The organism is Oceanobacillus halophilus, assembly GCF_003628505.1.
Taxonomy (GTDB): domain Bacteria; phylum Bacillota; class Bacilli; order Bacillales; family Amphibacillaceae; genus Oceanobacillus; species Oceanobacillus halophilus.
In genome coordinates, this window is the sequence record NZ_RBZP01000002.1 from 288,358 (window position 1) to 403,700 (window position 115,343).

103 protein-coding genes and 1 pseudogene (2 of these 104 only partly in view) are annotated in these 115,343 nt (G+C 35.5%); 6 read left to right on the forward strand and 98 right to left on the reverse strand.

Features of this window, described 5'->3' with window-relative positions; translation table 11 throughout:
- Positions 1-38, reverse strand: the 5' portion of a protein-coding gene (locus D8M06_RS05350; protein ID WP_121203565.1) for a SpoVR family protein. It extends 1,369 nt beyond the left edge of the window; only the first 38 of its 1,407 coding nucleotides appear in the window; the start codon lies at positions 36-38; its stop codon lies off the left edge, out of view.
- A 135-nt stretch (positions 39-173) separates the two neighbouring features.
- Here D8M06_RS05350 and ymzB point away from each other — a divergent pair, with 135 nt between their 5' ends.
- The gene (gene ymzB, locus D8M06_RS05355; protein ID WP_121203333.1) at positions 174-524 is read left to right on the forward strand and encodes a protein YmzB; all 351 of its coding nucleotides are present in this window, start codon (positions 174-176) and stop codon (positions 522-524) included.
- Between the two features lie 199 nt (positions 525-723).
- Here the strand turns inward: ymzB and yhbH are convergent, their stop codons facing one another.
- Together yhbH and D8M06_RS05365 are read right to left on the reverse strand one after the other, a co-directional pair.
- Positions 724-1,890: a sporulation protein YhbH gene (yhbH, locus tag D8M06_RS05360; protein WP_121203334.1), complete on the reverse strand. Its 1,167-nt coding sequence runs from the start codon at positions 1,888-1,890 to the stop codon at positions 724-726.
- A gap of 263 nt (positions 1,891-2,153) precedes the next feature.
- A complete protein-coding gene (locus D8M06_RS05365) occupies positions 2,154-4,049 on the reverse strand; it encodes a PrkA family serine protein kinase (RefSeq protein ID WP_121203336.1) in 1,896 nt (631 codons plus the stop codon).
- A 348-nt stretch (positions 4,050-4,397) separates the two neighbouring features.
- Between D8M06_RS05365 and ppx the strand changes: the two genes are divergently transcribed.
- Together ppx and D8M06_RS05375 are read left to right on the forward strand one after the other, a co-directional pair.
- Positions 4,398-5,930, forward strand: a complete 1,533-nt coding sequence (gene ppx, locus D8M06_RS05370) for an exopolyphosphatase (protein ID WP_121203337.1) — start codon at positions 4,398-4,400, stop codon at positions 5,928-5,930.
- A gap of 115 nt (positions 5,931-6,045) precedes the next feature.
- On the forward strand, positions 6,046-8,142 hold the full coding sequence (locus D8M06_RS05375; RefSeq protein WP_121203339.1) for an RNA degradosome polyphosphate kinase: 2,097 nt from the start codon (positions 6,046-6,048) through the stop codon (positions 8,140-8,142).
- A 68-nt stretch (positions 8,143-8,210) separates the two neighbouring features.
- Here D8M06_RS05375 and D8M06_RS05380 read toward each other — a convergent pair whose 3' ends face one another.
- The 6 genes from D8M06_RS05380 to D8M06_RS05405 all read right to left on the reverse strand — a co-directional run bounded on the left by D8M06_RS05380 (position 8,211) and on the right by D8M06_RS05405 (position 13,718).
- A complete protein-coding gene (locus tag D8M06_RS05380) occupies positions 8,211-8,498 on the reverse strand; it encodes a hypothetical protein (RefSeq protein ID WP_121203341.1) in 288 nt (95 codons plus the stop codon).
- Positions 8,499-8,609: 111 nt separating this feature from the next.
- Positions 8,610-8,909, reverse strand: a complete 300-nt coding sequence (locus D8M06_RS05385) for an iron-sulfur cluster assembly accessory protein (RefSeq protein ID WP_121203342.1) — start codon at positions 8,907-8,909, stop codon at positions 8,610-8,612.
- A gap of 707 nt (positions 8,910-9,616) precedes the next feature.
- The gene (locus D8M06_RS05390) at positions 9,617-10,438 is read right to left on the reverse strand and encodes an aldo/keto reductase (protein WP_158591731.1); all 822 of its coding nucleotides are present in this window, start codon (positions 10,436-10,438) and stop codon (positions 9,617-9,619) included.
- Between the two features lie 132 nt (positions 10,439-10,570).
- Positions 10,571-11,569 carry an ABC transporter permease gene (locus D8M06_RS05395; RefSeq protein WP_170150259.1) on the reverse strand — a complete coding sequence of 333 codons (999 nt, stop codon included), beginning with the start codon at positions 11,567-11,569 and terminating at the stop codon, positions 10,571-10,573.
- A gap of 50 nt (positions 11,570-11,619) precedes the next feature.
- On the reverse strand, positions 11,620-12,564 hold the full coding sequence (locus D8M06_RS05400) for an ABC transporter ATP-binding protein (protein ID WP_121203345.1): 945 nt from the start codon (positions 12,562-12,564) through the stop codon (positions 11,620-11,622).
- A 2-nt stretch (positions 12,565-12,566) separates the two neighbouring features.
- Positions 12,567-13,718 (reverse strand): COG1470 family protein, encoded by a 1,152-nt coding sequence (locus D8M06_RS05405; protein ID WP_121203346.1) that lies wholly within the window; start codon positions 13,716-13,718, stop codon positions 12,567-12,569.
- 161 nt (positions 13,719-13,879) lie between these two features.
- Here D8M06_RS05405 and D8M06_RS05410 point away from each other — a divergent pair, with 161 nt between their 5' ends.
- The gene (locus tag D8M06_RS05410; protein ID WP_121203348.1) at positions 13,880-14,464 is read left to right on the forward strand and encodes an RNA polymerase sigma factor; all 585 of its coding nucleotides are present in this window, start codon (positions 13,880-13,882) and stop codon (positions 14,462-14,464) included.
- Entirely contained in the window at positions 14,454-15,170 is a 717-nt protein-coding gene (locus D8M06_RS05415) for an anti-sigma factor (RefSeq protein ID WP_121203350.1), read from the forward strand. The genes D8M06_RS05410 and D8M06_RS05415 overlap by 11 nt, the downstream gene beginning before the upstream one ends.
- Positions 15,171-15,452: 282 nt before the next feature.
- On the opposite strand, the gene D8M06_RS05420 is transcribed toward D8M06_RS05415, so the two are convergent.
- From D8M06_RS05420 to D8M06_RS05515, 20 genes are all read right to left on the reverse strand, one after another.
- Positions 15,453-15,980 (reverse strand): hypothetical protein, encoded by a 528-nt coding sequence (locus D8M06_RS05420; RefSeq protein WP_121203352.1) that lies wholly within the window; start codon positions 15,978-15,980, stop codon positions 15,453-15,455.
- Between the two features lie 155 nt (positions 15,981-16,135).
- On the reverse strand, positions 16,136-17,281 hold the full coding sequence (locus tag D8M06_RS05425) for an acyl-CoA dehydrogenase family protein (protein WP_121203353.1): 1,146 nt from the start codon (positions 17,279-17,281) through the stop codon (positions 16,136-16,138).
- A gap of 33 nt (positions 17,282-17,314) precedes the next feature.
- Entirely contained in the window at positions 17,315-18,295 is a 981-nt protein-coding gene (locus tag D8M06_RS05430) for an NAD(P)H-dependent flavin oxidoreductase (RefSeq protein ID WP_121203355.1), read from the reverse strand.
- A 39-nt stretch (positions 18,296-18,334) separates the two neighbouring features.
- Positions 18,335-19,486: a thiolase family protein gene (locus D8M06_RS05435; protein WP_121203357.1), complete on the reverse strand. Its 1,152-nt coding sequence runs from the start codon at positions 19,484-19,486 to the stop codon at positions 18,335-18,337.
- A gap of 638 nt (positions 19,487-20,124) precedes the next feature.
- Positions 20,125-20,895, reverse strand: coding sequence for a 3-hydroxyacyl-CoA dehydrogenase (locus tag D8M06_RS05440; protein ID WP_121203358.1), 771 nt, complete (start codon positions 20,893-20,895; stop codon positions 20,125-20,127).
- A 64-nt stretch (positions 20,896-20,959) separates the two neighbouring features.
- Positions 20,960-22,552, reverse strand: a complete 1,593-nt coding sequence (locus D8M06_RS05445; RefSeq protein WP_121203359.1) for a long-chain-fatty-acid--CoA ligase — start codon at positions 22,550-22,552, stop codon at positions 20,960-20,962.
- Between the two features lie 21 nt (positions 22,553-22,573).
- Positions 22,574-23,353 carry an enoyl-CoA hydratase/isomerase family protein gene (locus tag D8M06_RS05450; RefSeq protein WP_121203361.1) on the reverse strand — a complete coding sequence of 260 codons (780 nt, stop codon included), beginning with the start codon at positions 23,351-23,353 and terminating at the stop codon, positions 22,574-22,576.
- 15 nt (positions 23,354-23,368) lie between these two features.
- Complete coding sequence (locus D8M06_RS05455; RefSeq protein ID WP_121203363.1) at positions 23,369-24,493, reverse strand: CaiB/BaiF CoA transferase family protein; 1,125 nt, start codon at positions 24,491-24,493, stop codon at positions 23,369-23,371.
- A 503-nt stretch (positions 24,494-24,996) separates the two neighbouring features.
- Positions 24,997-26,181 (reverse strand): acyl-CoA dehydrogenase family protein, encoded by a 1,185-nt coding sequence (locus D8M06_RS05460; RefSeq protein ID WP_121203364.1) that lies wholly within the window; start codon positions 26,179-26,181, stop codon positions 24,997-24,999.
- Positions 26,182-26,273: 92 nt separating this feature from the next.
- Entirely contained in the window at positions 26,274-26,663 is a 390-nt protein-coding gene (locus tag D8M06_RS05465; protein WP_158591732.1) for an acyl-CoA thioesterase, read from the reverse strand.
- 180 nt (positions 26,664-26,843) lie between these two features.
- Entirely contained in the window at positions 26,844-27,611 is a 768-nt protein-coding gene (locus tag D8M06_RS05470; RefSeq protein WP_121203368.1) for an enoyl-CoA hydratase/isomerase family protein, read from the reverse strand.
- A gap of 143 nt (positions 27,612-27,754) precedes the next feature.
- The gene (locus D8M06_RS05475) at positions 27,755-28,543 is read right to left on the reverse strand and encodes an enoyl-CoA hydratase/isomerase family protein (RefSeq protein WP_121203370.1); all 789 of its coding nucleotides are present in this window, start codon (positions 28,541-28,543) and stop codon (positions 27,755-27,757) included.
- 66 nt (positions 28,544-28,609) lie between these two features.
- The gene (gene fadH / locus D8M06_RS05480) at positions 28,610-29,371 is read right to left on the reverse strand and encodes a 2,4-dienoyl-CoA reductase (protein WP_121203567.1); all 762 of its coding nucleotides are present in this window, start codon (positions 29,369-29,371) and stop codon (positions 28,610-28,612) included.
- 572 nt (positions 29,372-29,943) lie between these two features.
- Positions 29,944-30,948, reverse strand: coding sequence for an ABC transporter ATP-binding protein (locus D8M06_RS05485; RefSeq protein ID WP_241558842.1), 1,005 nt, complete (start codon positions 30,946-30,948; stop codon positions 29,944-29,946).
- A complete protein-coding gene (locus D8M06_RS05490; RefSeq protein WP_121203373.1) occupies positions 30,933-31,895 on the reverse strand; it encodes an ABC transporter ATP-binding protein in 963 nt (320 codons plus the stop codon). The genes D8M06_RS05485 and D8M06_RS05490 overlap by 16 nt, the downstream gene beginning before the upstream one ends.
- 12 nt (positions 31,896-31,907) lie before the next feature.
- Complete coding sequence (locus D8M06_RS05495; protein ID WP_121203374.1) at positions 31,908-32,822, reverse strand: ABC transporter permease; 915 nt, start codon at positions 32,820-32,822, stop codon at positions 31,908-31,910.
- Between the two features lie 30 nt (positions 32,823-32,852).
- The gene (locus tag D8M06_RS05500) at positions 32,853-33,785 is read right to left on the reverse strand and encodes an ABC transporter permease (protein ID WP_121203376.1); all 933 of its coding nucleotides are present in this window, start codon (positions 33,783-33,785) and stop codon (positions 32,853-32,855) included.
- A gap of 80 nt (positions 33,786-33,865) precedes the next feature.
- Positions 33,866-35,476 (reverse strand): ABC transporter substrate-binding protein, encoded by a 1,611-nt coding sequence (locus D8M06_RS05505; protein WP_147404947.1) that lies wholly within the window; start codon positions 35,474-35,476, stop codon positions 33,866-33,868.
- Between the two features lie 13 nt (positions 35,477-35,489).
- Positions 35,490-36,644 (reverse strand): acyl-CoA dehydrogenase family protein, encoded by a 1,155-nt coding sequence (locus D8M06_RS05510; RefSeq protein ID WP_121203379.1) that lies wholly within the window; start codon positions 36,642-36,644, stop codon positions 35,490-35,492.
- A gap of 23 nt (positions 36,645-36,667) precedes the next feature.
- Entirely contained in the window at positions 36,668-38,815 is a 2,148-nt protein-coding gene (locus D8M06_RS05515; protein WP_121203380.1) for an acetate--CoA ligase family protein, read from the reverse strand.
- A 132-nt stretch (positions 38,816-38,947) separates the two neighbouring features.
- On the opposite strand from D8M06_RS05515, the gene D8M06_RS05520 reads away from it, so the two are divergent.
- Positions 38,948-39,835, forward strand: a complete 888-nt coding sequence (locus D8M06_RS05520) for a LysR family transcriptional regulator (RefSeq protein ID WP_121203382.1) — start codon at positions 38,948-38,950, stop codon at positions 39,833-39,835.
- Positions 39,836-41,497: 1,662 nt separating this feature from the next.
- Here the strand turns inward: D8M06_RS05520 and D8M06_RS05525 are convergent.
- The 69 genes and pseudogenes from D8M06_RS05525 to D8M06_RS05865 all read right to left on the reverse strand — a co-directional run.
- The gene (locus tag D8M06_RS05525) at positions 41,498-42,556 is read right to left on the reverse strand and encodes an Ldh family oxidoreductase (protein WP_241558888.1); all 1,059 of its coding nucleotides are present in this window, start codon (positions 42,554-42,556) and stop codon (positions 41,498-41,500) included.
- A gap of 41 nt (positions 42,557-42,597) precedes the next feature.
- Positions 42,598-44,013: a DHA2 family efflux MFS transporter permease subunit gene (locus D8M06_RS05530; RefSeq protein WP_121203386.1), complete on the reverse strand. Its 1,416-nt coding sequence runs from the start codon at positions 44,011-44,013 to the stop codon at positions 42,598-42,600.
- 548 nt (positions 44,014-44,561) lie between these two features.
- Positions 44,562-44,835: pseudogene (locus tag D8M06_RS20115) on the reverse strand (IS4 family transposase); the annotation flags it as partial.
- Between the two features lie 1,145 nt (positions 44,836-45,980).
- Positions 45,981-46,991 carry an NADP-dependent oxidoreductase gene (locus D8M06_RS05540; protein WP_121203387.1) on the reverse strand — a complete coding sequence of 337 codons (1,011 nt, stop codon included), beginning with the start codon at positions 46,989-46,991 and terminating at the stop codon, positions 45,981-45,983.
- 73 nt (positions 46,992-47,064) lie between these two features.
- Positions 47,065-47,838, reverse strand: coding sequence for an SDR family oxidoreductase (locus D8M06_RS05545; protein ID WP_121203389.1), 774 nt, complete (start codon positions 47,836-47,838; stop codon positions 47,065-47,067).
- 55 nt (positions 47,839-47,893) lie between these two features.
- The gene (locus D8M06_RS05550; protein ID WP_194074616.1) at positions 47,894-48,574 is read right to left on the reverse strand and encodes a 3-oxoacid CoA-transferase subunit B; all 681 of its coding nucleotides are present in this window, start codon (positions 48,572-48,574) and stop codon (positions 47,894-47,896) included.
- A complete protein-coding gene (locus tag D8M06_RS05555) occupies positions 48,567-49,265 on the reverse strand; it encodes a CoA transferase subunit A (RefSeq protein WP_277749468.1) in 699 nt (232 codons plus the stop codon). The genes D8M06_RS05550 and D8M06_RS05555 overlap by 8 nt, the downstream gene beginning before the upstream one ends.
- A 703-nt stretch (positions 49,266-49,968) precedes the next feature.
- A complete protein-coding gene (locus D8M06_RS05560; protein ID WP_121203390.1) occupies positions 49,969-50,715 on the reverse strand; it encodes an SDR family NAD(P)-dependent oxidoreductase in 747 nt (248 codons plus the stop codon).
- 116 nt (positions 50,716-50,831) lie between these two features.
- Positions 50,832-51,080: a hypothetical protein gene (locus D8M06_RS05565; protein WP_121203392.1), complete on the reverse strand. Its 249-nt coding sequence runs from the start codon at positions 51,078-51,080 to the stop codon at positions 50,832-50,834.
- A 377-nt stretch (positions 51,081-51,457) separates the two neighbouring features.
- Positions 51,458-52,438 carry an NADPH:quinone oxidoreductase family protein gene (locus tag D8M06_RS05570; RefSeq protein ID WP_121203393.1) on the reverse strand — a complete coding sequence of 327 codons (981 nt, stop codon included), beginning with the start codon at positions 52,436-52,438 and terminating at the stop codon, positions 51,458-51,460.
- A gap of 94 nt (positions 52,439-52,532) precedes the next feature.
- Positions 52,533-54,200, reverse strand: coding sequence for a long-chain-fatty-acid--CoA ligase (locus tag D8M06_RS05575; RefSeq protein ID WP_121203395.1), 1,668 nt, complete (start codon positions 54,198-54,200; stop codon positions 52,533-52,535).
- Positions 54,201-54,217: 17 nt separating this feature from the next.
- Complete coding sequence (locus tag D8M06_RS05580) at positions 54,218-54,964, reverse strand: 2-phosphosulfolactate phosphatase (RefSeq protein ID WP_121203397.1); 747 nt, start codon at positions 54,962-54,964, stop codon at positions 54,218-54,220.
- A 118-nt stretch (positions 54,965-55,082) separates the two neighbouring features.
- A complete protein-coding gene (locus D8M06_RS05585) occupies positions 55,083-56,054 on the reverse strand; it encodes a tripartite tricarboxylate transporter substrate binding protein (protein WP_121203399.1) in 972 nt (323 codons plus the stop codon).
- A 77-nt stretch (positions 56,055-56,131) separates the two neighbouring features.
- Positions 56,132-57,076, reverse strand: a complete 945-nt coding sequence (locus D8M06_RS05590) for a tripartite tricarboxylate transporter substrate binding protein (RefSeq protein WP_121203401.1) — start codon at positions 57,074-57,076, stop codon at positions 56,132-56,134.
- A 64-nt stretch (positions 57,077-57,140) separates the two neighbouring features.
- Positions 57,141-57,935, reverse strand: coding sequence for an enoyl-CoA hydratase/isomerase family protein (locus D8M06_RS05595; RefSeq protein ID WP_241558843.1), 795 nt, complete (start codon positions 57,933-57,935; stop codon positions 57,141-57,143).
- 71 nt (positions 57,936-58,006) lie between these two features.
- Positions 58,007-59,074, reverse strand: a complete 1,068-nt coding sequence (locus D8M06_RS05600; protein WP_121203402.1) for a phosphotransferase family protein — start codon at positions 59,072-59,074, stop codon at positions 58,007-58,009.
- A 43-nt stretch (positions 59,075-59,117) separates the two neighbouring features.
- Positions 59,118-59,507, reverse strand: coding sequence for an acyl-CoA thioesterase (locus tag D8M06_RS05605; RefSeq protein WP_121203404.1), 390 nt, complete (start codon positions 59,505-59,507; stop codon positions 59,118-59,120).
- A 57-nt stretch (positions 59,508-59,564) separates the two neighbouring features.
- Positions 59,565-61,103: a tripartite tricarboxylate transporter permease gene (locus D8M06_RS05610; RefSeq protein WP_121203405.1), complete on the reverse strand. Its 1,539-nt coding sequence runs from the start codon at positions 61,101-61,103 to the stop codon at positions 59,565-59,567.
- A 33-nt stretch (positions 61,104-61,136) separates the two neighbouring features.
- Positions 61,137-61,583 (reverse strand): tripartite tricarboxylate transporter TctB family protein, encoded by a 447-nt coding sequence (locus D8M06_RS05615; RefSeq protein WP_121203407.1) that lies wholly within the window; start codon positions 61,581-61,583, stop codon positions 61,137-61,139.
- Between the two features lie 61 nt (positions 61,584-61,644).
- Positions 61,645-62,052, reverse strand: a complete 408-nt coding sequence (locus D8M06_RS05620; RefSeq protein WP_121203409.1) for an acyl-CoA thioesterase — start codon at positions 62,050-62,052, stop codon at positions 61,645-61,647.
- 38 nt (positions 62,053-62,090) lie between these two features.
- Complete coding sequence (locus D8M06_RS05625) at positions 62,091-62,654, reverse strand: TetR/AcrR family transcriptional regulator (protein ID WP_121203410.1); 564 nt, start codon at positions 62,652-62,654, stop codon at positions 62,091-62,093.
- A 75-nt stretch (positions 62,655-62,729) separates the two neighbouring features.
- Positions 62,730-63,899: a thiolase family protein gene (locus D8M06_RS05630; protein WP_121203412.1), complete on the reverse strand. Its 1,170-nt coding sequence runs from the start codon at positions 63,897-63,899 to the stop codon at positions 62,730-62,732.
- Positions 63,900-63,937: 38 nt separating this feature from the next.
- Positions 63,938-64,711, reverse strand: a complete 774-nt coding sequence (locus tag D8M06_RS05635) for an SDR family oxidoreductase (protein ID WP_121203413.1) — start codon at positions 64,709-64,711, stop codon at positions 63,938-63,940.
- Between the two features lie 24 nt (positions 64,712-64,735).
- Complete coding sequence (locus D8M06_RS05640) at positions 64,736-65,941, reverse strand: acyl-CoA dehydrogenase (RefSeq protein WP_121203414.1); 1,206 nt, start codon at positions 65,939-65,941, stop codon at positions 64,736-64,738.
- A gap of 47 nt (positions 65,942-65,988) precedes the next feature.
- Complete coding sequence (locus tag D8M06_RS05645) at positions 65,989-66,387, reverse strand: MaoC/PaaZ C-terminal domain-containing protein (protein ID WP_121203415.1); 399 nt, start codon at positions 66,385-66,387, stop codon at positions 65,989-65,991.
- The gene (locus tag D8M06_RS05650; RefSeq protein WP_121203417.1) at positions 66,384-66,833 is read right to left on the reverse strand and encodes a MaoC family dehydratase N-terminal domain-containing protein; all 450 of its coding nucleotides are present in this window, start codon (positions 66,831-66,833) and stop codon (positions 66,384-66,386) included. The genes D8M06_RS05645 and D8M06_RS05650 overlap by 4 nt, the downstream gene beginning before the upstream one ends.
- A gap of 28 nt (positions 66,834-66,861) precedes the next feature.
- Positions 66,862-67,626 (reverse strand): 3-oxoacyl-ACP reductase FabG, encoded by a 765-nt coding sequence (gene fabG / locus D8M06_RS05655; RefSeq protein ID WP_121203418.1) that lies wholly within the window; start codon positions 67,624-67,626, stop codon positions 66,862-66,864.
- Positions 67,627-67,661: 35 nt separating this feature from the next.
- Entirely contained in the window at positions 67,662-68,840 is a 1,179-nt protein-coding gene (locus D8M06_RS05660) for an acyl-CoA dehydrogenase family protein (RefSeq protein WP_121203419.1), read from the reverse strand.
- Between the two features lie 331 nt (positions 68,841-69,171).
- Positions 69,172-69,576 carry a PaaI family thioesterase gene (locus D8M06_RS05665; protein ID WP_338322955.1) on the reverse strand — a complete coding sequence of 135 codons (405 nt, stop codon included), beginning with the start codon at positions 69,574-69,576 and terminating at the stop codon, positions 69,172-69,174.
- 19 nt (positions 69,577-69,595) lie between these two features.
- The gene (locus D8M06_RS05670; RefSeq protein WP_121203421.1) at positions 69,596-70,375 is read right to left on the reverse strand and encodes an enoyl-CoA hydratase/isomerase family protein; all 780 of its coding nucleotides are present in this window, start codon (positions 70,373-70,375) and stop codon (positions 69,596-69,598) included.
- Positions 70,376-70,407: 32 nt separating this feature from the next.
- Positions 70,408-71,592: a thiolase family protein gene (locus tag D8M06_RS05675; protein ID WP_121203422.1), complete on the reverse strand. Its 1,185-nt coding sequence runs from the start codon at positions 71,590-71,592 to the stop codon at positions 70,408-70,410.
- 29 nt (positions 71,593-71,621) lie between these two features.
- The gene (locus tag D8M06_RS05680) at positions 71,622-72,770 is read right to left on the reverse strand and encodes an acyl-CoA dehydrogenase family protein (RefSeq protein ID WP_121203423.1); all 1,149 of its coding nucleotides are present in this window, start codon (positions 72,768-72,770) and stop codon (positions 71,622-71,624) included.
- A 15-nt stretch (positions 72,771-72,785) separates the two neighbouring features.
- Positions 72,786-73,634 carry a 3-hydroxyacyl-CoA dehydrogenase family protein gene (locus tag D8M06_RS05685; RefSeq protein WP_121203571.1) on the reverse strand — a complete coding sequence of 283 codons (849 nt, stop codon included), beginning with the start codon at positions 73,632-73,634 and terminating at the stop codon, positions 72,786-72,788.
- A gap of 71 nt (positions 73,635-73,705) precedes the next feature.
- Positions 73,706-74,569 (reverse strand): 3-hydroxyacyl-CoA dehydrogenase family protein, encoded by an 864-nt coding sequence (locus D8M06_RS05690; protein ID WP_121203424.1) that lies wholly within the window; start codon positions 74,567-74,569, stop codon positions 73,706-73,708.
- A 20-nt stretch (positions 74,570-74,589) separates the two neighbouring features.
- On the reverse strand, positions 74,590-76,188 hold the full coding sequence (locus D8M06_RS05695) for a long-chain-fatty-acid--CoA ligase (protein WP_121203425.1): 1,599 nt from the start codon (positions 76,186-76,188) through the stop codon (positions 74,590-74,592).
- 28 nt (positions 76,189-76,216) lie between these two features.
- Positions 76,217-77,221 carry a TAXI family TRAP transporter solute-binding subunit gene (locus D8M06_RS05700; protein ID WP_121203426.1) on the reverse strand — a complete coding sequence of 335 codons (1,005 nt, stop codon included), beginning with the start codon at positions 77,219-77,221 and terminating at the stop codon, positions 76,217-76,219.
- A gap of 16 nt (positions 77,222-77,237) precedes the next feature.
- On the reverse strand, positions 77,238-79,199 hold the full coding sequence (locus D8M06_RS05705) for a TRAP transporter permease (protein WP_121203427.1): 1,962 nt from the start codon (positions 79,197-79,199) through the stop codon (positions 77,238-77,240).
- Between the two features lie 128 nt (positions 79,200-79,327).
- Entirely contained in the window at positions 79,328-80,476 is a 1,149-nt protein-coding gene (locus D8M06_RS05710; RefSeq protein ID WP_121203428.1) for an acyl-CoA dehydrogenase family protein, read from the reverse strand.
- A 297-nt stretch (positions 80,477-80,773) separates the two neighbouring features.
- Entirely contained in the window at positions 80,774-81,559 is a 786-nt protein-coding gene (locus tag D8M06_RS05715) for an MBL fold metallo-hydrolase (protein ID WP_241558844.1), read from the reverse strand.
- Between the two features lie 58 nt (positions 81,560-81,617).
- Positions 81,618-82,553 (reverse strand): ketopantoate reductase family protein, encoded by a 936-nt coding sequence (locus D8M06_RS05720; RefSeq protein ID WP_121203430.1) that lies wholly within the window; start codon positions 82,551-82,553, stop codon positions 81,618-81,620.
- A 12-nt stretch (positions 82,554-82,565) separates the two neighbouring features.
- Positions 82,566-84,245, reverse strand: a complete 1,680-nt coding sequence (locus D8M06_RS05725; RefSeq protein ID WP_241558845.1) for a sigma-54 interaction domain-containing protein — start codon at positions 84,243-84,245, stop codon at positions 82,566-82,568.
- 1,114 nt (positions 84,246-85,359) lie between these two features.
- A complete protein-coding gene (locus D8M06_RS05730) occupies positions 85,360-86,346 on the reverse strand; it encodes an NADPH:quinone oxidoreductase family protein (RefSeq protein WP_121203431.1) in 987 nt (328 codons plus the stop codon).
- Positions 86,347-87,195: 849 nt separating this feature from the next.
- A complete protein-coding gene (locus D8M06_RS05735; protein WP_121203432.1) occupies positions 87,196-88,419 on the reverse strand; it encodes an acyl-CoA dehydrogenase family protein in 1,224 nt (407 codons plus the stop codon).
- A gap of 36 nt (positions 88,420-88,455) precedes the next feature.
- Positions 88,456-89,478 carry a phosphotransferase family protein gene (locus D8M06_RS05740; RefSeq protein WP_241558846.1) on the reverse strand — a complete coding sequence of 341 codons (1,023 nt, stop codon included), beginning with the start codon at positions 89,476-89,478 and terminating at the stop codon, positions 88,456-88,458.
- Positions 89,479-89,526: 48 nt separating this feature from the next.
- Positions 89,527-90,357: a crotonase/enoyl-CoA hydratase family protein gene (locus D8M06_RS05745; RefSeq protein ID WP_206613284.1), complete on the reverse strand. Its 831-nt coding sequence runs from the start codon at positions 90,355-90,357 to the stop codon at positions 89,527-89,529.
- A 17-nt stretch (positions 90,358-90,374) separates the two neighbouring features.
- A complete protein-coding gene (locus D8M06_RS05750) occupies positions 90,375-91,151 on the reverse strand; it encodes an enoyl-CoA hydratase/isomerase family protein (RefSeq protein ID WP_121203434.1) in 777 nt (258 codons plus the stop codon).
- Positions 91,152-91,170: 19 nt separating this feature from the next.
- Positions 91,171-91,578, reverse strand: coding sequence for an acyl-CoA thioesterase (locus D8M06_RS05755; RefSeq protein ID WP_121203435.1), 408 nt, complete (start codon positions 91,576-91,578; stop codon positions 91,171-91,173).
- A gap of 19 nt (positions 91,579-91,597) precedes the next feature.
- Positions 91,598-92,950, reverse strand: coding sequence for an acetyl-CoA carboxylase biotin carboxylase subunit (locus D8M06_RS05760; protein WP_121203436.1), 1,353 nt, complete (start codon positions 92,948-92,950; stop codon positions 91,598-91,600).
- Between the two features lie 43 nt (positions 92,951-92,993).
- Positions 92,994-94,529, reverse strand: coding sequence for an acyl-CoA carboxylase subunit beta (locus tag D8M06_RS05765; protein ID WP_121203437.1), 1,536 nt, complete (start codon positions 94,527-94,529; stop codon positions 92,994-92,996).
- Positions 94,530-94,576: 47 nt separating this feature from the next.
- Positions 94,577-95,722 (reverse strand): acetyl-CoA acetyltransferase, encoded by a 1,146-nt coding sequence (locus tag D8M06_RS05770; protein ID WP_121203438.1) that lies wholly within the window; start codon positions 95,720-95,722, stop codon positions 94,577-94,579.
- Position 95,723: 1 nt separating this feature from the next.
- The gene (locus D8M06_RS05775; RefSeq protein ID WP_158591734.1) at positions 95,724-96,143 is read right to left on the reverse strand and encodes a Zn-ribbon domain-containing OB-fold protein; all 420 of its coding nucleotides are present in this window, start codon (positions 96,141-96,143) and stop codon (positions 95,724-95,726) included.
- Between the two features lie 16 nt (positions 96,144-96,159).
- Complete coding sequence (locus D8M06_RS05780; protein ID WP_121203440.1) at positions 96,160-97,872, reverse strand: class I adenylate-forming enzyme family protein; 1,713 nt, start codon at positions 97,870-97,872, stop codon at positions 96,160-96,162.
- A 24-nt stretch (positions 97,873-97,896) separates the two neighbouring features.
- Positions 97,897-99,450 (reverse strand): acyl-CoA carboxylase subunit beta, encoded by a 1,554-nt coding sequence (locus tag D8M06_RS05785; protein ID WP_121203441.1) that lies wholly within the window; start codon positions 99,448-99,450, stop codon positions 97,897-97,899.
- A gap of 66 nt (positions 99,451-99,516) precedes the next feature.
- Positions 99,517-101,229, reverse strand: coding sequence for an AMP-binding protein (locus D8M06_RS05790; protein WP_121203442.1), 1,713 nt, complete (start codon positions 101,227-101,229; stop codon positions 99,517-99,519).
- Between the two features lie 24 nt (positions 101,230-101,253).
- Entirely contained in the window at positions 101,254-101,790 is a 537-nt protein-coding gene (locus D8M06_RS05795) for a TRAP transporter small permease (RefSeq protein WP_121203443.1), read from the reverse strand.
- Between the two features lie 16 nt (positions 101,791-101,806).
- Entirely contained in the window at positions 101,807-103,111 is a 1,305-nt protein-coding gene (locus tag D8M06_RS05800) for a TRAP transporter large permease (RefSeq protein ID WP_241558847.1), read from the reverse strand.
- A 38-nt stretch (positions 103,112-103,149) separates the two neighbouring features.
- The gene (locus tag D8M06_RS05805) at positions 103,150-104,304 is read right to left on the reverse strand and encodes a type 2 periplasmic-binding domain-containing protein (protein WP_121203444.1); all 1,155 of its coding nucleotides are present in this window, start codon (positions 104,302-104,304) and stop codon (positions 103,150-103,152) included.
- A gap of 83 nt (positions 104,305-104,387) precedes the next feature.
- Positions 104,388-104,600 (reverse strand): acetyl-CoA carboxylase biotin carboxyl carrier protein subunit, encoded by a 213-nt coding sequence (locus D8M06_RS05810; RefSeq protein WP_121203445.1) that lies wholly within the window; start codon positions 104,598-104,600, stop codon positions 104,388-104,390.
- A gap of 111 nt (positions 104,601-104,711) precedes the next feature.
- A complete protein-coding gene (locus D8M06_RS05815) occupies positions 104,712-105,098 on the reverse strand; it encodes a MaoC/PaaZ C-terminal domain-containing protein (RefSeq protein ID WP_121203446.1) in 387 nt (128 codons plus the stop codon).
- Positions 105,095-105,544 (reverse strand): FAS1-like dehydratase domain-containing protein, encoded by a 450-nt coding sequence (locus tag D8M06_RS05820; protein WP_121203575.1) that lies wholly within the window; start codon positions 105,542-105,544, stop codon positions 105,095-105,097. Before D8M06_RS05820 ends, D8M06_RS05815 begins: the two co-directional genes overlap by 4 nt.
- A 28-nt stretch (positions 105,545-105,572) precedes the next feature.
- Positions 105,573-106,334, reverse strand: a complete 762-nt coding sequence (gene fabG, locus D8M06_RS05825; protein WP_121203447.1) for a 3-oxoacyl-ACP reductase FabG — start codon at positions 106,332-106,334, stop codon at positions 105,573-105,575.
- 56 nt (positions 106,335-106,390) lie between these two features.
- On the reverse strand, positions 106,391-107,155 hold the full coding sequence (locus tag D8M06_RS05830) for an SDR family NAD(P)-dependent oxidoreductase (RefSeq protein ID WP_158591735.1): 765 nt from the start codon (positions 107,153-107,155) through the stop codon (positions 106,391-106,393).
- A 64-nt stretch (positions 107,156-107,219) separates the two neighbouring features.
- Positions 107,220-108,344: a zinc-dependent alcohol dehydrogenase family protein gene (locus D8M06_RS05835; protein WP_121203449.1), complete on the reverse strand. Its 1,125-nt coding sequence runs from the start codon at positions 108,342-108,344 to the stop codon at positions 107,220-107,222.
- A gap of 1,010 nt (positions 108,345-109,354) precedes the next feature.
- On the reverse strand, positions 109,355-110,800 hold the full coding sequence (locus D8M06_RS05840; RefSeq protein WP_121203450.1) for an aldehyde dehydrogenase family protein: 1,446 nt from the start codon (positions 110,798-110,800) through the stop codon (positions 109,355-109,357).
- Positions 110,801-110,852: 52 nt separating this feature from the next.
- On the reverse strand, positions 110,853-111,635 hold the full coding sequence (locus tag D8M06_RS05845; protein WP_121203451.1) for an N-acyl homoserine lactonase family protein: 783 nt from the start codon (positions 111,633-111,635) through the stop codon (positions 110,853-110,855).
- Between the two features lie 45 nt (positions 111,636-111,680).
- Complete coding sequence (locus D8M06_RS05850) at positions 111,681-113,099, reverse strand: aldehyde dehydrogenase family protein (protein ID WP_121203452.1); 1,419 nt, start codon at positions 113,097-113,099, stop codon at positions 111,681-111,683.
- Between the two features lie 32 nt (positions 113,100-113,131).
- On the reverse strand, positions 113,132-114,049 hold the full coding sequence (locus tag D8M06_RS05855) for an NAD(P)-dependent oxidoreductase (RefSeq protein ID WP_121203453.1): 918 nt from the start codon (positions 114,047-114,049) through the stop codon (positions 113,132-113,134).
- A 20-nt stretch (positions 114,050-114,069) separates the two neighbouring features.
- Positions 114,070-114,720: a GntR family transcriptional regulator gene (locus D8M06_RS05860; RefSeq protein ID WP_121203454.1), complete on the reverse strand. Its 651-nt coding sequence runs from the start codon at positions 114,718-114,720 to the stop codon at positions 114,070-114,072.
- 102 nt (positions 114,721-114,822) lie between these two features.
- Positions 114,823-115,343, reverse strand: partial view of a TRAP transporter large permease gene (locus D8M06_RS05865; protein WP_121203455.1) — the 3' portion only. Its footprint extends 796 nt past the window's final position; 521 of the gene's 1,317 nt are visible here — the last part of the coding sequence; the start codon falls outside the window, past its right edge; its stop codon occupies positions 114,823-114,825.

The following is a 115,343-nucleotide window of genomic DNA, read 5'->3' on the forward strand; positions in this document are numbered from 1 at the left end:
GTGATTTCCTCAATCGCGTAAGTAAGCTCCTTTGTCATCGTCAAGAATGATCCCCTCCAAAATCGCTTTATATATTTTATGATACAAGTCATGAATAATGAACCTCGAAAACATATTTATATCTGTATGATTTTCTAACAACAAGGAAACTTTAAGTACAGGAGGGATATTACATGGACCAGCATTTTTTATCAGTAGAAGAATTCAATGAATTAATTAGACATTGGAACGGACGAAAGATTAAAATCGTCAAACATGAATTAGATGATTTTGATGAAACCCTTATGGATTTAAGTGCCATTTCCTATTCCAAAGACACAAGAAGAATCGATGATTATGAGCCAATGTATTCCTTAAATCTAAATGGAAGTGGTGTCATTGAAACGACAATGAATAATTATCAGTCCCTTCCATCCGAACTATATGAAATTCCACTAGAAGATTCTGCTCTTTACGAATTTGATGGTTCTCGATTTATCGTTAGTACATCCAGAGGAGTTTATACGATAGAAGTTGTGCAATGATAGGAAATCGGCTTTAGTTAGGCCGATTTCCTTAGATCCGAGTAGTGGTTATTATGGATTATTTGCTGCTGATTCTTGATGATTCCTGCACATTCCTTGAATAGCACTTATTTAGAAAATCTCGTCATATCAACGTTACATTCCCCACAACAACCAAAACAAAACTTCCCCAAATTTCAGGGGAAGTTCCAAAAACAACTTAGACTGCTGCCTCTTCTTTTACAAAGAACGTTTTCATCGCATGATATACATCACGTTTTTCTTTTAAAATATAATGCCTGAACTTTGGATCTTCAATCGTTCGGTAGGCATTCATCAATGTGGAATAACGGTTATAACCATTGACTTCACCGTAGCCAAAGATTGCAGAGACATCCATTATTTCATTCACCAAATCAATACATTTTGCATTATCAGACGTAATATTTTCTCCATCGGAAAAATGGAATGGATAAATGTTATAACGGGAAGGATTATATTTATCTTCAATAAGTTCTAATGCTTTCCTATAGGCGGATGAACAGATTGTTCCCCCACTTTCACCTTTGTTAAAGAAATCGTCTTCTGAAACAACCTTTGCCTCGGTATGGTGGGCAATAAACTCAATTTCGACCGATTCGTATTTTGTACGTAAGAACCGCGTCATCCAGAAGAAAAAACTTCTAGCCATATATTTTTCAAATGTCCCCATCGACGCACTGGTATCCATCATTGCTAGGACAACCGCTTTTGATTCCGGTTTTATTACTTCATTCCAAGTCTTAAACCGTAAATCATCATTGTAAATTGGCGCAATCGATGTTTTTCCTTCTCTTGCATTTCGTTTTAATGCAGTTAAAATGGTTCGTTTCTTATCAATATTACCCATTAGTCCTTTTTTACGAACATCATTAAATTCAATATCTTCTACAACAATCTCATCCTGTTCTTTTTGCTGTAGATTTGGCAGCTCAAGGTCTTTAAAAAGAGCTTCCTCTACTTCTTCAATAGACACCTCTGCTTCATAGTAATCGGAACCTGGCTGATCACCAGCCTTTTTGCCTTGGCCTTTTCCTGCCTGGTCACCTTTACCTGGTTCCCTTGCAATCACATCGCCTACTTGACTATCACCATCGCCTTGGCCAACATGCTTATTTTTATTATAGTTGTAGCGAATCTTATACTCATCAAGAGAGCGAATAGGTATTTTGACTACTTCACGGCCATTTGACATAATAATGCTTTCTTCTGTAATTAAATCTGGTAAATTATTTTTGATCGCATCCTTCACTTTATCAATATGACGTTGTTGATCCTGATAGCCCTTACGATGGAGAGACCAGTCTTCCTGAGAGACAACAAAGTTCGTTTTGCGTTTATCCGACAATACGACCCTCTCCTTTTATTTGAATTTTCTGTATTTTTCTCTTAAATAGAGTTTTTAAAAGTAACTAGATTACTTTATTTATCATATGCAAGTTAAAATAAGTTATTGCTATTTTTTTAAAATATAGACACTAAAAAAGTGCAATAGCCCTTAATTGGACAAAAATTCTTAGACCTGATTAAGGAAAAAAACAAGACTAATCTTTCCCATTAGTCTTGTTTTTTTATAAACCTGTGCTACTTTTCCTTTTTTTCTATCTAACTCTATCGATTTAGCAAGCTACCTACATAGCGCAGTAAGTCATTTGCAGAGGTAGAATTATACCCATATTCATCAATTAATCGTGCAATCACCTCATTAACCTTCTTGAGCTGTGATTCATCTGGTGTTTTCGAGGACGTAGTAATTTTCACTACATCTTTTAGATCAGCAAACAGTTTCTTCTGAATTGCTTCACGCAAACGCTCGTGTGAATTATAATCAAAGCGCTTGCCTTTACGGGCAAATGCAGACAGACGAATGAGAATTTCTTCACGGAATGCTTTCTTTGCATTTTCTGAAATTCCAATTTGCTCCTCAATAGACCGCATGAGTTTTTCATCTGGATTCATTTCTTCTCCAGTAAGTGGATCTCTCAGTTTATTATGATTACAGTATGCTTCTACGTTATCCAGATAATTATCCATTAACGTCTTCGCTGATTCTTCATAAGAATAAACAAATGCTTTTTGTACTTCTTTCTTCGCAATTTCATCATATTCTTTTCTAGCGATAGCAATATAATTCATATATTTCTCTTTATCTTCTTTAGAAATGGATGGATGTGCATCAAGCCCATCTTTTAGCGAACGCAGCACATCAAGCGCATTAATGGATGGAACCTCTTTCCTAATAATAGTTGAAGAAATACGATTGATAACATAACGAGGATCAATCCCATCCATTCCTTCATCTGAATATTCTTTCCGTAATTCATCCACATCAATGTCGTTAAATCCTTCGACACTTTCTCCATTATACAACCGCAATTTCTTCAATAAATCTATTCCTTGTTTCTTCGATTCTTTTAATCTTGTTAATACAGAAAAGATAGCAGCTACTCTTAAGGCATGTGGCGCAACATGTACATGAGACATGTCACTTGTCTTAATCATCTTTTCATAAATCTTCTCTTCCTCATCTACCCGTAAATTATACGGGATTGGCATGACAATAATCCGTGAATGTAAGGCTTCATTCTTTTTATTGGCAATAAACGACCGATATTCTGCCTCGTTAGTGTGCGCTACGATGAGTTCATCAGCGCTTATGAGGGCGAATCTTCCAGCCTTAAAGTTCCCTTCCTGGGTAAGCGATAATAAATGCCATAAGAATTTTTCATCGGACTTTAATATTTCCTGGAATTCCATCATCCCACGGTTTGCCTTATTTAACTCTCCGTCAAAGCGATATGCCCTTGGGTCTGATTCTGAGCCGTACTCCGCTATCGTAGAAAAGTCAATACTTCCTGTAAGATCGGCTATGTCCTGTGATTTTGGATCAGACGGGCTAAAAGTTCCAATTCCCACACGCTTATCTTCCGAGAAAAAGATACGTTCCACCATCACCTCTTCAATTCGGCCACCATACTCTTTTTCCAGACGCATCGTATTAAGAGGAGACAAACTACCTTCAATCCGTATACCATATTCTTCCTGAAATTCATCTCGTAAATGATGAGGAATTAAATGAAGCGGATCCTCATGCATAGGGCAACCTTTTATTGCATATACTGCACCAGCATCTGTTCTCGAATATTGTTCCATCCCTCTTTTTAACATGCTTACAATAGTAGATTTCCCACCACTAACTGGACCCATTAATAACAAAATTCGTTTCCTTACATCCAGTCTTTTGGCAGCTGGATGGAAATATTCTTCTACTAATCTTTCCAAAGCCTCTTCTAAGCCATAGATTTCTTTATCAAAAAATTTATATACTTTTCTTCCATCAACTTCTTCAATCCCGGCATCTTTTATCATGTTATACACACGTGAATGAGCTGGCTGAGCGACTTCTGGTCTTTCCCTTAAAATTTCTAAGTATTCTGCAAAGGTGCCTTCCCATCTTAAGTTCTCTTCGTTTTCTCGGTAGCTCCTCACCTTACCTAGAATATCCATCTATATACCCCTCCATTATTACTGCGGTTTCTAAAGCATATGCAGGCATATCCTATATCATTCATAGCAAGTTCAAATTTCTTCGTGCGAAAAACAGAAAAGGGAACCATTCACCATTCTTCTCCCCTAATTATTATTACCTGGGAAATATTTGCTAGATTTAGTTGAATTTTGTCTGTTGTTGAGGCCTATACTACGATTGATGTGACAGTGAATTTTGCAGCTGTTATAGTGAGGGTAAGTTGTTTGTCAAAATGAAATTCTTTCGAAACATTAGGTTTGTTGGTTTTCTAAATATGCACGAATTCCAATTTCGGTTGTATAACAAACATTACAAGAGGTGATTTCATGCAAAAGAATTATTATGCAGTTATAGATATAGGGTCTAATACGATGCGTTTAGTTATTTATTCTCAAGTTAACTCCGGACGGCTTCATGAAGTGGAGAATGTGAAGTCGGTTGCCAGGTTACGCAATTCACTTGATGAGAAAAGCTTCTTAACGGAAGCTGGTATTAGCAAAATGATTACTACCCTTAGAAGTTTTAAAGAAGTAGTAAAAACCTACTCTTTAACAGACTTAATTTGTGTGGCAACTGCTACTATACGGCAAGCAAAGAATCAAAAGACCATTCAACAGAGAGTAAAAGAACAAATTGGCTGGGATATGCGAGTATTATCTGAAAAAGAAGAAGCCTTTTATGGATACTTATCCGTCGTAAACTCCACTTCACTAACCGAAGGAATAACGGTAGATATTGGTGGTGGGAGTACAGAAGTCACTTATTTCAAAGACCGCATACTCTTGGAGTCACATAGTTTTCCCTTTGGTGCCTTAACGTTACAGAAATTTTTTAGCGAGAGTAAATCCAATGAACAGGCTGTTACAAGATTAAGACATTTTTTGTTGGAACAATTCCATAGCCTTGGGTGGTTAAAAGGCAAACAGGTTCCATTAATCGGCATAGGCGGTAGTGCCAGGAATCTAGCTCAAATTGATCAAAGTATTAGAAAATATCCACTCGCCGGATTGCACCAATATAAAATGAACGATAGTGATATTGCAAAAGTCTTAAATCTTTTAGTTCCGATGAAGAAGGAAGAATTAGAAAAGGTGGAAGGATTATCGAGTGATCGTACGGATACCATTGTTCCGGCAATTGCTGTTTTTCACAGTTTATACGACATGATTGATGCCAAAGGCTTTATCCTAAGCAGAAAAGGGCTAAGAGACGGTGTCTTCTACGAGAGGCTAACACGGGATTTAAAATACAATCTATACCCAAATGTATTACAAGACAGCATTCAGGAGTTAGTTCATGAATATACTCTAAATATAGAACAAATACAGCATATCCAATTATTAACACGTAAATTTTTTGTTGGATTAAAAGAAAAAGGGATAGGTTCACTGACACAAGATGATTGGGCAATGCTTGAACGTGCATGTTTTGTATACAATTTAGGCGAATACATTGATTCAGAATCGAGTGCACAGCATACCTTTTACTTGCTTGCCAACCGAACAATTGATGGGCTTATGCATATTGACCGTCTAAAGCTTGCACTTATTGCTTCATATAAGAACAAAACTGTTTTCAAACAATTTATTTCTCCGTTTAAAAACTGGTTTTTAAAGGAAGAAAGAAAGAAGTTAGGATTATTAGGTGCCATGATAAAATTTACATATTGTTTGGATGCTACAAAAAGGCAGGTTGTACAGGATGTGGATATTACCTTTAACGGAGAAACCATTCAGATGAAAATTTATGGTAACAAAGACTACAAACCGGAGGAATATCAAACTAAGAAACAAAAAAGACATCTAGAAAAGGCGCTTCATCAAACGATTGAACTAGAATTCCTGGATGTGCCAAACTAAAATCTTCTCATTTTAATAAGAAGGTGTCTCTCGTCTTTTTCTGTATGCAAGGAACGTTTACAAACATTTTAGTCCTTATTTTATTTTTCATTCTTAACAAGTAAGGGGGAAGAAAATGGAAAACATTGCTAACGGAGTGAATTTAGACAATCCACTGTTTTACAACAACCGTGAGCTTAGTTGGTTAGCATTTAATAAACGGGTACTTGATGAAGCGTTCGATACAAAGAATCCCTTATTGGAACGCTTCAAATTTATCGCAATTTGTTCTTCTAATTTGGATGAATTCTTTATGGTCAGGGTTGCAGGGTTAAAAGACCAGGTAAAAGCAGACTTTAATAAACCGGAAAATAAAGCAGGACTAACACCCAAACAGCAATTAAAAGCTATTGCCGATCAAAATCATATTTTAGTACAACAACAATACAAAGGATATCAAAGCTTAGTAGACATATTAGATCAACAAGAAAATATTTCCCTTGTTTCTATGGATGATTTATCTTCAGAAGAAAAAACAAATCTTGAAACCTTTTTTGATGAACAAATTTTTCCTGTTTTAACACCACTCGCTATCGATGCCTATCACCCCTTCCCCATGCTGATGAATAAATCAATTAACTTAGGTATTGTATTGGAAGACACTGTTGATATGGAAAATAAAAAGAAAAATGCCATTGTTCAAGTACCAGCATTATTAGATCGATATGTTCAAGTTGGTCAGTCAAATCGATATATTTTATTAGAAGATATTATTTCTCATTACCTATATAAATTATTTAAAGGTTATCACGTAAAATCTATTACTGAATTTCGCATTACCCGCAATGCAGATATGACAATTCATGAAGAAGGTGCAAGGGATTTATTAAAAGAGATTGAAAAGGAGCTGAAGAAACGCAAATGGGGTGCAGCCGTTCGTTTAGAAGTTCGTGAAGGAAAATATGATAAAGAAGTTGTCCGCTTTCTGTTGAGAGTGCTGGAAATTCATGAGAATGATTTATACATTGTAGATGGTCCATTAGATTTAACCTTCCTATTTGGCTTTTGTAAAGAAGTACAGTCAGATAAGGAGCACTTAGTTTATCAAGCCATGATTCCACAACACCCACAGGACATTGGATTGGATGAAAATATTTTTGAGGCCGCTAAAAAACGTGATATCCTCCTTCATCATCCTTATGAATCCTTTGAACCTGTTGCGGAAATGATTACAGAAGCTGCAGAAGACACAGACGTCCTTGCCATCAAACAAACACTGTACCGGGTTAGCGGATATTCTCCAATTATTCAGGGGTTAAAACAAGCTGCCGAAAATGGGAAACAGGTAACTGTCTTAGTAGAATTAAAAGCAAGATTTGATGAGGAAAAAAATGTCCAGTGGGCAAAGGAACTAGAAAAAGTTGGCTGCCATGTCATTTATGGAATGAATTTTCTCAAAACACACAGTAAAATCACACTTATTGTTAGGAAACGCAAGAAGAAAATTGAGCGTTTTGTCCATTTAGGAACTGGTAATTATAATGATAAAACCGCAGAGACCTACACAGATATGGGACTTATTACAACGAAACGGAAATTTGGGATTGATGCCACGAACTTTTTCAATTATATAAGCGGTTTCACTGAAAGGCCAGATTTCCATCATATTTCCATGGCACCCTTTGAGATAAGAAGAGATTTCATCCGCTATGTTAATGAAGAGATTTCTTTTCATAAGCAAAAAGGAAATGGACATATCATTGCAAAAATGAACTCCTTAACAGATAAAGAAATTATCAAGAAATTTTATGAAGCCTCCCAAGCAGGGGTTAAAATTGACTTAATTGTTCGCGGAATTTGTTGTCTCAAGCCAGGTATTCCCCGTGTCAGTGAAAATATCCGTGTCCGCAGTATTGTCGGGCGATTCCTGGAACATAGTCGCATTTATTATTTTCACAGCAATGGAGATGAGCGCATTTTCCTCTCATCCGCTGACTTAATGACACGAAATATGGCCAAACGGGTGGAATTACTTTTTCCTATTTATGAAAAAAATATAAAAGAGCGAATCAAAGAAATATTATCGATCACCCTACACGATAATGTGAAAGCAAGAGAACAAAAAGAGGATGGAACCTACCATTATGTACGTGCAAAACAGGATGAACCCATCATTGACAGTCAAATGATGTTGTACGAAATGGCTTATAATGTGTTGGAAGATGAAGAATGAAAGTTCAATTACATGTTCGTGTAAAAAATGACGTATGAAAACATGCGTCATTTTTTCCGTTACTAAATCTATAAAGAACCTAGAACCAATGGTAAAATCAATAATACTACAGAACTCACTAATAAGATTACAGTTATAGTTTTAGGAAGTTTCGCTTTGCCTTTATACCACCCGGAAAATTGTAGCTTATTCCTATACAATACAAAAAGAAGTAAAAAAATAGCTACTGCACCTAGCCAAGAATAAGTTTCCGTTGCTTCATAGATCCTATAAATATATTCTATAGCTGCCCATCCCAATGCGCTGAGGATACCGAAAATAATGATGATCCGCAGTAATTCTAATAAAACTCTCACTCCTACTCCCACCATTCTGTATCATGTTATCTTGTTCTTCACCAATCATATCATTAGCTAAATGCACAGCAAAAAGGAACCCTTGCAACTCTATGCTAGGTTCCTTGTCTATTAGTGATGATGTCCACCTTTTGAAGGGTTCGTGATAACAAATCCTTCATCATTTACATGGAAATATTGAATCCAGATTCCGTCTAGAAATTCTTCACGTGAGTCAAGAAGGATATCGATATCCTTATCTGTTTTGACAATTTCATCATGTTCTTGTGGAGTATCATAGGAAATTCCATAATGCGCATGATCCCCATGCATATGCGAAATGTAGATACGAATCATTTTTCCCTGTGCTTCATCTGTTTCCAGCATCTTTTTCAATTGCTTAGCTGCATTGCGATTAATTTTTACTTTCATTTTTTCTATCTCCAATCAAGTAAGTCTGTTATTTATTATGGCATAAATGTAGATAGAATGTCATCTAATGAAAACTGCTCTGCTCTTAATATTTTCAGTTTTAGCGTATACACGGTCCGGAAATATATTCCGTTTATTAGTGCATAGTTTTTCTCATGAAATGCTGCTCGGCGCAAGGGTCAAAGAAGCTTAATCAAAGTAGTTCCCTCGCTACGGGGCCTTTGGAAAGGTGCATTTCCCGCAGGACAAGGAAGGCTACGTCAGCAAAGCATCGCACGGAGAAAATGTGGTCTTTCATTTTCGAGGAGTCTCCGTATTCTGCCTCCCTCTGTTAAGTTCATAATATTTTTGAGGTTATAGCTCATGAAATCACGAATAAGACAGTAATGATTCTTAAAAACAGCATATTCTAGATTATACAAGTAGAGCAGGCAACATAGCGGAGGAAATGCACGGAGACTCCTTGAAAAAAGAAGACCACTTTTTTCTGCGTGCGATGTTTCGCTGCCGAAGCGTTCCTTATCCTGCGGGAAGAAAAGCCTAGGTGAGACTACGGAGAGCGATAGCTCGGAGTAGGCTCAGCAGCGCCCGCGGAAAGCGTAGTGTATTTCCGTAGCGGATATAAAGCAGTTTTTTTCATTAAATAAGGAGTTTGTATCAACTACGACGTTTAAAAAGCAAAAAGGATACAAACGAACCTTTCTATATTAAAAATCATCCGGATTTGGACCGCTTCTGTCATCCATATTTAAATCATTGATTTGCTGCATTTCCTCATCTGTTAAAGCAAAATCAAAGATATCCGCATTTTCTACTATTCGTTCTTCTTTCACTGATTTTGGAATGGTGATGACATTATTTTGCACATCCCAGCGTAAAATTATTTGTGCTGGAGTTTTGCCATATTTTTCAGCAAGTTGCACAAGTAATGGCACATCTAATAATCTTCCTTTTTTCAGTGGCGACCATGCTTCTAACTGAATATCTTCTTTTTCACAAAACTCTTTTACTTCCAACTGTGTTAGATGCGGATGATACTCGACCTGGTTAATGACTGGTTTCACTTTTGCATCCTTTAATAAATCTTCCAAATGATACGCTTGGAAATTGCTGACTCCAATCGCCCGGACTTTTCCATCCGTATACAATTTTTCCAATGCTCGCCACGTATCTTTATATTTCCCAGACACTGGCCAATGAACAAGATATAAGTCCAGATAATCTAAATCCAGTTTTTGTAAACTTTCATCAAAGGCTTTTAATGTATTTTCATAGCCTTGCTGTTCATTCCATACCTTAGAGGTGACAAAAATTTCTTCTCTCGGAATACCTGACTCTTTGATTGCTTTCCCTACTCCTTCTTCATTTTGATAGTAAGAAGCCGTATCAATATGTCTGTAACCGTGTTGAAGAGCTGTTTTTACCGAATGGACCGTTTCCTCCATTGAAGCTTTATAAACACCGAGTCCGAAACCAGGCATTTTCACTCCATTGTTAAGTGTGACAGTATCTTGTAGGTTTGTTATCATTCTGAAGCCTCCATTTCTAAATGAAAATCTATCCTAATTTTACCATACAAACGTTTATACCTTCACATAAAGGAACTTTTTAGACCAAATTCACCCCAGCTATCTCCTTCCAAAAGATAGCTGGATGTACAATTAATTCGACCGTATTTCCTGACGCATAAAAATAACATAAGCAATCGCAAAACAAATCAAAGTTGCAGCAATTAATCCGGTGAGCTGTGGCCAAATAAGTAGTAAACTTTGGCTAAGTGGTAATGGACCAGCAACTGCTCCAGATGCTTGCTCCATGGTTAATGGGCCAAGGCTGCGAACGGATGGCGATAAAAGAATGGTCGTTGACTCATTAAATAAGTAGTTCGGTGAAATCCGCATTAAATTCAGTACCGTCCCCTGACGACTGACAACATCTTCCATGCTGGTCAGTTGAGCTGGATTCATGATAGAACGTGATAACAGTTGAACAATCATCGAATAAAAGATATTGAAAAAGATCCATACCGCAATACTGGATAAGGCGGAAGTTGCGGAATTTTTAAAGACCGTCGAAAATAAGATTCCTAAGTTCAGCCAAAAAGCAATGTAAACAATACACAGAATAAGAAAACTAAAGATACGCAAAAATTCTTCTAAGGTTGGCGGAATGCCCAAAATCAAGATTCCCAGAGCCATGACAATAAATCCAAGGGAGAAGAACAAAACAATGTTCAATAATAATGCAGCAACAAATTTTGCATTCAACACATAATCCCTAGGAATTGGCTGAGACATGAGCCTGCTTAGTGTTCCTCGGTTACGCTCCGAGTTTATCGCATCAAACCCTAATGCAATTCCAAACAATGGGCCGAGAAATCCAACAAACGTAATAAATGAAGGAAGGGTCCCATCTGATATGGTAAATAACTGCAAGAATAAATAAGAATCGTTACCAAATTCTTCAGCAGCTCCACTATCCATGGTGCTCGTTATGGCTGTCACCGCCGTATATAAAGAGCCAAAGCACGCCAATAAAATAATCGTTAATAAAATAGTAATTCGCCAGCTTCTGATAGAATCCGTGAATTCTTTGCGTACAATCGCCATAAAAGCCTGGCGATTATCATTTTGCGCGCTTTCTTTCCTATTTTCATCCATAAATTTCCCGAGACCATTAAATCTTAGTTTTTCTTTTACATTCGCCATGTTCATGTTTGCTCACGCCCTTCAAAATAGCGATGATATATTTCATCCAGTCCAAAGTCTTTATTACTGATTTGATATAAAGATGCACCTGAATCAATAATGGAACGACTAATAGCCGGGCTAACATCTTCCTTGCAATAAACATCCAGACCAGATTTTGTCTTCACGGCCTCTTTTACATGAGGAATCTCCTTTATTTCTTGTATTAAGGTTTCATCTATCGGGGAGGCATTCACATGGATAACGAAGGATTGCTCTTTAAATAACTGATTGGCCAGACTTTCTATATTTCCATCAGCCAAAAGCTTTCCTTTCACGAAGATACCAACTCGGTCACAAATTTGCTGAACTTGATGCAAATGATGCGAAGATAAAAGTACCGTTATTCCCTCTTCTTCACTCAGTTTTCGAATCATTTTCAAAAGCTCCCGAACACCTTCAGGGTCAATACCTAAAGTTGGTTCATCCAGAATGACAACATCCGGATTTTTCATCAGTACATCAGCTAAGCCGAGTCGCTGTTTCATCCCGCGAGAATATTTTCCTGTCTTCTTACTGGCGGATTCGGTTAAATTGACCTTTTCCAGTAAATAATCGGCTCTTTCTCTTGCTGTTTGTTTGGGTATATTATTCAATTCCGCTGTATAAAGCAGATTTTCTAGGCCAGTCATGTTTTGATAAAATCCGAGATTATCAGGCAGGTAACCAACAATCCGTTTGACTTCAATTGGCCGCCGAATCGAATCAATACCGGAAACCCGAATTTTCCCTGACGTTGGCTCACTAAGACCCAGCATCATCAAAATAGTCGTTGTTTTTCCGGCACCATTCGGACCCAGCAACCCGAAAATTTCCCCTTTAGGAATGGAAAGAGACAAATTATTTACGGCAAATTGGTCATCATACTGTTTACTGACGTTTTCCAGCTCAATAATTGGAGTGGCCACCTTTATCTCCTCCCATATTTTCTAATAATGTAATACAATCCAAAAGCGACTCCTAAAATGATGACAATGCCAATAATTCCCCATAATGTTGATGTTTCAACCGATACTCTAAAATCGGTATCTGCTGACGTTTCTTCAGCAGAAGCGGTAAAAGTAGTGACATAATCCCCAGCAATCGCTTCATCCGATGCAGTTAATGTTGCTTTTACGGTTGCTGATTCGCCTGGCGCAATTTCTGGAATCGTGCTTGTATCAAATTCAGATTCCCAATCCGTTGGTGTAGAAGCAGAAAGCTCTACTTCAGTTAGCGGAGCAGTTCCTGTATTTTCTATTACTAAATCAATGACTTTATCTCCGCCAGATGTGATATCGGTATTCAAATTACCTTTTGGTGTTGTTACATTAATCCCATAAGACCCTGTAATAACGGCCTCTAAGGTTGTTTCAGCAGATGTACCGCTTCCTGCCGCAGCAACCCCAATTTCATAGGTGTCGGCACTAGCATTTTCTGGAGGTGTCACGTCGACCGTTACATCTTTTTCGCTATTGGGTTCTACCGTCACAGAAGTAACCTTGTCACTTCCAGATTTAAAGGCCACACCCCAACCTTCAGGTGCATTCCCAGTCAGTGCATAGTTCTGTTCCTCTGCTGTACGGTTTCTTAATGTGGCAGAAAAGGAGAAAGAAGAATCTGTTGATCCCTGTAAATTCGGCTGATCGACATTAAACTCCGTTGCAAACGTTCCTTCTTCTGTCAGTTTTACAAGAAAAGGTAACTCCGATGTACTGCCACCTTGATCCGTTGCAACTAAACGAAATTCATAATCCGCCTGCTCAATTTCTAATGGCACGGTAACTTCCAATGTAATTTGTTCTTCACTGCCTTCCCGAACAGAAAGCTGTTCGATGGCGCTTCCATTTGCTGTAATTTTATGAGACCAGCCTTCTGGTAAACCTTCGACATCAAACGTTATATTTTGGATAGATGATTCATTATTGATCACATCAATCGTGTAATCAATCGTTTCCCCAGGTGTTGCCGAAAGCCCCGTGTAAGGCGTATACAAGGTCACCTGCGCAAAAGCCGTATTCCCTCCTATCAGTAAGCTTATCGTCACAATAAGCGTCAAAGTAGTTAGTAGTTTCTTAAACATTCCAATCATCCTCTCTCGTATATTTTCATAATGGATACGGTGGAGAATTGGATTTGGATTTGTTTTTTTGAAAAAAATTTTTTATTATTTTTGTAGAAACCTAATGCGGAATTAAAACGTCTATTTAAAATAGATAGAAATATGTAAAGGGGGCGATTATTGTGGATGATAACCAGGAAAGCGTAGAACTGTTAAAACAAATTAGCCGTGGCTCACGTGATGCATTCGATCCTTTCTATGAAAAATACAGTGCTTTTATTTTCAATATTGCTTATCAGGTCACTGGAAATAGGATAGAAGCGGAAGATGTGTGCCATGATGTATTTTTAGAAGTCTTTCAAAAATCATCTCAATACCAACCAGACAAAGGAAGTGTCAGAGCATGGCTGGCAGTCAAAACAAAAAGCCGATCGATTGATCGCTTACGGAAGAAAAAACCTCTATTAATTGAAAAGCTAGAAAAACTATCTCTTCAGGAAGTGCAAGGAGTAGATTTGCAGTTTTTGAAGGAAATTGAAAATCATCTCATTCATGACGCGCTTGTACATCTACCAAAACCACAACGCGAAGCCATCTACAGATCCTATTTCGCAGGTGAGACTCATAAAGAAATTGCGGAAATAATGAAAAAGCCATTAGGTTCGGTAAAATCCCTCATTCGGTACGGACTGCGTAATCTAAGGAAGCAAAAATCCATATTTAATTGGACCGAATCTAGTGGAGGTGGAAATAGACATGAGTTATAACAAGCACGTACCAGAAGAATGGATGATTGAGTTAGCGTTAGGAAATATTTCTAATGAAAAGCGTGATGATGTATTACAGCATATAAATAGATGTGAAGCTTGTCGAACAGAATTTGAAAGTTGGAAGCAAATTTTTTCCAAACAACCAAGCGAACAACCTACTGATTCTGTTAAAGAAAAAGTCTGGAAGGATTTTCAAGAGACGAAGCAACCTGTGAAACGAAAGAGAAAGAGCCTAGTGATAACTTTTGCAATAAGCAGTGCTGCAGCTATCTTCTTTCTCGCAATGGGCTTGATTTTTTATAACCCAGCAACAAACCACTCCTATCAGATTGCACATAATGAAAATATTGAAGAAGATATATTGAACCAATCGCAGACAAAACAAGTCGCAGTTATTCCGGTTGCAGACTTTATGGATGTTTCTGGTAACTTATGGATCAATGATTCTACGCATGAAATGTTGCTGGAAGTAGACGGTTTAAATCATCTACCTGACCATGATTATCAATTATGGATTGTATATAAGGATGACGAAATGGATGGAGAACTTCTTTCGATTCAGGACGGCGCATCACGTGTATTCTTTAAAGGAAAAGATGTGGAGCAACTGAAATTGCTTAAAGCTAGTGTAGAACCACTTGGCGGAAGTGTGGTACCTACTGGGCCGGAGACGTTTGTTGTGCCGGTGGGGTATGAGGATTGAATATAAGGGGAAGAAAATTATCTTCCCCTTATTTGTGGATATAGTATTTTCCTTATTTGTGGATATTTTCGTGCAAATTATACGCAATATCTAACTTCCAAGTCACTGAAAGTTAGGTAAAACACAAAATTTGTAATGAGGATTTGTCCTAACTATTGAGAGAAAAACAAGTTGCAGATTATCTAAAATATGGGGACTAAAAGAGAAAATAAAACTTGTTGATTTGTTACATAAAAAATGTACCATGAAAACTTATTTTAACCATTACTGATTTTTTAATACTCATTCCATAGCTTTAATTTCTGCTTCTTGTTGGATGGAGCGGGTTGAGAGAAGATCAATAGAGTCTTGCTGTTTCTGAATTGTGTTAAGAATCTTTTCATTAGAATTATCTATGTGTTTTTCAACATTTTTGAAATAAGGAGCAAAACCTTCTATCAATGATGTTTTTAGATTGTCTACCTTTATATCAACAGAATTGACTTTTCCTTCTAATCTTTCTTGTCTTACATCTATGGAACTTACTTTTGATTCTAATCTTACTTGTCTTTCGTCTATGGAACTTACTTTTGATTCTAATCTTTCTTGTCTTTCATCTATAGAACTTACTTTTGATTCTAATCTTTCTTGTCTTTCATCTATGGAACTTACTTTTGATTCTAATCTTTCTTGTCTTTCATCTATGGAATCGACTTTTCCCCCCATTCGATCTTGACCTATTTCTAGGTGCCCGACTCTAGTTTCTAACCTCTCTTGACCTTCCCTTATACCTTTCAATTCATTTAATATTTGATCTAGTACTTTTTCCAACTCGAAACCTCCAATCTTTTTCTATTATACCAGTTATTCATTCATATTTGGGAAAAATATATTCCTTAGTATTTTAAAACAGTTGAATCACAAAGATTAAATGATTCAACTATTTAGATTATATTAAAGTCAAAAAAGGTTGACTATAGAAGTAGTCACAACTCCATATTCTTAGCAATAATTCCCTTCATAATCTCATTCGTACCAGCATAAATCGAGGTGACGGCAGCATCCCGATACCTTCTAGCAATCTCATATTCTTCCATATAACCGTAGCCACCATGGAGCTGTAAACACTCTACTGCTACCTTTTGCTGTAAATCCGTTGTCCACCATTTTGCCATGGATACTTCACTTACGATATCAGTCCCTGCCATATGTTCTTCCGCTAGTCTGTCTACGAAAGTTCTACCGATTTGAATTTCTGTTTTCAACTCAGCTAACTTAAACTGGGTATTTTGGAACTTGCTAATGCTCCTGCCAAATGCTTTACGTTGTTTCACATAATCAGTAGTTATCTCCAGCATTTTTTCTGCAGCAGTCATTGATTGGATTGCAACTACTAACCGCTCTTGCTGCAGTTTATCCATCAAATAATAAAAACCTTTTCCTGCTTCCCCTAATAAATTATTTGCAGGAACTCGTGCATCTTCAAAAATTAGTTCACTAGTATCACTCGAATGTTGGCCAGCCTTTTTTAGTTTTTTTCCTTTCGTAAATCCAGGTGTTCCTGCTTCCACGGCAATCAAACTGATGCCTCTATGCGTAGGATTTACTTGAGGATCGGTTTTACAAACAACAATGACCAAATCAGCAGAGCTACCATTTGTTATAAACGTTTTTTCTCCATTTAGGACATACTCATTTCCGTCTTTTATTGCTGTTGTTTTAATATTGGCTAAATCAGAACCAGCTCCAGGCTCTGTCATGGCAATAGCGGAGATCATTTCACCAGTTACAGCTTTCGGAAGCCAACGTTCTTTCTGCTCCTTCGTCCCAAAAGCTTCAATATAGGGAATAACGATATCATTATGCAAACCCATCCCCACTAATCCCGTTCCAACCTTCTCTAGCTCTTCCAAAATGACAACGGAATAAGCAAAATCTGCATGAACGCCACCATATTCCTCTTTGACTTGCGGACATAAAAAACCTTGGTTTCCAGCTTTCTCCCAAAATGACCTGGGAATTTGTTTTTTCTCTTCCCATTGTTCAAAAAAAGGATATGCTTCCTTTTCCAAAAACTTTCTTAGAGAAGCACGAAATATTTCATGCTCCTCTTTTAAAAAAGGACGTCTCATTCTAAAGCCCCTTTCTATTAGTAAATGAACTACTTATTGTTGTACTTCTGTATTTTTTTTAGAGACTTTATGGATTGCGTTTTCATAATCTTGCTTCAGTTCTTCTACTATTTCTGCTACCGTTTGAATCTTGGTAATGGGACCTACTCCTTGACCCGCACCCCAAATGTCCTTCCAAGCTTTTACGTCATTCCTGTTCTGGGAGAAATCTATCTTTTCCTTCTTTTGCAGATTACTAGGATCGAGCCCCGCATTGATAATACTAGGAACGAGGTAATTTGCATTAATCCCGCTGAAAGCATCTGTATACGTAATATCCTCAATGGATGAATCAACAATCATTTCTTTATAGGCATCTTTAGCAAGACTTTCTTCTGATGGGATAAAACGTGTTCCAATATAGGCAAAATCAGCTCCTAACACTTCCGTTAAGAGAATATCTTCCCCTTTGCTCATTCCTCCAGACAAAGCGATTGGTCCATCAAAAAACTCTCTCACTTCATGGACAAACGGAATAGGATTATACGTGCCACCGTGTCCCCCTGCACCACTTGCAACAAGAACGAGTCCATCTGCTCCCTTTTCGATGGCTTTTTTCGCAAATTTAATATTAATCACGTCGGAAAAAACAACCCCACCATAGCCATGAACAATATCCACTACTTGACTAGGATCACCCAGAGATGTAATAACAACAGGTGGCTGATATTTTTCGATTAATTGAAGATCTTCTACATATCGTTTGTTGGACTTATGGACAATAAAATTGATTCCCCATGGGGCAATCTTTTGATCAGGATGTAACTGTTTTTGTGTTTCCAGCTCTGTTGTAATCTCTTCCATCCAATTTTCCAAGATTTCTCCAGACCTTGCGTTGAGAGCAGGAAAGGTCCCGATGATTCCTGAAGTACATGCATTTATCACCATTTTTGGATTACTGATTATAAACATCGGTGCCATAATTACCGGCAGTTCCACGGAATTTTTTAACTGTTCGATTACTTCGTTTCGCATTTTTATAAGCTCCTCTACCAATAAATTTTCAAATCACTATTAATCTAATCTTTCAATGATTGTTGCATTAGCCATTCCATGCCCTTCACACATGGTTTGAAGTCCGTAACGTCCACCTGTTCTTTCCAGTTCATTCATCATCGTAATCATTAAACGACCACCGCTAGCACCTAATGGATGCCCTAAAGCAATGGCACCACCATTTGGATTCAATTTTTTAGGGTCTGCTCCTGTCTCCTTCAACCATGCTAATGGAACGGACGCAAAAGCTTCGTTCACTTCAAAAACATCTATATCATCCATAGTAAGGCCCACTTTTTGCAGTACTTTTTTAGTAGCTGGTATAGGACCTGTAAGTATTAAGGTTGGATCAGAGCCAACTACGGTACGAGCTAAAACCCGAAATCTTGGCTTTAATCCCAATGCTTCCGCTTTTTCTCGGGACATTAATAAAATGGCATTTGCCCCATCACTAATCTGACTGGAGTTACCTGCCGTAATATTTCCATCTTCATTAAAAGCAGGCTTCAAACTTCCCAACTTTTCCAGACTGGAATTTTCTCTAGGCCCTTCATCCTCTTTGACAACTACCGTCGAGCCATCATCCATAGCAACTTTGATAGGCATGATTTCTTTATCAAATCTTCCTTCTTTTCTTGCCTTAATTGCTTTTTGATGGCTTTCTAAAGAAAAAGTGTCTAATTCTTTTCTGGAAAAACCCCAATTATCAGCAATACGATCAGCAGACAACCCTTGATGGATCATTTCGTACTGAGATGTAAGTTCTTCACTAAAATCAATGTTTAAACGATTGGAACCAATAGGGACACGTGACATATTTTCAATTCCACCTGCGACAACTACGTCCATGTCCCCACTTATAATTGCCTGAGCAGCGAAATGAACGGCCTGCTGACTGGATCCACACTGTCGATCAATCGTAGTTCCTGGTACGTCTATCGGATATCCAGCTTGAAGAGCAGCGATTCTAGCAATATCAAAAGATTGTTCCCCCACCTGAGATACACAACCTAATATGACATCTTCCACTTCACTTGGAGAAATACCAGCTCTCTTTACTACTTCCTTTAATGGCTTTGCAGCTAGATTTTCTGCACGAATGGTACTTAGTGATCCATTTCTTTTTCCTACGGGGGTTCGGACTGCTTCTACAATGACTGCTTCACGCATGAAAATGCTCCTCTCATTCTTTGATTTATTGAGGCTGGGACAAAAGTATTTTCTCAAAGGAAAACCCGAACATGATTGGTGGATCGGTGCATAAATACCGCTCCGGAAATATACTTCGCTTTCCGCGGGGAGCTGGTGAGCCTCCTTCGTGCTGCCGCACTACGCAGTCTCACCGATGCTCTTCTTCCCGCAGGAGTCTACGTATATTTCCTCCGCTATGTAGCACATTGTTCGTTTTCTGAATTAAACACTTTAGTTATGTCCCAGCCTCAATGATAATTTTCTTTTTTCTTTTTAAGCACGATATATGTGCTCATTAAATTTCTGCTCCAATCAACAAGCTTTTCTATAAATCAACTAATGGAAAACACACCCAGAAAACGTGTTTGTGCATTACAATACTCAAGATTAGCGGAGGAAATACACGGAGACTTCTTGAAAAAAGTAGACCACTTCTTTCTGCGTGCAATGTTTCGCTGCCGAAGTGTTTCTTGTCCTGCGGGATGAGAGGCATCGGTGAGACCCCGCAGTGCGACAGTATGAGGAGGCTCAACAGCCGCCCGCGGAAAGCGTAAGTGTATTTCCGTAGCGATAACACTGCACAAACTACTATACGGTCCATACATTTAATGTCATCTCTACCTTGGCTGCATTCGAATGGCACCATCTAATCGAATGATTTCTCCGTTTAACATTGGGTTTTCAATAATGCTTTTTGCCAATTGCCCGTATTCATCAGGGGACCCAAGTCTTTGTGGAAACGGGACCATTTTACCAAGTTCTTCTCTTGCAGCATCAGGCAATCCTGCAAACATAGGTGTTTCAAATAGTCCCGGTGCAATCGTCATTACCCTAACACCAACACTTGCTAAATCTCTTGCAATCGGCAAGGTCATTCCAGCCACTCCGCCTTTAGAAGCACTATATGCAGCCTGACCAATTTGCCCTTCAAAGGCTGCAACAGAAGCGGTATTAATAATGACACCACGCTCTCCTTTATCATTCGGTTCATTTTCACTCATTTTCTCTGCAGTAAGGCGTATCGTATTAAATGTTCCAATTAAATTTACCTGAATGACGTTGGAAAAGGAATCTAACGAATGAATTCCTTTTTTCTGACTATACGTTTTCTCAGCAATTGCAATTCCAGCACAATTTACCAGTACATTTACTTTATTGTGCTCCTTCTTTACCTTTTCTAAGGCTGCCTCCACACTTGCACCGTCCGTTACATCGGTTCGAACGAAGAAAACATGTTCACCCAATTCCTCTGCTAATTGCTTCCCTCTTTCTTCCTGTAAATCAAAAATAGTTACCTTTCCACCATGTGCAGCAATATTTCGGACCGTTGCCTCTCCCAATCCTGATGCTCCTCCAGTAACCACGGCAGAAACTTCTTCTATTTTCATCCGAATTCACCTCATTCTATTAAATTAGCCCCTGAATAATCATCCAGGGGCACATGTTGATTCGTTAATTAACTTTCTTGGCACTTCCCCAATGCATTTCACGTAAGCGGAACTTCTGCAATTTACCTGTTGCCGTTTTTGGTAAACTTTCTACAAACTCCACCTCTTTCGGTGCCTTAAAATGGGCCATATTATCTCTGCAGTAATCAATAATATCCTGCTCACTCACCTTCGCATCAGGTTTCAGAACAATAATTGCTTTTGGCACTTCCCCCCATTTTTCATTTGGGACAGCAATAACCGCTACTTCCAGGACATCCGGATGCTTGTATAAAACGCCTTCCACCTCTGTAGAAGAGATGTTTTCTCCACCAGAAATAATTAAATCTTTCACACGGTCGCGAATTTCGATATATCCATCTGGATGAGTTACCGCTAAATCACCCGTATGGAACCAGCCATCTTTTATTGCCTCTGCCGTCTTTTCTGGGTCCTTATAATACCCTTTCATCACAACATTACCGCGAGTGACAATTTCACCTAATTCCTCTCCATTCCAGGCAACTTCTTCTCCATCATCTTGCCTGATCACTTTCGTTTCTCCATTAAATGCAAGCTCAATCCCCTGCCTTGCTTTAATAGTCGCTTGGTCATCCGCAGATTTCGAATCAAAGTCGGATTTCCACTCACAATACAAAATAAATGGAGCTGTCTCCGTTAATCCGTAGACATGAATCATGTTGAGACCTAGAATTTCCTGCGCTTTTTGAATCAATGCTGCAGCTGGCGGTGAGCCTGCTGTACCCATACGAGGCTTCGTTGTCACCTTCGTTTCTTTTGCTTTTGGATCGTTCACTAGCATATTAACAACGGTCGGTGCTCCACATAGTAAGCTGATGCCTTTTTGCTCGAATAAATCAAGAATTAGCGGCGGATCCACTTTTCGTAAACAAACATGAGTTGCCCCTGCTGCTGTTATAGCCCAAACACCGCCCCAGCCATTTGCATGGAACATAGGCAATGTATGAAGGTAAACATCATTATGTTTGACATCTAAGTGATTCATAAAGTTGGCTGCGTTGATGTAGTTACTGCGATGGGTTTGCATCACGCCTTTAGGCTTTGAAGTCGTTCCACTGGTGTAGTTCAAGGTTAGTAATTGATTTTCATCAATCTCTACTTCTGGAGGTGTAGTTGCTTTTGCATGTTGTAGAAAAGAATCGTATTCTATGCTTTTAAGAGAAGATTTCTGTCCTTCCACAGGGACTAGGATGATTTGTTCTAAGGAGAGATTATCAACAATTTCTTCAATAGGTGCTGCAAATTCCTCATCAACAATTAACATTTTTGCATCACTATGATTAATAATATATTCCATATCAGAAGCTGAAATTCGATAGTTTAACGGAACCATTACCGCACCAAGCTGGCAAATACCATAAAAGCTCTCCAGCATATAATGCGTATTTGGAAGCATTACCGCAACATGGTCGCCTTCTTTAATTCCAGCTTCAGATAAGGCAATTGCTAATTTATCGGTTCGTTCACCAAATTCCTTGTACGTAAATTCCTTATCTTCATCGATAATAGCTACCTTTTCCGGATAATATTTTACTGCTCTTCGCTTCCAGTCTAGTGGAGTCAATGGGGTAAACATAATGAGTCATCTCCTTTTCGTTTATTTTCCCGTAAAATGAGGCTTACGTTTTTCTATAAATGCTGCTCTTCCTTCTTTAAAATCATTCGATTGGAACGTAACAGCCTGTCCATAAGCCTCTAATTGAAGGGCATCTTCTATGGACATATATGGTGCCTGATGCAAGATTCGTTTCGCCATTCCTAATGTTTTGGTTGGCCCTTTGGCTAAAGAAACAGCAAGTTCTCGACCCTTTTCAATTACCTGACCTTCTTCTGTGACCTCATTAATTAAACCGTATTCCTTCGCTTCCTTTGCTTTAAGCTTTTTCCCTGTAAAAATTAATTCACTTGCCACATGCATCCCTACTTTTTGCGGAAGAAAATACAAACCGCCAAAGTCGGGAATAGCACCAACCTGAGAAAAAATCTCAGAGAAAATAGCATTCTCGTCTGCGAATACGATGTCACATGCAAATGCAATATTACATCCCGCCCCTACGGCAGGACCATGAACCGCAGCTATAACAGGCTTTTCCATTTGATAAAGACCAAGTACTGCATCCTGACCTGCTTGCAAAAACTCTCTAACTTCCACTGGGTTATCAATATCAATCCCAAAATCCTTTAAATCGCCACCTGCACAAAAACCCTTTCCGTTTCCATAAACCAAAACAGTACGAACATCCGGATTGGATTTTGCCTCAGATACAGCTTTCGTTAAATCTACCGCTAAATCGTTATTTAATGCATTCAGTTTTTCTGGGCGATTAAGAATGATTTCAAAGACGCCATCCTGAAAATGTGTGTTGACTGTAGCCATTGTATGCCTCCTGTATTAGCTTAATATACTTTTTTCTTGAAGAATCTGCTGTGTATGCTCCCCAAGTTCTGGCGCTTTTGTTTTAATTTTTCCAGGCGTTTCTGATAGTTTAATAGGAACGCCAATATATTTCTTCTGATCAAATAGAGTTTGAATCATATCCCTTGCAATCACCTGTGGATTGCTAATTACTTCATTATATGTAAGGACTGGTGTCACACATGCCTCCACTCCAGAAAATGCTTCTGTCCATTCCTCCAGAGTCTTTTCCATAATAATTGTTTGAATTTCATATTTCATGCGATACTGCTCGTTAAGTGATGCGTCTAAAAGCGGTATAAGGTCTTCTCTCTCAATCACTGTACAAAAGTTCTTCCAGAATTTAGGCTCAAGTGCTCCTACAGAAAGATAGCGTCCATCTTTTGTTTCATACACTGCATAGCAAGCACGACCACCATCTAAAAGCTGCTCCCCTCTATGTGGAAGGACATCCGTAGATAAATAGTTTGGCAATGTTGCCTGTAACCATGACAGGACACCATCCATCATAGAGATGTCCACAAATTGCCCTTTCCCGGAGTCCTTCCTTTCCATTAAGGCTAGTAAAATTCCAATTGTTGCTGGCAGTGCACCCCCACCAATATCCGCAATTTGCGTTGCCGGAACGACTGGCTTCCCATCTTTTTCTCCCATTAAATCAAGCAGACCTGTCAAACTTATGTAATTAATATCATGGCCCGGAAGATTTGCGTATGGACCAGTCTGACCATAACCGGTTATCGCACAATAAATTAGACTTGGGTTGATCTCCTTTAAAACAGAGTAATCAAGACCTAACTTTTCCATAACCCCAGGACGAAATGACTCGACAACCACATCCGCTTGTTTTACAAGATCTTTAAAATGGGCTTTTCCTTCTTCCTTTTTCAAGTCCAAACAAATACTTTTCTTGTTTCGATTAAGCGAATGGAAAAATGCACTATTGTTATCTACCTTTGGTTGGTAGTCTCGTAGATAATCACCAGTGTTTGGCGCTTCCACTTTAATGACTTCTGCTCCGAAATCTGCGAGAAGCATGGTGCAGAAGGGTCCTGGTAGGAGGCGGGTTAAGTCTAGGATTTTGATGGATTTTAGTGGCATGGCGGAGCCTCCTTTCTTGATAAATGAATAAATTGTTGAATAATTTGCAGTTTTGAAATCGATTACAATTTATTTTAATGTTTGTGGAATTAATTGTCAATAAATTAAGTGAATTTATATTAGTCTGCCTTTTGGAGAGGGTTGCTAAGTAATATATATTTTTCAATACTAGAGGAAAAGGGGGTCTATAAAATCAATCAAATAGATACTATTTTGAAGTTGAAGATATAAATTGTGTCTAATAAGGAAAGAATATTAAAAACTAGAGTTATAATGACTAAAAAAACGACTCTAAATTAAAAAATTATAAATTTAGAGTCGTCTTATTCTCTACCAGATTGCGATCATTAGTTTTTTAATAATCTCACGCAAATGTAGTAGTCTTTTTATGTGTAGAGTTCTAATCAACTTCATGAAAAATACAAACGAAAAACTAAAAATATTGTTGATATATATGTTATTATGATTACAAATTGGACAAAGTAATATTCTTATTCTGAGCCTTATTTTTTATTTTTGTTTTTAAGTATATCTCTGGCAATTGTCCAGCGATGGATTTCTGAGGCTCCCTCAATAATTCTTAATGCACGGATATTTCGATACATAAATTCTATCGGTAACTCCTTAGACAGTCCCATAGCACCATGTAACTGCATAGCACGGTCTGCTATTCTCATTGACATTTCCGTACCAAACACTTTTAACATCGCAGCTTCCTGTCGAATATCTTTAACCCCATTATCCATTTTCCAAGCAGCATGATATGACATTAATCGTGTAGCATGAATATCAATCGCTGAATTTGCAACCCACCACTGGATAGCTTGACGTTCTGCTAGGTACTTACCGAATGTTTTTCTCTGGTTAGAGTAATCTGACATCATTTCCAATAAGCGTTCTGACATACCCACTGAACGTTGTGCTATTTCAATACGACGTACACCTAACCGATTTTGCATAGGTATAAATCCATTACCTATTTCCCCTAACACCTGACTTTCATCAACTTCTACATTATCGTAATATACTTCATAAGGGTGATGTGAGCCAATAGTTGGTATACCTCGAGCAATCTTTAAACCAGGTGTACCTTTGTCAACTATAAAAGCAGTAATTCCACCATATTGCCTTTTTTCCGGATCAGTGACTGCCATTGTGATGAAAAAATTAGCATTATTGGCATTAGAAATCCAGGTTTTGGTACCATTTATTACCCATTTATCACCTTTTTTTACTGCACGTGTTTGCATGCCTCCTATATCAGAACCAGCATTCGGTTCACTGATAGCAATAGCAGATTGATATTTACCACTAACATACGGAAGTAAGTAACGTTCTTTCTGATCCGAGTTACAACTTGAGATTAAAAAGTGAAGATTAGGAGCATCTGGTGGAAACGTAAAAGGTACAATCGTCTTTCCGAGTTCTTCCATTACAACTGCTTTAGCTAAAAACCCCAGATTTGTTCCTCCAAATTCTTCGGGAACATCCAACCCCCACAAACCTAATTCCTTAGTCTTCATAAGTAGATTTTCCTCGATATCTGCTGGAATTAGCGGAGCATCACTCAATCCACGACTTGCTTCGTTTTTCATTACCATTTCCTCTAACGGGAGTAACTCTTTTTTTACAAAATTACGTACTAATTGTTGTAGCATTACTAATTCATCAGGTAAGGTAAAATCCATCGGTATTTAACCTCCATGTAATCTATTAAAATATATTAACAAGTAACTGAAACATTTCTAATTGACTCTTATTTACTAACTTCTCCAAAAACTTAAAATTGACGAGCTATTTTCTCTATAACTGGGATACTTTTTCTTTCAGTCTTGTTAAGCATGACACTCGTGACTATTGCTTCAGTTATCTTTTCTTCTACTTGATTATAAATCTCTTGTTTGACTTCGAAACTAGAATTTCCCAATCGAAACGGTGTTGTTTTTATTTTTAGAAGGTCTCCTAATTTTGCTTCTTTTATAAAAGTAATATTTATTTTAAGAACGACAGTAGCTAAATTTTGTACATGCATATTTTCAAAAGAAATACCTGCTCTACGAAACCATTGTCCTCGAGCCTTTTCTAGATAATTTAAATATACACTGTTATTAACATGTTCAAGATCATCAATATCATCCTCTTTAACAATAATATTTGTTATTATATCCATCATTCCTCCAATTTCTATCGTTTTTATTTTATTTTTGAGTAGTGGTATCTGTAACCTAAAACGTTTAATAATAGAAACTGTACACTATTAAGCTATCTAAGAATATAATTATATTTTAATTTTTGTCATAATATATTGATACGACTTTTTTAAAGAGTTTCTATCAATTCACTATAATAGCTAATACCCTTTCCAAATAGGTAATCTCTTTTCTATAAATGCTCGTGCACCCTCTATTCTATCCTCACTTTCATATACATTAGGACCTATATCCATTCTTAAAGCTTGAAATAATGGCGTTCCCATCGTCTTCCAAATAGTTTCTTTCATTCTTTTTACAGATAGGGGAGCACCGTAACATATTTCTTTAGCAATTTCATTTGCTCGTTCTTGTAATGCTGTCTGATTTGGTAAAACCTCATCAATTAATCGTATTTTAAATGCCTCGTCAGCATCTATAAGTTTCCCTGTAAAGAGTAGGTATGAAGCTACACCTGGTGAAACTATTTTAGGTAATAAGGTCGCCCCAAAACTAGCCCCCATTCCTCTTCTGGATTCCGGAAGACCTATCTTACTTTCTTTTACTGCAATGCGATAATCACTTGCAAGAGCGATCTCACATCCAGCACCAACAGCATCTCCATTTATTGCACAAACAACTGGTTTCCAAGTCTCTATAATTGCTTCAAATATTTTCCCTCTAGTAGAAGCCCTCCTTTTTATACCAGCATTATCCTCTATAGACTCTTTTAAATCTATTCCACTACAGAAAGCTTTTTCCCCTTCTCCACTTAAAATCAAAACTCTAGCATCTTGGTCTTTTTTAAAAATATCTAGGTATTCTAGAAATTCTTTAGCTAATTGAATATTAATAGCATTTCTTCTCTCCTGGCGATTTAAGAATATATACGAAACATTACCTTCTTTTCTATAGATGAGTGAACTCATAATTTCCCTCCAAGTTATAATTATTATTGACGTATTTCTCAAAATTTAATTAACTACTTAAAGTGTATATCTGTACTATTATTCACAATTATCAGTTAATTTATTCTGCCTTATACTTTTAAAAATTTGATTTTTTTCTTTATTTATTTTCCTTTGAAATTTGGTTTCCTCTTCTCTAAAAATGCTGAGACTCCCTCCTTATGATCCTCAGTTTCTTTAATTATAGCCATATGAGAGGAAATCATATCCAGAGCTGGTTCTAATTCGAGTCTTAGTGATTGACTTACAGATCTCTTAATCATACGAATAGCTACTTGAGGCCCTGCAGCTATCTTTTTGGCTAACTTCATAGTTTCATCCATAAAAATTTCACTTTGGTAAACCTGATTAACTAGGCCAATTCTGTAAGCTTCTTGTGCATTTATAAAGTCACCAGTCCAAAGAAGCTCATATGCTTTACTTTCTCCTACAAGTCTTGGTAAGAAATAGGATCCACCATCGCCAGGGATTAAACCAACTTTAACATATCCTTCATTAACCCTTGCAGTATCTGCTATCGTACGAATATCAGCCATCAATGCCATATCAAGACCCGCACCTACTGCTACACCATTAATTGCAGCAATGACGGGTTTATCTAATTCTTTTAATAACAATGGAATACGATGAATATTACCCCAAAGAACATTCTTTGAATCTAGCGGTGATCTTTTTGTCTTACTACCCATATTACCTACATCTCCTCCAGAACAGAAGGAATCTCCAGCACCCGTAATAACTACTACATTTACATCATCATTATATTTAGCCTCTTCTAAAGCATTAACCCAAGAATCAATCATCTCTGAATTAAATGCATTTTTCTTCTCTGGTCTATTTAGGGTTATAATTTGTACATTATCCTCAATCCTAGTAATTATATTCTTTGACATTTTTAATACCTCCACTATTTATTATTTTATAACTAATAATTATTATATAAAATTATATTAGGTTGACTAGACACCACCTTTGTTGAGATGCCCAGCACCGTCTATTACAAAGGATGATCCAGTGACATAACTCGCATAATCACTTACAAGATAAGACGCAAGATATGCAACTTCCTTTGGCGTACCCATCCGACCAGATGGTATTCTATTTAGTACAGCTTTTTCTAATTCTGGTGTTGACCACAGTTGTTCTGCAGCTCCTGTCCCTTCAATCGGCCCAGGTGCAATCAAATTTACTCTAATATTTTCTTGTGCCCACTCTACAGCAAGGGTCTTTGTCAAAGCAAGGACACCAGCTTTTGCAGCCGTTGAATGAGCTGTTCCCGGATTCCCTGACCAAACATGGGTTGAACCTATATTTAAAATGTTGCCTCCAGTCTTCTGAAAAACCATCTGCCTACCCACTTCCTGACTACAATACCATGTCCCATGTAAAACAATATCAACTACTGAATTCCATGCATTAACTGACATGTCGAGTGAGGGTACCCGGAAATTCCCAGCAGCATTATTTACCAAAATATCAATTTTTCCATTTTCTTCCACTGCTCTTCTAACCATCTTTTCTACTTGTTCAGGAGAACGAACGTCAGTTTGCGTTACTATAACTTTATTATTAAAAGTAGAAATTTCCTTAGCAGCTTTTTCTAAGTTTTCTAAATTACGACTAGCTATAACAATATCTGCTCCTAACCTTGCAAATTCCATTGCCATTGCTTTACCTAACCCTGTTGCACCTCCAGTAATTATTATTGACTTTCCTTCCAAAGCTCCCTCGGGAAGCATATTATTTTCATTTTGCGATACAAAGATAAGAATCCCCCTCCATATATTTCAATATATTATTCTGATGACTATTTAGCACATATAGAAGGTACTCGATGAGAGTTCTATCCCAATCCTCATTCGATGTATAGTTTCCATAAAAAAGGAACTAAACTAGGTGTTATTTCTTTGATGTGATGGGGAGGAAATAGACGTAATGCACAAAGTTAAGCCTTTCTTTTCAAGTTTCCAAACACATTGTAAACTCTTGGTAAACCTTTGAATTATTTCAAACCCGCCTTCTATAACACTAGATGTTTGTTGAATTGATTTCTTGTTTTGGCGACTTTTCTTAACTTGGCATTAGTACATCGGAATATTGCCCATCAATATGAGCTGTGAAATAAAACAGGCATTTTGATATCATTTTTTGATGTTGTTGATTCACCACCTAGCTCTTCTCTTTATTTTCTTCACATTCATAGAATTGACATATAAAGTTATTATTGACATCTTTCACTAAGAAGAGGTCTTTTTCTTTTAAACTTTAAATTCTTTATTCTTAATATTATTATTTAAATAATATCTCCGTTTTCTACCAAATGGCATGAAACAGTATGGTCTTTATTTATATTAGATTTTTCAGGTGCAAACTTGGTGCAAATATCCTCCGCGAAAGGACACCTTGTATGAAAAGTACAACCAGATGGTGGATTTTTTGGACTTGGTACATCACCATCAAGAATAATTCTTTTCTGTATCCTTCTCACCTGTTCATTTACTTTTGGAACTGAAGATAATAGTGCCTTAGTGTAAGGGTGTTTAGGATTATCAAATATTTCCTTACTTGGCCCCATTTCCACAATTTCTCCTAAATACATTACTGCAACTCTATCACTTATATGTTGTACAACACTTAGATCATGTGAAATAAATACATATGTTAAGTCCAATTTTTCTTGTAAATCTTGAAGTAAATTTAGAAGCTGCGATTGAATTGAAACATCTAATGCAGAGACTGGTTCATCACAAATTATAAGTTGTGGGTCTAATAGTAGAGCACGTGCTATACCTATCCTTTGTCTTTGCCCACCTGAAAACTCATGGGGATAACGGTCTAGATGATGTGCTCCTAAACCGACCATCTCAAGTATTGAAATTATTTTCTCATCTATTTCTGACTTTGTACCATACCCATTTATAATAAGCGGCTCTCTGAGAATTTTTCTAATTGTAAGTTTGGGGTTTAAAGAACTATATGGATCTTGAAAAATTATTTGTATATCACTCCGTACATTTTTCATTTGAAACTTATTTAATTTAAAAATATCTTTTTCATTCAAGTAGACTCTTCCCGAAGTTGCTTCTATTAGTCTCAAAATACACATGCCTGTTGTGCTTTTTCCACATCCAGATTCTCCAACAATACTAAATGTTTCTCCCTTTTTGACATTAAAACTGACGTTTTTAACTGCTTTAATCCTCTCTGTTACTCTACCTAAAACGCCTCCACGAATAGGATAATCCTTTGAAAGATTTTCTACTCTTAAAATATCCCTACTTTCTATAACGTGTGCCAACATCTTACCCTCCTTCCACTTTCAATACTCTCTAGAATCGGTTCTTGTTTAATACACTTCTCTGTTGCGATTTCACATCTTGGATGAAATCGACAACCTTTTGGCATTTGATTAATATCTGGTACGTTACCCCTAATTGTATGAAGTCTTTCTTTTGGTTTTCCTATTCCTGGTATAGATTGTATTAATCCTTGTGTATATGGATGCTTAGGTTTTTGAAATATTTCTTCTACAGATCCCATTTCTACTATTTGACCAGCATACATAACAATTACTTTATTACAGTTCTCAGCTACAACTGCTAAATCATGGGTTATAATAACCATGGTCATTCCAAACTCATTTTTTAAATCAGTGAGTATATCAAGCACCTGAGCTTGAATTGTTACATCTAATGCTGTAGTTGGTTCATCGGCCAATAGTAACTTAGGGTTACACGCTAAAGCAATAGCAATCATTATCCTTTGTCTCATACCGCCTGACAATTCATGTGGATACGCTTTCAATTTTTCTTCTGGATCAGGAATCTTTACCTTTTTTAATAATTCAATAGACCGTTTTTTAACATCCTTCCGATTATAGTTCGTGTGATATCTAAATACCTCTGCAAGTTGGTTTCCAACTGTAAAGGAAGGGTTAAGTGAAGTCATTGGTTCTTGAAAGATTGTAGCAATCTCTTTTCCACGTATAGCATTCATTTTGTCATCGGAGTATCCTACTAAATCCTTGTCTTCTAGTAATATTTCACCGCTAGTTATTCTTACCCCAGTTACTGGCAGTAACCCTAAAATAGATAATACAGTCATACTCTTACCAGAACCACTTTCACCAACAATTGCTAATGTATCTCCAGATTGTACCTGGAAATTAACATTTTTTAAAATTGAATGAGGCAATTTACCAGTTGTTTCAACGTTAAGATTTTTAACTTCAAGTACTGTACTCAATCTAATGCCTCCTCACTTTCTATTCCTAATAATATGTGGATCAAATGCATCTCGAAGGGTGTCTCCAAAGATATTGAATGCAATAACAACCACCATCAGTGCAATCCCTGGATACAGTGCAACTCCTGGGGCTGTAGTAATATAACGAAAACCATCTTGAATCATATTGCCCCAAGTAGGATTTGGTGGTTGAATACCTAAACCTAGAAAACTTAAACTAGCTTCTACTCTTATAGCACTTGCCATATGAAGGGTAGCCATTACCAGTACAGGTCCAAGAATATTAGGGAATATATGAACCACTAAAATGCGAAATGTACTCGCTCCTGAAGCAATCGAGGCCTTCACAAATTCACTTTCCTTTAATTCTATCGTTGGTCCCCTTGCAATTCTTGCACAGCTGACAATTAAACCAATACTTATGGCAATAATTAAAGTTGTCATATTAGAACCAAATGCTACCAGTAACATAAGGCCCATTAAGAGCATTGGTATAGATTGAATTGATTCCATAATCCTCATCAATATTTCATCTAATACTCCCCCTTTAAATCCTGCAACCATCCCAATTGCAGTTCCAATAATGCTACTTATCATAACAGAGATAAAACCAACCAACAATGAGATACGCGAGCCATATATTATTCTACTTAATATATCCCTTCCAAATGAATCAGTACCAAGCCAATGAGCACTAGATGGCGCTTGCATTCTCTCACTTGCATTTTGCGTGATTGGATCATATGGGCTAACTACAGGCGCAAATATAGAAATAAGAATAATCATTATCAATATAAATAAGGCTGCCATGCCTATCTTACTCTTTTTTAAAACTGACCAAAACACTAATTTTTGTTTTACTGGTAGTGGTTGGGGAGAATTATTTAAGTTAGTAATAGTCTTATTTCTAAGTGCAGGTTCACTCAATTATATCCCTCCTTTTCAAATTATTATGGATTATGGCCTAATTTTAGGGTTAAGATATGAATAACTTAGATCGACTACTAAATTAACAAATATAACTAATAAGCAAAATAAAACTAAACATGCTTGAAGTACAGGATAATCCCTCGTTTCAATCGCACCAACGGCTAACTTTCCTAAACCCGGACGACTAAATACAGTTTCAGTTAGAACTGCCCCACTTATTAATGTTGTAATATTTAGTCCAATAACTGTAACTACCGGTATTAAAGAGTTTCTCAATATATGCTTTAAATTCACAGTCCGTCGTGGCACTCCCTTTGCTCTAGCTGTTCGAACATAATCCTTATTTAGTTCATCTAACATACTTGAACGTGTAATACGCATCACAATTCCTGATTCAATCAATCCCAAAGTTAAGGCAGGTAATGCTAGGTGATATAAATTTCCAACAAAACCTTCCCCTGCCCCCATAGAAGGAAATAACGGTATTTTTAAGGAGAAAGCGAGCATCATAAGGATCCCTAAGAAAAATGCAGGCATTGATAATCCAATTAATGCAGAAACTCTAAAAATAGAGTCCACAAAGGCTCCACGCTTTATGGCAGCATAGATGCCAATAGGTACACCAATTATCGTAGCAATAAGTACACTAGCAAGTGCAAGTTCTAGTGTATATGGAAGTAGAGAGATAATTTCTGTTGAAATTGATCTTCCACTAGATAACGAATTCCCAAAGTCCAACCTTATAACGCCTTCCAAAAATTCTACATATTGTACACTTACTGGTTTATCTAAACCCATTTCCTCCTTAAGAGCCCTTAGTGCATCAGGTGTAGCGTTTTCTCCTAATATTGAACTAGCTGGGTCACTTGGAAGTATTCTAAGTACAAAAAAGATGGCTGTTACTGCTAAAAATATAGTTGGGATTGTCCAAAGTATCCTTCGAATTGTATATTTAATCATCGGTAACCCCCCTCTTATAAATAGTGTTTTATTTACAAGAGGAACTTAAAAGTCCCCCTTGTAATATCTACCGTTACTAACTATTTAGTTATTTCCGTATTTTCATCAATATTATAGTAATAAATCATAGTACCATCTATATCATTATTGTTGTATCCTAAGTTAACCTCATTTCTTCTAATAAGTACTGTTTTCAACTCAACAAGTGGCACAAATACATAATCCTCTTTAATCTGTTCTTGGGCCTTTTTATAAATCTCTATAGCTTTTTTTTCGTCAACTTCAACACTTCCTTGTTCAATTAAATCATCAACTTTGTCATAATGACTATAATTGGTAACTGCAGTGGGCGTACCAACTGTAGCAGGTCCATAGAAAAACTGTGATAGCGTAACATTGGCATGTGGCGCTCTAACATAGCCGTACATGACAATATTGTTTAAATCATCTCTCGCATTAGCATGATATGTGGAATGATCTACTTGCTCCAATGGCATGTCAATTCCAGCTTTCTTTAACTGATCTTGTACAAAGACCATTTTATCTAAATAAGAACTTAAAGTGCTGATATATTGAGTAGGTAAGGTAAGACCGTCTTCATAGCCTGCTTCCTTCAGTAAATCTTTGGTTTTTTCAACATCATATTCATAACTACCAACATTTGCAGCACCAAAATATCCTGTTGTTACGGGTCCCTCTGGTACAGATGCAGCTTCTTTTGCACTAATTTCCTCAATTAATGGTTCGATATCAATCGCGTGTGCTATAGCCTTTCTAACTTTAATATCATCTAAAGGTGCTTTGGAAGTGTTTAAATAAATCCCCCATAATAAAGGTGGATTTGTATAATCTATAGTCAAATCATTATTCTGATTTCTCTTGTCCACCCATAGTTGGTCATTTATCCCTGGTGCTAGATGTATCTCACCTTGATCCATCGCAATCTCTATTGCTGTTGTATCAGTCATTATCATAAATTCTATATTATTTAACCTAGGCTCTCCTTTGAAGTAGTCCTCATTTTTAACCAATACAACTTTCTCATTAGAGTTATATTCTTCAAAGATAAATGGCCCAGTTCCAACAGGGGATGTCATAAAACTATCACCAGCATCTTTTATTGCTTCAGTATTGACTATCATTCCTCCATGATAATTTATCACCTTTAAAAGAAATGATGTATCTGGTTGAGTAAGATTAAATTCGACTGTATAATCATCTGGGGTCTCAATACTTGCTATATTATTATAATCATTTTTCCACGGTGAACCCGTTTCCTCATCCATTACTCTTTCAAATGACTTTTTAACATCACTTGAGGTTAATTCACCATAGCCCTTTTGCCACTGAACCCCCTCCTTTAGAAAGAATGTCCATTTTGTTGCATCTTCATTATGTTCCCAATCTTGGGCTAAGTCTCCTTCTATCTTCGAAAAATCAACTGTACCAGATGGGAATTTCACAAGACCATTAAAGATTGTCTGTACAATAGCTACTTCATTTACAGGAGAAGCGAAATGTGGGTCTAGTTTTTCTGCTTCTCCACTTATTGCAACTCTTAATGTATCTCCTTCAGAACCTAGTGAATCTTCATTTTGTGAAGGTTGCTCCGATTCTTTACATCCTGCTAGTACTACTAATAATAACAAAAAGAAATATAATAGAATTTTACTTTTAAATTTACAATTCATTTTTTCTCCCCCACTATCTAAGCATTTTTCTTGCAATAATAAATTTTTGTATTTCTGTTGCTCCTTCCACAATTCTCATGACTCGGATGTCTCTGAACCACCTTTCTAGAGGTAGTTCTTTAGTTAATCCCATCCCTCCATGAATTTGGATTGAACGATCTAACACTTTAAAGGCCATTTCAGTTGCATGTAGTTTACACATAGAGGCTTCCTCAATAACATCCTCACCTCTCTCTAGTTTCCAAGCTGTTTCATAAGTTAACAGTCTAGCAGTTTTGATATCAACAGCTGAATCTACTAACATCCATTGGACTGCTTGACGGGTTGAGAGTGCCTTTCCAAATGTTTCTCTTTGTTTAGCATATCTAATCGACATATCTAAGGCCCTTTGAGCCATCCCTAGACAAGTAGCAGCCATTTTTATACGACCATATGCTGCCCATTCCTTAAAGAGCTGAAATCCTTCACCAATCTCACCAAGTACTTGAGAGTTTGGAACTATAACATTATCAAATATTAGTTCAGTAGAATACTGAGGTCTAATCACAGGAACTTTACGATTAACTTTAAAACCATCAGTATTAGCATCGACAAGGAACATTGTTATTCCACCACGGCCTCGTTTTTCTTTATCGGTAACAGCAGTTACAAAAAGGAAATCTGCACGATCTGCTAAAGTGCTAAATAATTTCGTACCATTAATGACCCAATTATCCCCTTCCTTGGTTGCAGTAGTTTGAATTGCAGCTGCATCAGATCCTGCACCTGGCTCAGTGTTAGCCATTGCTGACCTTTTTTCACCACGAATTACTGGTAGTAAGTATTTGTCAACTTGTACATCTTTTGCATTGTATAAAATACCAGGTGGTTCTCCACCAAATGGACTATGATGCGCAGTACCAATTGTTGTTTTGCTTTTTTCCTCTTGCGCAACTGCCATTCCAAGAGGTCCCACTCCTCCACCACCTAATTCAGTTGGTGTGGTCAACGCCCACAATCCATTGTCTTTTAATTTATCTGATATCCGCTTATGCTCTTCTTCAGGTAGCTCTACCCAATCAGGATTTGTATTACACAACTGTTGTTCTAGTGGCCGACACTCTTTTTCAACAAACTTTCTAATAGTACTACGAAGCATTTGAATCTCCTCAGGCAACCTAAAATCCAAATTAAACACTCCTTATATTAGTTTTAGTTTTCTTCTTCCACAACGACTAATGCATCCACAATTTTTACTCCATTAGAATTTGCTACAACTGGGTTTATATCAATTTGAATACTTTGTTTTAGAGATGCGCATATAATAGAAAAGTTTGATATGAATTCTGATAACAAATCAATATTAACTGGTTTTTGGCCTCTAAAACCTTTCATAATGTTATATCCTTGAATCTCTTCTATTAACCTCTTTGCTTGTATTTTAGATAAAGGTGGTAAAACAGTCTTAGTATCCTTTATCGCTTCAACAAAAATGCCTCCTAAACCGAATGTTATGGATGGACCTAACTGCTTATCTACAGTACATCCAACAAAAAGCTCCACTCCATCACTAATCATTTCCTGTACTAATATTCCATCTATTTCCTCTAAATTTGCTTTTTGCAAAACCTCACTCTCTATCTTTTGGTAAGCGTTTTCAACCTCCTCAACAGTTTTTAAATTCAGAATCACTCCACCTATATCTGTCTTGTGTGGTATTTTTTCTGATTGAACTTTAAGAGCAACGGGAAAGCCTATATCTTTTGCATATTCCCCAGCCTCAACAGCTGAGTGTGCTAACTTTTCATGAGTTATTGGTAAGCCATTTTTCTCCAACCATTTTTTAGCTTTATATTCAAACAAATTATTTTCTATTGATATTTCATTTTTTAGTAGTCTTCTTTTATCTGAAATAAAAGTTAGCATTTCATTTTTTCTTTTAAAATTTGAATGAATTTTAACTAACTTATTTATAGCTTCTATACATCTCTTAGGGCTTTTAAAACAAGCTATTTTTTCTTTTTTTAATAACTCTAATCCTGGTTTTGCCAATTTATCACCAGCCATCCAAATAACGACTAGTGGCTTATTTATTTCTTTTGACTTATCTATAAGAAATTGAGCCATTTCAGCTGACCGTTCACCTGTAACCATTGTTAATGCTACTACTAATATATCAATGTTTGGATCCTCCGCAATTGTATTTATTGAATCACTGAATAATTTATTAGAGCTCGCTATTTGTGCAGTTAAATCTACAGGATTTATTGAAGAACCAAAATCAGGCAGATAGTTACTTAGGTTTTCAATTGTACGATTGTTAAGTTTAGGAACTTCAAGATCATTTATGGAACACTGGTCGGCTATAATTACTCCAGCCCCCCCTGAAGTCGTTACTATACCAACTCGATTTCCAGAAGGCTTCTTTGTTTTTGTTAGTAGCTTACATAAATCCGATATTTCATCAATATCCTTTACTTTAATGAAACCTAATTGCTGAAATAAACTATCGTAGAGTTCACCTGCTCCAACAAGTGCAGCAGTATGAGATGATGCAGCTATAGCGCCTACCTCAGACTCACCAACTTTAAATGTAATAAGAGGTTTCTGTTCAATTAAACAAATCTCGGCTAGGTCCAATAATTTATCAGGATTTTTAAAACCTTCTACATAACTTATTAATATATCGGTATCTTTCTGCTTAGCGAACTCTAATAAGAAATCAGATACTTCAAGATCAACTTCATTACCAGTGCTAACCACGTAATTAAAACCTATACCTTCTTCTTGAAGTTGATTAAAGGTTGAAAAACCAAGAGCACCGCTTTGTGATGCAAAAGCAACCGGACCAGAACTAATTGAAGGAAGATTGAGAGCTCCACTAAAACTTGCTGCTACATTATTTTTAACGTTAAAAATTCCCTGGCAATTAGGACCTAAAATCCTTATATCTCCTCTGTTTGAGACTTCTTCTAAATAGTTTTGAAGGCCTTCTCCATCACTTCCCGACTCAGCGAAACCGGAACTATAAATAATTACATTCGGAACGTTTCTATTCAAACACTGTTCTATCACATTTGGAATGCTCTTAGCTGGTACTATCAATATCGCTAGATCAATAGGGCCATTAATCGAGTTTATATCAGGAAATGTAGGAATTTTATTTATTTCCTTATACTTTGGATTAACTGGATAAATCTCTCCTTGAAATTCATATTTTATTAAATTATTTAAAGTCCTTCCACTAATACTTTTTTCGTTTGGAGAAGCCCCAACAATTGCAATTGATGCTGGATTAAAAAATGTTCCAAAATTCAATTTCTTATAACCGCCAAATTCTGTCTTAATTTTTAAACTCATCCCTTCTTTTTAATTTTTAATAAATAGAGAATATTTACTTAATTTAGATAATACAAAAAAATACCTATAGACACAAATACATTATTTATATTAATATATAGGTTAAAGCTATAAGTTAAAGGAGTAAAGGTAATGGATATAAGACAAATGAAGTATTTTCATGCAATTGTTAAATATAAAACATTCACAAAAGCTGCCCAACTTCTCCATATATCTCAACCATCCCTTAGTTCCCAAATTAAAGATCTTGAAAAGGAACTAGGTTGTGTATTATTTGAACGGACAACAAAAATTGTATCTTTAACAGAAGCTGGAATAAATTTTTTAAAACTGATCACACCTATATTAGAACAAGAGAATAGAATCTACCAAGAAATGGAGGATTTAAAGGAAATAGGGTTAAAGAAAGTAAATATAGGAATACTACCTTCACAAGTATTTTTGTTACCTAAAATTATATTACAATTTAAAAAGAAGTATCCAAATATTGCCATTAATATTTTTGAAATGGGTTCTAAAGACATGGAAAAATCATTAGAAAAGTATGATATTCATTTAGGGTTAACTTCTCCAATTTCATATTCGAAATTTCTAACATACTTACCTGTTTATGAGGAAGAATTATTTATTATTGCACCTTTTGACCATCCTTTTAAAACATATTCTCATATCACCACTTCAGATTTAATAGGACAAGACTTTATTTCTTATAAGGAAGGATATTCTCTCAGGGAAATCTTATTGAAGGTTTGTTCTGAAGCTGGATTTAAACCAAATATTATGTATGAATGCGGTAGATTAGAAACTATTCGCCAATTAGTAATCTCAGGTATGGGAATCGCTATAGTCCCAGAAAATTATATACGTTTCGCTATTTCTGATAAAATGAGTATCATCAAAATTGTGAAATCAGATATTCGAAGACCATTAAATATTATTATGAGCAAAGATAGACATTATCCTAAACCAGTTCATGATTTAAAGAATTACTTTTTTGATTTTTTTATTGAAACCAGTTAGCAAAAGGGGAATAACACTCTACCTCTCCCCACCACTTACCGTTTCATATACTGTGATTAAAAAATTTAAGTGTATTTACTTGAGGAATTGATTTAGGTTAAACTGACTACTCACTAATTCTTTTGGATAAGCTGAGTAGAATTAAACTATATACTTAATCGACAGTTTACCTACTATGTCTTTACTTTATGTCTTTTGTTCAGGTTCTTTGAGTTTTTTAGGACTCTTAAGTCTCCTTTAAACTTCTTTCAACGTTTCCATAAGTGATAAATTCTTTGTCTACTCTACTAATTTAACTTTTGATTTTGACATAATAACTAATTCGCTAGTAGTTGATCTGTTCTTTTTTTATCTCGTTTATTTCATAATAACCTCAATAAAACTATTTTTATATTTCTCAGAGTTCTTTTTGATTATGACCACTAAAATGTACCACCTGTGACATATTTTTTACCACGGAATGACAAAGAATGTACCAGTAAATGATAGGATGTTTACCACTTTACTTTCATACTTTGTATAATTAATTAGCACACTTAATTGTGTGGCATTTATTATACATGAGGAATTTTTTATGATTCATTATCGACAGATTTTGGAATTAAGCGATGAAGAAATCGGAGCGTTGTTATACAAAATATGAAATAGAACCTGCATGTAAAATCATGATCTCAATGACTAACAGACGAATGCTCAAAGGTATTCAAGCGGTTTTGAAAAGTAAAAAAAGAACGATGCAAAACAGAAACTGAAAAGAAACATGGAAAATAACAATAATAACTACGGCTTCACACGTGGAGCCTCATACTATGGGGAACAAATATATGATGAATGAACAAACTTTAACAAAATTACACGAAATGATTGAATGGAGTGACCGAAAAGCCCTACAGATTACCTTTTAATCTGTAGGGCTTTCCTTTTATCAATCAGCGTAGTTTGGTAAATTCCTCCTTCTTTGCTAGTTAGATATTATTCCATAAACTTTCATTTCGTAGATCACCCTATTTCACTCTTTTCACGGTTAACTATAAGGTTATAGTTGATGTTCAAAACATAGATTCCTTAAAATTGGAGAGGTATTTCCACCTTTATAAAGAAAGTAATTATCTGGATTAAATAACAATATGATTAAATCTAGTTATAAGTAGATCACACTAAATATACTTCAAATAATTCAAAAGCTAAATAAAGAGAAACCTAAAACTACATCATAATATATTTTAAGTGGTCTTTATGGTTGGTTATCTTTTCTTTTTATACAAGTTTATCGACTGTGCAAAGTAATTAATTTCTAACTTTATATTGCATAATAATCTTTCTCACAAATGCTGCCCTTCAGTGTGAGATTTCTATAGGACAAATTTTCTGTAAACATCAAAACAATATTAAATTACACTATAATAGATTTTCACTCTAATATGCAAATGTTTTTATGTGATTTGACGAAAAAAAACGGTTTTAAAACTTTTACCTCGAATAACACGATTTGATAGTAGAATCTTCTAAAAAATAGGATAAAATGATTACCAATCAAACTCATTTGTCTAAATGATTTAGGTAACATTATCTTAGTCAAATGATTAACATCTAAATCTTCATTATATAACATTTAGAATAAATCCACGTCAATTTAGTACTTGTACTTTTAAAATAATTGCTCTATTTTCTTCCTAAAGACTTTATTAGAGGAATTCCTATATCTATAGCCATTTCATCTAAAATTTTAATGGTCGATAAATGGTATGGAATACCATTCTCAATATGGTGTTTTCTCCTTATCGATCCGCTTTCTCCCGACACTCTTACTTTATCAACATTTTCACCGGTCTCAGTATTTTGTAACACTTTTACATACTCATCTAAATTTTCTAAGAATGTTTCTACTGGTAAAAAACGCTCAATATCTATAGCCAAAAAAAAGTGCCCAATATCTCTTGGGGCCGAGTAGTCATATTTACCTTTTATGTTTGGACTTACAGTTCCACCTGAAAGAATACCTGTTAATATATCTATCATTAATGCTATTCCATAACCTTTATGACCTGCTAACGGAAGTAACACCCCTTCTAAAGCTTCTGCAGGGCTAGTAGTTTCCTCCCCTTTTGCATTTAATGCCCAATTCTTTGGAATTTGTGTACCTTCTCTTTGCGCTTTATAAAGTTTTCCACGGGCAGATACACTGCAAGCAATATCTAAAGAAATTGGAAAATCCTTTCCTGGGACTGATATTGCTATTGGATTATTTCCGATATTGGCTTTCATACCACCCCAAGGTGCCATTATCGGTGGACTATTAGAAGCAGCTATTCCAATCATATTTTGTTCAGCGGCCATTATAGAATAGAAAGATGCTATCCCAAAATGGTTACTCATATTCATTGTAGCCATACCCATCCCATGTTTTTTAGCTTTACCTATTACCCACTGCATTCCTTTATAGGCAGCAACATGTCCAATCCCATTTCCAGCATTAAGTGATCCACCCCACGGCCAATCTTTTATTATTTCTATATTTAATTTTGGCTCCATTCCACATTTTTTAATTCTTTTAATATAATCCGGCAAGCGAATCAAACCATGTGTCATTATCCCCCTCATATCAGCCTCGACCAAGACTTCTGCGAAGATTTTGGATTCCTCTTCAGAAATATTAAAACTACTGCAGGACTCTATAGCAAACTTTTTTGCATTTTCGACTGTTACAATTTGTTCTTTCACCAACAAATATCCCTCTTTCCTTCAGTCTATTTTTATAATTATTATTTAATTTTTTTCCTTAATATTAATAAAACAACTAATACAATCGCTATGAAGGTTCCTGTAAAGGCTAATGATTGTTTTATAGCTAAAATACCTGCTTCTTGTTTAGAGACATCTACAATATAAACCTCCCTCCTCCATTCGAATATTATGGAAATAACAACTACAGATAGTATTTTCACTATTTGTCTGAATATGCTTATAATAGCAGAGCCATCATTAACGTTATTTTCTCTTAATGAATTCAAAGACATTGTAACTGAAGGAGTATTAATGAATCCATTTCCTATACCCTGAAAGATTAATAATAAAACAATAATCCAGATAGGAACTTTTCCGACCCAGAAACTTAAGGAAAATAATGAAAAGGTAAGTAAAATTATCCCTGTGGATAGAACAATAAATGCTCCCTTCTGGTCTAATAATCTCCCCCCTATAGTCATAGCAATACCAATAGCGATTGCCTGTGGAAATAATATTAAACCAGTAAAAAGAGGACTTTTCAATAAGACTTCCTGCATAAGTAATGGAATTAAAATAAGTATCGTAAAAAAAGAAATGGTACTACATGTAGTTATTAGTAGTCCTATTGAGAATACTTTATTTTTAAATACCCTTATATTAAGCAAAGGGGATTTAACTTTTATCTCGTTCTTCACAAAAAAATATAAGCTTATCCCTCCAATACCTAATACCCCCCAAGCAAAGTAGTGGGGCATACCACTTTGTAATCTTTCAATACCAAACAAAAAAGAAACTATCCCTATAGTTATTAAACTGTATCCTAATATATCAAAGGTATTTTTTTCTAATCCCTTACTTTTCTTCAAATAGTAAGAGGCGGTTATTAGAGCAATGACACTAGTAGGTATATTTATAATAAACAACATAGGCCAATGATAAAAACTTAAAATAAATCCGCCTAATGCAGGGCCAATAGCAGGGGCAATCATAGCAGATATCCCCCAAATTCCCATAGCTAGTCCTCTTTCATTTTTTGGAAAGTATTTAAATACCAAAATCATAGAAAGTGGCATAACTATTCCTCCACCTAATCCTTGTAAGAATCGCGAAATAATTATTAAAAAAAAAGTACTTGAAAATGTACCTAATAAGGAAGAGAAGACAAAAAAGCTCATCCCAAGAATAAATACCTTTTTATGTCCAAACTTATTGCCTATATAACCAGTTAAAGGCGTGGTTAAAGCCATCCCTAGCGCAAAAATTGTGACAATCCATTGAGTCTGAACTGTGGTTATTTGGTAATAATTCATAAAGTAAGGCAGAGCAACATTCATTAGACTATTATTGAGAATAACTGTGAAACCCCCAAGCTGTGTTGCAGCTAATATGCCCCACTTATTTACTTTTTGAATACTTTTTTCTTCAACTCTAACATTTACCTGTCGAGCCATTTAAACACCTTTTTTCATAGAATCATAAAAATATTAAATTAAAAATATTAAAGATTTAATGCAAGTACCTCTCTAACTCCTAACAAAGTACTCTACTACTTGTCGATACAAACAAAATCTGTCTACATCTTAGAATTACTGTTCATGCTTAACTTCATCCATCCTTTTACTGACCTTTTATTATGAAATAAAAGAATCCACGACTTTTTTAGGAAAACGTAAATTTTAATTTCTCACCCCCTTTTCTCGATATGGAATTCACATAATCAAATATTTATTATAATTCACATTATAGTTAAAAAATTCATAAAAATCAATAAAATTATAACCTAAAAATGTTAACTATACTGTGAAAAATTTCCAAAATGTCAAAATTCAACTAAAGGTGGCTTTGTCCATTTTTTTGAAAGATATTTACATTTAAAACCAAAAGAGGCAACGACGACTTATTTTAATTATGGAATCATCTGTTTTTTTAAACCGGCACATCATAATATAGATGCTGCTTATAGCCAGCTACTGATTTGAAGCAATAACTTTTTGCTTTATGTTTCTATTTGAATCAGTACATGCAAACAATAGATGATGAGGGCGATATAGATTTGAATTTTTATTGTTGTTTTATCCATTAAAAAAATAACTCGATAGCCCTACGAGAGCGGTAGATACTGCTAATCTCATCTGCACTTAAATCAAATCGGTTTGTGATTAATCGGAGGACATTCCCCTTTGTATCTATCACTTCCAAAAAAACGAAACACCTTCTCAGCACGATTCTGTGTCGAGCTGATAGACCATTTGATCGGATAAAGCGATAGAATCAGATGGTAGAGAAACACCTAAAATATCAAAACATCAATAATGCTTAAGTATACATTTCTTATTCTTTACATTATTTTCTTTGATTTACGAGTTATTTCCTCTATATACATACGTGGACAAGGTTTCCCATCTTAGTAAAGATAACCTTGGTTTAATGTTCTAATAATGGCCGTTTGAATATTGCTATTTCACTGCTTAGCAGCCCTTATAGAATTATAATGTGTAATTATTCTACACGTTAGAATTCTAAATCTATTCAATTGTTTGTCGCTTAATGATTTCTGTTCTTTTAATTCTTCTAATGTCTTTTAAAAAGGAAGTGTAGCCTATGTAAATTGTCTCTCTAAATCCATCTCTTCTTTTCGATTTTGTTCACATTTTGCTATGCTAAATCAAAGAAGAACTGAGTAAAGGATAGATCCTTATACTCAGCCCCTCTAATTAAATGCAGATAGGTGATTTGCTGTTTCTGCTAAACGTTGTGTCTTCATCGTTGGTCTGGCTGTCCTATATTATTTCTCCCTCAATATTGCAGTTTAAACATCATTTCTCTTTTTGAGCCTCGAACTCCACAACCCAACCAGAACCCCCTCCTAATTGGAACATTCTCAGAGTTATCTATCACTGTATCATTTACTTGTCGGTGTGGTTTTAAGTATGCAATGAATTCGCTAAAATCAGTTGCAACTTAAAGTTTATCTTCGACCTCCTTTATACAAACTTTTTCATGCTTACTAAACGTTTCTAATATGATAAATAACTAATATATTGTCCTTATGCATCTTGATATACTAGTTTCATAATTGCTTTTATATGTATATTTTTGGTGACTAGTTTTGAGTGTTTATTTTTTTATGGAAAACAATTCAGCTGATCTTTTTTATTCTTATTAAGTCACCCCCCTTGTTCATTCAATGTATCAATATTATGAAATATACAATGTTCAGCGAAATTATCCTTGATAAAACCAACTACAATTTTAATTTTCCGTTTACTTTCTAATCACATTACTAAAAGTAGAAGGATCAAATTCCTAAATCCTTTAAATTGTCGGAGTATTAATGTATAGATAGTTATCTAATTGACAGTAAAAATTGCTAGGATTAATAATCCAAGCAATTTTTCTGTTTCTGGCATATTTATGCTCACTCTGCTTTTACTCTCACCAATTGTTTCCCAATATTTTCTCCTTTAAATAACCCTATAAATGCATTTGGTGCATTTTCTAAACCTTCTATAATATTTTCACGATATTTAAGCTTTCCTTGTTGCACCCAATCCCCTAAATATTGGTATCCCTCTGAAAAGCGTTCTGAATAATCACTTACAATAAAAGCTTTCATTAGTGCACTACAATTAAGTAAAAATCGTTGTACACGTGGACCCACCGCTTGTTCTTCACTATTATATTCAGAAATTTGCCCACAAACGATGATTCTAGCTTGGAAATTTAATCGATACATTACGTGGTCAGTAACTACTCCACCAACATTATCAAAATATATATCTACCCCATCTGGACATTTGTCCTTTAAAGCTTCACGTAGATTCTCTTCTTTATAGTTTATAGTTGCATCGAATCCTAATTCTTTCTCCAGATATTCATTTTTTTCCTCAGAACCAGCAATACCAATAACTCGACAGCCTTTATTTTTTGCAATCTGTCCCACAACTGTTCCAACTGCACCAGCAGCTCCAGACACCACAACAGTCTCTCCTGATTTGGGTTTGCCGATATCTAAAAGGCCAAAATATGCTGTTAAACCAGGCATACCAACAACTCCTAATGCTGTAGTAATAGGTGCAAGGTTAGGATTAACTTTACGAATATTACGGCCATTAGAAACAGAATAGTCAGACCACCCAAGGCGACCTTCAATGATGTCTCCAATTTCAAAACGTTTGTTCTTTGATTCTACAATTCTACCAACTACCCCGCCCGTCAACACTTCATTTAAATTATACGGACTTGTATACGTCTTTATCCCACGCATTCTCCCACGCATATATGGATCTACAGATAGATAAATCGTTTCTACTAAAACTTCACCATCTCTAATACTAGGTAAAGGCTCTTCAATTAACTTGAAATTGTCTTGTATCGGCATCCCCTTTGGTCGACTAACTAATAAAATACTTCTATTTTTTGACTCCATACTTAGCCTCCACTTTGATTATTATACTTAAGTAAATTGTCTTTATCTAAAACTCAACTATTCATTAATGTATTTACAAAGTACTTCCCCCATCAACACTAAGCACTGTACCTGTCACAAAATCACTAGCTTGTGTTGCTAGATAAATCGCCGCTCCTTTCAACATATTCTCATCACCTATTTTTCTTAATGGAATTGTCTCAACAACCTTTTCTTCTTTTTGTTCTAATGTTCCTTTTGTCATTTTGGTTCTAAACATGCCTGGTGCTATTGCATTGACATAAATATTATGTCTTGCCCATTTTATAGCTAAGTCTTTTGTAAAATGAATTACTGCAGCTTTACTTGTCGTATAACCAATAGTGTTTGTAACTTCAGGTGGTCTAACTGTGAGACCTGCAGCTGAAGCAATGTTAATAATTTTCCCATGATTTTGTTCGATCATATGTTTACCGACTGCCTTGCTTAATAAGAATGTTCCGGTTACATTAACGTTCATTACCTTATTCCATGCTTCTAATGGCATCTCTTCTACAGGTGCCCCCCACGTAGCACCACTGTTATTTACAAGAATATCGACTTTTTCGAAATCAGCAAGAACTTTATTTACAACGCTTTTAACCTGTTCCTCATTGGTAACGTCTAATGCATAACCTTTTGCTTTTATCCCATATTCATTCGAAAGCCTTTCAGCAACCCCATCACAACTTTCTTTTTTCCTTGAACAAAGTGCCAACTCGCACCCCATTTCTGCATATACTTCTGCAATTTGTTCCCCTAAACCACGTCCACCTCCAGTAATAAGAGCAACTTTTCCGGTTAAATCAAATAGTTCGTTAACTTTCATTATTTATATTCCTCCACCCTAATTGTTTACAATATATTCCTATTCTCTTTGCTTATTACACCAATTCGAGCATAGCTTGCTCTCGAACGACTGTTCTAAAGTCTTCTGCAATTTGATATGACGCCCCCGTGATAGTCAGCAAATCTTCAAATGAAATTTCGTCAATTTTCTCTACTAACATTAGTTTGCCTTGACGAATCTTAAAAACAGCATATTCAGTAATAATAGTGTCTACCCTCTTTGTTGCAGTAAGCGGATAGGTACATTTTGGCAGTATTTTTGCTTCCCCTTTTGGCGTTACATGTGTAGTTGCAACAATAACCCTTTTAGCTCCAGCTACAAGGTCCATTGCACCACCAACCCCCAGTACATCTTTACCTGGAATAGCCCAACTTGCTATATCACCATTCTGAGCAACTTGAAGTGCACCTATAACCGTCGCATCCAAATGTCCCCCTCGCATCATAGCAAATGATAATGAACTATCAAAAAAAGAGGAATGCGGCTGTATCGTAACTGGAGCTTTTCCAGCATTAATTAAATCTGGATCTTCCTCCTCAGGAGCAGGTGATGGCCCAACACCTAAAATACCATTTTCTGAATGCAAAGTTACCTTCCCTCGAGGAAGATAGTCAGCTACCATTGTAGGGATACCAATGCCCAGATTTACTACTCCTGTTTGTAATTCTTGTGCTGCTCTCCATGCTATGTATCTCTTAATTGAAATATCAACCATTAACTGTGTCTCCACCTTTCACTACAACATCAACAAAAATAAATGGAGTAATAATTTCTTCCGGATCTAATTTACCCACCTCTACTATTTCATCTACCTCTACAATAGTTATGTCAGCTGCCATAGCCATCAATGGATTAAAATTACGGGCTGATTTCCTATAAATAAGATTACCCGCCTTATCTGCCTTATAGGCCTTTATTAATGCAACTTCAGCTGTCAACGATTCTTCTAGCACGTACTCCCTACCATTAAAAACACGACTTTCCTTATTATTGGCTAGTTCTGTACCTGCAGAAGTTGGGGTATAAAAAGCAGGAATACCTGATCCACCTAATCTTAATGCCTCCGACAACGTTCCTTGAGGAAGCAACTCAATTTCTATTCGATTTTCGCGATAAGCCTTCACAACTTCTTTGCTCGTAGTATAATAAGTACCAATTGCTTTCTTTATTCTCCCCCCCATAAATAAATGGTGTAGATTCGAACCTTCACTTATATTGTTGCTTATAATGGTAAAACCATCGAGATCTGTGGTTTCAATAACTGCTTCTAGCAATTTCTCTGGAATTCCAGTTCTGCCAAACCCTCCTACCATCATTCTGGCTTTATTAGGAATTTTTGAAACAGCTTCTTCAGCAGATAAGAATTTGACATTTGTTTTTATTATTTCTTTTCTTACGTCATTCAAGTGTGTTCCTCCTCATTCATCCAATTCAACCTTTTTATTTTTATAATTTTAATTATATAATACAAATTCAGATAATTAAAGGTAATCAATAGTTTAGATAACAATTTGAATTAATATAAAGAGTACACAACTTTTTATCATCTATTTCCTTACGTTCTTATGTAAAGATTTTTAGTATTTATATTTTATAAGTTATAATTTTCGCTGTAATAAAGTTACATTAGAATAGAGGTTATTATAAAAAATAAATATAATATAGATTCTTCTATAAATTCTCCTTCATGTATCGTTATAATTGGAAGAAAGAGTTGAACGAGTAGTTAAAGAAAATATTATAAGATTACTGATAGTAATTAGCTTACATAAATAATTTGTATTTCCAAATCAGTTAGCAACGACTGGTCTTCCAGCACTTCCCTAGTCCACATATACTTTTCTTCGGTAACTACGGTAACTCACCCAAATCAATAAATAATACAGCATCTAGAGGATTTTCAATTCTTTTCTTCGCAGTATAATAACCGAGTTGAATTTTGTTGGTCTACTATTCTTGCCTACCTATTAATCCTGCTTTCTTTTTTTATTTAATTCTTGGATTTATCAAGCATTATTCCGTTCTCCTTATTTAATGAATAGTAAAGGTTACCTATTTACTATGAATACTAAATAGGTAAATATCATTGTGTACTTACTTCAAATCCAACTATTGATTTAACGTCCCACCATCAACAACTAAAGTTTCTCCCGTAATAAACGAAGCCTCGTCAGAAGCCAAGAATAAAACAGCATTCGCTACTTCTTCTGGTGTTCCAATTCTCTTTAAAGAATTTGCAGTTGATAAAAGCGGCCATTTCTTCGTTTCCTTCCAATGGGTTACCATACTAGTATCAATAATCCCAGGCGCAACCGCATTCACTCGAATATTTTGTCTACCAAACTCTTTCGAAACAGCTTTTGTAAGTGCAATTACACTACTTTTAGAAGCTGAATAGGCAGATATTAGTTTTTGACCTTTAATTCCCGCTATACTAGCCGTATTAATAATCGAACTTCCTGATTCCATTTTTGGAATAATATATTTCAAACCTAGAAATACACCCGTAATGTTTGTGTCTAACACTTTTTGCCACTGTTCCAACGACACATCAGGCAATTTCTTTTCTCCACCACTTCCAACACCAGCATTGTTAAATAATATATTAATCTTTCCATATAAATCTATTGTCTTCGTAACCATATTTTCTACTTCCTGCGAATCTGTCATATTAGTAATAATATAATCTGCATTTCCACCATTTTCTCTTACCATATTTACTGTTTTCACACAAGCATCTTCATTAAGATCGGTAACCATGATAGAAGCACCTTCTTCTGCAAAACGCAATGCAGTTACTCTACCGATATCTCCACCGCCCCCTGTAATAATTGCTACTTTATTCTTCAATCTCATACACCCATCTCCTTATTTTAATAGTATGAATTCTTATAAATCATTAATTTAATAAATGAATATTATTTATCCATTAACTATACCTATCCTGCATCACCAGTATAAACCACAAATTTTTAAGCATCTTTGGTAGCATTTGGTGTATAATTGTAATGGTGTGGATAAAGAGGTCTAAGCACAAGTTCTCCATTCTCATTTGGACTACAAGATTCATCGTTTTTATTCATTATTGCCCCTTCGTAAAAAGGCGTTTTTATCCCCATAAACCCTTCTAATAAATCCTGCCCACCATGTTGGATTATAATATTAATTACCTCTGCAATTTTCTTCCTCTCATCCTTTGTATACCCTTCGAAAAGATGCATTGGAGATCCCTCCCTACACCGAATTAATCTTTATACCGACGAATCTACGTTTACTTCGGTCGGACAAAACCGGCTGACATAAAATTAATGTCAAACATCTTATCAAATTCAATGAAATTTGAGGAGAGATTGCATATGTACGCGATTAATGTGTGTTCACTTGATTGTCTTCACCCAATTTTGTTAATAATTCCACAGTGGGGCGGAAAGAGCACTTAGCAGAGAAGCATCAGGTTGCTTCAAGTTCAATTGAACTGTTCACATATCTATAACCTCAAATCTATCAAGAATAAGTCAAACAAGATAATACTCAACCATTTACAACAGAGATTTCTATTGCAAGTGTTCTCTCCTAAAAAATGTACTTCATGCATTCATTAAGGTCTAACGATTAGTTTCCCATACGTCCCTCTATCCCCTAATACTTCTAAAGCTTCAGGAACTTTTGTAAAATCATAATCCTTAAAGATTAATGGCCGAATCGCCCCCTCTTCATATAAACGCATTAAATCATCGTGAATCTCCCTTGCTTTTTCTGGAAAGTGTCTTCTAAACAATCCCCAATGAACCCCTACTATGGAATAATTCTTAACTAGTGCATGGTTTACTGGAGCTTCTGGTATACGACCACCTGCAAAACCTACTACTAACAAGCGTCCATCAAAAGTAATACATTTTCGAGATAAGTCAAAAACGTCTGCACCTACTGGGTCATAAATAACGTCTGCACCTTTCCCATTTGTTTCCTTCTTAACAATTTCGACAAAATTTTCAGATCTATAATCAATTGCAACATCTGCACCTAACTCTTTACAAATCTTAACTTTGTCAGGTCCTCCTGCAGTTGCGATTACTTTAGCCCCTCTAGCTTTACCAAGTTGTATAGCGGCTGAACCAACTCCTCCAGCCCCAGCATGAACTAACAATACTTCTCCTTCTTTCAGAGATGCTCGATGATATAATGCATAATAAGATGTTTGATAAGTAATAAACATTCCTGCAGCTTCACTGGAAGTCATTGAATCTGTTACAACATATACAGATTCTTCTGGTACGCTTATCCACTCAGATAACCCTCCTTCTGGTTTAGCCGGTGTAGCAATAACCCGTTGGCCTACCTTTAATCGGCAACCTTCTCCGACTTCTCGAATAGTACCAGATATTTCTGAACCAGGTGTAAAAGGAATCGGTGGTTTTTCCTGATATTTACCTTGGCATAGTAAAATATCAAAGAAATTTAGCGCGCATGCATCTACCTTTATCAAAACTTTACCAGATTCCACCTTTGGTCGAGGCCATTCTTTCAATTCTAGAACATCTTTTGGTTCTCCTAATTTTGTAACCTTCCAACTTAGCATTAAAAATCCTCCTTATTTATTAAATAATATTATAAACATAATTTATTTTCAGTAAATTTTAGGCGTAAAAAATTCTATACAGTATCAAAAAAAACTATTTCACTTTCTTCAATTCTTCCTCTTGTAGTTTACGCCAGAGTATTTTCCCACTACTAGTTGTTGGCAAATCTGATTTAAATTCAATATAACGAGGATACTTATAAGCAGCCATATTTTTTTTCGTCCATTCTATAATTTCCTCTTCGCTTATTCTTCCTTTATATTCTGTATTTAAAATGATAAAAGCCTTTATCGTTTCTCCCCTTCTAGAATCAGGAACACCAATAACACAAGCTTGATGTACCGCAGGGTGTTTATAAAGATAGGACTCAACTTCTGTCGGCCAAACTTTAAATCCAGATGCATTTATCATTCTTTTAACTCGGTCAACGATATAAAAATACCCATCTTCATCATAGCGTCCTATATCTCCCGTCCGAAAAAAACACTTTCCATCCAAGTTAATAAAGACCTTTTCATTTTCATCATCACGGTTATAATAGCCAATCATAACTTGTGGTCCACTAACTATAATTTCTCCTTCTTCATCAGCGTTAACTTCTTTATGTGTATTGGGATTAATTATTCTTGCATCTACTCCAAATACCGGTATTCCTAAGCACTGCATTTTTGGCCTTTCACCTGGGTTTTGGTGTGTTTGCGCAATTGTTTCAGTAAGACCATATCCCTCAGTAAACCTTATTCCACTTAGTTTATAAAGTCTCTGTCCTACTGCTTCAGGAAGAGTTGCTCCTCCACCAGATATACTAATTAGTGAAGATAACTGCTCTTTTCTCAGATTAGGATTTGCTAAAAAGTCTGTAACCATCGTACTAATCGCAACCCAATTAGTACACTTGTTATGACTTATTAACTCTGCAGCTAATTGCCTATTCCAACGGGTCATGATAACAATTGTACTCCCCGCGTAAAGTGGCGTATGCATACTACCTACCATACCAGTTACATGAAAAAAAGGCAGAGTAGCCAAGTGCACATTACTAGCATTTATTCTATTCCAATGTGCTCCACCAACTGTATTGGCTTGAACAGTTCTATTCGTATGCATGCATCCCTTTGGTATACCAGTAGTTCCAGAGGTGTAAGGAATGACAGCAAGATCATCTGACAACGAGCTCAATGCATTCGGTTTATAATAAGATTCAATACAACCAATCCACAAATGATGATTGGAATTATTAGATTCTTTTCTAAAAAGAGCCACTTCTTCAGGAATCTCCAATGAAAATTCATCTGATATGTAATCCGAATATGCGGCTAAAATAATATCATTCAAAAAACCCTCTTCTAATAAAGGATCTACATTTTCTAACAATTCTTGACCTATAATGCCATTTTTGATATCACAATCATTTATATAAAACTCTAATTCCGTTGCCTTTAACATTGGATTTAATGGTACTACAATGGCATCCGCCCTTAAAATAGCATAATATCCAATAATATATTGAGGAGAATTTTGCATTAATAATAGAACTTTATCTCCTTTTTTGATCCCTAATCTGTGCTGGAGGAAACCAGCCAATGCATCAACTTCTTTAATTAGTTGTTTATAAGTTAGATTACTACCATAATAATTTATAGCAATGTTATCTGGATACCGCTTGGCACTGATTTCTAGATTGTTATATAATGTTGTATTCGGAATAAGTATTTGCTTGGTTAACCTAAAAGGCCAATGTTCATAGTGGCGAGTTAACATAAACAACTCTCCTTGTATTATTTAGTTAAACTATTTAATAAATTATTATTTAATTCTTTTAACTCTCCATCTTTCACGTGGACTAATAATTCAGATGCTCCAATGTCTCCTGTGAAATCAATTAAATCTTGCATCCCCTTCTTAATACTAGAACGACCAACTCTACTTTTTTCTAAGATATTTCTAACTTTATTCTTACAATTAAAATCCTGCTCTAATGCTAGTTGAACTGCGTCATTGTATTTAACATTGTCTAAATTGAGTTGTGATAAAATAATGCTTGCACACAGAAAATCTTCAAGTGAAAAATGGCCCCCAGCACCAGAACAAACAATATAAACCTCTTCATCCTGTAATGTATTCAAGTATTTAGCAACAGTAGGAGCATTTCTTAAATTGGCTAATAATACTCTCTTTGCGTTAGCTGCTCTACAAATTGCTCGTGTACCATTTGTTGATAAGAAAATGACATCTTTATTTGCTACCACTTCAGAAGGGAATTCTTTAGGTAAATGACCAAGAGTAAATCCATCTATTTTTCTCCCTCTCTGCTCCCCACCAGTAATAGCCGTTTCACCTAATTTATCAAGTAGACGTTCTGCATCTTCCTTGTTTTCAACTGGAATGACTCGTTTTGCACCTCGTTCCATAATAGTAAGAAGTGTAGTAGTTGCTAAAAGTACGTCAATTACAACAACAGTATTGCTATGCAACAATTCCGGTTTAATCTCCTCTTTCGATAACCACAACCTGCACCTTTTCATTCCTTACCTCCTAAGATAATACTATTTTCAGCTCGTAACTAATGGTAAAAAAGGTATGCTTAAATGAGAATATATCTACTATTGTCTTTTACCATTTAAGCATCACCTTTTGAATCTACTATTCCACTACCCTATCAATTACTTGACCAAATTGTTTTCTTTGATTGTCGAAGTATTCTTTTACTTCTTGCGTATTTAAATCTGGTAAGATGTAATTATTTTTCTTTGCAAAGTCTTCAAGTCTAGGATCTTCCATTGTTTTACTTATCACGTCTTCCCATTTTTCTATAACATTCTCCGGTAGACCACTTGGCCCTCCTACTCCAATCATAGCGCTCATGTCAAAATCGTACCCTAACTCTTTTAAGGTTGGTACATCGGGATGTGTCTCTAGTTTAGTATCAGGAATAACTGCTAACACATTAATGTCTCCTGATTGAACGGATCCTAGCATTGCAGAAATTGTGTCAAGTGTAAAATCAACATGACCTCCTAGAACCCCTGAAGTTGTCTCAGCTGCACTACTATAGTTGACAGTCTCCCATTGTAACTCAAAGTTTTCTTCTTGATTAATTAATTCTGCCATTAGAGCATTTGTAGTAGATGATGATGCATAAGTAATCTCATTATCTTTAGAATACTCTATTAACTCTTCGAATGTCTGGAAAGGCGCATCTTTACTAGCAGCAATAACGTGCATATATTCCATTACTGGTCGTATTAATATAAAATCGTCCTCATCTTGCTCCATTAAATCAAGATGCGGATTTATCGCAAATAACGATGTCCCCATTCCCCCTGCTACTGTATAACCATCAGGCTCTGCATTCGAAAGTGTAGAATACATGGATAGTCCTCCGCCACCAGTTTCATTCTTTATAATAATTCTTTGACCCAAATGTTCTTCTGCAATACTAATGAACTCCCTAAAATATAAATCAGTGGTTCCACCAGCTCCATAAGGAATCATTAATGTGACAGGTCTTTTAGGATAGTCTGATTCTCCACCACTACTAGATTCTTCACTACAAGCAATTAAAATAAAGATCATACTAACAAATATGACTGAGAAGATTATTTTTTTGTACACTCGTGTATCCTCCTTCCTGTAACATAATAACTTTACAGAACATTCATTCTATTCTCATCTAATATACAAATTAATTCTTACTCAACTACTCTATCAATTACCTCACCAAAACGTTCTCTTTGTTTGGTAAAAAAGTTATCCATCTCTTCCTGAGACATATTTGGCAATGTATAATGGTTCTTTGCTGCAAATTCAATTAGTTTAGGATCTTTTAACGTCTTATTTATTACGTCCTCCCATTTAGCTTCTACTTCACTTGGTAAACCTTTAGGTCCTCCGATCCCTATCATCGCTGTTATATCTAAATCATATCCCAACTCATCCATTGTAGGAACATCTGGATGAGACTCAAATTTTTCAGGTGTAACAGCTAGATAGTTTATATCTCCTGCTTGCTCAGAACCAGAAACTGCTATAGGCGATACTAACGTAAAATCTACATGCCCACCTAAAACGGCTGCAATAGATTCGGAATCACTAGTATAATTAACAATTTTCCATTGCAAATCGAAATTCTCTGCCTTATTAACTGTCTCAGCGAAAAGATGATTCGTCGTACTAGAAGCAGCAAATGTTAATGAGTTTTCCTTTGAGTATTCGATCAATTCCTCAAATGTTTGATAAGGAGCGTCACTAGGTGCGACAAATACATACTGGTATTGCATTGCAGGTGAAACAAGAGTAAAATCATCACCATCGTGATCCATTAAATCAAGATGCGGATTTATCGCATAGAGCGATGTTCCCATACCTGCAGCCATTGTATAACCATCAGGATCTGCATTTACGAGCGAGGAATACATTGACAATCCCCCACCGCCGGTTTCATTCTTAATAACTATTCTCTGTCCAAGATGTTCTTCCGCGATATTAGTAAACTCTCTGAAGTATAAATCCGTTGTGCCACCAGAGCCATAAGGTAACATCAAGGTAACGGGCTTTTTAGGATAATCAGAATCACCACTATCACTCGCCCCGTCACTACATGCAGATAAAATCAATACCAATAGTAAAATGACCATTGGAAATATAAAACTTCTATTAATATTGATCACTCCCTTACTTATTGATTAAACTATTAAAATATTATTTCCCACTAAAATTTGGGTTCCTTTTTTCTTTAAATGCTTGGATTCCCTCAGCATGGTCTTCCGTTGTTGCAATAGTTGCCTGCGTAATGCGTTCTTGTTCCAATATTTCAGCTAAACTTGACTGTAGTGACTGATCAGCAATCTTTTTAATCAATCCAAAAGTTTTTGATGGTCCAGCAGCAATTTCTGCAGCAAACTCCTCTACACTTTTCTCAAAATCTTCTAAAGGATATATATGATTAACAATCCCTAAGGAATGTGCTTCTTCCACGGTAATAGGTTTTGCTTTAAAGAAGAGTTCCTTCGCACGATAACTACCAATTAACCTAGGTAGAAAATACAATCCCCCACCGTCGGAAATTAATCCTACTTTAGAAAAACTTAAAACAAACTTACTATCCTTAGCAGCTAGAATGATGTCACTTGCTAGAGCAAGATTAAACCCAGCACCTGCAGCATACCCATGAACAGCAGCAATAATAGGTTTTTCAAGATCTCTCATAGTTAGAATTAATTCATTTAAATTACCAATATGTTCATAGGTTTCAATGGGTTTCCTTTTTCCCATTCTTTTCACATCGCCACCAGAACTAAATGACCTACCAGAACCTGAGATAGTAATAACCCTTACATCGTCATTCGTTTTTGCGTCAATTAGTGCTTCTTTCAATCCCTTAATCATTTCTGGACTAAAAGCATTCAGACTTTCTGGACGATTAAGTTTTAAGTGCATAATCCCATTGCTGATCTCCATAAGTAAATGATTAGATACTTCCATTTGTTTTTGCATAGTAAAATCCCCTATCCATGTATATTTTGTTTAAGCATTTACTTTCCCATTATTTTATATAAAATACTATTTCAATAATTATTATTTACTGATGTTTCCAAGCAATATTCAATTAGGTTATTTACATATAAATTTAAATCTTTAAATCGAGCATCTTTCGTTTGACCATTTTTCCACCTGTAATAGATTTGCTGGCAGATAACAGCTAATTTAAAATAGGAAAAAGTCAAATAAAAGTTCATGTTAGACACATCTCTACCACTTTTCCTTGCGTACAATTCCATAAATTCATTACGTGTCATAAAACCTGGGTATACAGTGACCGTGTCAATATCTGACCCTTTTCGTAAAAGCGGTGAATCACTTTTCTCCTTCCAATAGCTCATAGCTACACCTAAATCTGCCAATGGGTCTCCAACAGTCGTCATCTCCCAATCAAATAAACCATTTATCTCATTAAAGTCATTAGTAAACATTAGATTATTTAGTTTATAGTCATAATGAATAATGGTGGGACTTGGTGATACTGGAATATTTTTTAGCATCCACCTTTTCAATTGTTCAATGCCCTCTATTTCTTCTGTTTTAGACCTTTCATAACGGTAAATCCAACCATTAACCTGCCTTTCTAAAAAACCACTCGGTTTGGTCATTTCTTTTAACTTTGTTTTTGTATAATCAATCTGATGCAAAGAAACCAAGGTATCAACCATTTTCTCTGAAATCTTCCGTCCTAAATCTTCTGTATAAGTAATATTACTTGGAAACTCCGTGTCTACAACGATTCCTTTTCTCCTTTCCATAATAAAGAATGGAGAACCGATGACACTATTTTCGTTATCAAAGAAAAGATAAGGTTTCGGAGCAGGATTGAAATGTGGAGATATTTCTTCTAAGATTGTAAACTCTCTTTCCATATCGTGTGCTTTAGGAGGAACTGGCCCCAGAGGCGGCCGTCTCAAAACCGCTTCCCAATCTCCCATTTTTAATAAATATGTTAAATTAGAGCGTCCAGCACTAAACTGTTTGATTGATAAAGTCTCATTTGGCAAGTTTTTTATATTCTCTTTTAAAATTGATTCTATTTTAACTAAATCAATTTCCTCTCCATCTCGAATAGGAATTATTTCTGATGACATACTGCACCTCCTCGGATTTTTTGATTATTAAACCATATATCTCTCAAGACTTACTTTCCTTTAATTTTGCATTTAAAGGGATTGTCTTTTGACTCGTAAAATCAAAGCAAACTGTAACAGCTTCTGCCTCTGCAATAATTTTACTACCATCACTTGTTAGGAGCCTATGACTGATAGTAAAACTTTTATTTCCAAGAGATAATACATTCGTAGAAACCTTTAATACTTCTCCTGCATATGCTTGCTCTAAATAATCACATTTTATAGAAGCTAATATGAAACTCGAAGAAGATTGTCTATTTGGATGGATCATTCTAAAAAATTTAGAACGCGCTTCCTCAAAATATAGAAAATGACTTGTATTATTTACATGGCCAACTGCATCGGTTTCACAGAATCTAACATAAATTTCTACATCATAGGAATTTGTCAACGAAAACACTACCTTTTATAAAACTTTATCCCATAATAAAAAAGTATTAAGCAATCTCTATGCTACACGTTTTTCATCCTTTAACTTCTTCGTTTTCCTGAAATGACTCAAGATAACCAATAGTGCAATTACTAAGAATGCTAAGGATATTGGTCTAGTAAAGAACACACTTATATCTCCACCGGATAAAACAAAAACTTGCCTAATTGATTCTTCTAATTTCGGTCCAAGAACAAAACCAATAACTACCCCTACTAATGGAATTTCTACTTTTTTCAACAGAAAACCCAATATTCCAAAAATAAACATTAAAATAATGTCAAAAGAAGCTTGACTGTATCCGTATGTCCCTGCAATACATAGTACTAGAATTACTGGCATTAACACTGTCGGGCGTATTACTGCAATTTTACGGAAAATATTACTTGTATACCAATTTATAACTAAACAGAACAATGATGCCATTATCATCCCTGCAAATATCCCATATACAATCGGACCATTTGTTTCAATAAGTTGCGGACCTGGAATTATGCCATGAATAATTAACGCACCAAAGATTAAAGCAGCAGTTGCATCTCCAGGTATACCTAGGGACAAAAGTGGAATAAGGTTTGAACTACCTACAGCACTGTTTGCAGTCTCAGCTGCAACTAGGCCTTCTTTTTCACCTTTCCCAAAGTTATCTCCTTTTTTAGATTTACTCTTTGCTTGTGCGTAACTAACAAACGAAGCTGTAACTGGTCCTAAACCTGGGAGAGCACCAATTAAAGTACCAATTATCGAAGAGCGTCCAAGTGTTCTCCTAACTTCTGAAACTTCCTTCCAAGTTAAGTTATCCTTATGCTTATCCACATTTTTACTTTTATCGTTCGTTTCAATTTCAGAAATGTTCGACTTCAATCTTTTTGTTTTATCACGATAGTGTTGACTCATAGTTTCAAACACTTCTGAAACTGCCAGTAAGCCAATAACTAGTGCAATAATACTAACAGAACCAGAAAGTTCAACCATGCCAAAATCAAAGCGTGGTATTGAGGTTACAGGATCTGCCCCAACTGTTGCAATTAATAATCCTAATAATACAGAAATAAGGTTTTTGGCAATTGAGTTTCCTGTTATCATTATTATTAAAACTAATGCAAAAATAACTAGAGAAGCATTCTCGGTTGGTCCAAATCGTAATGCAGCAGATGCTAGTAAACCAGCAGTGAAAATAAGAACTAAATTACCTACTAGGTCACCTGTTGTCGATGACACTAAAGCAAGTCTTATAGTCTTACGTGGATAGCCTTTCTGTTTTAGTGCATATCCATCAAGAGCAGTAGCCGCTGCAGCAGGAGTTCCAGGAGCATTAAACATTATTGCAGAAATACTCCCACCAAACATCCCACCTTTATACATAGCTATTAGCATACTAATACCTACAATAGGATCCAAATAGAATGTAACTGGTAAGATCAAGGCAATTCCCATAGTTGCAGTCAATCCAGGTATCGCACCCAAAAATGTGCCAGATAAAACACCAGCTAAAATTAAAAGAATTGTCATAGGAGTAAACATCATAGAGAAACCTTCTGCTATTTGTGTAAACATCTTTACCTACACCTCCTTAGGTTTGGAGTCTTTTCAAAACAGAATTCCAGAAGGGAAATACAAAGCCAATATTTGTGTGAATAATATATAAATCGAGGCCGGTAACATAACACTTAAAGTGAGTGTAATTTTCCACCCTTCACCAAGTACCCGTAAAAGAGCGATTATAAATAGAATGGACATGACAAAAAAACCAATCTTCTGAATTAAAAATATATAAGCCGTATATATTAAAATATTTAACCCAACATATTTAAAAACTTTTCTATTGAATTTAAAAAATTCGGTCTTCTTATTAAAAAATAATGAAACAAATTTAAACATGCTGACTATTAATAAACCTGCAGCATACACATAAGGCATTAGTCTAGGTTCGCCACTTTGGATTTCCATCGGTATAAGAACTAGTACAAGTAACAATCCGAATAATGCTATTAATCCATATATGTGTGTTTCTTTAATTTTAAAGTAATTATTCATTCTCTCCCTCCGCACCAAAGTATTTTAAAGTCTGTAAAATAAATAATAAGTAAGTTTAAAATTAGTTATAACTTAATTGTATTTCAAGATTTTTCCTCAGTTGTTCTGGGATGGGAATGCTTATTCCTTTTAAGTTGTCATAACAGACGAGTACAAGTTCACTTTTTGCAATAATAGCTTGAGAATCTTTACTTTTAAGTAATTGAGTAACTGTGAAACTTTTATTACCAATTCTTTCTATATTGGTAATTACAGTTAGAATTTGCCCTGCAAAAGCTTGTTGTTTGTAGTCACACTTGATGGAAGCTATTATAAGATTAAAGGAAGAACTTCTATCTGGATAAATAACATTGAAAAACTTTCCCCTAGCTTCTTCAAAATATCTAAAATGACTTGTATTATTTACATGACCTATTGCATCTGTCTCACATAACCTAACGAATATTTCTACTTCGTGAGAATACGGCATTGTTGAGTTCCTCCACCTATTATTCTTAATCGCATTTTTCACGCTTTTATTCCATTCAAAATCAATTCTAAATATAAATCTACAAGTTCTTTCTCACCTATTTCTCCATCTGAGTTATACCAATAGTAACTTCGATTTGCAATACTAAGAATTCCAATTGTAAGAATATCGGATCTTACATTATTATTAAATTCTCCTACTTGAACTCCTTCCTCTATCATCAGTTGAAAGTTGTTCCGAAACTCTTTTCTTTTCTTTTTAATCTGGTCCATATTACTCTGGTTCAAATGCCGCATCTCTCTAAATAGTATTCTTGCATTTGGTCCATGACTTTTTATTTTCTTAATTAGTAAATAGATAATGCCATATAGTTTATCTATGTAATTCTTATCTTTATCCTCTAAGATAATTTGCTGTTCTCCCAACAATTCTTGAAGATAAGATAAATGTATATCCCTTAATAGTTCTTGCTTACTGTTAAAATAGTAATAAAATGTTCCCTTTGTAACACCAATATTGCCGACTATATCTTGAATGGACGTCTCGATGAACCCTTTTTCATCGAATAATTCTATGCTTTTTCTAATAATATTTTCCTTCACAGTCAATTTCCTCTCTATTATTATTCTTGCACAAACCACTTTCATATAGTCGACAATATGGTATTAATTTACAACCTATGCTCTCTCAATAATTAGTGCTATTCCCTGTCCGCCACCAATACATGCAGTAACTAAACCGTATTTTCCGTCTGAACGTTTTAATTCATACACAGCCTTCGTTAGAAGAATTGCACCAGTTGCACCTAGAGGATGCCCGTGTGCAATGGCTCCCCCGTTTACATTTAGTTTCTCAGGATTAAAATATAATTCCCTATCACATGCAATGACCTGAGAAGCAAAAGCTTCATTTAGTTCAATAATATCCATATCTTTTAGGCTAAGTCCCGATTTCTCCAATACTTTTTTCGTTGCCGGTACTGGACCAATCCCCATAATATTTGGATCTACACCTGCAACAGCAGAAGTACGAATGGTAGCTAACGGTGTAAGCCCTAATTCTTCCGCCTTTTCTCTAGACATTATGACCAACGCAGATGCTGCATCATTTAACCCAGAACTGCTTCCTGCTGTTACGGAACCATCTTTTACAAAAGCAGGTGGGAGTTTAGCTAACGCTTCTAACGTTGTATTCGGACGTGGGTGTTCGTCTTTATCAAATACAACAGGATTCCCTTTACGAACAGGCACTGTTATTGGAACAATTTGCTCATCAAAGTATCCTTCTTCCATAGCCTTAGCCATTCTTTCTTGACTTCTTAATGCATATTCATCCTGTTCTTCTCTACTAATATTGTATTTCTTTACTAGATTTTCTGCTGTTATCCCCATAGGTGGGTCACCTATCTCTTTTGGTGATAGTTGTGATTTTCTAAAGTTTGGAAGTGCTGGGCTATATGCTTTCTCTGGACGGTCCATTAAATATGGCGCGCGACTCATGCTTTCTGTACCACCAGCGATATATACATCCCCAGTACCTGATTGTATTGCTTGTGCAGCGAGAGCCACTGCATTAATTCCTGATCCACATTGACGATCAACCGTAAGTCCAGGTAAGTTTGGAGATAGACCCGTCTGTAACGCTGTAAGTCTAGCAATATTTCCGCCACCACTTAGTACATTTCCAAGGATCACATCATCTATTGATTCGGGGTCAATATTTGCTCGTTTTACGGCTTCTTTTATAACTTCGGCTCCAAAAACATGAGCTGGAACAGTTGCCAATGCACCACCTTGCCTTGCAATTGCTGTTCGAACTGCTGATACAATTACTGCATCTCTTTTCATACGTCATTAACTCCTTATCATTTTATTTTTGGTGATCATTACATTGCACTTTTTCCACCATCAACTACAATAGTTTCTCCAGTTACAAAATCTGATGCTGCTGTTGCCAAAAATAACGCTGCACCTTTTAAATCATTTTCTGATCCAAATTTTCTAAGTGGTGTTCTATCGCGCATTTCGTCACCACCACGTTCAATAAGTACTCTCGACATTTTTGTTGGAAAGAAACCTGGCGCAATTGCATTAACGTAGATTCCACGAGGCCCCCATTTAACAGCTAGGTCTTTAGTAAAAGTAATAACAGCACCTTTACTAGAGTTGTATCCAATTGCATCCATATACTTAGGATTTGATCCTCTTAGTCCAGCAACAGAGGCAATATTAATAATTTTTCCATAGTCTTGTTCAGTCATAACCTTACCGACTGCTTGTGACATTAAAAATGTACCGACAACATTAACATTCATCACTTTCTGAAATGCTTCTAACGGCATTTCATCAACGGGAGCTCCCCATGATGCTCCACTATTATTAACTAATATGTCAATTCTCCCAAACTCTTTTACCGTCTTCTCAACAACATTCTTAATATCATCGGGATTCGTAACATCACATTTTAATGCTAATGTTTTCGTTCCCTTTTCTTCTAATTGTTTACTTACTTCTTTACAGTTTTCTTCTTTTCTGGAACAAACAACTATATTTGCTCCGGCTTCAGCAAACCCTTCAGCAATTTGCTGACCTAGTCCTCTACCTCCACCAGTTATGATTGCAGTTTTTCCAGTTAAATCGAAAAGCTCTTTTACATGCATTAATATCCCTCCCATGATTTCTCATTATTGATATTTCTTTAACTCCTGTCTGGCAATAGCTCTCCGGTGCACTTCATCTGGACCATCAGCCAATCTTAATGTACGAATTTTCACCCAACTAGATGCTAGTGGGAAATCTTCTGTTACACCTGCTGCACCGAATGCTTGAATTGCTTTGTCTAATATTTCCAATGCCATATTAGGCGCTACAACTTTAATCATAGCAATTTCTGCTTTTGCTTCTTTATTTCCGACTGTATCCATCATATAAGCAGCCTTAAGTGTTAAAAGTCTAGCTTGCTCTATGTTTATTCTTGCATCTGCAATCCACTCTTGTATAACTCCTTGTTCCGCTAACTTCTTCCCAAATGTTTCTCTTTCTTGTACGCGTTTACATAATAATTCTAATGCCCTTTCAGCTGCACCAATTGTTCTCATACAATGATGAATTCTACCAGGCCCTAGTCTTCCCTGGGCAATTTCGAATCCCCTTCCTTCACCTAATAGCATGTTAGAGGCTGGTACACGTACATCTTTGTATTCTATTTCAGCATGACCGTGAGGAGCATGGTCATAACCGAACACCGGTAATAAACGTTTAACTTTTACACCAGGTGTATCAAGTGGGACTAGTATCATAGATTGCTGTTTATGTTTTGGTGCGGTAGGATCATTTTTCCCCATTACAATCGCAATTTTACAACGTGGGTCCCCTGCACCAGATGACCACCATTTCGTTCCATTAATTACATATTCATCTCCATCACGAACAATACTAGCTTGAATATTTGTAGCATCTGATGAAGCCACATCTGGTTCCGTCATTGAGAAACAAGAACGAATCTCCCCATCTAACAAAGGTTTTAACCATTTTTCCTTATGTTCTTCTGTTCCGTAACGAACTATCGTTTCCATGTTTCCTGTATCTGGTGCTGCACAATTAAAAACCTCTGGAGCAATACTTGAGCGCCCCATAATTTCGCATAATGGTGCGTATTCCAAATTCGTTAACCCCGCACCATGTTCACTCTGAGGTAAGAATAGATTCCAAAGGCCTTCCTCTTTGGCTTTTTGCTTTAGCTCTTCCATAATAGGAGGGACTACTGCAAATCTATCATTAGATTGAAGTTGTTCCTCGTATAATTTCTCATTTGGGTAGACATATTTATCCATGAAATTATTTAGTTTTTCTTGTAAACCCTTTACTTTATCCGAATATTCGAAGTACATAAGACTTATCTCCTTTAAATAGATTTTTAATTAAATTTTAATACCTATTATTTTTTCACGAAACGCACTGCACCTTTGATTACAACTTTGCCATCTTGATTAATAGCCTTCACATCGAAATCTGAATATTCGTCTGTACTTTCAATTATTTCTGCCTTAAGAGTTATTACATCATTAATAAACACCATTCCAGCAAACCTTATCCTGTAATCCTGTATAAATCCTTGTTCGTAATAAGGTGTAAAAAGTTTTGCCAGATTGCCCATCGTCCACATTCCATGAGCAATAATACCTGGTAATCCTACTTTCTCTGCTTCTTCATCAATTGTGTGAATTGGGTTAAAATCTCCTGAAGCCCCTGAGTACTTAATTAGGTCCATCCTAGTTACAGGTTCTAGGGTTATTTCCAGTGTATCCCCTGAAATAAGTTCAACTAATTGTTTCATGCCTTCAACGCCTCCCTTACAGCTTCATTAATAATCACAATCGATTCCTCAGTAAAGATAAGGTTTCCGTCCAAATCTTCTCCATATCGTTTTGTAACCAAAAAGCCCATTAAACCATTCTTACCCGTTTTATCGTAGTAATCTTTTACTTCTGTATAGCAATTTATTTCTTCACCAACAAGTAGTGGTCGATTATAATGATATATTTGCTCTCCATGGATTAATCCCTTATTAGGTAGATTCAGCCCTTCAACCTTTCCAAAGTCAAAAGTACGAGGGAAAGTTGGAGGTGCAATGTTTTGTCCATATCTAGATTGTTTACCTATCACTTCATCAATATAGATAGGATGTGAATCACCAATTGATTCTGCAAAACGTTTAACCAAACCTCTTTCAACAACGTTTTTAACTTTTCTAGATCTTTTTCCTACTAAATCTTTAAACATACACACATCTCCCTTATAAAAATATACGTTACGTTTTTGGCCCACCAGCAACATAGATTACCTGACCGTTTACAAATGATGATTTCTCATCTGCAAAGAATGCAACGGCATTCGCAATATCGGCAGGTTTACCACTTCTAGCTACAGGAATTTTGGTAACACTATGTTTCACAAACTCATCAAATGGAACTCCTACTCTTTCTGCTGTTGCTTTTGTCATTTCTGTTTCAATGAATCCCGGTGCAACAGAGTTTGCAGTGATTCCATATTTTCCAAGTTCAATAGCTAGTGTTTTCGTCAATCCTTGCAAACCAGCTTTTGCTGTTGCATAATTTGCTTGCCCTCGATTCCCAAGAGCAGATGTAGATGAGATATTAATAATTCTTCCATACTTTTGATCTACCATATATTTTTGTACTGCTCTTGCTGCATTAAACGACCCTTTTAAATGAACATCCATTACTTGTTCCCAGTCACTATCTGTCATCTTGAATAATAGATTATCACGAATAATACCTGCATTATTAACAAGTATATCTATTTTCCCATACATTGAAGCTACTTCTTGAACTATTGATTCAACCTCATCTTTGTTAACAACATTTGCTTTTTTTGCATATAATTCATAGCCCTTTTGTGAAAAATCTTTCTCTAGTTCATTCAATGCTTCTTCATTAATATCAATAACTGCCACTTTCGCCCCTTCTTCTGCAAACCTTAAAGCAACACCTTTTCCAATTCCTCTACTACCACCTGTAATAAAAGCTACTCTACCTTCAAAATTCCTAGCCATCTTTCATTCCTCCTATTGTGTATTTATGTCTACTTTTAGATATATTGACCTATTTTGACATTACCTTTTAGTAAATTCCTAGATATAATCAAGCGCTGTATTTCATCTGTGCCATCATATATTCTCCATAGTCTTGCCTCACGATACCAGCGTTCGATTGGTAATTCTCTTGTGTACCCCATTCCACCATGAATTTGTAATACCCGATCAATTACTCGGTTCGCCATATTCGCACCATACAATTTAGCCATTGAAGCTAAATGACGGTTATCTTCTCCTTGGTCAAGGGTAAATGCTGCATTAATTGCCAGCCATTTAGCTGCTTCTATCTCAACTGCAGAATCTGCTATTTGCCACTGAATTGCTTGTCTATCAGCAATCGGTTTACCAAACGTTTCTCGTTCTTTGGCGTAATCAATTGCCATTTGAAGTAACCTTTCTGATGCACCTACTGCACGAGCTCCGACAATCCATCTTGCAAAACCAATCCACTCTAACCCTAAATTATATCCACCATGTAATTCTCCCAGTATATTTTCTTCAGGTACTCGGACATTTTCGAAAACTAGACCAGCTGGACCCCATTCTCCCATTGTATGAATGTATTCTGACTTCCAACCCATATCACGGTCAGCAATAAAACATGTAACCCCCTGTCTTCCTCTCGTCTTTTGATGTAATTCTTTATCAGTAATTGCTATAACCATTACAAAATCAGCTTCATTTCCACCAGTGATAAATGTTTTTTCACCATTTAACACCCATTCATTACCATCTTTAACAGCAGTCATTTTAATATTTTGTGTATCAGATCCTGCACCAGGTTCTGTCATAGCAAAGCAAGATTTTTTGTCACCGTTTATTGTTGGTATTAAATATTTCTCTTTCTGTTCATCGTTCGCATAATAAAGAATATTATCTGCTGAGCCTCCAAATTTGAAAGGTACAAATGTCTTTGAAACTTCCATTGATACAATCGCTTGCATCATTTGTCCTAAATTTGCACCACCAAATTCTTCTGGGGTATTGATTCCCCAGAATCCTGCTTCCTTTGCTTTTAATGTTAATTCTTCTTGCTTTTCAACAGATAGACTTGGTTTTCCTTCTCTTTCATTTCGTAGTACTTCACTCTCTAATGGAATTAATTCTTTTTCAACAAATTTACGAATCGTTTCTTGAACCATTTTTTGCTCTTCTGTTAAACGTAAGTGCATTTTTTTCCTCTCCTTTTGTAAATATATTCATGACTTTTGGTATTAAACTAACTAGTCAGTATGTATAATTCTCAAAGCTTTCCGAAGCAATGGAATCGTTTTCAATATGAACAAAAATAATGTAATAAATATGTAACCATTAATCTTATTTCAAAACAGAGAATCATACATACTAGTTAGTATGTTAAATTCTGAATATTTAATATAAATTGTAACAGCAAACTTATATAAGTTCAATAATTTTTTAAAAATAAATAAAAAAGTGATTAATTTAAATATTTAAACTTTAATATTAATCACTTAAAAGTAAGTTCTATTAAACTTTTTATTTTTAATCCCTAATTATCTTAAAAGTTCCAACACCTTTAGCGAGTAATATACCTTCTTCATCGACTAGCTCTCCCTCAACACTTACTAGTTTGTATCCTTGTTTCAAAATTTTTCCGGTAGCAAATATGGTTCCTTCTGTTGTCGAAGAAAGATAGGTTACATTTAAATTTACTGTCGTGCATCTTGTTTTTGTAGCGGATCTAATAGTCATACCCATGATAAGGTCAAGCATAGTAGCATGAACGCCACCATGTAATGTATTATTGGCATTTAATAGGTATTTTCTTATGGGAAGCTTTAACTTTACACTTCCTTCTTTAAAGCTAACAATTTCGAATCCTACATGAGCAAAAAACGCACTCGTTTCAAAACTACTTTTTATATCATTTAACGTTCTCGCCACCATAAGCCCTCCTTATCATGAATTATTTCCCTTGAAAATTAGGCTTACGTTTCTCTATGAATGCTTGTGTCCCCTCATTTTTATCCTCGGAACTAAATAAAACAGCCTGTGATAGTTTTTCTAGTACTAAACCTGTTTTAATGTCGGCTTCTGTTCCATAGTTAACTGCAATTTTAGCAAGTTTTACAGCTAATGGACCTTTATTTAAGATTTGACTTGCCAACTGATCCACAGTTCTATTTAACTCATCAAACTCTACTACATCTGAAACTAAACCAAACTGTAAAGCTTCCTCTGCACTTATCATTTTTCCTGTTAAAATCATTTCCAACGCTTTTCCTTTTCCTACTAATCTAGCGAGACGTTGTGTTCCACCAGCACTAGGAATAATTGACAGGTTTAACTCTGGTAAGCCAAATTTTGCATTCGTAGATGCAATTCGAATATCACAAGCCATCGCTAATTCGCATCCACCTCCAAGGGCATAGCCATTGACCATTGCAATTGTTGGTTTCTCACAGTTCTCAATTATGTCATATACCCCTTGCATGCTAAATGGATTTAAAGCGTCAATTGCAGTTCTTTCTCGTAATTGTTTGATATCTGCACCAGCTGCAAACGACTTTTCACCTTTACCTGTAAATATGATACAACCTACTTCTTCGTTCTTTGAAAGTAAATCAAGACCTTTTACTATTTCTTCTAATGTTTCACGATTTAGTGCATTTCTTACTTCAGGTCGATCAATTGTAATGTACCCTAGTTTTCCAATTGTTTTCACTTCAATTTTCTCAAAACTCACAATATCACTCCTACTAAGAATTTGAAATCCATTTATACTTGCTCAATCATAATCGCCATTCCCTGTCCACCACCAGCACATAATGTTGCAACACCAAATTGTTGTTTTCGCTTAATTAATTCATGTAAAAGTGTGGTGATAATTCGTGCACCACTTGCTCCCACCGGATGTCCTAGTGCAATTGCTCCACCATTTACATTGACTCTTTCTGCATCCAAACCTAATTCTCTAATAACAGCAAGTGACTGCGAGGCAAAGGCTTCGTTCAACTCGAATAAATCAATATCCTGTAATTGTTTGGATGTTCTTTCTAATAGTTTCTTTACTGCAGGAACTGGTCCAATACCCATAATTTCAGGGGAAACACCAGCAGTTGCCCAATCCACAACACGTGCTAATGGGGTTAATCCCAATTCTTTTGCCTGGGATTCTTTCATAATAACCAATGCCGAAGATCCGTCGTTTCTACCACAAGCATTTCCAGCTGTAACCGTTCCATTTTCCTTAAATGCTGGTTTTAGTTTAGCGAGTTTTTCGATGGTGGTAGTAGGCCGTGGATGTTCATCTTGTTTAAATGTAAAGGTTTTTTTTCTTTCCTTTACCTCCACCGGAACAATCTCCTCTTTGAAACGGCCTTCATCAATCGCTTTACTTGCTCTTCTTTGACTTTCAATAGCAAATGCATCTTGATCTTCTCTCGAAATCTGATACTTATCCGCTACATTTTCAGCAGTCATACCCATTCCTAAGGTTTTTCCATATATTTCAGGGGGCTGCTGTCCCGCTTCTGCATTTGAATCTACTAATATAGTTTTATCACCACCAAACCTGGCGTTTCTTAGATAAATAGGCGAACGACTCATACTTTCAGTACCACCAGCAACAACGATATTCGCTTGATTAAATAAAATCTGCTGAACACCTGAAGCAACTGCCTGCATGCCTGAAGCACATAAACGGTTCACTGTATATGCAGTAGCTTCTTCAGGGACACCTGCGCGTAATGCTGCAACTCTTGCTATATTTGATGATTCAGTAGTTTGTCTAACCTCTCCCATAATCACTTCATCAACTTGTTCAGATGACACACCCGCTCGATTAATCGCCTCTTTTATAGCTATGCTAGCAAGATGACCTGAACCTATTTCTTTTAGTGAACCACCATAAGCACCTATTGGCGTTCTAACCGCACTAACAATAACAATGTTTTCTTTCAAGATTATCCATCCCCTTTAACTATGATATTCTAGCTATATTCCTTTTTTAATTGGCCTGATATGATATTTTTTTGAATTTCCGATGTACCTTCATAGATTCTCGCAATACGTGCATCACGGAAGAATCGCTCAATCGGAAAGTCAGAAATATATCCAATTCCACCATGAACTTGAACAGCTTTATCAGCTACTCTGTTATAAACCTCCGAACCATATAGTTTTAACATCGCTGCCTCTTTAATTACTTTCTTGCCCTCATCAACCATCCAAGCAACACGGTATGTAAAGGAACGTAATGCCTCTATTTCAACCGCCATTTCTGAAAGCATGTGACCTACAGCCTGATGATCAATGATAGAAACTCCAAATTGTTGACGTTCCAGTGCATAATTCGTCGATAAATCTAAAAGCTTTTGACTAGAACCTAAATTTCTTGCTGCTAAACCAGCTCGACCATTTGCTAAGATTTTCAAAGCATTAACATAACCTTGTCCTTCTTCACCTAATACATTCTCAATCGGAACCTCACAATCTTCCATGATGATTTCAGCAGATTGTGACCCCTTCAACCCCATCTTTGGTTCTATTGCTCCAACCTTAAAACCTGGAAAATCCTTTTCAACAATAAATGAAGTGATTCCTTTTGCACCTTTACTTGAATCTGTAACAGCCATTACTGTAAACACATCAGCTTCGGTTGCATTTGTAATGTAATGCTTTGTCCCGTTTAGAAAATATTTATCTCCTTTTCTAACAGCTGTCGTTTTTAAATTACTAGCATTTGACCCTGCACTTGGTTCGGTTAACGCAAATGCTCCAATCTTTTTCCCACTTGCTAAATCTGGAAGATACTTTTTCTTCTGCTCTTCATTTCCTAACTCTACAATTCCAACGGTTCCAATACCCGTATGCGCTCCAATTAGTGTTGTATAACCATTGTGAGTGGCACCAATTTCCTCATATAAAGCACATTTCCCTACCATACCAATTCCTAGTCCACCATATTCTTCTGGAATACTTAGTCCAAACAATCCCATTTCCTTCGACATTTCAATAATTCTTTCTGGAATTTTATCTTCCTTCTCAATCTCCATAGCAACTTCTTCTACTTCTGTTTGCACAAAATCTCGAACATTTTTTTTTAGAAATTGAATTTCTTCATCAAAGTTAAAATTCACGCTGCACACTCCCCATTATTTAGAATAATCATAAAAACCTTTTCCTGCTTTCCTTCCCAACCTGCCAGCCTTTACGTACTTAACCAAAATTGGACATGGGCGATATTTTTCTCCGAGTGTTTCATATAGATATTCCATGTTTCGAAGTCTAGTATCTAAACCTACTAAATCAGCAAGTTCTAATGGTCCCATTGGATGATTTAGTCCTAATTTCATCGCTTTATCAATGTCCTCTGCAGTACCTACCCCTTCCATCAACATATTCATTGCTTCATTTCCAATAAGGCAATTCATTCTGCTTACAGCAAAACCAGGGTATTCATTAATTTCAACTGTATCTTTTCCAATACTTTCACCAAAGGCTTTTGACATGGCCACGGTTTCGTTCGATGTTTCAAGTCCCTTTATCATTTCTATCAATTTCATTTTCGGTACTGGATTGAAGAAATGCAAAGCAATACACTGTTCTGGTCTACTAGTTTGAGCAGCAATTTCAGTGGGACTCATAGTAGATGTATTCGTTGCAAGAATTGCATGTTTCGGTGCATGCTTATCAATCTTCCTAAACATCTCAATCTTCAATTCCATAATTTCTAAAACTGCTTCAATAACAAGATCTGCATTTTTAATAGCTTCTTCTAGTTTAATTGAATATTGAATATTCCCTTTACATTCAGAAGCTTTCTCCTCGGTTATTTTTCCTTTTTCAATGCTTTTCTCAAATTGCTTGTCAATGTATGATTTAGCTGCTTCAAGAGAGGATTCACTAATATCCTGTAAGGAAACCGTCAAACCACCTAATGCACATGCAAAAGCAATCCCCCTTCCCATTGTCCCAGCACCTACTACGCTTACATGTTTTATCATAGATTGCACACGTCCTTTATTATGTTTATATCATCCTCTAATGTAATAAACGATTTATCCCTTCACAATTAACTATACTGGTAAAAACCTTTCCCAGTTTTTCTTCCAAGTTCACCTTTCTCAACTTTCTCCTTTAATATATCCGACGGTTTATCTTCTTCATTATTACTTTCTTGGTAGCGCTGACTTCTAACAAAATAGGTAACGTCAATTCCAGTTAAATCCATTAACTCAAACGGTCCCAATGGATGTCTTAACGCTTTTTTAACAACTAGATCAATCTCGTCATGAGTTGCGTAGTCATTCTCTAATAGAAAGACCGCTTCATCCAAGAGCTTTCCTAATATGCGATTAGCAATAAAGCCAGATATCTCTTTCTTAAGTAGGACTGGGACTTTATTTAAAGTTTTAATAAACTCATATGCAGCCTCAGCCGTGTCATCAGAGGTGTGCGGCCCTCTTACAACTTCAACCAATTCCATAACTAATGGAGGGTTAAAAAAGTGCAAATTGCATACATTCTCAGGATTTTTTGTTGCACTGGCAATTTTTGAACTCACAATCGTGGAACTATTGGTAGCCAGAATTGTACCTTCCTTCGTTATGTCTTCCAATCTTGCAAATAATTCACGTTTAATTTCTAGTTTTTCTACAACGGCTTCAATGACAATGTCAGCATCCTTTACATCCTGTATGTTGCTACTAAAGCTAAGTCTGCTAAAAGCAAAGTTCACATCCTCTTCCGTTAGCTTACCTTTTTGTATTCGACGTTTCATGTGACCTTGTAGTGATTCTTTTGCTTTCAAAAGATTTACTTCCTCAATATCATTAAGCACGACTTGATAACCGCTAAGTGCACATAACATCGCTATTTGCGCCCCCATTGTCCCTGAACCAATTACACCAACAGTTTCGATATCACTTACTTTCATATATTATCCCTCCTACAATTTTATTTCTTTTTCTCTTTATCTACTAAAACTCGTTTTAGTATTTTCCCCACTGTATTTCTTGGGAGCTCCTCTATAATTTCAAATTCCTTTGGTACTTTATATGGTGTTAAGTTTCTATAACAAAATCCCTTCACTTCTTCAAAATCGATGACTACTTTTTCTTTCGGGACAATAAACGCCTTGACGATTTCCCCTTTTTCCGGATGTGGAATTCCTACCACAGCACACTCTTTGATATCAGGGTGTTCATAGAGAATATTTTCAATCTCTTGGGGATAAACATTGAATCCGCCATTAATTACCATCTCTTTTTTTCTTCCCACAATATAAAAATAGCCATCTTCATCCTGCTTTGCCAAATCTCCGGTATATAACCAACCATTTCTTAAAGCATACTTAGTTTCTTCCTCATTATTCCAATAGCCCTTCATAATTTGTGGTCCTTTAATAATTAATTCTCCAACAGTTCCTATCGGCAGCTCCATGTCTTCATCATCTACCACCTTGCAGTCTGTATTTGGAAACGGGATACCAACACTACCCACTTTGCGAGTACCACTTGGTGGATTTCGATGAGTGGATGGCGAAGCTTCCGATAAACCAAACCCTTCCCCAATGACTGCATCTGTTAACTTTTCAAATTTTCGAATCACTTCAATAGGAAGTGGAGCTGATCCACTAGAACAAAATTTCAAACTATTGAGCCCATATTCTTCAACATTCTTATGGTTAACAAAGGCATTATACATCCGAGGTACCCCAGGAAAAAATGTCGGTTGATATTGTTTAATGATCTCTAAAACTTTAGTTACATCAAATTTATTTATCAATAAAATTGTTGCACCAATATAGATTCCTAGATTCATAGCACTTGTCATTGCATACACATGATAAAGTGGTGTTGCAGTAAGTACTACTTCATTACCAAACTCCATTCGTTTTCCATACATCGCGTAACTTTGATAAACATTTGCCACTAAATTATAATGAGTAAGCATAGCTCCTTTTATTAATCCAGATGTTCCTCCTGTATATTGAATTACCGCAACATCATCTTTTGGATATATAGTAACTTCTTTATCAAAGGGTATGGCGCTTTCGGAAATCTTTCCGATGCTTGGGTATTCCGTATTACCTTTACCTGTAACAAAAATATGCTCAAATACATACATATCCTCTAATTGCTTAACTGTCTCCATACTTTCTTCTTCAACAACAATGTACTTTGTATCCGAATCATTAACAATTTGCAATAACTCTCTAGCAGTATAGCGTGGGTTGATTTGGACAACTATTAAACCTAGCTTCATTGCAGCATAATAGGAAATAATATAATTGGGTTGATTAGATATCATTAACCCTACTCTCTCTCCTTTTCTCAACCCTAGCTCATTCCATGCTCCTGCTAACATATCTATTCTTTCCTTTAATTGTTCATAAGTGATTTTCTCATTCTCATGTATGATTGCTGTTCGCTTATCATATTTTTCTGACGTTGCTTTTAACAACGAATATACTGGTACTTCAGGTATCTCTAAATTCCTATTAATATCAGATGGATATGATTTATACCATCTAGGTTCTTCCAATCTATTCAAATGAATCCCCCTCTCTGAATTAATTCTATTACTCTAGCACCCCTTGTTCTTCGTAATAACGTTTTGCCCCAGGATGTAAATCTTCTTCACTTATCCCATTCATTACAGTATCTAAACTAAAGTCCTTCGCTCTTTCAGGTACTTGTTCTTCAAATGTAGCTAAATTCTCCCAGAATATTTTTGTTATGTTGTATACATAATCTTCATCTAAGTCTGCGCGAACGGTAATCATTGTTTCCATAATATATGTTGGTATATCATCAGGATTTTCCTCATAGGTACCTCCTGGAAGTGCCCCCCCTGTAATTCCTAATCCCTTATCTTCAATACTATCCAGTTTATCTTGTTCGATTGGCAGTACTTTAATTGGAGACGTTATTTCCATTTCTTGTAATGCTGGCACAAATGGTGCGCCACCACCCAAGAAAACGTCTACATTATTATCCTTAAGCATTGAAGCTCCATCTGAATAGTTTCCATAAGAGATTTGTCCACCTGCATCTACTATTGTTTGCTCACTAATTTCGTATTCTTCCATCATGTTCCAGAAACCAACAGGGCCACCACCACCTTTTGGCCCAAGGAAGATATGCTTATCAACAATATCTTCTATAGAGTTAATTGAATCGTTGTTTTTGGTTGTTGCAATCGTTTGGTATACCGGATAAATTGCTCCAATGGCAGCTATATTTTCTAGTGATTCATCAAAGCCATTTCCACCTGATAGTGCAGCATTAAAATCAGTTGTATAGTTAATTCCCAATTGAATATCGCCAACTTCAAGTGATTTCAAATTTGCTGTAGAACCACCTTCAAGTTGTGTCGCATTTAAACCATCAAACTCTGTTGAATAAAGTTCCGTCATGGTAGTTGTAATTGGATACCATCCTGACCCCATAGGTCCTGATCCAATCGTCAGAAATTTATCTGGAGCAGTTGGTTTATCAGAATCACCGGATGTTTCATCATCACCACATGCTGCTAAAAGTCCTAAAATAATAAGAAGTAGACTGCTCAGTAATATTTTTTTCATAAGATTCACCTTTCCTCTACCCAATTTTTTGATTAGATTCTTCAATAGCTGGAGTGTTGATCTTCTGCCAAACAATTAGAGTTATTGCTAATAACAAACCTATTACATCTCCAATAATTCCTGGCATTACAAGTAATATCGCACTTGCAAACATTAATATTCGTTTTAAGGAATTTAGACGTCCTAAAAAATAATCTTCTAGTGCTCCTGCAAAGAAAATACAACTTAAGAAAGCACTACCTATAGCAATTGCAATCTCTGTTGTATCTCCCCCCTGCATAAGTAACACAGGATTGTAAGCAAAAATAAAAGGTACAAAAAATCCACCCAGACCAACTTTCATAGCGTATAGTGCAGTTTTAAAAGGGTCAGAACCTGCAATTCCTGCTGTAGTGTAGGCTGTTATCGCAACAGGAGGTGTTAATCCTGATAGAACACCAAAATAAAATACAAACATATGAGCAGCTACTTCATTAACGCCTAATTGAATTAATGCTGGAGCACCTAATACTGCAAGAATGACATATGCAGATACAGTTGGCATCCCCATACCCATAATAATAGAAGCAATTGCAATGAAAACTAACAGCAATAATAAGCTACCGCCTGCTAAGTCAATTACAAATCTTGAAAAAGTAATACCTAACCCAGTTAAAGATACTGCCCCTACGATAATACCTGCAGTAGCACAGGCAGCAATTACCGTTAATGCATTTCTTGCGCCACTTTCAAGTGCAGCTAAAATATCTAAGAACTTCATTCTTGTAGCCTTACGAACCCAACTTAAAACAATAGCTGCTAAGATAGCATAAAAACCAGCTTTCATCGGACTAAATCCGTATACCATCAATCCAATAATAATAACAATTGGTAAGAACAGATAACCTTGTCTTAAGAGAACTCCCCCTACACTAGGCAATTGTTCTTTAGGAATACCAGCCATCTTTAAACGTTTCGCATGGAAATATACCACCATCCCGGCAATAAAGAAATATATTACTGCAGGAATCAAAGCATATAATGCTAGTTTTATATATGGTATTCCTAGTGTTTCCGCCATAATAAAGACAGAAGCACCCATTATTGGTGGCATAATTTGACCACCTTGTGAAGCAACTGCTTCTACTGCTGCCGAGAATCGTTTACTGTATCCAAGCTTTTTCATTAATGGAATAGTAAAAGCACCTGTAATGGCTGCATTTGCTGCACCATTTCCCGTTATTGTTCCAACTAGTGCACTTGATCCGACTGCAGATAAAGCAGGTCCCCCTGTTTTATTACCTAGTAACCCAAAAGCAAAGTCCGTAAAAAACTGACCACCCCCGGATCGCATTAAGAAGGACCCGAATATAACAAACAAGATTAGCACGGTAGAACTGACGTAAATCGGTTCACTAAAAATTCCTAGTGTTCCACTAAACATATGATCAATCATTTTTTCATATCGAATACCTGGATGTGCAAGTGCACCTGGGAAGTATTGACCAAAAAGAATATATGCTAAAAAGAACACACCAATTGCTGCCATTAAAATCCCATTTGTTCTTCTAGTAGCTTCAAGGACCAACGCAATAAAAATTGTTCCGAACGTTGCATCCATTGAATTTATATTTCCCTGTCTACTTTGAATCCCTTCCGCATCAAATAACATATAACCAGCGGTAGAAATCGCTACTAGAATGATTAATACGTCAATAACTCCAAACTTCTTCCCTTTTCTAAATGGGAAGATAAGGAAGATTAACATGATTGCCCATAGTACATGGACACTCCTTTGTTGCCATGAAGACAGGGTTCCAAATCCTGCAGTATAAACATGAAAAACCGAAAGCCCAATCGCCAATAAAGATATGATTGTCAGAAGTATCCTTGAGCGATTCCACCTTTCCTTTCGCCCTTTCCAAATTTGTTCGATATATGTTGGTTTTTCCTTAACTTTTGTATCAATTTTGTCTATAGAATCCGATTGCGCAACCATTTACTCACCACCATTCTCTTTTTTTATTTTAAACATTGAAACCTTAAAGTTTTGTTAAATATGGATAATCTCCCGTTTTTTAACCGCCAAGTGACAACGTTTTCAATTATTCCATTTATTTTATACGCTTAATTTTCATCTAATATTCTTCTTGCAACAATAAGTCGCTGAATCTCATTCGTTCCTTCATAGATTTTGGTAATTCTAGCATCACGATAAAAACGTTCCACTGGATACTCGCCAATATAACCAATTCCACCATGGATTTGAACTGCTTTGTCTGCGACTTTATTAAATACTTCGGATGCAAATAATTTTGCCATAGCAGCTTCCTTAATTACCTTTTTTCCTGAATCAATCTTTTCAGCTGCCATCATTGTTAATGTACGAGCCGCTTCGGTTTCTGTTGCCATATCAGCTAACATCCATTGAATCGCTTGATTTTCCGCAATCGGTTTACCAAATTGAACTCTTTCCTTCGCATAGCTTGCAGAAATCTCGATCAACTTATCACAAGAACCAACTGCACGTGCAGCTAAGCCAACACGCCCTTCTCCTAATATCTTCAGAGCATTCATATACCCCATACCAACTTCTCCAATTACATTTTCTTCTGGTACGATACAGTTATCAAATATTAATTGAGCAGTATAGGAACCACGTAATCCCATCTTTTTGTCTTGCTTCCCTATAATCAGACCAGGAAAATCTTTTTCTACTAGAAATGCTGTTATACCACCTTTAGCACCTTTTTCCTTATCTGTTACAGCGAAAACAGTAAATACATCCGCTACAGGTGCATTAGTAATAAAGTGTTTCGTACCATTTAGTACCCATTGGGCTCCATCTTTCTCAGCTTGTGTTGAAAGATTCGTTGCATCTGACCCTGCACCAGGTTCCGACAAGGCGAATGCCGCAATTTTCCTTCCAGCAGCCATATCTGGTAAATACTTTTGTTTTAAATATTCGGATGCTAGTTTTACAATTCCAGTACTACCTATACCTGTATGCGCACTTATGAGGGAAACAAAGCCATTATGTGTTCTACCCAATTGTTCAAGGACTACTGCCTTGCCAACAGCATCTAGACCAATACCACCATGTTCTTCTGGTATACTTATTCCAAATAACCCTAGATCCTTTGCCTTTTCAATTAAATGTGGTGGAATAGAATCCTCATCTTCTATTTGCTGTGCATATGGATCCACCTCATTGTCAACAAAATTCTTAATCATTGTTTTCATTTGTTGAAGTTCATCCGTAATTGTTATTGTCATTTCTACTTCCTCCTCTTAAATATGTATTCATCCTTTATTATGCAAAAATCATGCCAACGCCTGATATAAAGATTACAAAAGGCCTATTAAAGAACATCAATCCTTGTTGGTATAGGGTTAGAAATAATTTATAAACTTTTTCGCTAATTTTAAATAGTTGCATAATAAGTTTGAATTTTATAAAAAAATTCAAAATTGAATCATAACTAAATATTTTGTCAGAAAGAAATGATTCAAATTTGAATTAATAATTCATTTTTGAATTGCACAACAAAAAATCCTTTATAGTAATTAAATTTACCTAAAGGATTTTTTATCGACTTCTGAAATAATCGACGATACGATATGTAGTGAATCCCATTCACCATTAGAAAAATCTACAATTGGGTATACTTTTTGAAATAATTTTTTATTTATCTCAACATTGGAATGCCCCTCTTTATGCATTCTTTCCACTTCACTATATAATTGCTCCAAATATTCTAGCTTTTGTTTCAATTTACTTTTGCCATCCTTGAAATAACCTGCATGTGAGCAATACATTGATTTAAAATCATACTTTAGAAGTTTTCTTATTGAATCCATTGTGACTGGGGTTGATTCTGTTTGCATAATCACCTTGGTTTTCGGTGAAACAAACAAATCACCAGTAAACAAACGGCCGGTTTGCTCATGGTATAAAGCAACATGATCATCCGCATGTCCTGGAGTATATATCACTTCCCACTCGGCATTTAATGACTTTAGTTTATTTTCAAGTGGTAAAGGATTAAATTCCTTTCGAGCACCCCAAGTAACTTCTCGGTATTTTGGGTAGGGGCTTCTTTTTTGACATACTTGCATGCCTCTCGGATGAACATAGATTGGAAGGTTCAGATTTTCTTGTATCCAAGATGCTGTCCCAGAATGATCCTCATGACTATGTGTTAGTACTACGAATTTTATTTTTTTTAATTGTTTCTTATAAAAGTATAAAATCTCTTTTTCAAGACTTCTGGAGCCGGTGTCAATCAGCATTCCATCTACTAAAAACATATACACCGGTCTACTTCTTCCATCAGACCTAGTTACCTGTAACTTCACACAAGTAACATCTTCCAACTCTTCAATTTCAATAATAGTTATTTCATTCCTTTCTCTATTAATTTATTATTTTATTCTGTAGGGATTGTTGTTTATTAAGATAGGTTAAAATGCTATAAAAAGATTGGATGGTTGGTACGGAAATATTTAAATTCTCAGCTTTTCGCATGGTATATCCACACATCGATTCAACTTCCATTTGTTTTCCACTTAATCGATCCTGTAGCATAGATGTTCTATGTCCTCTCGCACGTTCCCCATTATTAAAAATTGTTTCAATCGTCTGATTCATATCAATTGAAATTCCTATTTTACTAGCTACTTCCATTGCCTCTTTACATACAGACTCCGCTGTTTTACGTAAATCCTTGTCATCAAGAATGTCGCCAATACTTGCAGTAGTAATTGCTGATAATGGATTAAAAGTAATATTAAAAAGAAATTTCCTCCATTTTTTCTCGAGAATATTACTAGTATGCTTTGTATCAATTCCAGCTCGCTGAAAGCTGGTAACAATCTGTGAACACTGTACACTAGCACAATTGTCAAGCTCTCCAATTACCAACGCTACTCTACCTTGTTGTTTTACAACCCCTGGTTCTATGATGGAAGACTGTATATATGTAGCACATGAAAAAGTGCGACCCACTCCAAATATTTTTCTTAACGTTTCTTCGTTATTTACACCATTTTGCATTGTCATAATAAAAGCATTACTATTTAATATAGGGAATAACTTTTTTGCCATTACTTCTGTATCATTAGATTTTACACAAAACAAAATAAGCTCTGCATTTTCTAATTGCTTCGGATTATCAGTAAATGTACTTTGAACTGTAAAGCTATCATTTTCTTTTTTTATTCTTAACCCCTTTTTTTGCATCATTTCCAGATGCTTTCCTCTTGCAAGAAAAGTAACTTGATGGCCACCTTTCTCAAGTAAAGCACCAAAAAAACTGCCTACTGCCCCTGCACCAACAATTCCTATTCTCATAAACTCATCCCCTTATAAAAATATCTTGTATTTTTTTAGTTTCCTTACTATCGTTGGCTGACTCGTTTCCAATGCTTTTGCAATTTCATAGGTATTATCATATTTTTCAGCTGCTAATGTTAACACTTTTTTCTCTGCAACTTCTACTGCTTCTTTAAGTGGAACTATACTATTGATCGTCACATCATTTGATTGACGATATTCAATAGGAAGATCTTCCATAGTAATGAATTCTTCATAGGTTGTTACTGCCAACCTTTCAATTAAATTAGATAATTCCCTTATATTACCGGGCCAGTAATAATACAAGAAAAAGTTCTTTAGATCGTAATTGAAATTTTTATTTATTTTATATTTCTCATTAACTTGATCCAAAAATAGTTGAACCATTGGAAGAATATCATCTCTACGTTCCCTAAGAGGAGGAATCTTTATTGGGATTACATTTAATCGATAATATAGATCTTCTCTAAATTCTCCATTTTCCACCATATTCTTTAAGTTACGATTTGTAGCTGCTATAACGCGTACATCTATTTTCTTTGGTTTCGTCCCTCCAACTCGTTGGAGTTCTCCCTCCTGTAATACTCGTAATAATTTAACTTGTAATTGTAAAGAAAGCTCACCAATTTCATCTAAAAATAGGATGCCTTTGTCTGCCATTTCAAACATACCAGGTTTTCCTTTATTATTAGCACCAGTAAAAGCACCACTTTCATATCCGAAAAGTTCAGATTCAAGTAACTCAGGTGGAATAGCTCCACAGTTAACCTTTACAAATTCTCCTCCTTGCGATCTACTACTATTTGTAAAGATATAATTTGCTAATACATCTTTTCCAACACCAGTCTCTCCAAGAATTAATACAGTAGTATCAATATTTGCTATTCTTAAAGCTGTATCATAGATTATCTTCATTTGCTCACTTTTTGTTATAATTCCCATTAGTTTATCTGGTTTATTTCTCAACCGATTTAATTCTTTTTTATACTTATCATTTAATTTATTAACCTTAACTAATTCCGCTTGTAGTTCATTTAAATCAGATAGGTCCCTAATGTTCGTTATAACCTTCTCTACTTCACCTTGTTCGTTTATAACTGGGCTTCCCGTTAGGATTGTTTCATTACCGGCATAATTTTTTTGAACAACCGAAACCGTTCTCTTTAATTCTAAAACTTTATTTGTTACGGAATTTTTTAATATGCCTCTTCCTATCAGATCATTAACATTTTTCCCGATATAATACTCTTTTGGTATACTAGTAATTCGCTCGATTGCAGAGTTCGTTTTTAACGTTTTCCCATTTTTATCTGTAATGTATATTCCATCATAGGAATTTTCGATGATTGCATCTAACTCACGGTTTAGGTTTTTTAATTCTTTATTCTCTTTCCTCAACATAGATAATTCCTCTGTATCTTGTCCAATTAACAATCTATGTTTTGGATTACTTAGAAAACCTTCCAAGAATATATAATTCTTATCCCGATATTCCGCATATATAATCTTTGACTCAGTTGAAGGAGTCCAAGTAGAGAAAACATTTAATATGTTCAAACCATGCAAATTGTTGCTTTTCAATATCTTGTTAAATGATTTATTATAATGTAAAACTATATTATTATCGTCAAGTATCAAAGCAGGAATTGGTATCCCTTCCATAAATTTGTTATTTACAGTTACAATCAAAACATCACCCTCTGAGTTAAATAAATATCTTTTCATTAACTGTGAAATCATAATTAGTTAAAGTAAAACTACTATTCTTAATAATTTAAAGTTATACTTTAAACTACTACATTTTTCTTTATACAAGTGAATTTCTAGTTCTAACCTAATCTTCTCGGGAGTTGGCTCTTAGATTAGTTTTTCTACAGAGAAAATATTCGTTGATAAATACGCCTTACGTCTTGGTGAAGAATCTGTGACTACGATTTACCAACCTTGCTCCTTTCCGTCATATTGGCTAATACAGGTGCTAACTACCGCCTTCGCTAAATACAATCCACTTCTACCACACATAATCACTAACTCCAATTGGTTTTTTCTTAGTTTTCCCAATAATTTATCATCTGTACTTATAGTAGTTTCTGAAAAAAGATTATTTGTATCCACCTCTATTTATATGTTTATTTGATTAAAAACAAATTTAGGCACATTATGTTCCTTCAACATAGAATCTATTTGCAAAAAAAATTCTTTAACACTATTTCTATTATGATTTTTTCCAGTTTCCAAAGTGAACTTATATGATGATAACTATTCTTTAGAGAATTTAATTGATTCGTTTAATCAACCACTATTCTATTTTCTTTTTTATATTTATAATGTAAATAATTTTCTATTAATTATATCACTATTTAATGATTTAGATAAGAGTTCTTTTCCTATAAGCTCACTCCTATAAAATAATAAAAGCCACCGTCAATATGACGGTGACTTTACCTAAAATCTATCTGTTCCATACTAAGTCCACTACTCACACTAAAAACTAAGCCAGTAGTACTGTTTGATTTATCATAAATAACACTGCTTCCACTAACTTAGTCCAATTCCTCAGCTACTGATTTAGATTTTTATCGAATTTTGTTTAACTATTTTCTTTTTTGTAGCTCATGAAACTTCAGTCTTCTTCAATTTATTAATCTAAGGTGTTGCTGGATATTATTTCTCCCCGTTCCAATTGTCAAATATTTAAGAAAATTTTGGCGGCCAAATTCTATTACAACGTTAGGAGACTTTTATGTTCCAACTCAACAAGTTTTAATTACAGTGGTAGACCTGTGGTTAAAAATATTTATTATTAGCTAGTTTTTAAAACTAGCTTTCCCCATGTTTCTCTTTGTCCTAATTGTTTTAATCCCAAAGGTAGTTGTTCGAACGAATATTCGTTATATATAAGTGGTTTTATAAAACCTTCATTGTATAGTTCTACAAGTTTTGTGTGATTTTCATTCACCTTTTCAGGATACAATTTCCAAAAATATCCCCAATGGACCCCTACTGCGGAATAATTTTTCACGAGCAGATGGTTTGCTGGCGCTTTTGCTATTCTCCCACTAGCAAATCCTATTATTAGCAATCTCCCATTAAAAGCAATACATTTACGTGATCGGTCAAAAGTGTCGCCTCCAACGGGATCGAAAATAACGTCTGCACCTTTTCCATTAGTCGATTCTTTAACAATTTTTACGAAATCTTCTTTCTTATAATTTATAACTATATCCGCACCTATTTCTTTACAAATCCGGATTTTTTCTTCACTACCTGCAGTGGCTATGACTCGTGCACCAAACGCTTTACCTAATTGAATTGCTGCAGAACCAACTCCACCTGACCCTGCATGCACAAGAAGCGTTTCACCTCTTTTAATTTGTGCACATTGCAATAGTGCGTAGTAACCAGTTTGATATGTGATAAACATGGATGCGGCTTCATTAAAAGTCATCGTATCAGGAATAGAGAATACTTTGTCTCCCTCCACTTTTATCCATTCACTATAGGCACCATTTGGGAGACTAGGTGCAGCTAGTACACGTTGCCCTTTTTTATACACTGTATCATCTTCACTCATTACTATTCCTGATAACTCCGCACCTGGTGTAAAAGGCAATGGATGTCTTTCCTGATATTCCCCTTTACACTGCAATATGTCAAAAAAATTCATCGCAGCAGATTCTACCTTGATTAAAACTTCATTTTTATTCTTTTCTATAGCAGGTATTTCTACTTTATTCAGTCTTAAAGACTCCTCTGGTTTACCTAACTTTACTACTTCCCATCTTTTCATTTAACTACATTCCTTTGTAAATTAATCTTATCACACTTATTATTTAGTTCTTCAATTCTATTGATTGCTTTTACATTTTTATCCGCAACAGATTGAGCCATATTTATACTCCCTACACCTTGACCGGCACCCCATATCTTTCCATACCTTTACATTGAGGGATCATTAATTACCTCTTTGCAATTAAATGTTGCCGAATTCTATTCGGAATTTATGAATTTGATATCCATACAAGCATATTCTGCGCCCTATATTTCAGCAGCAAGAATATCTTCTCCACTACTAGACATCTCTCCTGCCAAAATTACTAGAACCTCCAAAAATTTCTAATTTCATGTACAAAAGCTAACGGTTTATAAGTGCCATGACCTCATGCACCACTTGCAACTAATATAAGACCATCCGATCCTTTCTTCTTCACACATTTAATATTTATAACATCAGTTAATACAATACCACCATATTCATGAACAACTTCCACAACAGGTTAAAGGTCAACTAGTGATGTAGTCACTATTGGCAACTATATTCTTTATTAATTCAAAATATTCATAGTATCTTTTGTTTGACGAATGTGTAATAAAGTTAATTGCCCAAGGTACTACTTTAATTTGGAATTTCTTTATTCATTCTTTTTAGTTCGGAAACTATTTTTTATCCAATCTACTAGTATTAAAGAAGTACGAGTATTCAAAACAGGAAATGAACCTATAATACAAGACTTACAGGCATTACTTACCATATCTGGATTTAAGATTAGAAACATAATAGGCAACTATAACTAGTAGATTTAAAGATTTTTTAATTTCATTTAATGAGTTATTTTGCAAATATTCCCCCACAATTATATTATTTTGTAATAGTTACCATCGGCATATTTTCTCTTAATTCGAGCTTTGCAATATCTTTCAAATGAACTTGATCCGGTCCATCTACAATTCGTAAAGTTCTAGCATAAGCCCAAAGAGCAGCTAACGGAACATCATCAGAAACTCCTGCACCTCCGAATACTTGAATAGCCCTGTCTATTACATTTAGCGCAACTCTTGGTGCAGATATTTTTGCCATAGCTATTAGCTTTCTTGCTGCTTTAGCACCTTCATCATCAATCTTTTCTGCTGCTAAATATACCAACTGTCTACCTTGTTCAATTTCAATTCGTGATTCAGCAATAGCTTCACGAATGACAGCTTTATCAGCAAGCTTTGTTCCAAAAGCTACTCTTTGACTTGCTCTTTCTATTAGTAAATGAACCGCTCTTTCTGAGGCTCCAATCGCTCGCATACAATGGTGTATTCTTCCACCACCAAGTCTTGCCTGTGCAATTTTAAAACCATCTCCTTCTTCACCAATTAGATTTGATGCTGGAACCCGTACGTTGTTATAATGTATTTCTGCATGGCCATGCGGAGCATCATCATACCCGAATACAGGCAAGAATCTTTTAATTTCTACTCCCGGAGTATCTAATGGAACTAATATCATTGATTGTTGTCTATGTTTTTCTGCTTTTGTATCACTTTTCACCATTACGATGGCTACTTTACAATTAGGATATAAAGCACCAGTACTCCACCATTTACGTGCATTTATCACATATTCGTCACCATCTCGATACATTTCACCTTGAATATTTGTCGCATCTGAAGAAGCCACAGACGGTTCAGTCATAGAAAAACAAGATCTTATTTTCCCTTCAAGTAAAGGGTCGAGCCACTGTTTTTTTTGTTCTGAAGTTCCAAACTCCATTAAAACTTCCATATTTCCGGTATCTGGTGCACTGCAGTTAAAAACCTCTGGCGCAAGTAATGATTGGCCCATAATCTCGCATAGTTGAGCATATTCAACAAGGCTTAATTCTCCACCATATCTCTTCGTTATAAAGAGATTCCATAAGTCTTGTTTCTTGGCCTCGTTCTTCAGTTCTTCCATTATAGGTGGAACTGTCCATCGAGTATTGGTTTCATTTAATTGTTCTTCGTATTTTTTTTCATTGGGTAAAATAAACTCTTTCATAAATTGTTTTAGTCTTTTTTTTATATCTTCAGCATAATCAGATAATTTATAATGCAATTTTATTACCCCTTCGTTTTTATCATTTATTATTACTTATATAATTTCGTTATGGACTGTTTTGTGCGCTAACATCATAAGATTACTTATACTTTCTTTTAAAGCTTCTAACCTATTATCTTCGACTTCCCCTATTTTCCAACGATAATGTAATTGTTGTTGGATAACTGCTAGTTTATAAAATCCAAAAGCCAAATAATAATTGATATCTTGAACATCACGACCACTTCTATAGGCATATTCCTCTAAAAATCTCCTTCGTGAATAAAATCCAGGTTGGTCAGTAACCATATCTATACCTATATTTGGATCTCCCTTTCCCCCCCAACAAACTAAAGTAGATCCTAAATCGGTCAGTGGATCACCAATAGTTGATAATTCCCAATCAAGAACACCTGTTATTTTTCCTGGTAAATCATTATCAAAAATCATGTTGTTTAATTTAAAGTCATTATGAACAATAGTAGCTTCATGTTGAGTAGGAATATGTTGAAGGAACCATTCTTCAAGCTCATTAACTACATGAATTTCATCCGTTTTAGATTTTGAATATCTTTTTATCCAGCCATTCACCTGCCTTTCAAGATATCCACTTGGTTTTCCTATGTCCCTCAAATTTGCATTTTTATAATTGATATTGTGAAGCTTAACCAAGGTAGAAACTACACTATTCGAAATACTTTCTTTTGCAATTATATTATTTTGATAGTTACTTGGCATTTCACCATCAATAACTACTCCATCTTTCTTTTCCATTAAATAAAATGGTTTATCCATAATAGTATTATCATCACAGAAGATATATGGCTCAGGGGCTAAAGGAAATACAGGATGAATCTTTTTTAATATATTATATTCTCTTTTCATATCGTGAGCTTTGGGCGGAACGTATCCTGCGGGTGCTCTTCTTAGAACAGCTTTCCACTCTCCAATTTCAACTAAAAAGGTTAGGTTAGAAAATCCTTCTGAAAATTTATTTACTATCATTTTCTCGCTCGATAATCCATCAATGCTAGATTTTAAATATGTCTCTACTTTTTCCCAATTTATATTAGTCACCAATACTCATCCTATTCTTTTAATTTTTCCCCTTAGCGAATATTTCTTTTAGCTTTTTTCCCACCAAGGATAAAAATCTGGCATATCTTTACTTACCTTCATAGTGAATTTTGCTTTTCTTTTCTCTAAGAATGATGTAACTCCTTCTTTAGCGTCAGCTCTGCTACCGGTCCACTGAATTAACTTGGATTCAAGTAAATGGGCATCAATTGGATGTTCCGTTTGAGACATTCTCCATAATAACTGTTTTGATAATGTCACTGAAATAGCTGAAGTATTTTCTACGATTTCACTTGCAATTTCATAAGCACGATCTAGTAATTGTTCTGGTGGTACTAGTTCAGAAACTAACCCTGCTTCTACCGCTTCTTCTGCCTTAAATATATTCCCTGTTAATACCCAATAACTTGCTTTACTTATTCCTACAATTTTCGGCAAGAACCAACTACTACAAGATTCAGGAACAATCCCCCTCCTTGTAAATACAAATCCCATCTTCGCTCTTGATGATGCAATTCTTATATCCATAGGCAGTGTCATTGTTATTCCTACACCAACTGCGGGACCATTTATTGCTGCTATTACAGGCTTTTTCATTTCATATAATCTAAGAGTTAATAGTCCTCCTTCATCACGGAATTCTTCGGGATTTTCATCATAATTAAATGTTGCTCCACCTTTCTCTAGATCAGCCCCAGCACAAAATGCCTTACCTTCTCCAGTGACAACAACTACCTTAACTGCATCATCAGTGTCTGCATTATCAAGCACCTCAATAAACTCACTTAACATTTCTCCATTAAAGGCATTTAACTGTTGTGGTCTAGCCAAAGTTATCGTTAATATACCGTTCTGTAAAGTTGTTTTTAAAGTTTTCACCTTAAACACTCCCTTTATTACCTCCCTTCAAATGAAGGAGGACGTTTCTCCAAAAATGCTGAAATCCCTTCCTTATGGTCACTTGTACTATTTAGTAAGACCTGAGCAATGCTTTCATGAATTAGTGCAGCATCTAAGTTGGTGTCCTTTACAACATTTAGAATCTTTTTACCAATTAAGTGACTAAGTGGTGGGCCATCTATAATGGATTGAGTAAATTCTACTGCTTCTCTAACCACACCTTCATTGGTTAGTCTGTTCACTAATCCTTTTTCGTACAAAGTTTCTGCAGAAATTGGCTTAGCGGTAGCGATCCATTCTTTTGCAATTGTTAACGGAAGTCTTTCCGTTAACAATTTGGTTAATCCCAAATCTGGTACAAGCCCTACATTGGTAAAACTGCAAATAAATTTGGTAGATTTCTCTGCGATAATAAAATCGGAAGCTAACGCAACACTGAATCCCGCACCTGCTGCAAAACCATGGACTGCTGCAATCACATATTTATCCAAATTAGCAATTGTCTGGGTCAACTCGGATGCTTGTTTCATCCATGCCATTGATTCTGCTAAATTATTATGTTTATCCATTTCAGAAACATCTCCACCTGCACTAAAAGCAGGGCCCTCTCCAGATAAAATAATAACCTTAACCTCCGGATCCTTTTCCAAATCCTTTAAGGCGTTAATTACTTGTTTTACCGTCTCTTCTGATAGAGCATTCCGTTTATCTGGTCTATTCATTCTAATAAATCCTCTTTGTTTATCCACACTTACAGTAATAAGATCAAACATCAGTTTCTCTCCCATACAATTATTTTACATTTTCCTTTTTATGCATGTGATTTTCCAATTCAGTCCTAATGTAGTTAGGAATTGGCGTAGATTTATGAGCATTCAAATTATAGTTAACGTAAACAGTATTACCTGTAACACATAGTCTATCGTTTTGATATGCTTCTTGATATAACTCCAAACTCGAGGTTCCTATTCGATTTACCCACGTATAGATTTGAACATTGTCGCCAAAGTAAATTTGATCCTTATAATTTATATTGATGTTTACAAGTATCAAAGTCCATTTTGTAAATGACATATCCGGTGTAAACAATTTAAAAATTGGGTTTCTAGCCGCTTCAAACCAAACAGGAAGAGAGGTGTTGTTAATATGTCCCAATGCATCGGTCTCAGATACTCTTGGTTCAATAATTGTACTGTACATCAGGCCTCCTCCTTTTCTATTACTTACTAGTAACTTGTTTTAGATGCTTTTCTATAAACTTTGTTGTGGTATTACCATCAATAAACTCATTATGATTTAATACCTCTAATAAAAGAGGAATATTAGTCTTAATCCCCTCGACTGTATATTTCGATAGCGCTTCTTTTAATTTATAAATGGTATTCTGCCGACTCCCCGAATGTACTATTAACTTAGCAATCATTGGATCATAAAAAGGAGAAACTATTGACCCTTCCTGTACTGCTAACTCATTACGGATACCTTTACCTTGTGGAACACTCAATCTATTAATTTTTCCTGGTGATGGATAAAATGTGTTAGGATCTTCAGCGTATATTCTTACTTCTATTGCGTGTCCATTTAATTTAATATCTTCTTGTTTAAAAGAAAGCTTTTTTCCATATGCAATATTTATTTGTTGTTCCACTAGATCAATCCCTGTTATTTCTTCCGTCACAGGATGTTCTACTTGAAGTCTAGTATTCATTTCCAAGAAATAAAATTTTTTATTTTTATCTACTATGAATTCGACCGTACCAGCATTATGATAACCAATTGCTTTTGCAGCTTTCACTGCGACTTCTCCCATTTTTTCACGAGTGATATCATCCAAAAAATTTGATGGTGCTTCTTCCAACACTTTTTGATGGCGTCTTTGAATGGAACATTCGCGATCCCATAGGTAGACAGTATTATTATATTTATCTCCTAAAATTTGTATTTCAATATGTCTTGGATCATCAATAAATTTCTCAATAAACATGGATCCGTCTCCAAAGAAGTTTTCCGCTCTCTTTTTATTACCCTCAAATGCTTCTAGTAATTGTTCTTCTGTACTAACAAGTTCCATTCCTATCCCGCCACCACCAGCAGATGCTTTTAACATCAACGGATAACCAATTAATTTAGCAGCTTCTTTCGCTTCATCTGCATTTTTTACAGGGTAAGATGTTCCAGGAATAATTGGGACCCCTGCCTTTTCCATTAATATTCTCGATCTTATCTTACTTCCCATTTCCCCTATAATATCAGGGGTTGGACCAATGAATACAATTTTATTTTCTTGACATTTCCGTGCAAATAATTCGTTTTCTGATAAAAGTCCATATCCAGGATGAATTGCTTCGACTTTTGATTTCATTGCAATCTCTATAACTCTTTCAATATTAATATAACTTTCATTAACTCTTGGCCCTCCTACTAAATATGCCTCATCTGCCTGTTCTACATGAGGGCTATCTTTATCTGCTTCTGAATAAATTGCTACCGTTTTAATCCCTAGTTTCCTGCATGTCTTAATTACACGTACAGCAATTTCTCCCCGATTAGCTATTAATATTTTTTTAAACATTCAATTACCCCCTTTTATCAAATACGTAATTACTAAACCTCTATTAAAATCCTGTTGGCCAATTTGCTAATAGTCTATGACTAATTGACCCATTATCATTACATGCAAAATCCAAAGATTGTACTAAAATTTTCCTTGTGTCTCTTGGATCGATGACATCGTCAATTAAATGTTTCTCCGCAGCTTTATACGGACCACTATCAAATTCCCATCTTTGTAACAATTCACTTCTTTCAGCCTCTGGATCACTAGAGTTTTTTAATTTGTTTCCATAGACTACATTAATACCTACTTCAGGTCCCGTAAAATTAATTTCAGCAGTTGGCCAAGCAAAAACAAAATCACCTAAAGAGGGGCCACCCATATTTCCGTATGCTGCACCGATACTTTTTCTTAATACAATTGAAATTTTTGGAACAGTGGCCTTAGCGATTGCTTGATTCCAGACCATTATTTTTGTAGGCATTTTCTTTTTTTCAGCAGCACTCGCAATATGGAATCCAGGTATATCATGAAGAAATATCATTGGAATATTCCAGGAATCACACAGACAAATAAATTCGGTAGCCTTATCACACTCATTTGGACCAGCTGCACCTGCATTTCTCATAGGTTGATTTGCCATAATTCCAACCACTCTTCCATTAATTCGCCCAAAACAAGTTAATAATGCTCTCCCAAATAGTGGCTTTATTTCATAAAAGTCACCATCATCTACAATTAATTTAATTACTTTCTTCATGTCATATGCTCTTTTTCTATTTGTTGATACAATGTCTTCTATACCTTCTAGAATACGGTTAGGATTATCTTGAGTTGATTTGTGTGGCGGTTCTTCTTTTGGATTTGAAGGAAAATATTCAAATACTTTTCTCATCTCATTAATAGCTGTCTCATCACTGTCAGCAAAAAGGTCAACTTGTCCTGTTTGCTCCGCATGAATTTTCCAGCCGCCTAACTCTTCTGGGTCTATTTTCTCTCCTGTAGCTATTTCTAACATTCTCGGTCCAGCTACTGCCATACAAGTACCTTTTGTTTGAACTACTATATCTGAGGAAGCAGCCATCCATGTAGACCAACCGTAGCTATCTCCTAGAATACTAGTAAAAAAAGGTACACGTCGGTTATGTTTTGTTAAATAAGCTGGCATAATCTTCTCACTAATGCCATCAGAACCCATCCCATCTGGAATCCTTAATCCGCCTCCCTCTCCCAAATGAAATATTGGCAATGAGTGTTTTAAAGCAAATTCATGTATTTTTTTAGATTTTCTCCAACTGACACTTCCTTCGGTTCCTGCAAAAACTGTTTTGTCCATGGCTAGAACAACAACTGAACGACCATTTATTTTCCCAAGTCCTCCAATTATCCCATCACCGTAATTTCTATCATCATACCCTGATTCTTCCGTATGATTTAGCTTTCCCAATTCTAGAAAGCTATTTTTATCAAGTAAGTGATCAATTCGTTCACGTGCAGTCAATCTATTTAATTTATGTTGTTTTTCAATCTTAGCAGTGCCACCTATATTTTCAGCTATTTTTTTTCTATGTTGTAAATCGTTAATTAAATCTTGCATCCTTTCACGCCCTTTATCCTATTCTGATCTTTTAATTCATTGTAAACTTATGATTTAGGATTATTACTTAAAACCATTGTTACCTCACTAGATAGAACTCCTCCATTACCATGAGCAAGTGCTATATTACAATTTTCAACTTGTCTTTCTCCACATTCCTCTCTTAGCTGTCTAGCTGCTTCTACTATGGTAAAAAGACCGTACATCCCAGGATGACAATAAGATAATCCGCCTCCATTTGTGTTTACTGGAAGATTCCCACCTGGAGCTATATTGCCATTAGAGATAAAGTGTCCACCTTCTCCTTTTTCACAGAATCCTAAGTCTTCTAAAAACAAAATAACGTTAATTGAAAATGCATCATATAGTTCAGCTACATCAATATCCTTTGGTTCCACACCAGCCATTTCAAAAGCTGATTTGCCTGAATACGCAGCTGCTGTAGTAACTAAATCAAGCATGTTTGAAATACTTCTATGTGTTGTTGATTCTCCGTATCCCCATATATATACAGGCTTTTTATTTAAACTTTTTGCTCTTTCTTTTGTAGTTAGAATAATTGCTGCTCCACCATCTGTAACTAAGCAACAATCTAATTTAGTTAAAGGAGTTGAAATTAAGGTGGAGTTACTTACTTCCTCATGTGTTATAAGTTCCCTCTTAAATGCTTTTTTGTTCATAGACGCCCATTTTCTAGTTGAAACAGCGACTTCAGATAATTGTTCTCTAGTTGTACCAAATTCATGCATATGTCTCTGTGCAGTAAGTGCATATGCAGTTATTGGGTCATGATATCCAAATGGTACTTCAAAAGGGGTAGGCTCCGTGATATTTTTTAAGCCACCACCGTCTGTTCTCTGTGTACTACCATATGCGATTAAAGCTACTTCACATAGGCCATTTGAAATTGCTTGAGCAGCATGTGCAACTAGTGAAACAAAGGAAGCACCACCTATGCTTGTAGCATCCATATATTTAGGTGTAATACCTAGATATTCCGCAAGCGTTACTGTAGGCATAGAATAATGCGCAGAACTAGAAAATAAACCATCAACTTCTTTTATATTTATTCCTGCCTCTTCAGCAGCTCTTACGGAGGCTTGTGCCATTAAATCAGCAGAGTTCATATTTTGTACTACTCCTAAATCAGATTCCGCCACTCCAGCAATTGCTATATTATCAAATATAGACATTTTAATTCCCCTCCTTTACAAGTTTAAAAATTGGTAAAGTAATATCTTCTGTAACATCTCTGTATTCAATTTCCACACTTGCACCAATTTCAATATCGTTTAATTCACAATCAACAATATTGGTCATCATGTTACCACGAACTCCATCTAATCGGACTAAAGCAACAACGTAAGGAACTTCATCTTTGAATCCATCGACTATTGATTTATGTGCAATGGTATAGCTATAGATTTCCCCTAATCCATTATGTTCTTTAAATGCTATCCTCGTTCCACCGCAAATCGGACAAGCAACTCTTGGATAAAAAAACATTCGTTGACAATCATTGCAATGTTGAATCGTTAATTTTCCTTTTTTTAAATTTTTCCAATATGTTTCACCTATTCCTTTTATATCAGGCAACGGCTTATGATATTTCACTTTATACTCCACCCTTCTAATCACTTCCATTTAACACTTTAATCAGATGTTCTTTTAATTTAAATTTCTGTATTTTGTTTGTTAATGTTTTAGGAATCTCATCAACAAATTTAATATATTTCGGCCACATATACCTTGGTAAATTAACCTCGACCCAGTCTCGGATTTCTTTCTCTTCAATCTCTGACCCTTCTTTTAATACAATATAAGCTGCAATTTCATCTCCATATTCTTCCGTAATCGGAAATACTACACTTACTTCAATAGAAGGATGCTCATAGAGTTCATCTTCAACTTGGTAGGATGATACCTTTTCTCCCCTTACCTTTAGAATACTTCCTTTTCTATCAACGAAGTGGAAAATACCATCTTCATCTTTATATGCAAAGTCTCCAGTATGAAACCATAGATTTTTAAAGGCCTCTAACGTTTCCTCATTTTTCTTATAGTACTCAGAAAGTATTAAACTAGGGACTTTAGGTCTGACAGATAATTCTCCAATTTCATTAGGCAAGCACTGTTCATCGTTTTCATTTAAAACAGTTGCTTCTAGAAAGAAAGAAGATTTACCCATATAACCTTTCTTTATTTCTGAATTTCCCTTAACAACTTCTAGATTAAGATTTCTAGCAATCTCTAGGATATCTTCTTTTGGATACCCTCTATACATTTCTTTAGGTGTACCATATTCTTCTCCTAATTCGTCAATCAATCCACATATTCCAAATCCAGATTCCGTTTGGCCAAATCCTGCCAATATAAAATCAAAACCGAATCTTTTAGCTAGTTTTGTATGATAATCTGGTAATGGTTGTATATGAACTTTATTCAGGGTATTATTCCTATCTTCAGGTGTTTCTTCAGCATTCATTAGCCAAGTGGTCATCACACCTACTAATACTGCACTTGTTGCTTGACTAACTCGTATTCTTTCCCAAAAATTCGAAGAACTAAATTTATCCCATAGCGCTACACCACAACCAGCAAAAACGGCTCTGGTTATATTAAAAAAAGCACCTCCAACATGGTATAACGGTAAATCATTATATATAATATCTTCATGGTTAAGAATCTTACCAAAGAAGAATGAATAAGCATAAATCCATCGATGTGATTGAACTACTCCTTTAGGTAGACCAGTCGTTCCAGATGTGTAAATAATACTAGCTTCATCAAAATAATATAGGTCAACATCTAGATTAGTCATATCACCATTTAATAGGCTGTTAAAGGAAATTTCTTTACTTTGCATTATTTTCTGTTTAGAGTTCGATACCTTTTCATCAGATTGATAAACGATATTAATAATATCTTTATTATTAATTGAGTTACTAATCTTTTTATACTCATTTCCAAGTTCGTCTTCCATTATTAGCATTAGTGGATCGGTATCATTAATTAAATAAGATAAAGACTTCCCTTTATAATTAAAATTGATAGGTGCAAATACTCCACCAGCTTTCCATACACTAAACATCACTAACGTGCTAAGAAAGGAGTTTTTCATAAATACAGAAACTCTATCTCCTTTTTTCAAACCCAAGGAAACTAAATTATGGGCAATACAATTCGTCATTTCATTGAATTCTTTGTAAGTGTACCTATTATTGTCCTCACCATAATATAGAAACATTTTATCTCCGTACTTAACAGCTTGTTCTTCTAATTTCCTAACAACTACATGTTCTTCGTTAACCAACTGTTCTATTAAGTCTATTGTCTTTTCCATGTTAGTTCCTCCCCAATTTAATTATTATGGACGATACTTATGCTTATTTCCAAGCTGTTGCGGAAGAAGACTATAGGCATCTTTCACCCACTCACATAGAAGGGGTCTAGTTTCTCTTGGATCAATTATTTCTTCAATACCAAACTTCTCAGCAGTTCTATACGGTGATGTTACGTTTTGTAATTGTTTTAACAGTTTCTGTCTTAAAGCTTCTGGGTCATCACTTGATTCTAAATCTCTCTTATATGCAACTTCTAAGCCACCCTCGATTGGGAGCGATCCCCAAACTCCTGATGGCCATGCATACCTTTGATTTAAACCGTGTCCATTAGACATACCAGCCCCACCTACCCCAAAAACTCTTCTTAGAATTATTTCCATCATTGGGACAGTAGCTTGATATACAGCGGATATGGCACTTACTCCTTTACGAATGGTCCCTTTTTTCTCTGCATTTAAGCCGACTTCTAGTCCTGGATTATCAACAAAGTTAACTATTGGCAGGTGAAAAGTTTGACATAAATCAACAAAACGCTCGATTTTCTCTGAACTTTCTGCCGTCATTGCCCCTGCATTTTTATAGACATCTGGTGCAATCACACCAACAGGATGCCCATCCAACCTAGCGAAAGCAGTAATCATGGAGCTTCCATAAAATTTTCCCATTTCAAATATAGAATCTATATCAAAGATCATTTCTAAGATTAGACGACTCTTATACAATTTTCTTCTATCACGTGGGATTGCAGATATTAACTCTTCTTCCTTTCTATATGGATCATCACTACTTTTAACTACTGGTGGTAATTCCCAAATATTTGTTGGCATATATGATAGAAATTTCCTGATATGATTAAATGCATCTTCTTCACTTTTAGCTACATTGTCCACCGCACCGCTAGATTTATGAACCTGTACTCCACCCAATTCCTCTTTATCCAAGTCTTGTCCCATTCCATGCTTAACAATTAAAGGACCTGCAACAAATAATTGGGAAATATCCTCAACCATAACTGAAAAGTGTGATGTAGAAACTCGAGCTGCACCTAAACCTGCCACCGATCCTAGACAGGCAGATATTACAGGAACTGTTTGTAAGTTCTCTATTACATGGTCCCAAGCTGGATTAACTGGAACATAAGTATAGCCGTTATCAGCTAACAACTTTACGCTGCCGCCTCCACCTGTTCCATCTACTAAACGTATTATAGGTATTCTAAGTTCTTTAGCCATTAATTCAGAGTATTCTTGTTTTCTTGTAACTGCTCCATCCATTGAACCACCACGAACTGTAAAATCATCAGCTCCAATTACTACCTTGCGATTATTTATACGTCCTGTTCCAGTAACGAAGTTTGCAGGTGTAAAATCAACCATTTCGCCGGACTCATCGTACTCCCCATTACCTGCAATAGCTCCTATCTCATGAAACGTCCCATTATCAAGTAATTGATCAATTCTTTCCCGGACAGTTAACTTCCCTTGTTTACGGTGGCGAGCTACTCTTTCCTCACCGCCCATTTTTTTTGCTAATTGTTCTCTTTTACGTAGCTCTTCAATTTCCTTTTCCCATGACATACACAATCCCCCTTATTATTATTATTATTATTAAAATTCAATCTATTTTCACTGTAATATTTTTATTTACTGAATGTATTCCTTTAATATTTTTTCTAATTCCCTCTTAATAACTTTTCCTGTTGCTGTCATTGGTAATTGTTCAACAATTTTAACTATTGGCACTTTGTAAGTAGCCATATTTTCGGAGCACCATTTGTGAATATCTTCTTCACTTACTGATTCTTTGTATTCCTTTTTAATTGTTACAAAAGCAACTGGTACCTCCCCTTTTTTATTATGAGGCATACCTACGATTCCATTTGAAGAAATTGCTGGATGTCGAGCTAGTATAACTTCAACTTCTGGAGGAAATACACTCATACCATTTACCTTAAGCATTTCTTTATTTCTTCCCAGAAAATGGATAAACCCATCTTCATCAATCATACCCATGTCCCCAGTATGGAACCATCCATCTTTGTTACTTTCATTTGTTTCCTTTGGTTTATTCCAATATTCCTTAAATAAGGAAGGTGTACTTACTAGTAACTCACCTTCTTTTCCAAGTGGCAATAATTCACCTGTTTCAAAGTCTGTAACTTTAAATTTCGTTCCAGGGATTGGCAAACCTACAAAGACAGGTCGACTTAATAAATCCATGTTCTCTTTATGCATATAAGAAGTAAAAGTGTCATATGTGTGAGTTTCCGTCATTCCCCATGTAGCTTCAATCACAGTACAGCCAGTAAATTCCTTCCATTGTTTACGATAAGTGAGGTCAAGTTTCATTGATAGTGATGTTGCAGTTGTAACCCTTAGAGATCTTAGATTGTACTTGTCTCTATCTTCAAACTCTAGTATTTCTACGATGTTATCTACTCCAACATTTAGTAATGTAACCTTATAATCATTAATAGCTTTCATTACTGTTTCAGGATCCCATCTGCCTAAGATAACATGTGTAGCTCCAGATATTACTGGATTCAGGACACAAAGTACTTCTCCTGCAATCCAGAAAGCTGGCCAATATTGCAAGGCAATATCTCTTTCATCAATGCAGAAGATATACGTGCATGCAGAAGCAGAAGTGTATAACATATCTCTTTGAGTGTGAACACACCCTTTAGGAAAGCCGGTGGTTCCACCTGTGTAATTAAGAGCAGCTATATCATCCAAAGATACATCAAAATTGGGATAGACTATGGATTGTTTCTCCAAAATAGTTAGTAAATCATCGGTTCCTTTACAATTTTTTCTAGTCTTTAAGTACATTGGATGCACTGGTAGGGTTGGGTTTTCAGGTAAAAAGTCCATTAGACTTGTTGTAACCACTTTTTGTAAATATGATTTTGATTGAATCTTTTCTACCAAATCATACAGCTGATCAGTTGCAATGATTAATTTAGCCTGGCTATCATTCAATTCATATAATAGTTCTTCTTCTTTAAACATAGGATTAACAGGTACATGTACAGCACCTAATTTTAATATGCCATAAAAAGCTATGAGAAACTGTGGACAGTTAGACATAAATACCGCAACTCTATCACCCTTGTTTATTCCTTTTTCTGATAAGTAGGACGCAAATTTGCTACTATTATCATCAAGTTCTTTAAAGCTTATTTCTCTTCCATAGTAAATAATTGCGCTTTTATCTGGAGTTAATTCAGCTCGTTTTTTCAAATAGTCAGTTACCAAAATTTCTCCAAATGGATAATTTGTAGATTTTGGAAGTTCCAATGGCATGTTTTTTTTCCAAAGTTTTGTTAAGTTTTCTATATATGTTTTGTTGTCCATTATTACACACTCCCATATTTATAATTATTTTTTATCTTCTATTACAACAAATGAGGGTTTTTTAGAAGCAATATTTTTAATTAATAAAAACACCATTTCTATTAATACTAAAGAGAAACTGATTGGAACTAACAATATAACTGGCCATAATGGATAATTCGTTCCACCAGCGGTAAAAGCAAGGCCACTGTCTACTGAGGTTAAAAAATACTGAAATCCATAAAAGATTAATAGTAACATTAAGACAATTTCCAAAATTATTAGGCATATCGAAACAAATAATTGAAATTTTATGTTTTTACTTTTTCCTATTATAAAGTCGATTCTTGGCATCATTCCTTTTTCAAAAGCAAATGCCATTGCTGGAAACACAATTAACGGCATAAAGTAATTAGATGTAATTTCATAGGCATAAAGTGATATAGAACCTTCAATGTTTCTAAAAAGTACATCTAAGCAGATATAGAACATCATTATAAAAACGGCAAATCCGCTTACTAACATGCCCAACTTCTTAATATAAATGAAAAATTGATATATTTTACTAAAGTTATCGGACAATTGTTATCCCCCTTTGTTACATTTGACTTGGCAAATAGGTTATTATTCCTGGAAAAGCAATTGCAAGACCAATAACAACTAATGCAATAAGCAATGAATAAAGTAACGTATATTTAAAGATCTTTTCACTAGATATTCGTGATACACCCGCAACAGCATAAACACTCAATCCTACTGGTGGAGTTAATAGTCCAATCGTACATAAGATCCCTACGACTACACCAAACCAAATCTTATCAACACCCATTTCTACTATAAGAGGTAAAACAATCGGTGCTGTCATAATAATGACTGCTGCTCCTTCAATAAACATGAATAAGAGGAAGTATATAATACTTAAAATGATTAGTATCAGTATTGGATATTCAATTAAGGTACTTAGCAATTCAATTATTTTTCTTGGCAATAGGGAAACAGAAACAAATCTTCCAAATATCTGTGCACCAATCATTATCATTAAAATCATAGACGTTAGCTTAACAGTATCTGCAAAAGAATCAGATAGTGTTTTCATATTTACTTTTCCGAGAATCAGTGCAACAATAAAGCTTGATAGCGCACCAACTGCACCTGCCTCTGTTGGAGTGAAAATCCCAGCAAAAATTCCATAAAACACTATAAATACAATTAAACCTGTCAATGTTAAAGCGATAATGGATCGAGAAATTGGTAGCTCCTCTTTTGTAAACGCAACCTCTTCGTTTTTCTTTTTATTGTTTTTTTGTAACAAAAACAACATTATTACAATAATGGTTAGCATCATAACAATCCCAGGAACTACTGAACCAATAAACATTGCACCTATTGGTGTTTCAGTTGCTACACCCCATAAAATCAAAATAATGCTAGGGGGGATAACTGCTGACAGTGACCCCGCCACTGCCGCAGTTGCTCCTGCTAACCCATCGTTATATCCTCTCTTTACAAGCTGAGGTACAGATACCTGTCCAAATGCCCCAGCTGATGCATTAGAGGATCCAGATACAGCCCCCAGCATTCCACCAGCTAATACAGTTAATATCCCTAATATTCCACTTCGACCTCTTGAAATATTGTATACAAAACTGTATAAATCCTCGACAACTCCAGCCCTTACTATAAATTGAGCCATTAATACGTATAATGGTACTGTGGTCAATGAATAACTAGCTGTTCGAATAAATGGATCTGATTGAAGAAAATTAACAATATACCCAGGTCCTTCAAGTAAAACTAAACCTAATATCCCTACAAATAGTAATATAGAGTGTATATACATACCGAACAGCAAAAGTAGAAATATTAGAATAAAAAGAATAATAAACAGTGTCTCAATAGTCATGGATTCACCTCACACACCCCATTAGTTTATAGATTCAATTACTCAAGCTCCATCATAGAATCAAAGACTTCTCCACCATTTTTTATTATTAAGTCTCTCCATAATATTGCTGTCTCTAGTCCAGGAAGACCTTCTGATTCTTTTGATTCAATCCAAATTTCCCATGTTCTTAATGACGCTTGTTCGATTAAATCTTTTGCATCTTGATCTAATTCGTCATATGGAGTAAATTGAATTCCATCAGCTTTTGCTTGTTCTACAGATTCATCAAATGCATCCCGTTTAACAGTGCTTTCAGCTAATTCATAAGCTGCATCTTCCATTACTTTCTGAATATCCTCTGGTAATCCATCCCATTTTTCTTCTGTCATTAGCCATACTAACGGGAAATGACCAATACTTAATCCTTCTATAGAATTAGTCAACATTTCATCAAACCCATATGGTTTGTAGTCAACAACTGAACGAACTGTTCCATCTAATGCTCCTCTACTCAATGCTTCAAATTCCTCACTCCAAGGCATTGATACCGAACTAGAACCTAGTTCTTGAACAAAAATCTCATGGGCACGTCCGCCTGTTCTCAACTGTAAATTTTGTAGACTTTCAGCAGTTTTCAATTCTTGATCAACTGCTCCAATAGTATATTGTGATACTGGTTGAACAGGAAGTGCTTTCATACCATGTTGACCGTATTCTAAATCTGTAAATGTCTTTCCATCTTGTAGTTCTACATCACTACTAATTAAGTCTGCAAATGCTTTAGCTGCAATTAATGCGTCAGAACTTTTTAATGGTAACATTGCAACATCTGATAATGGATATAAATCTGGATTGTAAGTTGGCAAAATTGGAGCTGCTACATCAATTGTGCCGTCTTGTAATGCACGTATTTCTTCCCCCATAGGAACTAATTCTTCAGAGAAGAAGGCATCGAAGGTCACCTTTGTTTCATCTTCTACTGTCTCCATCCAAGGTGTAGTAAATGCTAGAGTATTCGCATCTTCACCACTAAGTCCAGCATTTAATCTCAAGTTAATTGCTTCTTCGCTATCACTTCCACTATCATTTGAACTTTCACTATCATTTGATCCATTACCCTCAGATGTTGTTGATCCTGTTTCATTTGAAACACAAGCAGTTACTACTAGTGCTAGTAGTAACACCGAGACTAGCATTAAAACCTTTTTCATTTTATTTCCCCCTTGTTTTTGAAATAATTATATTATTTATTAATTATCTAAATTTCAGATAATTAAATCCGCAATTTACCTTTTTACTCCACAACTACAATTACATCACCTTCATTGACAAAGTCACCTTCATTTACCTTTATATCAACAACGGTTCCACTAAACTCCGACTCAATTGGAATTTCCATTTTCATAGATTCCAAAATAGCTACCTCTTGTAAATCATTTACACTGTCACCAACACTCACTAAGATTTTCCATACATTACCAGTGATATTAGATGTTATCTGTTTCATTTATTTTTTCCTCCCATATTTAGTTTTATATTTTTAATAATAAAATTTCTTTTAATACTGTTAACGAAACTATTCACTAAAACAATATAAACTAAAGGATATTCTCTTCAATTACTTAAATAATTGAAAGATTATCTTAGATTTTACTACCGTTTCTCCCTTTTGATTCACAGCAGATATCTGATAATAATATTCAGAATCTACTACCTTTACTAATTCTGGAGTAATTGTTATAACGTCATCCACATAAACCATCCCGGTAAAGCGGGTTGAAAAAGATTTTATAAATCCCTGTTCTAGAAATGGGGAAATTAACCTTGAAACTTTTGCCATGGTTAACATTCCATGAGCAATTACACCTTTCAAACCAGCCTCTTTAGCCTCTTCATCAATGGTATGGATAGGATTATAGTCACCTGAAGCCCCCGCATATTTTATCAATTCAAGTCTAGTTACTGGCTTCATAACCAATGGTGATAATTCAGAAAGATTCTTCATACTTCCATCACCTTTCTTACTGCTTCTGTAATAATAAGAACTTCTGTGATTTTAAATAAATGATTATCTTCTAAATCCTCTCCAATCTTATTTCTTGATAGAAATGACAAGGTACCATTTCTTCCTTCCTTTTCATAAAAGTTTTCTACTATTGTATAACACTTAATCTTTTCCCCAACTTTAAGTGGTCTACTATACTCAAAAATTTGCTCACCATGTATTAGACCTTTAGATGGTACGATTAACCCTTCAATTTCACCATAATCAAGTGTTTGAGTATAAGTAGGGGGTACTATATTCTCATTAAAACTTGAACTGTTACCAAACTCTTCATCTATAAACAAAGGGTTTTTATCACCAATAGATTCTGCAAATTTCTTTATAGCTCCTCTTTCAAGCGTATTTAACACTGGATTTGACGTTTTTCCAATAAATTTTTTATACAACATGATTTCCCTCCCTATACGGTTCTAGCTAAACAGTAGGTCCTCCAGCGACATAGAGCACTTGGCCATTAATAAAGGATGAATCCTCATCAGCTAAAAATGAGACTGCATTTGCAATATCTTTTGGATTCCCACTTCTTTGGACTGGAATGTCTTGAACTAATAATTTTCTATATTCTTCAAAAGAAAGTCCCATTCTTTCTGCTGTTGCCTTTGTCATATCTGTTTCAATAAAACCAGGTGCAATTGCGTTTGAAGTGATACCAAATTTCCCTAATTCAATTGCTAGAGTTTTAGTAAATCCTTGTAGACCTGCTTTTGCTGTTGCATAGTTTGCCTGTCCTCTATTTCCGAGAGCTGAGACGGAAGAAATGTTTATAATTCTACCAAAATTATTATCCACCATATGCTTTTGAGCAGCACGACTCATATTAAATGCACCATTTAAGTGTACGGACATAACAGAATCCCAATCACTATCAGTCATTTTAAACAGCATATTATCTCGGGTAATACCCGCATTATTTATAAGAATATCTAATTTACCAAACTCCTTAACAACATTATTAATCGCATTATTTGCATCTTCACCAGAAGAAACGTCTGTTTTATAAGTTACTATTGAATTTTCAAATCTAGCAAGGGCCTCTTTACAATTCGCTAATTCTTCTTCATTGATGTCAAGTATAGCTACTTTAGCACCATCTGCTAATAAAGTCTTTACGATTTCCAAACCAATTCCCCTACTACCACCAGTTACAATTGCAGTTTTATTTTCAAATCTTGACATTAGTATCCTCTCCTAACTTTTTTGTTATTGATAAAGATCTTAAATATTGAACTCCACTAACTTACTGCCTCTCCACCATCAATAGTTAATACTTGACCAGTCATATAATCAGATGCTTCAGATCCCAAGTACACTATCAAAGGTCCTATTTCTCTTGGATCTCCAATTCGTCTTAAAGGAATTCTTTTTATAATCTTATCTGCAATTTCCGAGTTATTATCAAAAACTTCCTCATTCATAGATGTTTTAAAATAACCTGGACAAATGACGTTGACATTTACTTTGTATCTTGCCCATTCTGTAGCTAGCATTCTAGTAAATTGGATTACGCCACCTTTACTTGTACCATATGCGACTAAACCAGGGGTACCAATTAATCCATCATACGATCCAATATTTATTATTTTCCCGTTTTTCTGAGATATCATAATAGTTCCGATTTCTCTGGTCAGCTTCATTAACCCTGTTAAATTTGTATTTATTATTCTATCTATTTCTTCATCACTTGTTTTAATATAATGCTTATCAATAACAATACCTGCATTGTTCACGAGGATATCTAATTTCCCGTTATTATTTATTAGATAATCTTTTAGTTGAGATATTTGATTAGAATCTGTTACGTCACATACGTAGCTTTTAATCTTGGTACTATATGCACAGAGTTCTTTAACTGTCTCTTCTAATGTTTGTTTATTGCGCCCTGTTATAATAACTTCAGCATTAGATTGTAATAATGCTATTGCAGCAGCTTTTCCCAATCCCCTGCTTCCTCCAGTAACTAAAGCTACCTTTCCTTGTAAATTAAACGCTTCTAACATATAAGACTCCTTCATTAACTTATTTTCTAAAATTTATATTTCACTGAACTCTAACAACACTGAACTAAAAAGTGATAATGATTCTTGAAAAATCTCCTGATGCTAATTGATCAAAACCTTCATTTATTTCATCAAGGCTTATCGTCCTAGCTAATAATTTATCAACTGGAAGTCTCCCTTGACTATATAATTTAATAAATCTAGGAATATCTCTATCAGGGACACAACTACCTACATATGACCCTTTTAATGTTTTTTCATCGGCAGTTAATGTTACATAAGGGAAGGAGAATTTATGTTCTGGATGTGGTAATCCTGTCGTAACAGTTGTTCCTCCACGCTTAGTAATGGCATATGCCACTTCCAAAGCAGGCACTACTCCAGCAGTTTCAAAGACATTATCTAATCCACCGCCAGTTGCAACTCGAATCTGCTCTATCACATCTGAGTCTTTGGAATTAAAAACATCTGTTGCTCCCAATTCTAAAGCCTGTTTTAATTTATTATCATTTACATCAACTGCCACAACACGGCTAGCACCTGCAGCAACGGCTCCTAACATTGCACTTAAACCAATACCCCCAAGACCTACTATCGCAACAGTACTTCCCATTTTAATATTTGCAGTATTAACAACTGCACCTACACCAGTTATAACTGCACAGCCAAATAGTGCAATTTTTTCAAAAGGTATATTTTTATCAACTTTAACTAAAGAGTTTCTTGATACAACCACATATTCTGAAAAAGCTGACACACCAACATGATGATTTACTACTTCGTCACCTTTATGTAGTCGTACTCCACCACTTAGTAATGTGCCTTTATTATTTGTTTCTGCTGCTGGTTCACATAGTGCCGGTCTACCTTCTCTACAAGGGACACAGTGCCCACAACTCGGCACGAACACACACACTACATGATCTCCTGGGTATAAGTCAGTTACTCCTTCACCAACTTCTGTAACGACTCCTGCAGCTTCGTGTCCTAATGCCATTGGCAATGGTCTTGGTCTACTACCATTAATAACTGAGAGGTCTGAATGACAAAGGCTAGCTGCTTTAATTTGAACTTGTACTTCTCCATATTGAGGTGAATCCAAATCTAAAGTTTCAATCTTAATTGGCTTTGTTTTTTTATATGGCTGAGGTAATCCTAACTCATGTAATACAGCTGATTTTACTTTCATATACTATTTCTCCTCTCAAAATTATATTTATAGAATATATTAATAAAGCTTAATCCTAAAAGTTTAATATAAGTCTTACGCTTAATAGCATACTTAACTCCTTCTTTACCTAAATCACTATTTTTAACACAAACATAGCCATAAAGCCACAAAGAAAACGCATTCATTAAACTTGAAATAAGACTATTGTATGACAACTTGGATACAATATACCAAATTCACTTTTAATAGTCAATACATTAAAAATGTTAAACAAATAAAAAATTATCTGAATTCGGATTATAGATAGTTATATTATAATGTTATAATCTATCAACATTATCAACTAACTATTCAATAACCTAAATTTACTAATAAAACTTCGGTTTGTTAAGTGATTTTACCACACCTTGTTAGAAAGACTTCTACTATTCCGTCCAATTATTGATTTATCAATCTCTTAATCTACTTCAATCTCATCACCTCTTTATTCCATATCACCAAATTTCCTCATCAAGTGTATCCTTGCTGCCTACGACTTTCACAAGCGTTAAAGCTATACTGTATATAACGCAGAATATATTAAATGTATAATATGTCTAGGATTATAGATAACTATAATTTTCCTCAACAGCAGATAGTTTTTTTCATATTTATCCCATCAAATCCGATGAAAAGTTTCTTTCAATCTTTAAATATACCATTAGATTTTGTCCATCCTAATTTCATAACATAGATTATTTAAATTCTCGCTCCTATACCTTCGTATTTCCACTGCAAGTTCAGCAGACACTACAACAATGGCAGCATAGGTAAAAATGCTCTATAGATATAATCCAATTTTATAACGTGCCCTACTGCTCTATTAAAAGAACTGCTTATGGTTCTCTAACGTTTCCACAGCAAATCCATGCCCATTTGACTAGTATTTTCTATAGACCAATAATCACTGAACCAAAAATAATCTACTACATATAACTTCGAAAACAACTACTAAAATATCTGCCTTTATTCTAAAAAGAACCTAATCTTTAAACTAATTTTATACCAATAAATTTAGAATCAGTCATCTCTTCAATAGCATATTTAACACCTTCTTTTCCAATCCCACTATTCTTCACACCACCATATGGAATATGGTCATATCGACGTACAGATACCTCATTGATCCAAACTCCACCTGTTTCTATAGAGTCGGCAACTCGCATAGCACGGTTTATGTCTCTTGTAAATACACCAGCGTGTAGTCCTAGATCTGTATCATTTGCAAATGCAATTACTTCATCTTCTGTCTTAAATGGTATGACACTTACGATAGGTGCAAATACTTCGGCACAGACTACTTTCATCTCCGGAGTTACATTAGCGATAACCGTTGGTTCTAATAGGGCACCTTTTCGATTTCCACCCGTTAACACTTTTGCGCCTTTAACTGTAGCTTCATTAATCCATGATTCAGCACGTTGAGCCGCATCTTCTGTAATCATTGGTCCCATTTCAGTAGATTCCTCAAGAGGATTACCAAGTTCAAGTGTATTTACTTTTGCAACAAGTTTACCTAAAAATTTATCATAGACCTCCTCATGAACGTAGATGCGTTGTGCAGATACACATGCTTGACCAGCAAATGTATACCCACCCATTGTTATTGCATTTACAGCATTATCTAAATCACCGTCTTCAAAAATAATATTGGGTGCATTCGAACCTAATTCAAGCGTTACCTTTTTTCGTTTTGCCATTTCATTAATCTTCCAACCAACCACACCACTACCTGTAAAAGATACTTTTTTAACTTTTGGATGTGTTACAAGTGGCTCTACTAACTCTTGTCCCGGACCCATCACAATATTTAATACTCCATTTGGCAATCCTACCTCTTCAAATAATTGATAAAGCATGACAGATGAAAACGGTGTTTTCTCTGCAGGTTTTAAAACAACGGTATTTCCTGCAGCAATTGCTGGTGCCACTTTATGCAAAACAAGATTTAACGGAAAGTTAAATGGTGTAATTGCAGCTACAACCCCTAAAGGGACGCGCTTGGTTATTCCAATTTGATTTTCTCCACCGCTTGCACTATCCATTGGTATTTGCTCACCGTAAATAGATTTTGCCCCTTCTGAGGAAAATCGTAACACTTGAACGGCTCGAGAAACCTCTCCACGAGCTTCACGTATCGGTTTTCCCGCTTCCAGTGCAAGAACCTCAGCAAATGTTTCGGATTTTGTTTCTAAAAGGTCTCCTGCTCTCCTTAAAATATTTGACCGTTCGTGTGCAGGCATTTTCTTCATCGTTTCTTGAAATACCTGTTCAGCACATTTCACAGCATCCTTCACATCATCTACTGTTGCACACGCAATTTTACCAATTATTTCTTGGTTATAAGGATTAATTACTTCTAGTTCGTTTTTTCCTTTTTTCCTTTCCTCACCATTAATAAATGATCCATAATAAAATGTTTTTACATCTAGCATATTCAGTCCTCCTCTATTCATCTTTAAATTATATTTATAATCTATTTATCTACTACTTTATTTGTACAGCAATACCATTAAGTTCTGTAGTGGGCGAACTAAACCTTTCCATTACTTTCGGGTCATGACCAGGTACAATTATAGTTGAATCATCACTTACTGATCGTACTAAGTCAAAGGCATCATACATCTTCGATAGCTCATGTACAATTGTGAATGGTCGATCTTCTTCAAAATTTGTATAAAAATGACTTACATCTGATGTTAAAATAACATTCCCCTGTTCTGTTTGTACTTTTACAAATTGTAGACCTGGTGAATGTCCTCCTGCATTATATACGGTAATACCCGGCAAAATTTCCTTATGATCCGAAACAAAGGTAATTTTTCCTTTAAAGTTTTCCCTCACTAAATGGACAATATCTTCCACTTCTATTAAATGCTTATACTCTCCCCTAGACGCATGTTTGCCAGTCCAAAACGACATTTCTTTTTCTTGTATAACAAAGGTGGAATGAGGAAACTTCATTAAATTTCCAACATGATCATAATGCATGTGTGTAAGAACAACGTATGGAACATCTTTTACTTCGATATCTAATTTTTCTAAGGTTTTAATAGGACATCTCAAAAAAGTTCTTCCTCTTTTATTCGCAATTGTTTCATTGAATCCCACATCAATAACTACTGTATATTCCTTAGATTTTGCTACCCATATAAAGTAGTCCATTGGCATGTAATAGTTCTCGTGGGCGTCATTACTTCCATGATAATGATTATTTGCAATGGCATCCCTTTCCGCATACTTGATTGCGTACACTTCGTACGTATTCATCTTTCATCAGTCACTCCCTCTCCAACAGATAAGTTCAGCCTAACTTCATGATAAATCTATCACTACCATCTTCATTTCAGTCATTTCTGCAATTGCATACTTAGGACCCTCTTTACCAATCCCACTATTTTTCACTCCACCATATGGCATTAAATCAGCACGATAGGTACTTGCATCGTTAATAATGACTCCTCCAGTGTTTAATTTTTTCATTGCATACATTGCTGTTTGTATGTTTGAAGTATAAACACCGGATTGCAAACCATACTCACTATCATTCGCTTGAGCAATTGCATCTTTTAACTCTTTAAACGGCATAATTGTTAATACTGGTCCAAAGACTTCCTCACACACTACCTTCATTTTTGGTCTTACATTAGATATTATAGTTGGCTCAATAAACGCTCCATCTTGACCACCGCCAACTAATACTTTCGCTCCATCTTTTACAGCTTCATCTATCCAAGCTTTCACACGATTAGATTCAGTTTGGCTAATTAATGGTCCAATACCAGTTTTCTCATCCAAAGGGTCTCCAATTTCCACTTTCACTATCTCATCAACTAATTTATCGGTAAACTCTTTTAGAATATTTTCTTGGACATAGATTCGTTGAGCTGAAATGCACGCTTGCCCTGCATTTGTTACCCCCCATTTCGCAATAGAAATCGCTGCTTTTTCTATATCAGCATCTTCACACACAATATTTGGAGAGTTATTCCCTAATTCTAGTGATACATTACGGAAACCACTTTGTTCTTTAATACTTTTTCCTACACTAGGGCTACCAGTAAACGTGTACTTACCAATTCGTTCATCATCCAATAACCATTGACCAACTTTTGAACCAGACCCAGTAAGTAAGTTTACATAGCCAGAAGGAAGTCCAGCTTCAGTAAGAATATCAAATAGTAAAAAAGCATTTAATGGCGTATCAGAAGATGGTTTCCAAACTACTGTATTTCCCGCAGCAATTGCTGGGCCTAATTTATGACAGGATAAATTAAAAGGAACGTTAAAAGGAGTAATAGCACATACAACTCCTATAGGGGCGCGCACGTAAAATCCAAACTTATTCTCACTTCCCGGACTACCAGTAAGTGGTACCAACTCTCCCCCTAGACGCTTCGCCTCTTCAGAAGAGAGAAGTAGAGTTTGCTCAGCACGATCTACTTCTACTCTAGCTTCATTTATGGTTTTACCAACTTCTGCAACAATCAACTTTGCTATTTCATCTTTTCTTTTTCCAACAATATTTGCAGCTCGATTTAAAATTTCGTATCGTTGATAAGGCGTAAGCGTATCATCTTCGAACGTTTTACTAGCAACATCAATTGCTTTTGAAACGTGGGTTTTATCAGCAATACTTACTCTACCAATTTCTTCATTTGTATACTTATTCCTAATAATCATTGATTCTTCAGTAACAATAGACTCTTCACCAATTCTTAATCCATTAACCATGATTTCATCACTCCTATTTTTTTTATAATTTATTACTTTACTTCAGTTACTTTCTTACCAACTTCTACTCCTGCCCATTCCTCAAAAAACTTAATGATTGCTGTACTATCAGAACCTTTTTCACTTCGATTAAGTACGTAACGCCAAAAGTGTGCAATATGTTGACCTAGAAACATTGGCATCTCGATATATTCAGCTAGTTCCATACAAAGTTTTATATCTTTATACACTAAATCTGTTGAAAAACCATAATTAAACTTACGGTTGATAATAGACTGTTTAAACTTTGTTTCAGTTGCAGAATTCCTGCCAGTACTTACATTGAAAATATCAATCATTTTGTCTGGATCCAAACCTGCTTTTACTCCTAGTACAACTGCTTCAGATGTTATTGCAAGTGCTGCAGAAGATAAAAGGTTGTTAATAACTTTCATAACTTGAGCTTGGCCAATTTTGTCGCCAACATGTAATACCTTCTTGGCTAAATGTTTCAGCAGCTCATAGCATTCTTCAAATAGATAATGTTTTCCAGCAATCATAATAGAAAGGGCTCCATCTTTTGCTCCAGGAACACCACCACTAACAGGGGAATCCAGCACCTCAATCCCCTTTGATATTAATATATCTCCGACTTTTTCAGATACTTCTTGACCAGTTGTAGATAAATCGATGTAAACTTTTACTTGGCTACCCTCAACAATTCCATTTTCACCTGTCGCTACTTCTTCAACCACTTTCGGTGTAGGTAAACTCACCAATAGGATATCAGCTTTATTTGCAACATCTGCTGGACTATTAGCAGTTTCTATATATGGGCCAGAAAATTGATTTAGAACCTCATCGTTAATGTCATAAAGAACCATTTCATATCCTGCATTAATAAGATGTGTAGCCATATAGTACCCCATATTTCCTAACCCTATAAAACCAATCACTTTCTTTTTACTCATTTTATCTCCCCCTTTAATTTCTAAGTGAATATATTTTCCAGAATGGAAATGCCTCTTGTTTTTTTCGAAAGAAGTATAGTAGAAACTGTATTTATATCCTTATTTTTTATCCCAAATATGATGTCTTTATACTCTATCACTGACTTTCTTAAACTAATCGGATGTGACAACGTTAAGTAACGAAAAGTAGTCCATCGTAAATTAAGATTTTTGTAAATATCGACTAGAAGTTTATTTTTTGAGAACTCTATTAACTTCAAGTGTAGTTCTTCTACTAGTTCATGAAATTTTTTTATTTCTCTTTTTTCAATGATAGTTTCCATGTCGACAAGTAATTTTTCCATATATTCAATGTCCTTCTTATTATTCCGCTCAATCCCCTTTATCAAAGCAAACTCTGTTAAGTTATATACGACATCATATAAGTCGTTGATCTCATCTATTGAAATCGCCTTAACTCTAACACCTCTTCTAGGGATTTTTTCTACAACTCCTTGATTTTCAAGAATAAATAAGGCTTCTCGAACAGGTGATCTACTTATATTAAAATATTCAGTTAGTTCTGTTTCAACTAATCTTTGTCCAGGTTCATAATATCCCTCTGCAATTTGGCTAGCTACCGTTTCCGCTATTTTTTTAGCTAATGTACTTTTATCGAGATTATTCTTCATTGGTCTTACCTTCTTTAAATTTATTTATGATAACACTTACCTCTTAAGCTATCATATAATAATATTTATCATGCTCTATAGCGGGTCAGTTTTATATATTTGTTAATCTGCTCCAACCGAAGGCAACCACGTGACAATTTCAGGGAATATAATAATAATAATCACACCAACTAAACTTATCGTAATAACCCCAATAACTGACTTGTATATTTCCTTCATCGAGACATTGCTAGGTATGACACCTCTAATGACAAATAATAATAATCCAAAGGGAGGTGTAATATTTCCAATTCCTAAACAAATCAATACTAAAAGACCAAACCAAACAAGATCGAATTCCAGAGCAGTAACTACTGGTATATATAATGGTGTAGTAATCATTAAAATAGAGATAGGTTCAATGAATGTTCCTAAAATTAAGATAATTAAAAGCATACCAATTACAGATACAAGAGGATCAACGTTTAAAGATAACACTGCATCCACTAGCCCTCTTGCTGCACCTGTAAAAGCAATTAATTGGCTGAAACCAGCAGATGCTGCAAGGATTAATAGAATCATTCCACTAACTTTTAAAGTACCTAATATGGATCTTTTCAAGACATCTACAGTTAATCTTCCAT

Excerpts from the sequence above, each read along its gene's own strand:
- D8M06_RS05550 (WP_194074616.1), bottom strand. The coding sequence starts at position 48,574 with ATGGTTGATATTTCAATTAAGAGATACATAGCATGGAGAGCAGCACAA.
- D8M06_RS05755 (WP_121203435.1), bottom strand. The coding sequence starts at position 91,578 with ATGTACAGTACAATTATTGAACCAAGAGTATCTGAGACCGATGCATTG.
- D8M06_RS05475 (WP_121203370.1), bottom strand. The coding sequence starts at position 28,543 with ATGTCAAAGAATATAATTACTAGGATTGAGGATAATGTACAAATTATA.
- D8M06_RS05765 (WP_121203437.1), bottom strand. The coding sequence starts at position 94,529 with ATGCAAGATTTAATTAACGATTTACAACATAGAAAAAAAATAGCTGAA.
- D8M06_RS05640 (WP_121203414.1), bottom strand. The coding sequence starts at position 65,941 with ATGTACTTCGAATATTCGGATAAAGTAAAGGGTTTACAAGAAAAACTA.
- D8M06_RS05650 (WP_121203417.1), bottom strand. The coding sequence starts at position 66,833 with ATGTTTAAAGATTTAGTAGGAAAAAGATCTAGAAAAGTTAAAAACGTT.
- D8M06_RS05615 (WP_121203407.1), bottom strand. The coding sequence starts at position 61,583 with ATGAATAATTACTTTAAAATTAAAGAAACACACATATATGGATTAATA.
- D8M06_RS05530 (WP_121203386.1), bottom strand. The coding sequence starts at position 44,013 with ATGGCTCGACAGGTAAATGTTAGAGTTGAAGAAAAAAGTATTCAAAAA.
- fabG (WP_121203447.1), bottom strand. The coding sequence starts at position 106,334 with ATGTCAAGATTTGAAAATAAAACTGCAATTGTAACTGGTGGTAGTAGG.
- D8M06_RS05770 (WP_121203438.1), bottom strand. The coding sequence starts at position 95,722 with ATGTCTATATTTGATAATATAGCAATTGCTGGAGTGGCGGAATCTGAT.
- D8M06_RS05425 (WP_121203353.1), bottom strand. The coding sequence starts at position 17,281 with ATGAGACGTCCTTTTTTAAAAGAGGAGCATGAAATATTTCGTGCTTCT.
- D8M06_RS05610 (WP_121203405.1), bottom strand. The coding sequence starts at position 61,103 with ATGTTTACACAAATAGCAGAAGGTTTCTCTATGATGTTTACTCCTATG.
- D8M06_RS05850 (WP_121203452.1), bottom strand. The coding sequence starts at position 113,099 with ATGGTTAATGGATTAAGAATTGGTGAAGAGTCTATTGTTACTGAAGAA.
- D8M06_RS05515 (WP_121203380.1), bottom strand. The coding sequence starts at position 38,815 with ATGAGTTTAAAAATTAAGACAGAATTTGGCGGTTATAAGAAATTGAAT.
- D8M06_RS05440 (WP_121203358.1), bottom strand. The coding sequence starts at position 20,895 with ATGAAAATAGAAGAAGTTTCTGCCGTGGTTACTGGAGGAGCATCAGGA.
- D8M06_RS05430 (WP_121203355.1), bottom strand. The coding sequence starts at position 18,295 with ATGCGAAACGAAGTAATCGAACAGTTAAAAAATTCCGTGGAACTGCCG.
- D8M06_RS05580 (WP_121203397.1), bottom strand. The coding sequence starts at position 54,964 with ATGAAAAGGTGCAGGTTGTGGTTATCGAAAGAGGAGATTAAACCGGAA.
- D8M06_RS05590 (WP_121203401.1), bottom strand. The coding sequence starts at position 57,076 with ATGGTCATTTTACTATTGGTATTGATTTTATCTGCATGTAGTGACGGG.
- ymzB (WP_121203333.1), top strand. The coding sequence starts at position 174 with ATGGACCAGCATTTTTTATCAGTAGAAGAATTCAATGAATTAATTAGA.
- D8M06_RS05730 (WP_121203431.1), bottom strand. The coding sequence starts at position 86,346 with ATGAAAAGATGGGAAGTAGTAAAGTTAGGTAAACCAGAGGAGTCTTTA.
- D8M06_RS05760 (WP_121203436.1), bottom strand. The coding sequence starts at position 92,950 with ATGTTTAAAAAAATATTAATAGCTAATCGGGGAGAAATTGCTGTACGT.
- D8M06_RS05710 (WP_121203428.1), bottom strand. The coding sequence starts at position 80,476 with ATGACAATAACAATTACGGATGAACTTCAACAAATGAAAACAATGATT.
- D8M06_RS05810 (WP_121203445.1), bottom strand. The coding sequence starts at position 104,600 with ATGAAACAGATAACATCTAATATCACTGGTAATGTATGGAAAATCTTA.
- D8M06_RS05645 (WP_121203415.1), bottom strand. The coding sequence starts at position 66,387 with ATGAAACAATTAGTTGAACTTATTTCAGGGGATACACTGGAAATAACC.
- D8M06_RS05660 (WP_121203419.1), bottom strand. The coding sequence starts at position 68,840 with ATGCACTTACGTTTAACAGAAGAGCAAAAAATGGTTCAAGAAACGATT.
- D8M06_RS05835 (WP_121203449.1), bottom strand. The coding sequence starts at position 108,344 with ATGAAAGTAAAATCAGCTGTATTACATGAGTTAGGATTACCTCAGCCA.
- D8M06_RS05815 (WP_121203446.1), bottom strand. The coding sequence starts at position 105,098 with ATGAAGAATCTTTCTGAATTATCACCATTGGTTATGAAGCCAGTAACT.
- D8M06_RS05705 (WP_121203427.1), bottom strand. The coding sequence starts at position 79,199 with ATGGTTGCGCAATCGGATTCTATAGACAAAATTGATACAAAAGTTAAG.
- D8M06_RS05720 (WP_121203430.1), bottom strand. The coding sequence starts at position 82,553 with ATGAGAATAGGAATTGTTGGTGCAGGGGCAGTAGGCAGTTTTTTTGGT.
- D8M06_RS05805 (WP_121203444.1), bottom strand. The coding sequence starts at position 104,304 with ATGAAAAAGGTTTTAATGCTAGTCTCGGTGTTACTACTAGCACTAGTA.
- D8M06_RS05630 (WP_121203412.1), bottom strand. The coding sequence starts at position 63,899 with ATGAAAAGAGATGCAGTAATTGTATCAGCAGTTCGAACAGCAATTGCA.
- D8M06_RS05855 (WP_121203453.1), bottom strand. The coding sequence starts at position 114,049 with ATGAGTAAAAAGAAAGTGATTGGTTTTATAGGGTTAGGAAATATGGGG.
- D8M06_RS05700 (WP_121203426.1), bottom strand. The coding sequence starts at position 77,221 with ATGAAAAAAATATTACTGAGCAGTCTACTTCTTATTATTTTAGGACTT.
- D8M06_RS05435 (WP_121203357.1), bottom strand. The coding sequence starts at position 19,486 with ATGCGTGAAGCAGTCATTGTAGAAGCAGTCCGAACCCCCGTAGGAAAA.
- D8M06_RS05545 (WP_121203389.1), bottom strand. The coding sequence starts at position 47,838 with ATGAAAGTTAACGAACTATTTGATTTAACCGGAAAAGTTGCTCTTATT.
- D8M06_RS05790 (WP_121203442.1), bottom strand. The coding sequence starts at position 101,229 with ATGGACAACAAAACATATATAGAAAACTTAACAAAACTTTGGAAAAAA.
- D8M06_RS05385 (WP_121203342.1), bottom strand. The coding sequence starts at position 8,909 with ATGAAAGTAAAAATTAATCGCAATGCAGCTAAGCAATTGAAAAAGATG.
- D8M06_RS05365 (WP_121203336.1), bottom strand. The coding sequence starts at position 4,049 with ATGGATATTCTAGGTAAGGTGAGGAGCTACCGAGAAAACGAAGAGAAC.
- fabG (WP_121203418.1), bottom strand. The coding sequence starts at position 67,626 with ATGGCTAGGAATTTTGAAGGTAGAGTAGCTTTTATTACAGGTGGTAGT.
- D8M06_RS05505 (WP_147404947.1), bottom strand. The coding sequence starts at position 35,476 with ATGAATTGTAAATTTAAAAGTAAAATTCTATTATATTTCTTTTTGTTA.
- D8M06_RS05390 (WP_158591731.1), bottom strand. The coding sequence starts at position 10,438 with ATGATAACAAACCTACAAGATACTGTCACACTTAACAATGGAGTGAAA.
- D8M06_RS05845 (WP_121203451.1), bottom strand. The coding sequence starts at position 111,635 with ATGAATACGTACGAAGTGTACGCAATCAAGTATGCGGAAAGGGATGCC.
- D8M06_RS05450 (WP_121203361.1), bottom strand. The coding sequence starts at position 23,353 with ATGGCTACAGTCAACACACATTTTCAGGATGGCGTCTTTGAAATCATT.
- D8M06_RS05465 (WP_158591732.1), bottom strand. The coding sequence starts at position 26,663 with ATGGATATAATAACAAATATTATTGTTAAAGAGGATGATATTGATGAT.
- D8M06_RS05395 (WP_170150259.1), bottom strand. The coding sequence starts at position 11,569 with ATGGATGAAAATAGGAAAGAAAGCGCGCAAAATGATAATCGCCAGGCT.
- D8M06_RS05565 (WP_121203392.1), bottom strand. The coding sequence starts at position 51,080 with ATGCATCTTTTCGAAGGGTATACAAAGGATGAGAGGAAGAAAATTGCA.
- D8M06_RS05500 (WP_121203376.1), bottom strand. The coding sequence starts at position 33,785 with ATGATTAAATATACAATTCGAAGGATACTTTGGACAATCCCAACTATA.
- D8M06_RS05635 (WP_121203413.1), bottom strand. The coding sequence starts at position 64,711 with ATGCATGTAAAAGAGCTTTTCGATTTAACTGGAAAAACTGCAATCATA.
- D8M06_RS05540 (WP_121203387.1), bottom strand. The coding sequence starts at position 46,991 with ATGGAGTCAAAAAATAGAAGTATTTTATTAGTTAGTCGACCAAAGGGG.
- D8M06_RS05520 (WP_121203382.1), top strand. The coding sequence starts at position 38,948 with ATGGATATAAGACAAATGAAGTATTTTCATGCAATTGTTAAATATAAA.
- ppx (WP_121203337.1), top strand. The coding sequence starts at position 4,398 with ATGCAAAAGAATTATTATGCAGTTATAGATATAGGGTCTAATACGATG.
- D8M06_RS05860 (WP_121203454.1), bottom strand. The coding sequence starts at position 114,720 with ATGAAGAATAATCTCGATAAAAGTACATTAGCTAAAAAAATAGCGGAA.
- D8M06_RS05750 (WP_121203434.1), bottom strand. The coding sequence starts at position 91,151 with ATGTTTGATCTTATTACTGTAAGTGTGGATAAACAAAGAGGATTTATT.
- D8M06_RS05445 (WP_121203359.1), bottom strand. The coding sequence starts at position 22,552 with ATGTTTACCCCATTGACTCCACTAGACTGGAAGCGAAGAGCAGTAAAA.
- D8M06_RS05375 (WP_121203339.1), top strand. The coding sequence starts at position 6,046 with ATGGAAAACATTGCTAACGGAGTGAATTTAGACAATCCACTGTTTTAC.
- D8M06_RS05600 (WP_121203402.1), bottom strand. The coding sequence starts at position 59,074 with ATGTCATCAGAAATAATTCCTATTCGAGATGGAGAGGAAATTGATTTA.
- D8M06_RS05785 (WP_121203441.1), bottom strand. The coding sequence starts at position 99,450 with ATGTCATGGGAAAAGGAAATTGAAGAGCTACGTAAAAGAGAACAATTA.
- D8M06_RS05455 (WP_121203363.1), bottom strand. The coding sequence starts at position 24,493 with ATGCCACTAAAATCCATCAAAATCCTAGACTTAACCCGCCTCCTACCA.
- D8M06_RS05405 (WP_121203346.1), bottom strand. The coding sequence starts at position 13,718 with ATGTTTAAGAAACTACTAACTACTTTGACGCTTATTGTGACGATAAGC.
- D8M06_RS05575 (WP_121203395.1), bottom strand. The coding sequence starts at position 54,200 with ATGTTAACTCGCCACTATGAACATTGGCCTTTTAGGTTAACCAAGCAA.
- D8M06_RS05460 (WP_121203364.1), bottom strand. The coding sequence starts at position 26,181 with ATGGATTTTACCTTACCTGATGAATTAGTAATGCTACAACAATTAGTA.
- D8M06_RS05470 (WP_121203368.1), bottom strand. The coding sequence starts at position 27,611 with ATGAGTTCACTCATCTATAGAAAAGAAGGTAATGTTTCGTATATATTC.
- D8M06_RS05840 (WP_121203450.1), bottom strand. The coding sequence starts at position 110,800 with ATGCTAGATGTAAAAACATTTTATTATGGATCATTTATTAATGGTGAG.
- D8M06_RS05560 (WP_121203390.1), bottom strand. The coding sequence starts at position 50,715 with ATGAGATTGAAGAATAAAGTAGCAATTATTACAGGGGGCGGTGGAGAT.
- D8M06_RS05665 (WP_338322955.1), bottom strand. The coding sequence starts at position 69,576 with ATGGTGGCGAGAACGTTAAATGATATAAAAAGTAGTTTTGAAACGAGT.
- D8M06_RS05620 (WP_121203409.1), bottom strand. The coding sequence starts at position 62,052 with ATGCCGTATTCTCACGAAGTAGAAATATTCGTTAGGTTATGTGAGACA.
- D8M06_RS05690 (WP_121203424.1), bottom strand. The coding sequence starts at position 74,569 with ATGAAAGTAAGTGATATCGAAACTGTTGGTGTAATTGGTTCAGGGACA.
- D8M06_RS05800 (WP_241558847.1), bottom strand. The coding sequence starts at position 103,111 with ATGACTATTGAGACACTGTTTATTATTCTTTTTATTCTAATATTTCTA.
- D8M06_RS05570 (WP_121203393.1), bottom strand. The coding sequence starts at position 52,438 with ATGCTAAGTTGGAAGGTTACAAAATTAGGAGAACCAAAAGATGTTCTA.
- D8M06_RS05595 (WP_241558843.1), bottom strand. The coding sequence starts at position 57,935 with ATGCAAAAACAAATGGAAGTATCTAATCATTTACTTATGGAGATCAGC.
- D8M06_RS05830 (WP_158591735.1), bottom strand. The coding sequence starts at position 107,155 with ATGTTAGAAGCGTTTAATTTACAAGGAAAGGTAGCTTTAGTTACTGGA.
- D8M06_RS05780 (WP_121203440.1), bottom strand. The coding sequence starts at position 97,872 with ATGGAAAAGACAATAGACTTAATAGAACAGTTGGTTAACGAAGAACAT.
- D8M06_RS05415 (WP_121203350.1), top strand. The coding sequence starts at position 14,454 with ATGAGTTATAACAAGCACGTACCAGAAGAATGGATGATTGAGTTAGCG.